Below are 115,343 nucleotides of genomic sequence, written 5' to 3' on the forward strand. Positions count from 1 at the left end.
TATTGTAGCTTGATAATGCCTCGTTTTGTATGTTATGAAGTAGGAGAACGAGAGCTGCCAAGACTTCAGGTAGTTCAAGAACACTGAATCAACCTACGCGCAAGCCTTTACTTCTAACCCCCTATCATATAAAATTTATAGTAAAATAAAAATATAGAATTGAATTTATTTTTACATATTTTAAAAAATGTGCATTTAACAATACAGCATGAGGATTTAGCTCTCGAATAATGATCCTCTACCTTAAAAAAACGAGGGTGAGCCGATGAACATTACCTATCTACTATTTTTTCTCTGTATTGTCGTTAGTACCTTAATTATTACCTATTGGGCGGCAAGGCAAAGTAAAACAACCAACCAGTTCTATATTGCTGCTGGTAGTTTAACAGGTACACAAAATGGGATGGCAATTGCAGGGGATTATATAAGTGCAGCTTCCTTTCTAGGAATTGTTGGTACCATTGCGATTAATGGCTTTGATGGTTTCTTGTATGCGATTGGATTTTTAGTTTCATATTTAATTGTATTGTTCTTTATTGCTGAGCCAGTACACCGCTTGGGCAAATATTCACTAGGAGATGTGATTTGCGCACGCTTTCCGAGTTATAAAATGCGTGGAGTGATGGCTGTTGGTGCATTAATCATTTCGGTTCTCTATATGATTCCTCAATTAGTTGCTGCAGGATTGTTGATTCGTTTATTGTTAAATATTAATTATTCAACTTCTGTGTTAATTATAGGATTATTAATGACTATTTATGTTGTTTTTGGTGGAATGTTTGCTACATCATGGGTCCAAATCATTAAAACAGTATTACTTTTATCTGGTACATTTCTACTCGCACTCATTGTTTTTTCTCGGTTTAATTGGAGTATTTCAGCCCTCTTAGAACAAGTTGCACTCGGTTCTCCATTAGGTGATCAATTTTCGTTACCAGGTCATTTATTTAATAACCCGATTGAAACAATTTCGCTTCATCTTGCCTTAATTCTTGGTACTGCCGGCTTGCCACATATTTTAATTCGATTATTTACCGTCCGTAATACGGTAGAAGTGCGCAAATCTCTCTTAACTGCGAGCTGGATTATTGGTGTATTTTATTTGATTGCGCTTGTTTTAGGGCTGGGTGCGGTTGCACTAGTTGGGTTTGAGGAATTGGTTTTGCTTGATCCATCCGGAAATTTAGCTGCACCATTATTAGCGGAGAACTTGGGTGGCGACTTTCTAATGGCATTTATCGCTGCGATTGCCTTTACAACAATTGTAGCGGTTGTAGCTGGTTTAGTCATTTCGGCTACGACTGCTTTCTCGCATGATATTTATTTTCATATCCTTAAAAAAGGTAATACAACAGAGAAGAAACGCTTACGTGCTGCGCGCTGGACCGCTTTTTTTATTGGCCTTCTATCAACGTTATGTGCACTTGGGTTAAGGAATATGAATGTAACGTTTCTTGTTTCGCTAACATTTATTGTTGCAGCATCTAGTAATCTGCCAGTACTATTATTAACCATCTATTGGAAACGGTTTAATCAAACTGGAGCAATTACTGGAATGGTCTGTGGCTTAACAGCATCTTTATTGCTGCTATTAGTCGGACCACACGTGATGAATTTAGATGGAGGTTGGATTGCAAGAGATGCCTTCATACCACTCTATAACCCAGGAATAATTGCAATACCAATTGGATTTTTAGGGGCGTATTTTGGAGCGAAAATATCTCGTAAAGGACAAGAAGATACGGTTCCATTCCATGCTTTCTATCTAAAATCACAAACAGGGATTGATGCAAGGAGAGATCGTCCGTGATGTATTTGACAATCGTTTTATTCGAACGTTTAGGTTTATTATTGATTATTGCCTTTGTCCTTACAAGAAGCCCTGGATTTAGGTCACTGCTTTATCGTGAATTTAGTTTTAAAATGGCAGTTATTCATGCGTGTGTGTTTGGTTTGTTTGGAATTGCAGGGACACTAACCGGAGTCGTTATCGGGAGTGACTTTACGGTAGTCCAAGCATTTGTTTGGGATGTAAGGGATAATCAAATGGTTGTTAGTTCTAGTTTAGTTGCTATTGTAATTGCGGGGTTATTAGGAGGACCAATCGTTGGTCTTGGAGCTGGGATTATTACTGGTACGCATTTGTTTTTTTTAGGGGGGATAGGATTTTTAGCGAATAGCCTCGTGAATCCCTTAACAGGAATAATGGCAGGATTTACGGCGCGATTTTTTTCACAAGAACGAGTTATCTCACCAATAAAAGCACTATTTATTGGGATTTTCCCACCCATTTTACTTATGCATTTATTACTTATTTTTGATTCGCAGGATAGGGAAATGATTGCCATGATTAATACGATCGGATTACCAGTTGTATTATCGAATAGTATTGCCATTGCAATTTTTACAGCAATGATTGCCATTGTAATGCGAGAGCAGGAAAATGAAGCAGCATTTGCAACAAAGCAAGCATTGACGATAGCAGAAGAAGCACTACCTTTTTTAAAGGAAGATTCCTTTCAAAAAAAAGCTGAAGGGATTGCGGGTCTTCTCTATGCCCGTTTAAAATTAGCAGCGGTTACGGTTACAAATGAAAAAGAAGTAATGGCACATAAAGGGATAGGGAGTGACCATCACAAGAAAGGTAACCAGTTAACGACAAAACTATCACACCGGGCAGTGGAAACCCAGGGGATGCTTGTTGCTTATTCACAGTCGGAAATTCAATGTTCCAATAAAAATTGCCCATTAGAAGCTGTCATTATTATTCCAATATTAGAAGCAAGTAAAACAATTGGACTGATAAAATTATACTTTCTTAAAGCACAGCATATTCGTCCGGTTGAGCTCATGCTAGCAGAGGGTCTCGGACAATTGATCGAAAATCAATTAAAAACAATCAAAGCGGAAAGGATTGAATTACATACGCGCGATGCAGAGCTGAGTAGTTTACAAGCGCAAATCAATCCGCATTTTTTATTTAATACCCTGCATATGATTGCAGCATTATTTCGTAAAGACCCTGAAAAAGCAAGACATATCACCGTTCAATTAGCGCACTTTATGCGGTTCAATTTGAAGCTTGTCTCCACACATCTCGTGTCACTTACAAAGGAAGCGGAACATGTCAAAGCATATATTGCGATTATTCAAGCCCGATTTACGAGTCGCTTGCAAATTAAATTTACACAGCCAGAAGGAATTTCCCATCTGCTTATTCCACCGTCATCAATCCAGCCACTTGTTGAAAATAGTGTCGGGCATGGACTGGAGCACGTTACAGAAGGAGGAAGAATTGAGGTAACGATGGAACGAAAAGGTGATCGAATGAAAATAAGTGTTCGAGATAACGGGCGAGGGTTTTCTGAAGAAATTCTATCTCAGGTTGGAAATGTTGTGCTGACGGAAAACCAGCATGGCGGGACCGGTTTATATAATGTGAATCAGCGCTTAATAAATCTGCTTGGTGAGGAAGCACGCTTACATGTTCGGAATTTACCTGTGAGTGGTAGTGAGGTTTATTTTACGATCCCATATAAAGAAAGGTAGGTTTTATATGAAAATTCACACGATAATTGCGGAGGATGAACAACTGGCACGTGAAGAATTAATCTATTTATTAGAAAAAGAACAAGATGTAAAGCTGTTGCCAAGTGCGGAAACTGGGGAACAATTAGTAGAGCTATACCTTGAACATGAACCAGATGTTATCTTTCTTGATGTCCATATGCCAGGTATGCGTGGTGTAGAAGCAGCGAAGAAAATAACAGAGCTTGCTTACATGAAAGTCCCATTATTTGTTTTTACCACTGCGTATGATGAATATGCAGTAGAAGCCTTCGAAATAGAAGCGATTGATTATATGCTGAAGCCATATGATACAGAACGGTTTCAAACAGCAATGAATCGTATCCGCAAACGAATGCAGCAAGCAGAGAGAAATGGCCAGGATTTATCAATTCAAGGCAGGACTCAGGCGACGAAATTATTGATAGATGATAACGATCGAACGGTTGTTTTGTCTCCGGATGCAATTTATTATGCCGTTCCATTCAAGCGGATGTTAGAGATACATACAGAGGATAAGATAATTCACAGCAGGATGACATTACAAGAGCTGGAAAAGAAGCTTCAGGGCTATGCTTTTTTTCGGACCCATCGCAGTTACCTTGTCAATTTGAATCATGTCCAGGAGATTACACCTTGGTTCAACGGAACAAGTAATGTCACATTAAAAGATAAAAAACAAACAACAATTCCCGTTAGTCGGGCTGCGAGGAAACATCTTTTTGATCTATTTGGAAATTAACCATTAATAACACTATTAAAACAATTCAATCGTAAATTTAAACCATTGAAGCGGATTTCCTCACTTGTATGTTAACTTCCTTTATAATCTCGGTAAGCGCTTACAAAAAAGCTGAAAATATAATAAAGGGAGGAAATACAGAGTGACTGAGACATTTGCAGCCGTTAAAGAGAAAGTAAATATGCCAGATTATGACCAAGCATATCAGGAGTTTAATTGGAAAGATGTAGAGAAGAACTTTTCTTGGTACGAAACTGGAAAAGTAAATATGGCTTATGAAGCAATTGATCGCCATGCAGAGAGCTGGAGAAAGAACAAAGTTGCACTTTATTACAGTGATCAAAATCGGGACGAAAAATATACATTCCGGGATTTGAAATTACGATCCAATCAATTTGGGAATGTATTGCGAACTATTGGAGTCGAAAAAGGTGACCGAGTTTTCTTATTCATGCCACGATCACCCGAGCTTTATATTAGTTTGCTAGGGATTTTGAAAAATGGCTCCATTGTTGGCCCATTATTTGAAGCTTTTATGGAGCAGGCTGTACGGGATCGGTTAGAAAATAGTGATGCGACGACGTTGATTACAACGAAGGATCTTTTGCCGCGTGTGCCATATAAAGAGCTTGCTCATTTAAATCAGATTATTTTAGTTGGTGAAGATGAACTGCCAGATAACACGGAAGATATTACGTTTTACAATTACGAAACAGAAATGAAAAAAGCCTCGCGCGATTTAGAAATTGAATGGGTAGACCGTGAGGACGGAATGATTTTACACTATACCTCTGGTTCAACTGGAAAGCCGAAAGGGATCTTACATGCTCATAATGCAATGATTCAGCATTATCAAACCGCTAAATGGGTATTGGATTTGCAGGAAGAGGACATTTATTGGTGTACAGCTGATCCTGGGTGGGTAACTGGTACCTCCTATGGGATTTTTGGACCTTGGTTAAACGGCGCATCCAACCTCATTCGTGGAGGGCGTTTTAGTCCGGAAGATTGGTATTTAACGATTGAAAAGTACGGTGTCACGGTGTGGCTAAGTGCCCCAACAGCATTTCGAAGATTGATGTCTGTAGGTGATAATGTTTCAGAAGAATATGATCTAAGTTCATTGCGGCATATTTTAAGTGTTGGTGAACCGTTAAATGCAGAAGTCGTACATTGGGGAATGAAAGTTTATAAATTGAGGATTCACGATCATTGGTGGATGACAGAAACAGGTGGCATTATCATTGCCAATTATCGCTCCATGGAAATGAAGCCAGGTTCGATGGGCAAACCATTTCCAGGTATTGAAGCTGCAATTTTAGATGATGCAGGCAATGAACTTCCACAAGGGCAAATGGGTAAGCTCTGTGTAAAAGCTGGATGGCCATCCATGCTTCGAGCGGTATGGAAAAATGAAGAACGCTTTAATCAATATTTTCCAGTAGATGGTTGGTTTGAGTCAGGGGACTTGGCTTCAATGGATGAAGATGGGTATTTTTGGTTTGGTGGAAGGGATGATGATGTTATTCAAACTTCAGGTGAACGTGTTGGGCCATTTGAAGTCGAAAGCAAGCTCGTTGAACATCCTGCTGTTGCAGAAGCGGCCGTAATTGGAAAGCCTGATCCGGTCCGAGGCGAAATTATTAAAGCATTTGTTGCCTTAAGGGATGGTTATACGAAAACAGATGAATTGCAAGAGGAGCTTCGATTATATGTTAAGCAAGGGCTTGCGGCACATGCTGCACCTAGGGAAATTGAAATACGGGACTTTTTACCAAAAACAAGAAGTGGAAAAATTATGCGCCGTGTCTTAAAAGCATGGGATCTCGGTTTGCCAACAGGTGACTTATCAACGATGGAAGAATAGAGGTTAGTAAACTATTTTAGGGATGGAAAGGTTTTCTAAGACAGGGGCTTAGAAAACCTCCTAGCTCAAAATCCGAGGAGGATGCATATGGGTGCAGAAAAAGAATATAAGCAAAAGGTTACAAAAGAGATAGACTATGTTCAAGTAACCGAAAGTAAATCTTTTAAAAAGCTAATGCATGATCGGAAGAAATTTATTGTACCATTAACAATCTTTTTCCTAGTATTTTACTTTTTACTGCCAATCTTAACTTCTTATACGACCTTTTTAAATACACCAGTGATTGGAGATATTTCTTGGGTATGGCTGTTCGCTTTGGCTCAATTTGTGATGACATGGGTGTTATGCACAGTTTATGTGAAAAAAGCTGCTTCCTTTGATAAGCAAGCAGACCAAATTATAAAAGAAATGGATCAAGGGGGAGATGGTCGATGAGCCCTACAGTCATAATACTTTTTCTCGCAATTGTTCTATTAACACTTATCATCACTTTTTTTGCAGCCAGGAGGACGCAAACGGCTGGTGATTTTTATACTGCCGGCGGTGGACTCACTGGCATGCAAAATGGCCTGGCAATTGCAGGTGACTATTTGTCAGCGGCATCCTTCTTAGGAATTGCGGGTGCCATTGCACTATTTGGATTTGATGGGTTTTTCTATAGCATTGGATTTTTAATTGCATATTTAGTTGTGCTATTCCTAGTTGCTGAACCGTTGCGTAATCTTGGTAAATACACACTTGCTGATATGATTAATTCTCGTTTTGATGCCAGGAAGGTTCGAGGAGCGGCTGCGCTGAACACAATTACTATTAGTACGTTCTATATGATCGCACAGCTTGTTGGTGCTGGGGCACTCATCCAGCTATTGTTTGGCATAGATTACTGGATGGCTGTACTCATTGTTGGTGTCATGATGACAATCTACGTATTATTTGGCGGTATGATTGCAACGAGTTGGGTTCAAATTGTAAAAGCTGTACTACTAATGGCTGGGATGGTCATCATGACATTTCTCGTATTATTGAAGTTTAATTTTAATATTGGACAGATGTTTACCGATGTAAAGTCTGTAACGGCACATGGGGAAGCATATTTAATGCCTGGTTTACAGTATACAGAACCACTTGGTACATTATCACTTATGTTGGCGTTAGTTCTTGGTACAGCAGGATTACCACACATTCTTATGCGGTTTTTCACGGTTAGAGATGCGCAAACAGCAAGAAGTTCAGTTGTTATCGCAACATGGGTGATTGGTATCTTCTATGTTCTCACCCTGTTTCTCGGTTTTGGAGCAGCGGCATTTGTTGGTTATGACACAATTATTGCAGCAAACCCTGGTGGGAATATGGCTGCACCGCTACTCGCACAAGCAATCGGTGGAGATTTCTTGTTTGCCTTTATCTCGGCAGTTGCCTTTGCCACTATATTAGCGGTAGTGGCCGGTCTTGTACTATCCGGTGCATCGGCATTCGCTCATGATTTATACGGTCAAATTATAAAAAAAGGGAAAACAACGGAAAAAGAGCAAGTAAGAGCAGCTCGTTACGCATCATTAGCCGTATCTGTTCTATCTATAGTCTTAGCATTATTTGCACAATATTTAAATGTAGCATTTCTAGTTTCACTTGCCTTTTGTATTGCTGCAAGTGCAAACTTACCGGTTATTCTTTATACTGTATATTGGAAAAGATTCAATACTGCGGGGGCAGTTACAGCAATGCTGACGGGATTACTATCTGCATTACTTCTTGTATCGATTAGCCCAAGTGTCTTTTCACCAGTTGAAGGTGCAGCATTATTTGTAGGAGAACCAATTTTCCCGCTTACAAATCCAGCACTTGTATCGGTACCACTTGGGTTTCTGGGAGGATATTTAGGAACGATATTATCGAAAGAAACGGATAAAAAACGTTATGCAGAAGTGAAAGTGAAGGCAAATACAGGTTATAAGCGGAGTGGTGTGAGTCACTAGAGAGAAATAGAAAAAATGCTTGCAGCTGAAATGTTGCAAGCATTTTTGTGTAGGGAATATATTAGTTGTCATTATGCTATAGTTTGATCAATATTAATTGAATCTACTATTTAGTGCAGGGAGTGCTTATGTGTTTTCTTTTTTATCTGGAATTAAAAGGCTAAAGACAATTCCAAAGAAAGCTGCGATGAAGAATGTTGTAAAACGTGAGGTAACGATTCCTTCAAGTGGTGTACTTATCCAAATGATTGTTGCGAATAATCCAGACAAAATTGTAGCAATAACCCCTGCACTTGAATAACGTTTCCAGAAAAATGTCATTAGAATAGCGGGAGAAAGGGTACAGCCAACACCAGCCCATGCCCAGCTGACTATAAGATAGACTAATGATTCTGATACCAACGCAATGACCATACCGACAAGCCCAAAAAATGCAACTGACAGCCGGGATAGCCATACAAGTTGCCCATCCGTAAGCTTAATACCTAATGCTTTATGGATAATATCTTCTGTAACAGAGCTCGTAACTACTAATAACTGTGAATTTGCAGTCGTTATAATTGCTGCTAATACACCGGCTAGTAAAAGCCCCGCTATCCACGGTGGCATTAAATGAAGCACCATTGCAGGCAAAAGGGTTTCAACATCGGTGAATGTTCCTTGATCATATATTGCTATTGCAGCTAGACCAATTAAAAATGCGCCTCCATATGCAAGGAATGTCCAGACAATCGCAACGAGACTACCCTGATTTGCCTCTTTATTATTCTTCAGGGCCATAAAGCGTACACTAAGTTGTGGTTGCCCACCTAAAAAACCGAAGAACCAGGAAAAATTATTGAAAAAAAGAACACCTAATGAAAACCCAGTCAATCCACCAAACCAAGAATTAAATGAATGATCTGAAGCAGCTAGGGATTGACTAATTGATAAGTCATTTGTATAAATGTAAACGAGTGCGACAATCGGTAAGCCGACCAATGTAATTAACATCATCACACTCTGTACCATATCTGTCCAAACAACCGAAATAAACCCACCAGCAAAAGCCGTTAAAATAATAATTGCTGTTGCTATTAGAATACCAATGACCGGAGGGATATCAAATGTTGTAAATAACATTTTTCCAGCACCAGCCATCTGAGCACTAATATAAAACATTAAAAATCCAGCAATTAAAATACTTGTTAACCAGCGTATTATGGTTGCTTTTTCACCGAAGCGAACAGCTAAATAATCGGGAAGTGTTATCACATTATATTTATCTGTTTCTGCCATAAATTTTTTTGCTAAAACTAACCAAGCAAAAATAATTCCTAATGCAATTCCTACAGCCACCCATATACCTGATAAACCAGTCATAAATACAAAGCCGGTATAACCTAATAGTAGCCAAGCAGATTCTCCTGTTGCACGCTCAGAAAAGGCTAAAGCCCAGCCAGGCAGTTTTTTTCCACCTAATAAATAATCAGCTTGAGTCTTCGTTTTTTTACTAAAATAGTAGCCTATCCAAACAATTACAATACAGTAAAGAATAAATTCAACTAAAATAATCGTATTCATAACAACCTCCAAATGTTAAATTCAAATACTGCAAAAAGTTGAAATCAGTACTATTTATTGGTCATATACCAACTCCTGTTGCATATTTTTTTCTAGAACACGTGTTGAGGGAACTGTAACTCAATCGTTTCTGTTGATTGCAATGGATGAACGAGTTATTTTGTTTATGAAAATAGATTAATAATATTATTCTATTTATATAAGAATGAGAGAATAAAAAATACAGCATAATTGCACAAAAAATTTATACCATTTCCACCGATATATTTGGAATGTATAAATAAATGGATAACATGCTTATGCAGGTAAGAGGTTAAGGGTAATTAATGTATCTATATAAATTGCACAAAAAGATATGAAAGCGATTACAATAATCACCTTCATTAAATGGTGGGTTGGGTGGTTAAGAAAAATGTTTCTTTAACCCTAAGTATAGAAGCATACAATGTTCAAAGCTTTTTGTATCAAGTGATGTTATTTCTTCAATCTTTTGTAACCGGTAAATAAGTGTGTTGCGGTGAATAAAGAGCTTTTTTGCTGCTTTACTCGTATTCATATTTGCCTCACAGTAAGTCATAAATGTTTTTGCGAGCTCTGAAGCAGATTTATCCTGGAATAATGGTGATAACCTGAATGCAAGCTTATCATTGTAAATAGCATTCACTTGTTCTGGAAGCAAACCGAGTAGCATTTTCCAATCATGGTAACTGTAAATTTTAGGTGTGATGTCCAATTGGCCACCATATTGAATTAAGCTGTTTGCTTCTCGGAATGATTGATATATTCCTGCAATTGTTTGTGATAGGCTGCCAATTGCAATAGAGGTATGCATAATTTGAAAGGATCGTAGAACAGTCATTAATTTTAAACTTTGCTTTTCAAAACAACGAAGCTTATCTATATATGCCTCTTTGCTTAGGACCGAAGTTAATAAAATTATCTTTTCCGAGTTTAAAAATGTACAAAGACTATCCTGCTTGCATAGGAATACTCGACGTGTTGATTCCAGCAATTCTGATTTTATATCCCCAACATTATGGTGTATCGATGTATTTTTTAATAAAGCATTTCCGATGTCTATAACAATGCAAAACCAATTTGAATTATAATTTATCTGAAACATGTCACAGTACTGCTCCAGTGTTTGCTGATTATGTGTATCATTTAATAAAACATATTGTGCGAATGTTTCGGCCGCTTTCACACTTAGTTCTTTTGTTTGTCGATGAATTGCATCCTGCCACATTATTTCTACATAGCTTTTCACTAGGTATGCATATGGCTTTACTTGTTCTGGTGGACCGATAATACCAAGTACTCCAACAGCTTTATTCTCAAATGTCAGTGGAATGACGACACCAGGAAGAACATTATTCATATTTTTTGTTTTTTCCTCATCATATATTAATACAGTATTTTTCTTTAAAGCCTCTTTGGAAGGGGGATGAACTGTTCCGATCCGGTCGGGGTTGGTTGATCCGATGATCCAGCCATTTTCATCAATTAAGCTGATGGGAAAAGGTAATATATCTGAAGTCGATTTAACTATTTTCTGTGCAAATTGCACGAAACCTTTAATAATCGCCACCTCCTTTCTTTTGATTTATTTAACACCATATTAACACAGTAACATAATTAAGAAAATATAGAAAACTTAATTTTTTGTACATCTTGCCTATAGATTTATTGATATTACGAAGCTATAAATAAATTATATGATTTTTAAATGGGCTTGGAGGTGCGGATTTGGTTAAGAAGACAGATATCATTATTGTTGGTGGCGGGGTTATTGGATCAAGTATCGCATTTAACCTTTTAAACGATGGGTTTGAAGGAGAAATTACTTTGTTTGAGAAAGATAAGATGTATGAATTTGCCTCTACACCAAGAAGTGCAGGAGGTATTAGGCAATTGTTTACGACAGCAATTAATATTCAGATTAGCAGGTATAGCTTAAAGAAGTATGTGACATTTGCGGAAGACATGGCTGTTGACTCTGAAAAAGCAGAAATTGATTTTAAGCAAAATGGTTACCTATTTCTATCAACTAATGAAAATAGAAATCCACTAATTAAGCAACAGCAATTACAAGCGAGATATGGTGTGCCATCCGAGCTGTTATCAAGTGAAGAACTGAAAACAATTATTCCTGAGTTGCATATCGATGATTTACAAGGAGGGCTTTATTGTAAGGAGGATGGATATTTAGATCCTTACTCTGTTATGCAAGGATACATTCGCAAAACCAAGCAGCTTGGTGGAGTGTACGAATATGTAGAAGTTGAAACAATTATTAAAGAAAGAAACAGAGTTGCGGGTGTTCAGTTAAAGAATAATGAGATATACCATGCACCAATTGTTATAAATTGTGCAGGTCCTTGGGCACCAGCATTAAATGAAACAATTGGTTTGCCAATTCCTGTTGTCCCATTAAAGCGCCAAATTATTCAATTTGATATTTCGGAACCCTTAACGAATGAATTGCCTTTAACCATTGATCCAACGGGTGTTTATTTCCGGCATGAAGGTAAATTCCTGATCGCGGGTTATTCCGAAAAAGTAAAGCCGGGTATTGACTTCAAATGGTCACGCGATTTTTTTTATGAACATTTATGGGCGGTATTAAGCCATCGGGTGCCAAACTTTGAAAACGCAAAAATAATTCGAGGCTGGGCAGGGATGTATAGCCATAACACACTTGATCAGAACGCTATTATAGGAGGTCATCCTGAGCTGCAAGGATATTATTTGGCATGTGGATTTAGCGGGCATGGCATGCAACAAGCTCCAGCGGTAGGTAAAGGATTATCAGAGCTCATTCTTACTGGTGCTTATGAAACACTAGATTTAACTCCGTTATGTTTCGAAAGATTTGCCAACAATAAATTGATTGTTGAAGAGGCAATTGTATGATGGTTATTTTGTGTTTAAAAAAGAATTTGTAACAGTGAAAAATGATGGTATTAAAAAAGGGGAGACAGAATGAACGATTTTGTATCCGACGTCGTGAAAAATATGCCGGCATATTTGTTTTCAGAGCTTAATAGGAAGAAAAAAGCCTTGCAAGAAAAAGGGGTCGATGTGATTGATTTAGGAATTGGTGCACCAGATTTACCAACACCAGAGTTTATTTATGATGTTTTAGTAAAAGAAGCAAAGCACCCTGCGAACCACCGTTATTCTCCATACAGCGGGAATCAGGAATTTAAAGAAGCGGTTGCTTCCTTTTATAAAAAACATTATGGTGTCGAGCTGGATTCGAATACCGAGGTGTTAACACTCGTTGGTACAAAGGAAGGGATTGTGAATCTTATTCAGGCAGTAATCAATCCGGGTGATACAGTGCTTATCCCTGATCCGGGGTATCCCGTTTATCGAATGGGCGTTCATCTAGCTGGTGGAGATGCAGTATCTTTACCACTTGATAAGCAAAACAGCTATGTTCCACAATATGATGCACTAACCAAGAGCGAGCGAGAAGCTGCAAAGCTACTTTTTTTAAATTATCCAAGTAACCCGACAGCAGCTACGGTTGAATTATCGACCTTTACCGAGGCGGTTGATTTTGCTGCTAAAAATAATATCCTGCTTGCTCATGATGCTGCCTATGACCTTATAACATTTGATACGTATAAATCACCTAGTGTGCTTCAGGTTCCGAATGCGAAAGATATTGCGATCGAATTTGGTACATTATCCAAAAGCTATAACATGACTGGGTGGAGAATCGGCTATGTTGTTGGCAATAAAGAAATTATTCAAGCGCTTGCAACATTAAAGAGCAATATTGACACAAGTCAATTTCTTCCTATCCAGTTAGCTGCAGCAGCTGCATTGCAAAGTGATCATCGAACGGTTAGAGAAAACAGTGCAATTTTTAAAAAGAGAATGGAAAAACTCTACAACGCTCTGGCTGAAATGGGGATGACAGCATATAAGCCAAAAGGCACGATTTTTCTTTGGGTAGACGTTCCGGATGGATTTACATCAGCTGGATTTGCCGATAAGCTATTAGACGAATTAGGTATCATTGTAACTCCGGGAACTGCGTTTGGTCCTGGTGGGGAAGGGCATTTTCGAATATCTTTGTCCGTATCAGAAGAGCGTTTAGATGAAGTAATCAAGCGAATGAAAAACTTAGCTGGATGAGGAGTGAACCCATCTTGATTAGGAAAGAAGAAAACATGACGGCTGCTAGGGCGATTGTTGAATGTATGAAACGAGAAGGAATACAAAAGGTTTTCTGTGTGCCTGGTGAGAGCTACTTGCCAGTGCTGGATGCCCTCTACGATGAACAATCCATTCAGCTTATTTCTGCTAGGCATGAGGGGGGTGCCGCTTTTATGGCAGAAGGATATGCGAAAGCAACATTAAAGCCAGGCGTTGTTTTAGCAACAAGAGCTGTAGGTGGAAGTAATCTGGCGATAGGTGTGCATACAGCTTATCAGGATTCAACTCCAATGGTTGTTTTCCTTGGTCAGGTCAGCAGTAAGTTCAGAGGAAGAGAAGGCTTCCAAGAAGTTGATTTAGATCGCTATTTTCAACCAATTACGAAATGGGCTGTTGAAATTACAGATCCGGAACGGACACCGGAAATCGTTAGCCGGGCCTTTCGAATCGCACAAACTGGAAGACCAGGACCCGTTGTTGTTTCTTTACCAGAAGACATTCTTCCCGTAAAAGCGCTCATGAAATTTGGTCCGAAGCTAGCGCCGCCTAGACCTGCACCATCTAATCAGGAATTGAGCCAGGTGAAGGCACATCTCTTAGAGGCAAAAAAACCAATCATCATTGCGGGGGGTGGTATAAAGAGCGCACGGGCAGAAAGGTTATTAATTGAATTTGCGGAAAAAAACAAACTACCTGTACTTGCAGCATTTCGAAGGCATGATGTCTTTCCAAATCAGAACAAATATTATGCTGGTCATCTTGGACTAGGTGCGCCAAAAGAAGTACTTGAAACCGTTCGTGAAGCAGATGTTATTCTCGCACTAGGAACAAGGTTATCAGAAGTGACCACACAGGATTACACGATTATAAGCTCCAGCCAAAAATTAATCCATATTGATATTGACTATGACACGATTGGCAAGGTGTATGCACCAGAAGTTGGGATTGTAGCTGATGCGAAGGAGACCTTACGCTTACTAAATGAACTATCGATGCCTATAAATTGGGAGGATTGGACATTAGCAAGACGGCAAGCTTATGAAAAAGCAACTGATTTAAAAGCTCGTCGGAATGACGTGATTAATCGAAAAGTAATCGAAATCTTGAAGGACAAACTACCGAATGATGCCTTATTAACGAATGACGCAGGTAATTTCGCAGGCTGGCTGCACCAATTTTATACATTTAAGGAAAAGCATACATACATTGGACCAACATCGGGTGCAATGGGATATGGCATGCCAGCAGCACTTGGGGCAAAGCTTGCTTTTCCGACGAAACAGGTGGTCTCCTTATCAGGTGATGGTGGATTTATGATGACAGTGCAAGAACTCGAGACAGCGGTTCGCTATCAGATTCCGATTATTTGCCTTGTGTTTAATAACAATATGTATGGAACAATCCGGATGCACCAGGAAATGCATTACCCAGAAAAAGTAATTGGTACAGATTTAGGACAGGTTTCTTTTAAAGATCTAGCCATCAGTATGGGAGCAGACGGATATGTAGTTAATTCTCCAGAGGAATTTGCATCTGCTTTTGACAAAGCGTTAACGAAAGGGCGAGTAGCTGTGATTGAAATTATGACCGAAATGGAACAAATCTCTGTTTCACAGACAATTACGGGATTACGTGGAAAATGAATAGTTAGGGAGGAGTGTCAAAATGGCAATACAATTAGAAACAAGAAAACTAGCAAACTTCATTAATGGTGAATGGGTAGAAGTAAGCGAGTCTACTGGTGTTACTAACCCAGCGACAGGTGAGGAAATTGTTCAAGTACCACTCTCTAATACTAGCGATGTAGAGAAAGCAGTGCAGGCAGCCAAGGAAGCGCAAAAGGAATGGGCGCTAGTTCCAGCACCACAACGGGCTGAAGTACTATATCGTGTTGGTTATCTCTTGAAAGAACGGAAAGAAAGGCTTTCGCAGCTTTTAACTCAGGAGAATGGGAAGGTCATTGAAGAAGCTCGTGGAGAAGTGCAAGAAGGAATCGATATGGCCTTTTATATTGCTGGGGAAGGGCGCCGGCTTTTTGGCCAAACGACACCAGCAGAATTAAAGAATAAATTCGCGATGAGTCAGCGAGCACCAGTTGGTGTTGTTGGAATTATTACCCCATGGAATTTTCCAATTGCGATTGCTACGTGGAAATCGTTTCCGGCAATCATCGCTGGAAATGCAGTAGTATGGAAGCCTGCAACGGAAACTCCAATTATGGCGTATGAATTAGCCAAAATCTTTGAAGAAGCTGGTCTGCCAAAAGGTGTAATAAATGTTGTATTTGGCTCTGGATCTACAGTTGGTGATGCATTCGTTCATCATACAGACATTCGGGTTATTTCGTTTACAGGGTCAAATGATACGGGGCGAAATATTGCTGCAGCATGCGGAAAGCAATTGAAGAAGGTTTCATTAGAAATGGGTGGTAAAAACGCTGTGATTGTTATGGATGATGCAGATCTTGAACTTGCCGTAGAAGCGATTTTATGGAGCGCATTTGGCACAAGCGGTCAACGCTGTACAGCATGCAGCCGAGTAATTGTGCATGAAGCTGTCAAAGAAACATTGGAAGAACGATTACTAGCAGCGATGGAAAATTTAACGATTGGTAATGGTTTAAATGAGTCCATTAAGGTTGGTCCAATTATTAACAAAGCCGGAATAGATAAGATAAAAAGCTATATTGAAATTGGAAAAAATGTAGGTGCTAAACTGCTTGCTGGCGGCTATGAATTAACGGAAGGAGAATATCGCCAAGGAAACTATTTTGCTCCAACATTGTTCACCGATGCAACAGCAGATATGCGGATTGCACAAGAGGAGATCTTTGGTCCTGTTGTATCCTTGATACCTGTAAAAAGCTTTGAAGAGGCAATTGAAGTAAATAATGGAGTCGAGTATGGTCTATCCAGTTCAATTTTCACAAATGATGTCAATCGTGTATTTAAAGCACAGCGGGATCTGGATACAGGAATTGTCTATGTGAATGCAGGTACAACTGGGGCAGAAATTCACTTGCCGTTTGGGGGAACAAAGGGAACGGGGAATGGTCATCGTGATTCTGGCGTCCAGGCTCTCGACGTATTTACAGAATGGAAGGCAGTGTATGTTGATTATAGTGGAACACTTCAGCGTGCGCAGATTGATGTATGAGGAAGTAACGATACATGTGGCAAATTGCATTATGTGAATAAACATGGATGGATAGGGAGCTTGACCAGCATCAGGCTCCTGATTGTTTTTAATCCACATCATTTTAACAAGTAGATATAATGTCTTATCTCTTCTAGAAATAATATAAATGTAACAATTCAGATGTTGAATTAGGGAGAGGAAATTAGGATTGCTTTCAAATGTTTAAAAAGACCTAATGGAGGCAGGAGGACGAATGTGTATGTTATTTCTAAATGAAAAGGATATACAAAAAGCAGTTACAATGAATGATGTAGTTGACGCGGTTGATTCAGCTTATCAATTATATGAAGAAAATCAATTTCAAATGCCGCATAGAATGCATGTTTCAGAAAAGGAAAACACATTATTGTTAATGCCCTGCATAACTTCAGGAGCAATAGGAACGAAACTCGTGACACTGTTTCCAAATAATAAGCATGTACCAATGCTTCAAGGGATTGTCATACTAAATAGTAGTGAAACAGGGGAGGTAAAAGGTATTCTAGAAGGATCTTTTTTAACTGGTTTACGGACAGGCGCTGTTGGTGGCTCGGCAGTGCGCCATTTAGCAAAAAAGAATGCTGCAAGACTTGCGATTATTGGAACAGGAGTACAAGGTCTTTACCAGGCTGTGGCTGCCTGCTCCCAAAGGTCGATTACGGATATTTACCTTTATAATCGGAGTGCAGAGAAGCTTCCCAATTTTATCACGCAGCTAGAGGGCTGGATTGGTACATCGATTCAGTTGCATCCTATGGTTACTGCAGAAGAAGCGATAAAGAACGCTGATATTATTATTACTTCCACAAGCTCAAGTGAACCCGTTCTTCCAAATAAAAAGCATCTTCTTCGAAATAAGCTCATCATTGGGGTCGGCTCCTATCAACCATCCATGCAAGAATTTCCGGAAGCGCTCTATGAACTTACAGACACCATTTTAGTAGATACGGAACATGCAATAGCTGAATCGGGTGACCTGATTTATCCTCTAGCTCAAGGCTTGATAGAACCTGACGCTGTACAAAAAATCTCTACTTATATTCGAAGTGAACCAAAACCAACTCTTGGAAATACAATTGTATTTAAGTCAACTGGAATGGCATTATTTGATGTAGTCGTTGCGAATACAATCTATCAAAAGGCTATGGATAAAGGGGTTGGTACGGCGCTTACTTTGTAAAGAAAATATAGTCTTCTGCAATAAGTAATACCTTCTCTTCTCTCGCGCAAAGGAACAAATTTTAAATGTAATCTGTTGTTATTCATGTATGAATTAGTATCCGTTTTCATAAATTGAACTAATAGAAAATTCATTTATTACGAGTTTACGGGCAGTAAAACTCACACATCAAGAATGTGAGGTAATTAAAACAATGTAAATGGGGGATTAACCGCCCGTAAAATTCCGATTCTGTTCAAGGGCCTTTAGGCATACCCTTGTGGTGCTAACATTCTGTGGAGATGAAAAAAACCACTGAATGAAGCTTCACTTTATTGAAAGCTGATGGAGGGAGTTGATGATTCAAACATGATCATTTGCAGATGTGAAGAAGTATTGTTACGTGACATTATCACTTCCATTCAAAACGGAGCAGAAACTTTAAAAGCAATCAAAATGGAAACACGAGCTGGAATGGGAATATGTCAAGGGCGTACGTGTCGCGTGTTGTTGGAGCAGGCTATGACTTTTTATACAAATATAGATATCCGAGAATTCAATAATGTATCATATAAGAACCCAGTACGTCCAATAAGTTTAGCTGATCTATCTCAAAGTAGAAAGGATCCTTCGTAATGAGAATAGAAAAACATCCCATCCTTGGTTATATCGACAAAAAAGAAGTACGAATCACGTACAATGGTGTGGATTACCCAGCATTTGAAGGAGAAACAATCGCAGCAGCATTACTTGCTAATCATATACGGATTTTACGGTATTCAGAAAAAGGAAAAAAACCACGGGGAATCTATTGCGGGATTGGTCACTGTTATGAATGTCGTGTAACAGTTGATGGTGAAAGAAGTGTAAGAGCATGTGTAACAGGTGTAAAAGATCAGATGAAGATCATTTCTCAAGGGATAGATGCTGATGAAATATGATTTAGTAGTTATCGGTGCTGGTCCTGCAGGAATGGGGGCAGCCATTATTGCAGCATCTCACGGTGCACGAGTAGCATTGGTCGATGAAAATCCAGTTCCCGGTGGAAAATTAAGAGGTCAGATCTATAAAGAACCTAAATCGGGATGGTGGATTGGCGAGAAAATTGCACGAAACATGGAAAATAAAATAAAACAATTAGGTGTTCCATGTTTCCTCGAGTGTGAGGTTTGGGGAATTTATCCAAAATGGAAAGTGATGTTGAATAATGGAGAACAATTAGAATCAGATTTTGTTTTAATTGCAACAGGTGCTGCGGAAAAAGCAATCCCAATTCCAGGCTGGACAAAACCAGGAGTTATGGCGATTGGAGCAGCACAAGTATTGGCAAATATTCAGCGTGTAAAACCAGGAAACCGAGTTGCCATCATCGGACTTGATGTACTTTCTTTAACAATTGCCTATGACCTTAAAATGGCTGGAGTTGATGTTGTTGGCATCTATCTTCCGCCATTAAATGCATTTTCATCGGATAAATCGAATCCATTAAAGATGATTGCCTATCTTTCTAGTTTATCGCATTTAGCTCCAAATCCAATGCTTAAATTACTTGGAAAGATAGGACAGAAAGAATCTGTGCAAAAACTTGGGGTAAACTACTATCCGCCATTTGGCATGAGAGTATGGGGGATTCCGTTACATTTAAGAAAGGCAGTAGTTGAAATTATTGGCAATGACATAGTGGAAGAAATTGAGATAGCAACAGTGGATCGAAATGGACAGCTTGGAAGAAAACAAGAAAAACGAATCTCTGTTGATTGTGTTTGTATATCTGGAGGGCTCCTTCCATTAGTGGAGCTTGCGAGTGCAGCTGGTTGTGAGTGTGTTCATATCGAGGAATTGGGTGGTCTTATACCTTTGTATAATGACCAATTGGAAACAACACAATCAGGTGTTTTTGTGGCAGGAAACAGCACTGGTATTGAGGGGGCAAAGGTTGCCATGGCACAAGGGGAACTAGTAGGTACCGTCATTAGTGATCAAATAGGATTAGTAAAGGACGGACCGGAATTAATAAAAAAGGCAAAAGAAAAAGTTAGCCTAGAGCGAAAGAACGCTGTTATTAAATTTCACCCAGGGCTTGAAAACGGCAGGGAAAAGCTAGAGCGTTTATCCCGGATCAGTGAGGTAAATCATTACTGAATGAAGTTTCACTTTATAGAATGAAAAAGCTGTTTGAGGAGTTGAGATTCATGGAAACAGCTGATGTTGTAATTGTTGGAGGCGGGGTAATCGGTACATCGATTGCTTACAGGCTTGCTGGAAATCGCAAGGTAGTGTTAATCGAAAAAGGAGAAATTGGTGCTGAGACTTCTGGTTCCTGTGACAAAGCAATTTTTTTACAATCCAAAAAGCCTGGATTTCCTATTAAACTAGCTCAGGAGAGCCGAATGGTATATGAGAATCTGGAAGAAGAATTAGGAATGAATATTGAATTTCAAAAAAATGGCGGCATGATTGTTATTGAGAATGAAAGCCACCTTGATTTTATGAGAAAATTTGTAAAGCAACAAAATAAGGCAGGTATAAATGTGAAATTAGTAGATCAAAAAGAAGCATTGGCGTTTCAGCCATGTTTATCCCCGGGAATTGTTGGTGCGACCTATAGTACGGTAGATGCAGAAGTCAATCCGCTGCTATTATCACGAGCCTTTGCTGAAGCTGCAAAACGAAAGGGCTTAATCATTCGCAGGCATACCGAAGTAACCGGGATTGTAACAAAGGATAGTCGAGTAATTGGAGTACAAACCAATGATGGAAGAATCGAAACGGAACTTGTTATCAATGCTGCTGGTCCTTTTGCTCCTAAAATAGCGGAAATGGTCGGGATTGGACTGCCGATTATACCGCGCCGCGGAGTGATTCTAATTTCAGAAAAAGTAAAACCAATTGTTCATGGGAATATTTTATGTTCACAGTACATTGCTGCGAAGCATCTATCCAATAACACAGACGTCCCATCTTATGGAATTGGACTTTCACTTGGACAAACGGAAAGTGGAAATTTATTAATAGGTGGAAGCAGGGAGTTTAAAGGATATGATAAAGCGGTTGAAGCGAAAATATTATCAGCTGTTGCAATGCATGCTCGCCGAATAGCACCATCCTTAGAACCTGTCCGTATTATTCGTGCAATGGTAGGGTTTCGTCCATTTACTAGTGACGGGCTTCCTATTATTAGTGAAGTGCCGTATTTAAAAGGGTTTATTATTGCGGCAGGCCATGAAGGAGATGGAATTGCACTTGCTCCAATTACCGGTTTATTAGTTGCCAGCTTGGTAAATAAAGATTTGAAGTACAAGGATTTTTTGGATCAATTACAACTCGATCGTTTTAATGCGTCCCATGCTTCACCTAAACAGGGGTGATAAAGATGTTGGAAATAATAATACCTTTAGTGTTGCTTTTTACCATTGTTTTTGTTAAACAAATACCAAAAGTAGGTGGTGATATAAGGGCAGCGCTTCTCGTTGCTGCACTCTCATCGGCATTTATTTCAGGCTTAAACTTTAATGAAATGATTGTTGCATTTATTGATGGAATTGATCGTTTATCTTGGGTTATTATGCTTTCTATATTTGGCAGTTTATATGCTGAATCACAGGTGAAATTAGGTGCAATGGATACAACATTGAATAGTTTACGAGCTGCATTCGGTAATTCTCCAAAAGGTTTGATTGCCGCCGTGTTTATAACTTTAATTTTGGCTGGGTCTTTTCTTGGAGATGCTATCGCTGCAGCTACGGTTATTGGATTTCTCGTAATCCACGCACTAACTGAATTGAAACTAAAGCCTGAGCAAATCGGAATGATTATCTTGATTGGCGCATCTATTGGTTCCATTATGCCACCTATTACACAAGGCGTTTTCTTGTCTGCATCCCTTATCGGTATCGATCCAGGACCAGTTGCCAAGCTTGCGTATATAACTGTGTCCATTGGTGGAATTCTAGCAATTTTAGAATCATTTCGTTTTGTCCGCGGGAAAAAAATGCCACCAGAATTAATTCCCAATCAATCTGTTTTCCAAATCCTGAAAGAAAACTGGAAGACGCTCATACCTCTCTTTGTTCTAATTGCCATTGTTATCGCAAACACATTATTTGACTATAATATTTTTACTGAAATTGCAATTTTTGTTTATATTCTCGAACCGCTTATCGGGATACCTATTTTACAGGGGTTAACCAATCAAATTGTAGCAGCAATTATTATCGCACTGCTTGTCGGTTTCTTATTCCCGTCTGTTAGAAAGCAAACAAAAGGTGTAATTAAAAACGGACTAGGAAAAGTGAACCAAACCGTCCAAATCCAACTTTCTGCCGGCGTTATGGTAGGAGTGTTCTATGCTTCAGGTTTGATTGAAAAGGTTGCACTTATGACAGAAGGGTTAGCTTCTTCGATGATAAAAGTGGGAGGAGCTATAGCTATGGTAGTTGTCGGGATGCTAACTGGTTCTCAAACTACTGCTCAATCTGTCGTTGTTACATTCTTGGGCCCGATACTAGAATCAATGCATGTTGAACCAACATTAATTGCATTGGGTGCTTCCCATATTGCAGCAGCTGGGCAAAACATGCCGCCAGTAGGATTAACCGCATTTGTTGTGTGTGGGTTAATTGGTGGGATATTAAATAAAAAGGTGGATCCGATTAAAGTGATGACATTAGCATTACCAAACTCCTTTTATTTTTTAATAATAGGTTTAATCTTGTGGTTTATCTAATGGGTGAGAAACCACTTATTGGCATACTGATGTTGAATACAAATTTTCACAGACTAAAGGGTGATATTGGTAATCCAGAGACATATTCTTTTCCAGTTGCATATCAAGTTGTTGATCATGCAACAACATACCGTGTTGTTAAATTGGGTGATACGCGTTTAATTGAACCCTTTGTTACAGAAGCTAAGGAATTAGAAAATAAAGGGGTAAAAGCAATCACAACGAGCTGTGGTTTTCTTGCTTTATTTCAAAAAGAGATTCAACGTGAATTGCGCGTACCTTTTTATTCATCAAGCTTAATTCAAATTCCGATGGTACAGCAAATAACTGGCGGGATAGTAGGGGTTATTACGGCTCGCAGGACAAGTCTGACGCAAACGCATTTACAAGGTGTTGAAGCTCATCACACACCAATTGCAATTGCTGGTATGGACGATATGCCAGGATTCACAAATGCCATTGTGAAGGAAACAATTGATCTAGATAGAAAAGCAATAGCATGCGAAATGCAGCAGGTAGCGTCAAGTCTGCTAGCTGAAAACCCGATGGTTAAAGCAATTGTTTTAGAGTGTACGAATATGCCACCATACAAAAGTGCGTTGAGAGAGGTTACGAGTTTGCCAATTTTTGATATAAATACGTTGACGGAATATGTAGCGTATGGGTTATCGAATTTCAAAGTTTAATATAGTTAAGAAGTTTTGTCATGATCGATTTCGTTATAATGGTAATCAATCTAAAATTCGAAGTTGACCATTAGTTTAGTTTTTGTTAAATTAAAAATAATAAGATAATAAATAACTGCTTCACCTAAATGACGTTGTTGACGAAGCGACGCACTACCTAGGTGAAAACCAGTTATATCGACAGTCTAAACTTATAAATCTGTCCATATTTCTGGTTTTTTCGTTTTTATACAAGACAAAATGAAGAAGTTTCCAAAATGGGCACAAATCAGGGAGGAATCATAATGAAAAATTTAATCGAACTGGACAAGAAGCATTTCATTCATCCAACATCATCTATCCAGCAGCAACAGGAAAAGGGAGCTAAATTGATTGTAGAAAAGGGAGAGGGGATCTATTTAACTGACATAAATGGAAGCGTATTCATAGATGCGATGTCATCATTATGGAATGTAAATATTGGTCATGGCAGAAATGAACTTGCGGAAGCTGCTGCAGACCAGATGAAAAAACTGGCATATAGCTCTGCCTTTTCAACATTTAGCCATGAACCAGCTATTAAACTAGCAGCAAAGATTGCTTCACTTGCTCCAGAAGATTTAAATGCTGTTTTCTTTACGTCAGGAGGTTCGGAGTCCAATGATTCTGCTGTTAAATTAGTGCGCCACTACTGGAAAATACAAGGACATCCGCAACGCAGGAAAATTGTAGCATTAAAGCGAGGTTATCACGGAGTTGCTGCGGCTTCAACAAGTGTCACAGGAATTCCTGAGTTTTGGGATATGGCTGGCCATTTAATGAATGACTTTCTCCATGCAGACACCCCTTACTGGGAGGGAACAGAGAAGGCTATTGCATCGCTTCGTTCTGTGATTGAAGAAGAAGGAGCTGAGAATATTGCTGCTTTTTTTGCCGAACCAGTACAAGGTGCGGGTGGTGTATTAATTCCCCCATCCAATTATTTTAAAGAAGTCCGTAATTTATGTAATGAATATGGGATTTTGTTTGTTGCAGATGAAGTGATTACTGGATTTGGACGAACTGGAAAATTCTTTGGTATTGAAAATTGGGGAGTAACACCAGACTTAATTACGTTTGCTAAAGGAGTTACAAGTGGCTATATCCCAATGGGTGGGGTAATTGTGTCCGATTCTATTCACAACGTATTGAAGGATAAATCAAAAGGGACATTATTCCATGGTTTTACCTATAGCGGACACCCGACAGCAGCAGCTGTAGCATTGAGAAATATTGATATTATCGAAAAAGAAGGGCTGGTAGCTAATGCTAAAGCAATGGGGGCATACTTACTCGAAGGATTTAAAAAAATAAAAGAACAATTAAAAATTGTTGGTGATGTAAGAGCAATTGGCTTATTAGGAGCAGTCGAGCTAGTTCAAGATCCGGCTAACAATAAGCGCTTTTCTACAAAATTGCAAGTGGCTTCGAAAGTCGTAGAAGCTTTACATGAAAGAGGTGTAATTTGCCGGGCTGTTACGTATGAAAACACGGATATTATCTGTTTTTCACCACCCTTAATTATGGATCAATTACAAATTGATAGCATGGTAGAAAAATTATATGATGCTATTTTATCTGTTCAAAAACAACTTATTCCTCATATGGTGAATGAATAATAGCAAATAGCTCATGCATTAAGATTTAACATAAAATGAAATTTTATTTAGCAGGAAATCCTTTCCTTACCTGCAAATCCTGGCACCAAAAGGGAAAACCGCAGGACTTTTAGCAGAATCAGAGATTTACGGGCTATAATGCCCCACCTTCATGTCTTTTTTATACCTGATGCTGGGGGCATTACAGCTGGTTAATGCGTGTTGAAATCACGAAGTAAATGGGGGATGCATGTTGGAAAATGAACAGAAGCTGTTAAAGATACTAGGGAATCGAGATGTACTTACACTTGCATTTGGAGCTATGATTGGCTGGGGATGGGTTGTAACTGCTGGCTTATGGATAACAGGTGCAGGTTCGTTAGGGGCAATTCTTGCTTTTGCAATCGGTGGATTGATGGTAATATTTGTCGGGCTCACCTATGCAGAGCTAGCTTCAGCACTACCTTTAGCTGGAGGTGAACACGTATACAGTTTTAAAGCAATGGGGAGGATGGCATCATTTATTACAACATGGGCAATTATTCTTGGATATGTTTCTGTTGTAGCATTTGAAGCAGTTGCCCTTCCTACTGTTTTTGAATATTTAATTCCAAATTACAGTCAGGGCTATTTGTACACAATTGCAGAGTGGGATGTCACACTTACATGGGCAGGTGTTGGGATTCTAGGGTCTATTTTAATTGCTTGGGTAAATTATCGAGGAATAAAGTTCTCGACCTCGATTATGTTCATTCTAACATTGTTAATTATTATTGCAGGTATCTTGCTGATTACAGGCAGTACGATTGGCGGAAGTACGCAAAATATGGAGCCTTTGTTTGACAATGGGATGGCAGGGCTATTAACAGTACTCATTATGACGCCATTTATGTTTGTTGGATTTGATGTTATTCCGCAATCAGCTGAAGAAATTAATTTACCACAAAAGCGAATTGGACAATTACTAATATTCTCGGTGGTGCTTGCGATTGTCTGGTATGTTTCCGTTATATTTGGTGTGTCACGTATTTTAACGCCTGCAGAGTTAAATGAATCGACCCTGGTCACTGCCGATGCAATGGGTAAGGCATTTGGAGGCAGTCAAATGATGTCTAATATTCTTGTTCTCGGTGGTATTGGCGGGATTTTGACAAGCTGGATTGGTTTTTATGTAGGAGGAAGTCGCGCTATCTATGCACTTGCTAATGCCGGCATGCTTCCAAAAAGTTTAGGTGAACTTCATCCTAGGTATAAAACACCGCATAAAGCTATTTTGTTAATTGCATTCCTGTCAACTGCTGCACCATTATTAGGCAGGCCTGCATTAGTATGGTTTGTGGATGCAGGAGGACTTGGACTGGTCGTAGCATGGCTTATGGTAGCCATATCCTTCATTATTTTACGAAAAAAAGATCCAGAAATGAAACGGCCATTTAAACTACCTGGTGGCACAACACTAGGCTGGGTTGCAGCTGTGATGGCAGGCGGAATCGCCACCCTTTATATGCCAGGTATGCCATCAGCACTTGGTGGTCCTGAGTGGATTATTATCGGTGTATGGTCTGTTTTAGGAATCATCTTGTATAATGTGTCAATGGCCAAGTATGGAAAGGAATTTGCTGATGAGCATATGAAAAACGAAATTGACCGTATTGCTTAGAATTAAAAAAACAACAAAGGGAACAGTTGTAATTTAGCTGTTCCTTTTCATTAGGAAGTTTAAAGAGATAGGATAAAATATAAAAATGGAATCGTAATTACACACAACAAGCTTGAAACAATAACCCCAATCGATGCAAAAAGCGTGTCGCCATTGTATTCCTGAGCATAAATTGAAATAGTAGGCGCAGAAGGCATCCCAGCGACGAGAACGGCAATGGTTAGTAATGGTAATGGTACAGAAAGAAAAGCAAAAGGGAGTAGAAGGAGTGGGACGATAAGCAGCTTCGCTAGAGCTGCTTTCCAAATGTATTTATTTTTAAGTAGTAACGGAAAATCGTTGTATTTCACATCTGCGATTAAACTGCCAATTAAAATCATGGAAAGCGGAACAGTCATTTTTCCGAGACTTTCCAATGTGTTTGCGATCCCACTTGGCATACTGATGGGAAGAAACAAGATAATTAATCCGACGAATGTAGAAAAAGTTCCAGGATTCAAGAATACTTTGCTCCAATTGATCGTTGCTTTCGAACGTGAAAATAAATAGATTCCATATGTCCAGATAAGAATGAATAAAACAATATTATACATCGTCAAATAAACGATTCCCTGCTCCCCGAAAATAGCAAAAATAACTGCGAAACCAATATATCCTTGATTGCCGAAAATGATCAGTCCCTCATAAACGCTTTTCTGATTTTCGTTCAGCTGGGAGCGATTCCGCATCCAAATAGCAAGAAAAATGGATAAAAGAAGGGCATAGGAGGACATCGCAATAAGCCAAAGGAAATCTTTCATTAAATGATAGGAAAACGGCATATTTAAAGAGTATAAGATGAGTGCTGGTAAGGTGATATATAAAATAAGCTGTGTCAGTACATGATTGGTATTTTCATTAAAAATCCCAAATTTCCTGACTAAAAATCCAAGCAGTGCAATGCTGTACAACTGTATCATCTCTTGCAGGAAATTCAACGTTGAATCCAATATGATCCCCCCTCGAAGTACTATATGTGCAAATGACCTAATTGGTCTCTGCTGTTTGGAGGACTTTCTTAAATAAAATGTTTATATAATCCCTTATTTAAAGGGAGGGGGAAGATAATGATTTTTTCCTTTATGTAGAGACTGAGACAAAAGTGTTTTTATCACATAAACTCCGAACATGATTGACGAAAATAACCCGCTCCGGAAATATAATTCGCGCATCCTGCGGCGGCTGGTGAGCCTCCCACAGGAGTCTACGTATATTTCCTACGCTAAGTTTATACATCGTTCCTTTTTTTGTATAACACTTTCGTTATGTCCCAGCTCCACTTTTTAGTTTGGATGGTAGGCAAATTCATGAACTTAACACAGACTGCTTTTGATAATGAACAAATATTGACGTATAGGATGATGTACAAAACCTTGCTGAATCAAATGTTCTCACATGTAGTATTCGATCTACCAGCTTTTTTGTTGCTTTCGAATATAAATAATCTGACCAATATGATATGCATTATGCGTCGTTGCATTACCAACAAGCTCCCACCATTTAGCCGGTTCATAGGCCCAGCGAACAGATTCATCTAACTTTTCCTCTGTTAATAGCTTTTGCCATTGTAAGAGCACGTCTAATAATGTGTTCTTTAAGTCGTTAAACGTTTGTCCCTCTGGAAGGGTGAAGCTTTGATCGTTATTTTCCAATGCAGGTACAGCATGCACATCCGATTGGGTAAACCTGGTTTGCCATGTTTTATTCCAGTAAATAAGGTGCTGCACAATTTCTGCAATGCTATTACTAGCTTCATTAGGCTTCCAAAAGGCATCTTCTTCAGACAAGTTCTTAACGGAACTTGTAAATGGAAGGTACCAACTAGGATCATTTGCATTTGCCAACAATTGATTAAGTAAAAGCTCTTTCGTGTGTGCCATTTATTATTCACTCCTGAAATTAGAATTTGGTATCGACTATTTCATTAAGTTATTGATTCGTAATTGGTACTTCGGTAGTTGAAAACAATATACTTGATCTTAGCTTCGCCACTGCCTTTTTAAGAACTTCCTCTGGTTGGACAAGCCCAATCCGTACATACCCTTCACCACCTTCTCCAAATGCATTACCTGGTACAACAACAATCCCAGTCTCATCCATTAAACGATAGACAAATTCGGTTGAAGTAAACGGTTTCGGAACTTTTGCCCAGATAAACATAGAAGCACTAGGTGTATCAACTTTCCAGCCGAGCGCATTTAAACCACTTACTAGAATATCTCTGCGTCTTTTATAAATCGCTCTTAATTCTTCACTAAAGCTAACAGAATTCTCTAATGCTCGAATTGCTGCTTTTTGAATCGGAAAAAACACACCATAGTCAAGGTTCGATTTAAGTCGATTTAACCCAGCTACAACTGTTGGATTGCCAACAATATAGCCGATTCTGCAGCCTGCTAAGTTAAAACTTTTCGAGAATGAATTAAACTCGACACCAACTTCCTTTGCTCCTTTTATGGATAGGAAGCTAACTGGTTTATCCTCATAGTAAATCTCTGAATATGCAAAGTCATGAACAACAACAATCTGATGTTTCTTTGCAAAAGCTACCACTTGTTCGAAGAATTTCTTTGTTGCCAAAGCAGGAACAGGGTTACCTGGGAAGTTTAAGATCATGAGCTTAGCTTTTTCCCGAATTTCTCCGGGGATAGCTTCTAAATCTGGTAAAAAGTTATTATCCTCTTTAAGCGGCATGCCATAAACAGCCGCACCAGCCAATGCAACACCTGTATCATAAGCTGTATATCCAGGATCAGGTAATAAAATAATGTCACCAGGGTTTGTGAGCGCCATTGGTAAGTGAACGAGACCATCTTGTGATCCCATGACCATTAATGTTTCATTGACTGGATCTACGGTAACGCTATATTGATTATGGTAGTATGTTGCGATAGTCCGGTGAAGCTCATCAATCCCAGTTAATGTATAGCCGTAGTTGCCAGGGTGGGTAACATGCTTCGCAAGCTCATCAATGACATACTTTGCTGGGGGAAGGTCAGGGCTGCCTAAGCTTAAATCAATCATTTCGTTTCCTTCTTGATTTTTTTTCTTTTTGTAATTGGAAAGCTCATTAAAAATAGAAGTTTGAAAATGATGCATTTTATCCGATAGTGTTATGTTCATTTAAACCACCTCTTTGAAATAGAACTTAAAACTCAGTATATTATAACATTTATTAAGGGAATGGAATTGATTTTTTCAGGATTATGAATCGACATATCGATGATGGATCAAAAGCTATTAAAAAATAACTGTTCAGGTGATTCCGATTTATTTAAGCAGAGTTGCGGAAGGTACTGTTCAGACTGGTTTCTAAAGCAAAAGCAACAAGAGAAGCAAATGGAAAAAATACTAGAGAAAACAAGCCTTTCCAAGGTGCAGTTTGCAGTTAGCTGGAAAGTCAATTTACGACATATTGAGAACATCAGTAATTCATAACCTTACGCCTATAACTTTTCCACTATCACCTTAGACCTAAAAAACTTTACGGAATTTTCATACATTATTTAATTCCGGTTAATATGCGAAATCTATACTTAATATGAACGTAAACTTAGTCATGGAGGGAAGAGAATGAGGAGAATTTTTGCACTAATATCGGCTTTGATGCTTTTATTTACGACATTCTTCCATGGAGCAGCGCCTATTTATGCTGCCTCAGCTATTAATGAAGCGGATGCAAAAGCTGCCGAGAAGGAAGTCGAAGGAGAGGAAATGCAAGAGGTTTTACCAATTCAACATGAACAGCCAAAGGAGCTGATACAAGGAGAGGAATTCCAAGTAATAGCAACGATTCAAGATGCTGAGAAAGTGTCGTTGTATTATAAGCAAGACGCTGAAGCGACAGCAATCCCAATGGAGCGTTCAGAGAATACGGATTTATATATTGCAGTGATTCCAGGGGATGCTATATCAAGCTCAAAATTGGAATATTGGTTTGAAGTAAGGAATGAGAACGAGAGTGTTACATCTTTACCTTATATTACGGAGGTAAAAGAAAAGCAACCAGAAAATCAAGAACAAGAAGAGGCACAGGATGACCAAGATTCTGCTACTGCGGCAACTGAAGAAGTATTGGCAATTGAGCATGAAGCTATAACGAATATCAATGATGGAGCGGATATTACATTTGAGGCGAATATTAAAAATGCAGAAGATGTAATCTTACAATTCCAATCGGGTGTAAAGATGGCTAAGCAGGAATTACCATTTACAAAGGTTGAAGGTACAGAAAATTATACAGTAGAAGTTTCAGAAATACATTTATGGTCCGATAACTTTAAGTACAACATAATCGCACGTGATGCAGATGGAGAGGAAATAACTTATCCTGAAGAAGGCTACATAGAAGCAGCTGTACAATCAGAAGAACCGAATACACAAAAGCTTCCAACTCTGCTTATTACAGAAATTGCACCTCAGCCAGATGGCTATGGATTTATTGAAATCTATAATAATAGTAATCAGCCGATAAACCTGAAGGATTATCAACTTTCGTACCATGACGGAAATAACGCAACAGACCTAGTATGGGATCTAACAGAGAAAGAGGAAAAAGTTATTCAGCCAGAGGAAACATACATCCTTTGGTTGCAAGATAAAGCACTAACAACAGATGACTTTAATAGGAATTATGATGTTACATTAACAGAAGATCGTGTAACAACAATTGAAAGCAACGGATTGGAAAACAATCAAGACCAAACCATAATTATCCGTGATAACATGGGTGAGGAAATTATACGTGCTGCTTATAGTGAACTGGAAGAGAAGAATCAAGGAATTGTTTATCAATATCCGTCAGAAGGTAATGAGATGCAATTCGTTGGGCTTGGGGAAACTGCTACTCCATTAAACCTTACCAACGGACAAGTTCCAAGTGAGCCAGTAGAAACGGAAACGATGGATGTTAAGGCAGACACAGTAAAAGATGTTGAAGCTCCTATCATTGGAGAGCCTACCGTATCCCTAACGGATGATACTGTAACAGTAGAAATTGAAGTGACCTCAGAGCAAGAACTAGATGAAGTACAACTACATTTTAGCCAAAGCAGTGCCATTAAGGAACAATCCTTGCCAATGCAGGAAGAAGATTCTGTTTATAAGCTTACCTTACCACGCAATCAAATTTGGAGTGAGCAGGTTCAGTATTACTTTACTGCTTCAAATGACGCTGGTACTGCTACGTCAGAAACTTATGAAGCAGTTATTCCCCAGCCCGAAGCCGATTCACAAGCTATGCCGAAGCTATTAATTACGGAATTAACACCAGACACAGCAAACATGAATGGTGCCGATGCGTATGAGTTTATTGAGATTTATAACAATACGGATCAGCCAATTAATATGAAGGATTACCAGATCATTTACCGATATCCGACTGAAACCGCCGATCAGATTTGGGATATTACCGATGATAAGGTAATCGACTCTCAGGAAAGCTTTATTGTTTGGATTCATAATGACGGGAACCAACAGGCGACACTTGATGATTTTAATGAACAATATGGACTTGAGTTAACCGAGGATCGAGTGGCGATCATTCAAAGTGCTGGGATGGCAAATGGAAGTGAGCGCACACTAATTCTTGCAGATGAGTTTGGGAATGAGATTGTACAAGCTTCCTATAATGATGGTTCGGATGATGTTTTTACCGATCAAGGGGTTATGTATAAATATCCATCAGAAGGAAATACGATGCAAAAGCTCGGAATTGCAGAAAGTATTTCCCCACTTACAGTTTACCAAGAGCAAGTACCTAAAGAGCCTGTTGCGATTGAAATGAATGCAGAGGTTCCAGTAATTGGTGAACCTGAATTTGAAGTGACAGATGAAGAAATAACGATCCAGGTTGAAGTTATTTCTGAACAAGCTATACAAGGCGTTAATCTTTATGTAAGCCAAAGTGAAGCGATGGGATTTGATTCCATCACGATGGAAGAGACAGAGGGAGCTGCGCTCTATACGGCAAGTATTCCTCGTGCAGAAATATGGAGCGACAAGCTTAACTATTATATTGTCGCATCGAACCAAGCTGGCAGGGCAACGTCAGAAATAGGTGAATTCGATATTCCTCAAGCAGCTATAGACTATCAAGAAGTCCCACCTCTATTTATTACGGAGGTTGTACCAGATTCAACAAATGCAAATGGTGCGGACGCCTATGAATTTATTGAAGTATATAACAATACTACAGAAGCAATTGATTATAAAGATTATACCATTCGCTATCGTTACCCGAATACTGGACCAGAGGGGGACTTACTTTGGGGCCCACCTGCAGACCATGAGGAAATTATTATTCCGTCTGGTGAAACGGTTGTTTTCTGGATTATCAATTCTGGAAACTCGGATTTAACGGGTTCGGATTTTAATGCCCATTATGGAACAAACCTGACAGAAGGTAAGAACTTAATTAAGATTTATAACAATGGAATGTCAAATAGTGCAGAGCGTACATTTGTGATGGCAACGAAAAGCGGGTATGAACTATCCAATGTAAGCTACTTAGATGAAGCAGGTGTTGACGATACAGTTGCTGATAAAGGGATCCTATTCCGTTATCCTAGTGACGGAAGCCAAACGTTGAAAAAAATCAGTGCCGGTGTTTTGGATGCAACACCTGGAGAAGTCATTCCAGAACAAGTGCCGGGAGAAAAGGTACAATTACCTGATGACACCGCGGAACCAAACATAGAAGATACAACTGGAAAATATACCATCACATCGGAGGAACCTGTTCAAATTACAGCAACCATTACAGATGATATCGAAGTGAAATCTGTTAGTCTTTTTTACCGTACGATGGATGGAGAGAACTTTAGACAAGTAAACTTGGAACGACAAACAGAAGATACATTTCAACATACCATCTATGAACCCGAACTAATCGGACAACAAGAGCTGGAATATTACTTTGTTGCACGTGATGGACGTAATGAAAGTTCAACAGAAATAAAATCCGTAACGATTGAACATCCAAATGTAGAAACGGGACTTCGCTTAAATGTGGAAGAGGATGAATTAATTGCAGGTGAAAAAGTCATCAAGGCGACTGAAGATGCTTATACGAATGATATGCTATTGTTCCTTGATGACGAGCAAGTGACCGATACGTTTATGGCGATGGAAAATGAAGCGTATTTCGCATTTGATGTTAGTGAAACGAATATTTATTTCCAAAATGGTGTGACGATGGGGGATGAAATCCTAGAAATTTTCGATGATACGTATACAGACTTTGTTACATTAACAGTCCCTATTCCTGCTGACATGCTGAAGCCTGGAGAAAATACGATTACCATTCGTGCCGGAAATAAAGTAAGCCCGTTTGATGAAACATCAACTGAAAACCGCGATGATTTTACGATTAAAAATGTTCGCTTAGTATTAGAAGATGGAACAGTTATCTATGATCCAAACTATAATAACCCGGATACAAATTATTCTATCGGTGACAGTCCTGGAAAGGATCCAGTTTACGACTTTGATTTTACGATTGAAGAAGAAAAATTTGCATCACTTGCTTATTTATACGATACAACAACAGTCTCAGATGGGACGCATGAAATAAAAGCAACATTAGCTGATGACGAGACAATTGCAAATGTGATTGTTGATAATTCAGCACCGATTATTAAACCAAGCATTAAAGAAGGACAGGAGTATAAAGGTAACTTTACTATTGATGCAGAAATTGAAGACGCGAGTGATGTTGCAGAAGTTACGGCAACATTAGATGGGAAAACAATCGCATTTCCATATGAGACATCATCTGCTCAGCTTGCACCAGGTGAACATGAAATCATCTATACTGCAACAGATGCAGCAGGAAATACCGGAACAGAGACAATTACATTCCTTGTCGTGGAGGAACATCCATGGCTTCCAGATTGGATGAATAACCAGCCGGATGCAACGCGTGCTGATCTATCGGTGAAAATAAATGATCCAACTGGAGACAAGATGAAAGTCGACTTTTATCAGTCGTATCAGTATAAAGCTGATGATTCAAAGCACCTCACGATTTCACAAAATAGTGTTGGTACGGAACCTCCTGGAGAATTTTTACCAGAAGGAGAAACCGAATTTACAGAAGATGAGTTGGCACAATTATCCGATGTGGATGGAAAAGAAGTGTCAACTGAATCAACTACGGAATTTCCGTACCATCGCTTCGATGTTACCGTTAATAAAAATGTTCAGCCTGATGATGAAATCGAAATTGTATGGAATGGCTCCTCGTTGGATGGCCGAAAGGTAACAATGTATGCTTGGAATTATAAAACAACCGAGTGGGATGAGCTTACATCGATTATTGCAGGTGAAGCGGCGTTTGAGCTAGTCGGTTCTGTTACTGGAGATGCATATTTACAGGACAGTAAAGTAAGTGTTATTGTTCAAGACCAAATAGCGAATCCAGGGGAGGATTTTACATTTGTATGGATGTCCGATACACAATACTACTCTGAGAGCTATCCGAATATTTATAACGAACAAGTGGATTGGATTGCAGCCAATCAGGAAGCGTTAAATCTTGAGTACGTCATCCATACTGGAGATATCGTTAATATTTGGGATGATTTTGACCAATGGGAAGTTGCAGACAAGGCAATGAAAGTACTTGATGATGCTGGTATTCCATATGGAGTTCTTGCTGGAAATCATGATGTTGATCAAAAGGATAATAATTATACGAATTACTATACGTACTTTGGTGATCAACGGTTTGAGGATCGTTCCTATTTTGCTGGTTCCTATAAAAATAACCGCGGACACTATGACCTTATTTCAGTCAATGGAAATGATTTTATCATTGTTTACATGGGATGGGGTGTCGATCAGGATGGAATTGACTGGATCAATGATGTTCTGGAAGAGCATCCAAACCATAAAGCGATTTTAGGATTCCATGAATACTTGCTTGCCAGCGGGACAAGAAGTCCAATAGGAGATGAGCTTTTTGAAAAAGTTGTTGTTCCAAACGAAAATGTCCATGCAGTCCTATCGGGACATTACCATAACAGCCAAAAATTAATAGACAAAATTGATGATAATGGCGATGGTGCTGCTGATCACACTGTATACCAATTGCTTGCAGATTACCAGGGTGGACCAGAAGGCGGTCAAGGCTATATGCGACTGTTAACCTTTAATATGGAAACAAACCAAATGGAAGTACGTACCTATTCTCCGTATATGGATGAATACAATTACTATGATCCAGAAGAGTTCCCGGAGAAGGATGAATTCAATTTGGACTGGGATCTAGAACCGCAGCTGAAAGAAGTTGCAACTGATTATGTAGAGGTAAATGTGTACACTAAAAATCTGATTGATTCGATGAAAAATGTAGAGAGCGGAGATACAGCAACAGTTGTTTGGGAAAATCTAGATCCTAATAGCGAATATTTCTGGTATGTTATTGCATCTGATGATTTCGGTGGTATAGTTCGTTCAGACATTTGGCGTTTCCAAACAGTGGACGGAGAAGTGGTTGACCCATCTGAACCAGAAGTGCCGGAGGTTCCTGATCCGGAAGAAGAACCGAATAAGCCTGAAAAGCCTGGTGAAACACCTGATGATGGAAACGACAAGGATCCTGGTGAAGTTCCAAACGAGCAACTACCAAACAACAAGAAGCAAACCGTAACACCTGAAGTACAAAGTAACAAAGCCAAGCTTGATAGTGACGCATTTTATGAGGTAGCAAGTGACGGCAATATCATTGTTGATTTAAATGAATATGCAGACCAAGCTATCGTGGAACTCGAATTAACGGAAGAACAAATTAAGCTTATAAAGGAAAAAAATATTATCCTATCGATTCAAAAAGGTGATATTACGCTGGATATCCCGGCATCTGCATTCAGCGGAGCAGGCGATGTCATCATTAAAATCGAACGATTGGAACAAATTGCGGATGCATTAAGTAATATATATGATATTACGATTACACAGGGCGGTGCACTGATCAGTGAATTTGCAGAACCACTAACATTAACGTTGGGTGTATTCACTGCAAAAGTTACAAAGCCTGAACATCTTCATTTATATTATTTCAATGAGGATTCGAATGAGTGGAAGCTAGTCAATGGAAGTGAATTTGCAGATGATAAAGTTACTGCACCAGTACACCATTTGAGTACATTTGCTGCATTCGAAAAAGTCGAAGAAGCAAATACAAATGGTGGTTCTGCCCCAGTATCTGGTGACGGATCTTGGGAAGAGAAAGCTCCTATTATTGAAAAAGTAAGCTCAAATGATGATTCAGCATCCGGCGGATTCCTGCCAGATACAGCTACTGATATGTTTAACTATTTATTAATCGGTATAGTGTTCATAATAAGTGGTGTGGGGATATGGTATGTTGGATATTATAGAAGACAGCGATCGGTGGATTAATGGATTTGATGAAAGAACTTCAGCTAAGGCTGGAGTTCTTTTTTTGCAGATAAGAAAGTGCAACTAAGGCATTCGCCTAGAGACTTGGCAAATACCAAGTTTTCTTTACAATTATAATCAAATAAGGCTTAGAGAAAATTATCTCTAAGCCTTACGTCCATATCAATATAAATATATTTAGAACACTTTCGTCGTCCAATCCTCACAATTCCATTTATCCGTTACAATACCCTCGTAAAAATCAGGTTCATGGGAAATGAGGAGGACGCTGCCTTTGTATTCGTCTAGTGCTTGTTTTAGTTCTGCTTTTGCATCCGGGTCTAGATGATTTGTAGGTTCATCTAATACGAGTAAGTTGGACTCGTTATTAATTAATTTACAAAGTCGGACCTTGGCCTTCTCTCCACCACTTAGTACTTGAACTTTACTCTCAATATGTTTTGTTGTTAGTCCACATTTTGCAAGAGCAGCACGTACTTCGTATTGCGTGAAATGAGGGAATTCATCCCAAACCTCATCCATGCAGGTTTTATCTTTTTCTGTTTTTATTTCTTGTTCAAAATATCCAATATGAAGATGCTCACCTAACTGAACCGAGCCTGAAATGGCAGGGATTTCACCAAGAATGCTACGTAGCAAAGTAGTTTTACCAATACCATTGGCACCGTACAATGCAATCTTTTGTCCGCGTTCCATTGATAAATTAAGAGGCCTAGACAAGGCTTCATCATAGCCGATAACGAGGTCCTTCGTTTCGAACAGGTACTTACCAGGTGTACGAGCTTGTTTGAATTTAAATTCGGGTTTTGGTTTCTCGGCATCTAGCTCAATAACATCCATCTTATCCAATTTTTTTTGACGAGACATTGCCATTCGGCTTGTTGCTGCATTTGCTTTGTTTCTCGCGACAAAGTCCTTTAAATTAGCAATTTCCTGTTGTTGTTTCTTGTATGCAGCAGCAAGTTGCTGTTTTTTCATCTCGTATACACGCAAAAATTCATTGTAGTCTCCAGGGTAGCGTGTCAGCTGTTGATTTTCCATCTGGTAAATGAGGTTCACAACACTATTTAGGAATGGGATATCATGTGATACAAGGATAAATGCATGCTCATACGCTAACAGGTAGTTTTTTAGCCATTCGATATGCTCCACATCAAGATAGTTTGTCGGCTCATCGAGTAATAAAATATCTGGTTTTTCCAATAATAGCTTGGCAAGTAATACTTTCGTTCGTTGTCCGCCACTTAAGTCATGGACATCACGATCTAGACCAAATTCGTCTAAGCCAAGCCCGTTAGCAACTTCCTCTGCTTTTGCATCGATAATATAGAAGTCACTGTTCGTGAGGGCGTCTTGTATTTGTCCAGTTTCTTCGAGCAGTTTTTCTAATTCGTCAGGTCCGACTTCACCCATTTTTGTGAATAGTTCATTCATCTCAGCCTCCATATCATATAAATATTGGAAGGCTGTTCTTAGCACGTCTAGGATAGTCATCCCTTGCTTGAGTAAAGCATGCTGATCCAAGTAACCTACACGGACATTTTTTGCCCATGTCACATTTCCAGCATCTGGCTCAAGTTTCTGTGTAATAATATTCATAAAAGTGGACTTGCCTTCTCCATTCGCTCCGATTAGTCCAATATGTTCTCCTTGTAATAAACGAAAAGAAACGTCATCGAAAATGGCGCGATCCCCAAATCCGTGACTTAAATTTTTAACGGTAAGTAAACTCATTATAAAACACCTTTTCCTTCTAAAATACATTCTGTTCTATTATATAGGTCATTACAGAAAACGGCTAGTCAAGATTTGCTTCCAGCAGGTAGGTTTTACAAAACTCGAGGAGGCAGTGCCTGTCACTGTTATTTTATTTCGAGTATAGATGTAACATTTTTCAGTAAATTACGTCTGTAATGATAAGTAATTATTCTAAAAGAGATGGAAATGAAAGGTGGGGGTCTTTATGAAAAATGGGTTGATTATTTTGATTGTTCTTTGGATCGGCATGTTGCTAGCTGCTTGCAGTAATGATGTGGAAAATAGTAATGTAAGCAGCGATAGGGCTAATTATGACTCGGAAGAAAGCGTGGAAATAGAAAGTATAGAAATAGAAAGCAGCAATTCGATTAGTGGAGAAGCTGATCGCACTACTGAACCAGAAGTGAGTGATTCACAAGAAGAAAGTGGTTCATCACAAGAAGAAATCGTCGAGTCTGATCGAAAAATAATTTACACTGCTGATCTGCAAATTGAAGTAAAAAATTATCAGCAGACATTAAATACGATTCAGTCTCAGGTTGCAAACCGTGGTGGGTACGTTGTAGATTCGAATATGCAAGGGTACGCAGAAAATGATTCAACTACCGGACAGGTGACAGTAAGGATTCCTCAGGATCAGTTTCGTGAATTTATTCAGATTGTGGAAGATGGGAGCAGTAAAGTTTTGGAAAGTTCCATTTCAGGTCAGGATGTAACAGAAGAATTTATTGATCTAGAGTCTCGTTTAAAATCAAGAGGAGTTGTTGAAGAAAGATTGCTTTCCTTTATGGAGCAAGCAGAGAAAACAGAAGATCTATTAACCATTTCAGCTGATTTAGCTGAAGTTCAAGGTGAAATAGAGGAGATAAAAGGACGAATGAATTATTTACAAAACAGAACTGACTTGGCAACGGTTACGATCTATATGGAGGAAAAAAATGTAACGATTTCGGGGATGAGTGAAGGGGAACTAAACACCCTGGAAAAAACCAAACAGCAATTTTTGAATAGCATTAATTTTCTTCTCGCAGTATTCTCAGGGATTTTTGTGTTCATTATAGGTAATATGCCTGTGCTTATCTTACTCGGAGTTATCGTGGTGATTGGATTTTTTGTTTACAGAAGAATAAAGAAAAATAACCAGAATGGTTAGGTTCATTTGATGAAGTTCAGTGAGGGGAAATCAATTTATTGGAACATTAACAGGCTTTGAAAAGTAAAAAGTGACCGATATTTTTATATGTTGGTCACTTTTTACATTTACACTGTTAAATCTAGCAAAGCGTCGAAACGCCAGATGAGGACAATCAATGGGAAAGAAAGGAATTAAGTACATTTTAAACCAAAATACCTAATCCAACAGCTGTTAGCATCGCAAGAAAAAGTAAGATCTTTTCATAATTACTTACCTGTTCATGATTTGTTACATCCATTTTCAGAACAAGTATTATCGCTATAGTGAGCATAATCAATAGAAAGCCTGCAGCCCAAATTCGGTCGAATCCTAACCAAAGCATGCATAATGCTGCAAAGGAAAAATAGAGCAGCGCTGGGAAACGTGCATAATAAAGTCCGAATCGCTCAACAAACCAAACGACACTTGTTTGTTTTTTTGGTAAAGCTCGTCTGTCAGCTTGTAAATCTGGAATGTGATGAACCATTACCCATGCCATACAAAAAAGGGCATTAATCAAGGAATTTTGGATTGCCCATAATGGAATTGTATTTAACATCAACCAAGGTCCAGCCAAACCAAGTGAAAAGATAGCTGGAAAAAGACTTGCCCATTCACCTAAAAAAGGCCGATAGCTTAGATGCAAAGGAGAGACCGAGTAAGAAACGGCACTCCAGATTCCAATCAATAATAAAATGACGAGCTTGTATTGTGCAAAAATAGCGAGCACTAAAGCAAGGATTAAAAGAATAAAGGTAAAGGCGAAAGCTAGTTTGAGAACTGCGTGCAAAGAAAACATTCCATTCTGGATTACGCGACTTCCCCCAGACAAAATAGCTGGACTAAAGCTATCCGTACCAGAACAATGATCGGTATAATCGTTAAAAGCATGTGTTAGGACGCCGTGAATGGCGAATGCAGCGATCGTAAGGAAAACAAATAGCAGCCAGAGCCGGTCCGAAGAGATTGATGAATATAAAAATAAAGGAAGTAAGCTAGAAATAATAGTCGCAACACTTGATGAGATAACCGCGATAGAACGCAGCAACACCCATCCTCCGCGAAATATTGCGTAAACTTGATTTGACAATGGTAGCACTCCTTTCGTTTATAATTTTGAATATGAACCTAATAAAACTATTACCAAAAAGTATTTTATTTTAACAGTGGTGAATATATCATTCCCTTTTTGCCAAAAAATGCTACCTATTTAGAAATGAATTTCAATTTCTTAAGGGAATTTGAATATATCACTTACAATTACTTATAAATACTTGTAAATCTGTGTAAAATATGTATAATTACTTATAAATACGTACTGAAGTTGGTGAAGAAGCATTGTACCAAGAAGAGAGATTGTTATCTATTTTAGACTTCCTTCAAAAAAATAAACGAATATCGGTTGAAGAAATATGTACGATGTTTCATGTTTCAAGAGATACAGCGCGAAGGGATCTTGTTAAGTTAGAAGTGGAAAATTCTATTATACGTACACGTGGCGGAGCAATCTTACCATCTATTCAGGAAGAAATTAAAAACTACTCAAAGCGTCTGGAGACTGTATCACAGGAAAAAAAGATAATCGGGAAGAAGGCAGCTTCTTTAATTTATCCGAATGACAATATTATTTTAGATACATCAACGACAGTTCAGGCCTGTGCAGAGCACATTCAAAATATGGATTGTACAATCATTACGAATTCAATTAACCTGGCAGAAGTATTGTCTAATAGATCCCATATCAATATTCAACTTCTGGGTGGCACACTGCATAAAGAGCATCGCTTTTTATACGGCTCTTCTGTAGTGGAGAAGCTCTCGGATTACTACGTGGATAAACTTTTTGTTGGTGTTATTGGAATATCAGAAACTGGATTGACCATTGCGCATGAAGAAGACGGTGTTGTAAAAAGAAAGATGGTTAAGCAAGCGAAACAGGTGATTGTCTTAGCAGATCATACCAAGCTCGGAACGAATCACTTTTTCAAATTTGCAAGCTTAGATGATGTAGATCTAATAATTACAGATAAAACACCACCAAAGGCCTTTATGGAAGTCTTGCGAAAAAACAATGTAGAATTACTAATAGCAGACGGTGAAACGAAAGGTGATAAATAAGATGACAAAATTAATTGCAATTGATTTAGATGGAACCCTGCTTAATGAAAAAAGTGAAATAAGTGAGAACAACAAACAAGCACTTCTAGCCGCACAAGCGCAAGGAATTGAGGTTGTTATTGCTACTGGGCGTGCTCATTTTGATGTGCAAACGATCTTTAAAAATACTAATATGAAGACATGGATTATCGGAGCAAACGGAGCAACAATTCATCGTCCAAACGGAGAATTATTTCACCATCTACCGATGAAGCATGAAGATGCACTGGAGAGCTTAAATTGGCTTGAACAAGAGGGATTTTATTATGAAATCTTTAGCAATGAAGCTATCCTAACACCACAAAATGGTCGGGAACGATTAACGATTGAAATGGATCGTGTGCTGAGCGGCAACCCAAATATAAGTGTGGAAGAACTAAAACAGGCAATCAATAAGCAGTTCAGTCAAACGGGATTTTCTTATATTGATTCTCATAAAGAAGTGAGTGAAATGGGCATTGATATTTATAACATCCTTGCATTTTCATTTGATGAGGCAAAACTAAATAAGGGCTGGGAACAATTTAAAGACCACAATGACTTAACGATTGTATCGTCAGCAAATCATAATTTTGAGTTGGAGCACAAAAATGCATCTAAGGGAAATGCCTTAGCAATCCTTGCGAATAAATTAGGTATTCATATAGCGGATACTGCAGCTGTTGGAGATAGTTTTAATGATTTATCAATGTTAACAACAGCAGGCAGAAGTGCTGCTATGGGAAATGCTCCTGATGCAATTAAAGAAGCGGCTGGGGAAGTTACGCTTTCCAATCATGAAAATGGAGTTGCTCATTTTATTAATTCACTTCGTAAACAATAAAGCGAGGCGGATTATTTAAGTATAGAAACACCATGCCTTCAAAGTATCTGACTTCGTGTGTCATGATACGAGTGATTTTGTTTTAACATTCATAGCCACTGGCTATTCCTAATATTTCATTGGGTTTGCTTGAAACCCGATTCGTGGCCCGCTTTCTGGCGTAACGCAAATGCGGCGTAACAGAAGGGGGCTATTTGCATTTCACTTTATAGTCTGCCAGCCCATTCCGCTTTCTAAATGTGATAAAATAGCAAAAAAGGGGGGCGGCAAATGAAGATTTCTGAGTTTGATATTCAAGGAGCAATTGATCAAGCAACACGCTGTCAGCATTATCATACCGGCAAAGACATCATCGCTATTCGTTTTTATTGCTGTAATCGTTATTTTCCTTGTCATTTATGTCACGAAGCGTATGGTTGTGGGAAGGGAGAGGTTTGGCCACGTGAAAAGTTCAATGAAAAAGCTATCCTCTGTGGAAGCTGCAAGGAAGAGCTGACAATTAACCAATATATAAACAGTGACAACACGTGTCCAAACTGTCAAGCATCATTCAACAGCGGCTGTTCGCTTCACTATCATTTGTATTTCGAACATTTTCATCCGTCTTGTCCATTTGGGGATGATGGTTAGAAAAAAAGAGTCTATGCAACGGTACCGCCCCCCGAAAGTTAGAGTAGAAAACTAACTTTCGGGGGGCAGTACCCAACCCGAATGGTTTAAATAGGCTCTTTTTTATGATTAGTTTGCTCGTGAATGAACGCGTTCACCTTGCACCCAAACTTCACGAATATTCTCCGGTCGAGTGAGGTACATAATTTTCTGGAAAATATCATATAAATCTTCATTTGCATTAAAAATTGGTAATTTTGCAGTGGATAGTTTCGTGTCGATAATTTGTACATCCCATGCATAGTTTTTCTCGAGTCTGCCAATTGGTAAACTCAAACTTTCGCCCCCACCAGCAGTGGCAAAATAAAATGCTTCATTAATCGTAATCCGTGAATTTGGTACGCCGCGTTTTGCAGCTGGAAGTGCAGTATTCACACCATCCTCTAGCATCCTTGATGAAACAACAGCTTGTCTTGCATTATCAAAAATGCTCGGTGTCGACCCAGCAGAAATATCGGTACCTAGTCCAATATCCACTCCTTTTTTGTGAAAGCGTGCGATTGGAATGACACTATTGGCAAAGTATGCATTGGATATTGGACAGTGACCAATCGCTGTACCCGTTTTAGCAAATAATTCGGCATCGTTATCATCTAAGAAATTGCAATGTGCCATCACCGATTTATCACGTAAAAGACCAAAATCATTTAAGGCAAACGCATCGTTCTTTTGGAAGCGATCTTGTACATAATTATGCTCCCAGTCACCTTCGCTACAATGTGATTGGATATGGGTATCATATTTTGCTGCTAATTCGCCTAAGCCTTTTAATGCTTCATCGGTACAGCTTGGAATAAACCGGGGCGTTACAACAGGGTAAACCCCTTGTTTTGTTGACTTAGCTAAGTCCTTTACAGCTAAAATAAATTCCTCCGTATCGGCAAGCGCGGTTTGCGTGTCCTGATCTCGATAGTAGTCTGGATTTTGTTCGGGATCGTCCATGACAACTTTTCCAACTAGACCACGTTGGCCTTTCTCAGAACAAATTTTGGCGAGTAACAAACTAGCTTCCTTATGGACGGTTGCAAAATAAAGGGCAGTCGTCGTACCATTTGCAAGAAATGTGCTGACTAAATCTTCATAGACTTTTTTCGCATAATCCAAGTCGGAAAACTTCGACTCAACCGGAAAGGTATACGTATTTAACCAATCGTAAAGTGGGAGGTCTAATGCTGTTCCAGATTGCGCCCATTGAGGTGCATGGACATGTAAATCAACAAAACCAGGTAGTAAATACTGTCCATCTGCTAAACGATGAAAGTTCTCTGCTTCACTATAGGCATCGAGTAGTTTTTCATATTCTGAATCTGATGGTGCAACAATTTTTTCAATTATCCCATCCTCATTAATACAGAAAAGATAGTCTACTAGCTGTTCCACTTCTTTCGCTGATTTACTTGTAAAAGCAGTTCCGTGAAATATTTGCATATATTGTTTCATGTTATCACCTTAATGTTCGTATTTTAGTATTATGATTGTCATTATAAGACATAAAAATAACTTCGTCTATGGAAATCCAAGATATCTTTTTAGCCAGTAATAATCTTCATTATTCAACAATTAGTGTATTTGTCTAAATTATTGGAAGGTTGTTTTTTATTTTTCAGGTATTGTTTTTGCCCAAATGGGTGCTATACTATAAACATTCTAAAAAATATGTATTGTTATTTTCATATAATCGTAGGGATATGGCCTACAAGTATCTACCGGTTTACCGTAAATAAACTGACTATGAGAAGCAATCGTGAATAGACATCCATTGGAACTTACCTATTTTAGGTTTGGTTCAGTGTGTTACTCGTAACTAGCGACCATGAAATATGGTTTGTTTGAAGTCTTGTCTTTTCACGGTATTTCGATATCTAAAGCTCGAAGTACATTGCTTTCTCCAAAGAGGGGCATGTATTTCGAGCTTTTTTTATTCTATGTTTCCATTATATGAGAAGCACTACAGTAAATTTTTTAAAAAATCTAGTAACGTACTAGACGAAGGGAGATAAGAGCTTGGAGAATGCTGTGAGAGAATTAGAGACAAAGACAGTAAAGAATGAGAATGAGCAAGGTAGAAAAAAAGAGGATATTTCAGTAGGAAAGTCTATTTTTGTAGGGTTACAGCATGTATTAGCAATGGATTTATTTATTCCGCCGATTATTTTAGCCGGGCTATTATCCTTTTCGGTTGCTGATAGTGCATTGTTAATTCAGATGACATTTATTGCTTGTGGAATTGCAACAATTATTCAGGCTGGATTCGCGATGAAGCTGCCTGTTATGCAAGGACCATCATTTGTGCCACTCAGTGCACTTGCAGCAATTGGAACAACGTCTGGAATGGGAGCGATGATTGGTAGTTTAATACCAGGTGCTTTGTTAATCGCACTATTAGGTTATCCATTGAAAATTTTCAGTAAGGTCGTACGGAAATTCATACCACCGATTGTTGCAGGTACAGTCATCGTCGTTGTTGGTTTTTCCTTAATGCCAACAGCAATCAATTCGATCTATAGCGCGGAAGGTAGCTTTAATACAAACATTTTTATCGCGTTTGTTACAGTAGCAGTACTGATTAGCTCTATGTACATTGGTGAAAAAGCCAAAACGAAATGGAAACATATTAAAGTTGCATCTGTTATTTTAGCTTTGGGTATAGGTACAATCGTTGCATCTTTCTTTGGAATGGTAGATTTTTCTTCGGTACGTGACGCTGCATGGTTTGCGATGCCAAGTATATTTGCTCTTGGGACCCCAACCTTTGAATTGGATGCGATTTTGATTATGCTTGCTATCTACTTCATTATTATGATTGAAACAACTGGAACGTGGTTCACAGTAGGTAATGTTACGGAAGAAAAGCTGGATGATAAACGATTAAACGGCGGAGCTTTTGGTGAAGGGCTAGGCTGCTTTGCTGGATCTTTCTTCGGTGGCACACCAGTTACAGGCTATTCCACGAATGCAGGAATTATTGCCATCACTGGTGTGAAAAGTAGGAAACCGATAATTGCAGGTGGTGTCTTTCTTCTCATGTTTGGAATGATGCCAAAGCTTATGACCGTAATTGCTAGTATCCCGCCAGTAGTCATCAGCAGTGTGTTTGCAATTATTTGTGTTGTAATCATGATGAATGGTTTTAAAGTGGTAAAGCAAGCGCCATTTACAGAACGGAATATGCTTGTGATCGGTATTCCAATTATGCTCGCACTATTTGCGGTGCTTATGCCGGCAGATATTTTATATGGCCTTCCAAGTATCGTAACTTATTTTGTTTCATCTGGAATTGCTATTGGAGCAATTGCAGCATTAATACTTAATTTAGTACTTCCGGAGAAGAAAGAAGATACTGGATTAGCACCAAAACTAAACGTTAATTAGATATAGAAGATTTTTCAAAAAAGAGCAACTTGCACTCCAAAGTACAAGGACTTCTAATAAAGCAAAATAACGCTTTTAAGAATTCCTGACGAATGCTAAGTTTTCTAAATAAAAGGGGAGTTTATCGTTATGCAACAAGATAGATTATGGAACCAGTGGCACCCGGTTTATAAAGCGGATGAATTAAAAGAAGATCCACAGCAGGTATTTGTTTTGGGTGAGCGTGTCGTGATTTTTCGTAATGAGAAGGGCGTACATGCATTTAAAGATTTATGTATCCACCGCGGAGCGGCACTTTCGCTTGGAAAGGTAAAGAATGGAAAACTTGTTTGCGCCTACCATGCTTGGGAATACAATGATACTGGCGAATGTGTGAAAATACCGGCATTGCCATGTGAGAGACCTATTCCGAAGAAAGCGAGAGCAACGGTTTACCATGCGCAGGAATCTTTCGGTTTGATTTGGGTTAATTTGGGTGATGACCCAGATCCAATGATTACTTATCCGGAATATAATAAAGCGGGATATCGTACTGCTGTTTGCGGACCATATGATGTAAAGGCAAATGCACCAAGAATCATTGAAAATTTCCTGGATGTGTCGCATCTTATGTTTGTGCATGAAGGTATGCTTGGAGATGAAGACCATGCTGAGATTGTTGATTACGATGTGAATTTTATCGATAATCGTTTTATTACAAGTAAGATACCTGTGTATCAACCGAATCCAGATGGACGTTCAAAAGGCGGCTACGCAGATTACGTTTATGAAATTCTTAATCCAACGACAGCACGATTTACAAAAACAACGGAGGGTTCAGACGAAGCATTGACGATACTCGCAACTGTAAACCAAGAAGATAATGAACAAACGAAGGTGTTTATGCTATTAACGAGAAATTATGATCTTGAACAGTCTGATGATTCGTTTATTGAATTCCAGGATACGATTTTCTATCAAGATTTAGATATTGTGGAGAGCCAAAAACCAGAACTGCTTCCTTTAGACTTGCAAATAGAAATGCACCTTAAATCAGACGCGTTGACCATTGCATATCGCAGATGGTTGGATGAACTAGGAGTGGAAACTGGAACATTAGCGATTGATGAATCGAAACGAAGTAAGCGGAAGAAAGTATTGAACTAGAGACTATAGCTCGAAAAAATAAAATGTCTTGCAGAAATGACAATCTGTAAGGCGTTTTTTATTGTATATGGAGTTCTATGTAGATCTTATTGTAAATTAAATGAAACAAATAAAGCAATGTGCTACTACGATGACCAAGTAGGCACATTGCTTTATTCTTATCGTACTTTCTCTAAAACCTTTTCTTCTTTTAATTCTAATGATTGAATAAATCGTCCGATTCGTTTCATTGCAGTCTCGAGCTGTTCAATGGAAGCTGCATAGGAACATCGAATATAGCCTTCTCCAGATGCTCCGAAGGCATTCCCTGGTACAACGGCAACCTTTTCTTCTTGCAGAAGACGAGCGGCAAATTCTTCGGATGTGAGTCCTGTTTTCTGAATAGAAGGGAAAACATAGAATGCCCCGCCTGGTGTATGACAATCCAATCCTATCGTGCGCAGCGATTGGACCATGAAATTTCTTCGTCTCCAGTAATTTTGCCTCATTTTTTCAACTTGATCCGCACTATTACGTAAGGCCTCGAGTGCTCCAAGCTGAAGCATCGTTGGTGCACACATTGTCGTGAATTGGTAAATTTTCACCATTACTTGTATAAATTCACGGGGTGCAGCGAGAAAACCTAAACGCCAGCCGGTCATTGCAAATCCCTTTGAAAATCCATTAACGACGATCGTACGATCATACATGCCAGGAATTGCAGCAAAGCTAGTGAATTCCTCATCATATGACAACTCTGCATAAATCTCATCGGTAACGACAAGCAGGTCATGTTTTTCCACAACCTGGGCAATTTCTGTTAGCTCTGCTCTATTTAAACAGGAGCCTGTTGGGTTACTAGGGGAGCATAATAAAATTGCTTTTGTTCGATCTGTTATGGCTGCCTCCAGCTGCTCTGTCGTTACTTTAAAGTCGTTGTCTGCATATGTTGCAATGCGGACTGGAATCCCACCAGCCAATGTTACAAGCGCTGTATAAGAAACAAAGGCAGGCTCGATAATAAGTACCTCATCTCCTGGATTCAAAATCGCTCGGAATGCTAAATCCAAGGACTGACTTGCGCCTACGGTGACGATGACCTGGTCCTCTGGTTGATAGCTAAGTTTAAAATTTCTTTTCAAATAATTAGATATTTCTTGACGTAATTCTAATAACCCGGCATTTGCTGTATACGATGTGTGACCGTCTTTTAGTGCTTCAATTGTTGCCTCGCGAATATTCCACGGTGTAACAAAGTCTGGTTCTCCAACACCAAGTGAAATGACATCCTCCATACTTGCTGCTAAGTCAAAGAATTTTCGTATTCCAGATGGTTCTAATCCTTTTGCTGTAGTTGATAAGTAGTTTTGAAAGTCTATACTCATGGGGTAATCACCATTCTCCGATCTTTATCATCATTTCCTTCAATAATTACGCCATCATGCTTATATTTCTTTAGCATAAAGTGGCTTGTAGTGGATACGACATTATCAATTGTAGCTAATTTATTGGATACAAAAGCTGCAATTTCATTCATTGTTTTACCTTCGACGGTTACAGATAAATCATAGGTACCTGACATAAGGTACAGTGATTGAACCTCTGGGTAGCGGTAAATCTGTTCAGCTACCTCATTAAAGCCAACACCACGTTCTGGTGTTACTTTAACATCAATCATTGCTACAATTGTTTCTTTTCCCTCTATTTTATTCCAATCAATAAGTGTTGGGTAGCTAACAATAATTTTTTCATCTTCTAGTTTTCGGATGGTCATTTGTGCTTGTTCTTCACTTATTCCAAGCTGCAATGCAATGGATTCTGTTGATACATTATGGTTTTCTTCAAGTATCGATAAAATATTTAATTCCTCTTTTGTTAGTTTCATTCCAATCCGCCTTCCATTGCTGTTAATTTGTAACATTAATTAAACGAAGCAATGATGAAATTATATCATTTTTAAACTGTAATCAAAACTAAAATTTAAGGTTTTTTGATTCTATATAGAAAAACGCGTACTTCCAAATCCCTCTATCAGTTTAGAATTATTCGTACTATAATTATTCTAATCTGTAGGTTATAAAATGATGTCAGTAATATGGAAACGACTGTTTAATAGGATATAGAGTTCTAAGCCTTGAAAAAAAGCGATAATCCCTCTATATAAGAGATTATCGCTCCTTTTGTTAATCTTCTTCTAGGATTTGATCAAATGCCTCGGATACTTTATCGAACTCTTCATCACTTTCAATTGCAGATAATTCACCATCATCATCGATTTTGAGAAAGAAGATATCAATGTCCTCATCACTATCCTCTTGCAAATCTTCTAAAAAGCTGACTGCGACGTAATCTATATTTTCCAATGTAACCTTGGCAAGTACTTCTACTTCCTGATCAACATCTGTTTCATCACTAATTGTAAAAACTTCACCAACTTCAATTTTATCCATACATTACCCTCCGTTTCCTCATCTAGAATGAATTTGTAATAGCTTTCTTAAGTTTTACTTCATGTATGGAAATAATGCAAATTTAAGCAACGATCTTCTCGAAAGGTAGTAAAGAACGGATGGATGAATCATATATGATCGGAAAGTAATGTTAGAAATCTCCGCTTTCGCTATACAAGGTGAGGGTGAGATATAGAGAGTTGACTTTGTTACATGGTAGTGATGCGGTATTAAATGAAACCCCGCCTGCGAGTGATTGAAAATCTTTATGCAATTTGTTTTCACGGTGGACGAGTGAGTTTATCAATCCTTCATGGCAAAAATACAGCTTGCTTGGCCAGCAGCTAGATTTTCTCCTACCATGGAGATAAGGTGCGGAGAATGTTACCGAATAAGTTGGCTTTTTTAATGGGTCTGTTCAATGGAATCCTGTCTCAATGGTCTATTAAATTAATATACAAGCATTCACATCGGAATTTATGGTGAATTTGTTATTTGCTCTTGACAGGCGATTCCATGAGTGCTAATATTTAAAATATTAGAATTGGATTGACTTTATCGAAGGATGTAGGTGAGTCCTTTGAGTTTAATACGTACAACACATTGCAACTATTCTTCTTAAAAACTAAATCATTTATTTTCTTATCCAGAGAGGTGGAGGGACTGGCCCTTTGAAACCTCGGCAACAGACTATTCAGTACTGTGCCAATTCCAGCAAGCCTATGTGCTTGGCAGATAAGAAGAGCCATGTTTATACATGACAAAACCTCTTCTTATTTGCGTAGAAGAGGTTTTTTAATTTTTCTATTGTATAATCATTCCGTTAAAGGGGGAGATCCTGTGGCAAGTGTGGATGACAAGAAAATTACAGACATCATATCTGAATTAAAAAAACTTAAATTTGGATCTTTAATCATAACCGTTCATGATGATGAAGTTACACAAATTGAAACGACCGAGAAAAAACGTTACCAAGCACAAGAAAAAAAACAACGAACTAAATAAGGAATGCCGATTAGACAACTAAAGGCAGCCTTCTATTCCGACCGGAATGGAAAGCTGCCTTTTGCAATTAAATAGGTGTAAAAAAATTGGAGGAAAATGAATGACATATAAACTAGGAATTCTTGATCAAAGTCCAGTTTTCAAAGGAAAGACAGCTGCTGATGCACTTCAACACACCATTCAATTGGCGATAAAAGCGGAAGAATGGGGTTACGCTCGCTTCTGGGTGTCTGAGCATCACCATATGGAACAGGTAGCTGGTTCATCACCCGAAGTATTAATGTCACACTTGTTAGCACGAACAAATTCAATAAAAATAGGATCGGGGGGAGTTATGTTACAACATTATAGTCCGTATAAGGTTGCAGAGAATTTTCATGTCTTAGCGACGCTTGCCCCTGGAAGGGTAGATCTGGGTATTGGGAAAGCACCTGGTGGATTTCCATTATCAACGAGAGCATTACAAAATGGAAAAAGAAATGATGGAAAAGATTTTAATGAGCGTTTAAATTTTTTGAAAAGATTAGTAGACGATTCCGTTGAGCATGATCACCCACTGTCAGGCATCCAAGCTTTACCAAGGCCAGATAAGAAACCTGAAATTTATTTGCTCGGCGGAAGTGCAAATAGTGCTAAGATCGCCGCGGATTTAAGGATTAATTTTGTTTTTGCAAAATTTTTAAATAGCGATGAAAAGAAGCTTAAAGAAGCTGCTCAAACTTTTAAACGGAATTTTAATGAAGGGGAATTTATTGTAGCTTTGGCCGCACTTGCAGCACCAACCCAAGAAGAAGCAGAAAAGTTAGTAGAAGATCATAAATTATTCACACTTCACCTTCATGATGGGCGGACATTAACCGTCCAATCGAAAGAGCAAGTACAGGCATTTAAAAAACAAGCAGGAGGACCATTTGAAATAGAAGAAAAAGCAGCGGATATAATTGCTGGAACGCAAGAATATGTAAGCGAAGAATTAACAAGGCTTCATCATGCATACCAGGTAGATGAATTTATTTTGCATACGCCAATTCGAAAAAAAACAGAGCGTTTTCGTTCTTTCCAATTAATGCGTCCACTTGAAAAGGTATGTATAGGGGGTAGCAATGCGTAAATTAATGAGCAATCCAATCATTGTCAATGAATTGGTTAGAGAGGATATTGAAATAGTTCGTCGCGTTTTGATCGATAGCTATCAACAGTACGAGGCTTATTTCACCCCACAAGGGTGGAAGGACTATTCAGAACGGATTGTCTCATCTATTGATAATCCAAATGTAGATAAAATTCTTGTAGCTAAAATTAATCAGGATATCCTAGGCAGCTTGCAGCTATTTCGTTCTGCGGAAAAAGCATATGAAAAACCAGAACTTCAAATTCAAGCACCTATCATTAGATTACTCGGAGTTCACCCTAGTGCAAGAGGTCGTGGTGTTGCCCAAGCGCTATTAAAAGCCGTCATCAATGATGCTCAAGCTCTTGGAGAGTCCAACGTATATTTGCATACGACCGACTTCATGGCAAGTGCTATACAAATTTATGAAAAGCTGGGATTCGAACGGGATGAGTCAAAGGATTTTTCCAGAAGAAATATTCTATCGAAATGTTACAGGTTAGATATTTAGAGGAGTACATTAGCATGTCTCGATCAGAGTTGAATGAACGCTAAATTTAATAATGGAGTTAATCAAGATGAGAAAGCAAGCTTAAACAAGGTTCCTGCAGTGAAACAGGTTGAAAAATACAATTTGAAAAATAGGAGTGCAGAAAATGAAAATTAGAAGGGTTTTTCTTTTAACGATTATAACGGTGGGATTGTTTGTGACAGCAGGTTGCGGAAATGAAACAGGGACAGCTTCCGAAAATGAGCAAGTGACATTGAAAGTTGGTGCTGCTTCTGTACCACATGCGGAAATTTTGGAGTTTATTGCACCAGATTTGGAAGCGGATGGTGTGAAACTAGAAATAGTGAATACAACAGACGGTATTCAAACAAATCAACAGACAGCAGATGGGGATTTAGATGCAAACTTCTTTCAGCATACGCCGTATTTAGACCAAGTCAACAAGGACAGTGGATTAGATTTAGTAGTGGTGGAAGGGATTCACATTGAACCATTTGGGGTGTATTCGAAAAAGATCAATTCAATCGACGACTTATCTGATGGAGCACAAATAGCAATTCCGAATAATCCTTCCAATTTCTCAAGAACACTCATACTCTTTGAAGAAAATGGAATTATTGAACTGGATGATGAAAAATCAGGTGATTATTTACTGGAAGACATTACTGAGAATAATAAAAACTTAGAATTCGTTCCGGTTGACCCACCACTCTTAGTTCATTCACTTGATGATGTAGATGCTTCTGCAATTAATACAAACTATGCGTTAGAAGCTAATCTTAAACCGCTAGAAGATTCATTAATTATTGAAGGCGTTGATTCACCATATGTCAATGTTTTAGTGTCTCGTACTGACAACAAGGATACGGAATTGATCCAAAAGCTTGCTGAAGCATTAACAACGGAAAAGGTTAGGGAGTTTATACTGGAAGAATACGAAGGTGCAGTCGTTCCTGCATTTTGATGAAATGTACTACGTGAATAGGAGGGTGTATATTGATAGAATTTAACCAGGTTTCAAAAGTATTTGATAGTGGAGGAAAGAAAGTTGAGGCATTAAGTGATGTTCAATTGACTGTTGAAAAAGGTGATATATTTGGAGTTATCGGCTTCAGTGGAGCTGGGAAAAGTACGCTGATTCGCACCGTTAATTTGTTAGAATATCCCACATCGGGCGAGGTTATTGTCGAAGGAAGAAATCTGGCAAAACTGTCTGAAAATGAAATACGACAAGCTAAGAAAGATATTGGTATGATATTCCAACATTTTAATCTTCTAAACTCCAAAACGGTTTTCGATAATGTGGCTATGCCATTATTTCTAAGTGGATATAATAAGAAAGCAGTAAAAGAGCAAGTATATGAAATCCTTCGTTTTGTTGGATTAGAGGAGAAGGCGAACAATTATCCCGATCAGTTATCTGGTGGCCAAAAGCAACGTGTTGGAATTGCTCGAGCACTAGTAACGAATCCTTCCATATTATTATGCGATGAAGCTACATCGGCACTAGATCCGGAAACGACAACATCCATCTTAAATTTATTAAAACGGATAAACGAGGAATACAAGATTACGATATTAATAATCACCCATGAAATGGAAGTCATAAAACAAATTTGTAATCGGGTTGCGGTAATGGAAGATGGCCATGTAATTGAAACGGGAAATGTGTTTGATATTTTTGCTCAACCAAAAACTGATACGACACGAAACTTTGTCAGATCAGTTGTTCAAGATGAAGTACCGGAAAGTGTGTATCGACTATTAAAAGATAATAATGATGACAGTCGTATCTTCAAAATTGAATTTTTTGGAACGGACTCCGGGCAACCAATCGTTTCGAAAACAGCGAAAATATATAATGTGGAAATTAACGTTCTGTTTGGAAATATTACGGAGTTGCAAGGTATTCCTTTCGGTAATTTAATTGTTGAGTTAATTGGTGATGACTATGAAATTAAACGGGGAATAGCATTTATCATTAGTCAAAATATTGAAGTAAAGGAGGTTTTGGAAGATGGAAGTAAGTACAGAGTTGATCGTGAATGCTTTGTGGGAAACGCTTTACATGGTTAGTGTTTCACTCTTTTTTGGAGGGATTATCGGAATTTTCTTAGGGATTTTATTAGTTGTAACTAGAAAAGGACATATCCTGGAAAATCGTTTTATTTTTTCAATCGTGAATCCAATTGTTAATATCTTTAGGTCGATTCCATTTATTATTCTTCTCGTAGCAATTATTCCTTTAACTAGACTAATTGTAGGGACGTCGATCGGAACGACGGCGGCAATTGTTCCACTTGTACTTCATATTGGGCCCTATTTTTCAAGGTTAGTAGAAAATTCGTTATTAGAGGTGGACGAAGGAATCATTGAGGCAGCAAAATCAATGGGAGCGACACCACTTCAAATAATCTATCGTTTTTTAATGCCGGAAGCCTTTTCTTCATTAATTTTAAGTTTAACCACAGCAACTATTGGATTAATAGGAGCGACAGCAATGGCAGGAGCGATTGGTGGTGGAGGTTTAGGCGATGTTGCAATAACATATGGCTATCAGCGTTTTAGTACGATTACGATTCTAGTAACAGTTATTATTTTAGTGATTCTCGTTCAAGGAATTCAAGGGTTAGGAAATAAACTTGAACGAAAGGCAAGAAGGGTATAGAGAAACAAATAAATTGGTGAGGGGTGTAAATAATGAAGAAATGGATTTTTCCTATATTTCTAGTTTTAGGTGTGTTATTAGTTGCATGTTCAAATGATACAAGTGCAGAAGGTGAACAATCAAAAGTAAAGGTTGGTATTCGAAATTCTGAACTTCGAACATGGGAATATCTAAAGGAACAAGCTGAAGAAGAAGGGTTAGAAATTGAAATTGTCAATTTCTCATCCGCATATGATCCAAACCAAGCCCTGATAGAAGGGGATATTGATATAAATGCTTTTCAACATGTAGCATATCTAGATTCATTTAATGAGAATACGAATTCGGATATTGTTCCAATTGGGACAACAATTATTGCTCCACTTGGGTTGTATTCTAGTAAGTATGATGCTGTGAGTGATATCCCGGATGAAGCACAAATTGCTGTTCCAAATGATGCACCTAACTGGGGAAGGGCATTGCTACTATTACAAGAAGCGGGACTGTTAACGGTTGTGGATGACTTTGATGGAAATGGTGGAAAAGATAAAATTAAGGAAAATCCAAAAAACATTGAAATTGTCCCAGTGGACGGTGCAAATGCACCTCGCGTAATGGAAGATACAGCTGGTTCGGTCATAAATAACGGAGTCTCATTAGAGGCAGGCCTAACATTAAAAGATGCGCTTATTCATGAAAGTCAAACTGCAAAACCGTATATAAATGTTATTGCAGCTAGGGAACAAGATAAAGAGAATGAAACGTTTCAAAAGATAGTTGAAATCTATCAATCAGAACAGACAGCTGAGTTTATTGAGGAAACGTATAAAGGAAACTATCTTCCAACAAGTATTACTTTAGAGGAATTAAGTACGTATAAAGAAGCCTATTCGAGCAATTAAGAACGGGTACTGATTTTACCCAAGAAGTATTAGAAAATGGTTAGGGAGAGAAAAAAGTGATAAAAAGACAACTAAAATTAGCGGCATATTTAATTGGAACGGGTATGCATGTTTCCTCATGGCGGCATCCAGCATCAAATCCAAATGCGAGTATTGATGTGAAAGCCTTGCAAAAACTAGCACAAATTGCTGAAAAGGGAAAATTTGATCTTGCGTTTGTTGCGGATAGTTTAGCGATCAACCATGAATCACATCCACAAATCGTCAACCGATTTGACCCGATTGTACTCATAACAGCCTTGGCTGCGGCAACGGAGAAAATAGGTATTGCGGCCACAGCCTCTACAACATACAGCGAACCATATACACTTGCGCGTCAGTTCGCTTCTGTAGATCATATAAGTGAAGGTCGTGCTGCATGGAATGTTGTGACGACTGCCGATGCGACTGGACAAACGGCATTAAACTTTAGCCGAGAAAAGCATTGGGAACATGATCACCGATATGAACGAGCTGAGGAGTTCGTTGATGTTGTGCAAGGATTATGGGATTCTTGGGAGGACGACGCTTTTTTATATAACAAAGAAACAGGGAAGTTCTTTGATTCTGATAAAGTACATGAGCTTCATTATAAAGGGAAATTTTTCTCTGTAAAAGGCCCATTAAACATTGCGAGGTCGAATCAAGGTCAGCCAGTAGTTATTCAAGCAGGGGCGTCTATTCCAGGGCAACGACTTGCAGCCCGTACTGCGGAAGTTGTTTTCACCCATTGGGATAGTATCGAAGAATCGAAAGAATTTTATCAAACATTAAAATCACAATTAACGGATTATGGTAGGAGTGAAGAGGAACTTCATATACTCCATGGAATTTCGCCAATTGTAGGTGAAACGGAAGAAATCGCACATGAAAGATATAATGAGTTACAAAAACTGATTGATCCATATGAAAGTTTGAAATTTGTTTCCGGATATATGGGAAATGTGGACTTCTCAAAATACTCCCTAGATACGCTAGCGAAAGAAGTGGAATTTCCAAAAGTAAATAGTATCCAAAGTCAATTCAATGAAATGAAAAAGATTATTGACAAAGAGAACCTAAAGGTTGGAGATCTCTATACAAGATTTTTCGGCGCAGCTAGAAGAGACGGATTTATTGGTACACCAACTCAAGTAGCAAACGAGATGGAAAAGTGGTTTAAGGAAAAGGCGACAGATGGTTTTATGATTCAATTTCCTCTGTTACCAAGGGATTTGGAAGATTTTGTTGAATTGGTAGTTCCACTATTGCAGGAAAGAGATTTATTTCGACTGGATTACGAAGGTGATACGTTACGCGATCATCTTGGTCTAAAGGTACCGGAAAATCGGTTTGTAAAGGGAAGAATGAAAAACACTATAAATTTATGACTAAATTAAAACAGCCTTGAATCTAGATTCCATTAGTTCAAGGCTGTTTTGGTATCAAAAGTCAGTGTGTGTAACAACTAAGGGAGAAGTCATAGTTACTTCTATGGCTTTTCCTTTAAAATCTTCCAATTGTTTTGAGTGCACTGGTTTCCAATTCTTGTTGTCTACATCCATCGCAATTTTAATTTCCTCGATAGTTGATTATCTTACAGAATGCTTGAATAAGGTTGAAGGTAAAAGTAGTTCATAAACAAGCTGCTTTTAATTACTTATTATTTAAATGGATTGCCTGATCCAACACCTTATCTCCCTGAATCATACCATATGCTAATTGGTCGATGATATCTACTTTAATTCCTCTAGGCTCTACTTGTTCTCTAATTTTTTTCTCGAGATAGCGTACTTGTGGTCCAATTAATACGACATCGAGATTTTCTAAGTTATTTTTAAGCTGAGATTCTGCTACTGCTTCTATATTTACCTCTAGATTTCTTTCATCAGCAGATGCTTTCATTTTCTTTACGAGCATGGATGTTGACATACCTGCTGAACAAACAAGGATAATTTTCATTGGTTAGCCTCCTCAATTGCTTCCATTTTTTTATACATATCAATCATCTCCAAGGCAAGATCTTTCACCGTCATTGCTGTCATCAGGTGATCTTGTGCATGAATGAGAATGACCGTTATATTATTTTTCTCACCATTTGCCTCTTTTTGTAGTAAGTCGGTTTGGATATGATGAGCTTCGTTGAATTCTTCTTCTGCTTGTTCGATTTTTTTATTTGCTTCTAAAAACTTATATTCCTTTGCAAGTGCAATTGCTTCCATCGCATGTGATTGAGCATTTCCAGCATGCAAAATGATATTAAATGAAAGCATTTGCATTTCTTCTGTTGTTGTGGACATGATTAGCCCTCCATTCGTTGTTTTAATGCTCTAACGCCTGCCATTATAAATGGAATATACATTAATACAGCAAGTGTCAAATTAAATAATTGTAGTGCAATGCCACGCCAGCTTCCACCTGTTACAAGATAACCACTCAATATTGGTGGAGTGGTCCACGGTAGAATAGCTACCGTTTTTGGTACAATACCTGTCGCGAGTGCGATATAAGAAGTTACGGTTAATGTAACAGGTACTAAAATAAACGGAATTAACATGACAGGGTTTAACACAATCGGTAATCCAAAAATAACTGGTTCATTGATATTGAATAATCCTGCTGGTGCAGAAAGCTTTGCAACTTCTCGATACGGATGATTTTTTTCATGCCGAATGACGATAAAGATAGCAATCAGTAATGCAATAGTTGCTCCAGATCCTCCCATAAATACGAACGAATCTAAGAAGGGCTTCGTAACAATATAAGGTACTTCAAATGCGGACATTCCACCCTGGAACAGTTCTAAGTTTGTTTGGATTAGTGGTAAATATACAGGCTCAATAACAGAGCCGATAATATTTGTGCCGTGTAATCCAAAGAACCATAGTAAATGATTAAGGAATGAAACAACTATTGCTGCCGGTAATGTGTTACCAAGCCCTTGAAGCGGTTCTTGAATGACATTAAAGATTAATTCAAATATACTTATTTCTGCAAAAACATTCATCATAGCTTGGAAGAATCCTACGATGATTAATATAATTGTAGCTGGAATAAGTGCTGTGAATGATCTTGCGACACCATCTGGAACACCTTCTGGCATTTTTATTGTGAATTTGGATTTAACGAGAAATCGGAATATCTCCGTAAGCACGAGTGCGATAATGATAGCTACAAATAATCCCTGGGCACCTAACCAAGCAAAGCTCAAGCCCCAATCAGGTGTTTCTGGCACAAGCATAATGTAGGCTGCAGCTGAAATTAAACCTGCAGATAGTCCATCAACTTCATAGGACTTAGCTAAATTATAAGCGATAGAAAACGCAATTAATAGACCTAGTACAGCAAATGTGCCATTCCAAATACTTCCCCCAACTGCTTGCCAATTGCCTTCACCAAATATTCCATTCATCCACTCTACAAAGTTAAGCTCGCCAAGCGGCGGAAAGTTATTAATCAATATTGCAAGTGAGCCAACGATAATTAATGGCATGATGGCAACAAAACCATCACGAATCGCCACAAGGTGACGCTGTGCACCGATGCGTCCGGCAATTTCAATAAATTTTTGCATAAACTTATTGTTCATTCTAATCCCCCCTTGAATTGAATTGTGGTAAATAAGCTTTATGTGCTTCTAATAGCTCATCAAGTAAAACTTTACTACGCTTTTCATCGCCAATTAATGGATTCATTAATAAAGCTGTATAAGCATCATTGTAATCCCCTGAGATACTAGCCCGAATGACAAGTTCTTCAAATGCCTTCATTTGATAGACTAATCCTTTTATTGTTGCTGGTAATGGTCCAATAGAAATTGGTCTAGGACCATGATTTGTAATGATACAATTGGCTTCAATTACTGCATCATTTGGAAGATCTGGGATTGCACCATTATTAAATGTGTTGACTGTTTGAACATCTTCCTTATTGTTATAGATAGAATCCATCAAACTACATGCTACATCACTATAAAATGCACCTCCTCGTTTTTCCAGCTCTTTCGGTTTGTCACGCAATTCCGGGTTACGATATAGTTCAAACAACGATTCTTCTAATTGTTGTACTACCTCTGCACGAGTGCCGTTTTCTTTATAGGCTTGCAGATCTTTCTCAAGAACGTCTTTGGTTTGGAAGTAATACTGATGATACGGGTTAGGCAGCAGTCTAGTTGATTCGATAAAGGTCTTGGACCACCCAAGATTTACAATGTTAGCTGGTGAATAATCAAAATGATCCCCAACTAGTTTCTCCAGAACATCTTCTGTGCGATCCATCCCATTGACGAATACTTTTTGACCAAACACGAAATGGTTCATACCAATAAATTGAATTTTTACATCGTCTGGTGATACCCCTAAAATTTCTGCGGTTGAATGACGCATGTTAAAAGGAATGTTGCATACACCAATCACCTTCTGATGTGCTGAATGCTTCAACAGTGCCTCGGTTACAATTCCAGCCGGGTTGGTGAAATTAATCATCCATGCGTCTGGGCAAATTGTATGAATATCTTCAGCAAGTTCCATTAATACCGGAATGGTACGAAAAGCTTTAAAAACTCCGCCAGCACCGTTCGTTTCTTGTCCGATAAATCCGTGACTCAAAGGGATTCTCTCATCTTTAGAACGAGCTTCTAAACCACCAACACGAATTTGAGTTGAAACAAAATCAGCATTTTTTAGTGCTTCTTTTCGATCTAATGTCCATGATAGTTTAATAGATTTTGCCGATTTCTCGATCATTCGTAATGATAGATCCCCAATAATTTCTAATTTTTTTTGCCCTGTTTTAATATCAACAAGAACGATTTCTGTTACAGGAAATGAATCGTGACGACGAATAATACCTTCAATAATTTCTGGTGTATAACTAGATCCTCCACCGATAATTACTAATTTTAGTGTCATTTTGTTTGAACTCCTTATGATGTATTTGGAAACGCTTTAAAATTAGTCGCTTTTAGTAGGCGCATTAACTTCTTTGTGATAAGTTATATGCTTAACTGTAATAAAAATGTATCATACAATTATTATGATGTCCATACATATTTTTATAATTGTAATTACATTTATAAGTATTGTCATTATATCTTATATCTTGTACACTTTATATATACAATGTTTGAAGGAGTACAGACATGGAAAAAAACCAATCACTGCATGCCTATATAAAAGAAGAATTATTGAATCGTATTAAGTCAAATGAATATAAAAAGGGAGAAAAAATACCTCCGGAATTGGAACTCTGTAAGGACTTTAATGTTAGTAGAACCACTGTGAGAACAGCTCTAAATCAGCTTACTCTTGAAGGCTATTTAGTACGGCAGCAGGGGAAGGGCACTTTTGTCGCTGAACAAAAAGTGAAGCAGACACTGTCCCAGACTGTGAAGCGATATAGTGATCAGATTGCTGTTCAGGGTAAAAAAGCAGAGATAACTTTAATAGATATTCATGTTATTCCGGCAAATGAAATTATGCAGCAATCCCTTGATGTATCTATAAATGATCCAATTCAGCGAATTGAACGGGTTCGCAAGGCAAATGGGGAACCAACACAATATGAAATAGCTTATATTCCGTGGGATATTGCCCCGGGGATAATGAAAGAACATGCAGAAACATCTTTGTATGCGTCATTAAAAGAAGAATTCCATGTTCACATCGCCAAAACAACTGAACAAATTGAGATAACACTTGCAGATGAACGTTCTTGTTCGCATTTAGGCTGTGAAGTAGGAACACCATGTTTTTATATCGAAACAATTGCCGAAGACGATAAGGGCAAAAAAGTAGAATTTTCACGTTCATTCTTCCGTGGTGATAAAACTAATTTCATGATTGAGCGGAATTACCCAACGGGAGAATAATCAGAAGTATTTAAGGGGGACTATCGATGAAAGTGTTGTTTAATGCAGACGATTTTGGATTAACAAAAGGTGTGACGGATGGAATTATTAAGGCGTATAAGGATGGAGTTGTCAGCTCGGCAACTTTAATGATGAACGGAAAAGCAGTAGATTATGCGGTTTTACAAGCAAAAAAGCATCCATTGCTAAATATAGGTATTCATCTTGTGCTAACCTGGGGTAAACCGATTAGTGGGAATGTCCCGTCACTTCTCGATAATCAAGGATTTTTTAAATTTAAAAATACATTTTTGGAAGTGGAAGACGTTGATGTAGATGCAGTAGAGCGAGAATGGTGTGCACAGATCGATGCATTTTTAGCTACAGGTCTGCCCCTTCATCACATTGACAGCCATCACCATATACATGGATGGGGGCTATTGAAAGAAGTGGTTGTTAAATTAGCTCAGCGATACAACGTGCCTGTTCGCTATGTAGAATCATTAAAAGGAAACCCTGAAATCCTACTTACGGAAACACTGTGGCTGGATTTTTACGGTGAGGGTGTTGATTATGAAATCTTTAATAAATTACAGCAGCTAGACACGACTTCCGTTGAAGTAATGACACATCCAGCGATCATTGATGAAGATCTTAAAGAATTTAGTTCTTATATAGAGAAAAGAGAACAGGAACTTGAGATACTATGTGGTTTACAAGTGCCTAATTGGGTAGAGGATTGTAGTTGAAATAACCAATAAATAGGATAGAGCAATGATTGAATCTTGATATAGAAAGGTTATTTATTTTTTTCTATATCAAGATTTTTTATGTTCAATTGCATCCTTTTATACCACTTTACGCCTCTTGTTATTAGAAAAATAGGACAAATCTAATATTTACAATGAAGTATTAAATTGATATTGTTTTCATGAGAAGTTAATTCAGAAAAGTTAGTAAGTTTAGATTACTAACTAACCCTAATGTGAAAAGGAGGTAGTTGGTTTTAAGTATCAACCTAATAATGAAAGGGGTTACATTAAATGAAAAAGGTGCTTTATTACTTGTTGATTCTACTGCTTATCGTATCTTTAATTCCTTTAAAAGGTAATGCGAAGGAAGATGTTCATCATGATGTTGAACTATGGAATGCAGTAAAACCACTAAATACTACAGTGACATTTTTAAACACAGGAGCACATCCGGATGATGAACGCAGTGATTTTCTTGCTTACTTATCTCGAGGGTTGGGTGTGAAAACTTCAAGCTTAATTGCGAATCGGGGTGAAGGAGGACAGAATGAGATCGGGACAGAGTTGGATAATGGTTTAGGAATTATCCGTAGTAATGAGATGATTGAAGCAGCAAAAATTACAGGGGTAAAGGCATATCATTTAAGTGAGACTACATCAGACCCTATCTATGATTTTGGATTTTCCAAATCCCCAGATGAAACGCTGGAGAAATGGGGAGAGGAATTAACCTACGAACGCTTTATTCGATTTATTCGAACTTATCAGCCTGACATTGTAATGCCCTCTTTTCGGGATGTTGAAAGTCAACATGGTCACCATAGGGCGATAACGATCTTATCTGAACAAGCATTTGAAGATGCGGCTGACCCAACTGTTTTCCCGGAACAGTTAGAAGAGGGACTATCGACCTGGCAAGTAAAAAAGTTGTATTTACCTGCTGAATCGGAAGAAACTGCAACAACTTCTATAGAAATTGGTGATTATGATCCTGTATATGAAATGACATATCCCCAGCTGGGTGAAGAGTCAAGATATATGCATAAAAGTCAAGGGATGGGAAGGGATATTCCAGCCGAACCCAGACAAACACACTTAGAATTAATAAAGGAAGCTGTTCATACAGATTATCCGAATGCGTTGTTTGCGGGTATCCCATACAACTTTAATGAATGGGCAGAAATTGTTCCAGCGAAAAATGTGAAAGCGAAATTAAATAAGTTACAGCAAAAGTTGGATGAAATTGTCGAGCTCTATCCAGATAGAGAAGCGATTTTATCGGTATCACAATCTGCGCATAAGGATGTAAAGAGAATTCAAAAATTAGTAGGAAAAGCGAAAATGCCAAGCAATCTTAAAAATGATTTACTTCATAAGCTTGAATTAAAAGAAGAGCAATTACAGGAGGTGAGTTTTGTAGCTTCCAGCCTTCATGTGGAAATGGAAATCGACACGGAAGTATTAACACCCGGTTCGAAAGGGCAAGTAACCATGACGATTACAAATGAGGGCAATCAGAAAATAAAACATATTGATGCTACACTGGTGACGCCGGAATCCTGGGGTAGAGATAAAACACAAAAAGTGAAACATTTAAAACCGAATGAATCCAAGAAAGTAACTTTTGATGTAAGGGTGCCAGAAGATGAACCATACAATACACCATATGACGAGTCAACCCTAATGGGGAAGGTTGAATTTAAAGAAAAAGGGCAAACATCTGGTAAATTAATAGAGTTTAATCATACTGTTGCCGTCTTGCCTGAGTTAAGTGTAGCTCCAAGTTCGGAAAACTTAACAATTAATACAGCTGATATACAAGAAGAAATTCCAGTTAAAGTTCAAGTAAAGAACTATTATAACGGCAAGAAAGATGCAACTGTTTCGTTAAATCTGCCAGAGGGTTGGGCAAGTAATCCAGTAGAGAAGGAAGTTTCATTTACGGAGCAGCATGAAATGGAAGAGGTAACGTTTACTGTTAGCCCTCCATCAGATATTTCAGAAGGCGATTATTCTTTCGATGTTGTCGCTGAAGCAAATGGAGCAATCTTTAATACGACCGTTCAGGAAATTAGTTATGACCATATTAAAGATTCGTATTTCCAGTATCCAGCAACAGTGAACACCGTTGCATTTGAGTTGCTGCTACCTGATAACTTAAAAGTTGGTTATATCGAAAGTGGTTTTGATGAAGTTGCCGACTATTTAATAGATACAGGGATGGACGTGACGAAACTTACAGAAGCAGACCTTGCTTCAGGTGATTTGACACAGTATGATGCAATTGTTACTGGAATAAGAGCATATCTTTCCCGACCTGATCTAGCTGAAAATAATGAAAGATTGCTAGAGTATGTAGAGGGCGGAGGACATTATGTGGTGCAGTATCATAAACCAGATGACAACTGGAATATAGATGCAACCGCTCCATATTCATTAGAAATTGGTAATCCGTCCATTCAATGGCGTGTAACGGATGAGCATGCAGAGGTAACGTTAACCCAGCCCGAGCACAAGTTATTTAACTACCCAAATGAAGTTACGAATCATGACTGGGATAATTGGGTACAAGAAAGAGGGCTCTATTTTCCAATGAATTGGGATAATCGCTATGAGACATTTGTTAGTATGGCTGATCCAGATGAAGATCCATTTACGAGTGGGATCTTGCTTGCCGAATATGGCGAGGGTACCTATCTATATACGAATTTAGTATTCTATCGTCAAATTGATAATCAAGTCCCTGGTGCTTACCGGATATTCACAAACCTAATTAGCTATGGAGTAGAATAAAAATATCCCAATGGGATTCGAGCAATCCTATTGGGATATTTTAACGTAATTTATTTCATACCAGTTAAGGTAATACCTTTGATGATATGACGCTGCAGGAGGATAAATACCAGAATCAAAGGGATAACGGATATAGTTGCTCCAGTCATAATGAGATGCCACTGTGATTCAGCTTCGCCGGAAGAAAAGAATGATAGTCCAACCGGCAGTGTTCGTAAACTAGGTGATTCGATGACAATTAATGGCCATAAAAATGCATTCCAGTTACTAAGGAATGTAAAAATGCCTAATGCTGAAATCGCTGGCCAAACCTGCGGAACAGCAATTTTAAAGAAGATGGCATACTCGTTCATTCCATCAACTCGTGCAGCGTTGAGTAAATCATCAGGGATTTGTTCCATAAACTGTCGCATTAAAAACACTCCAAAACCTGTCATAAGACCTGGAAAAAGAACACCCCAATAGGAGTCCGTCCATCCAAATTCTGAACTCATCATATACCACGGGATAATTAGCATTTCTGTTGGAACCATTAATGTACTTAATATTAAGATGAAAATAACCGTACGACCTACAAAGGAAAATTTTGCAATTATATATCCAACGAGTGTATCAAAAAATAAAACACTTATCGTCGTAATTAGAGCCACAATAATACTATTCATAAACCATTTGATGAACATGCTTTCCTCAAGAATTTTAATATAATTCGCTAAGGTTGGATTTTCTGGGATAATGCTCAAATTAAATATATCGAATGGTGCTTTTAAGGAAGTAGAAACCATCCAAATGAATGGAAACAACATAATAACAGAACCAATTATTAAAAGTACATACGGCAATAATCGTCGGAACCTCATCCTTCTACACCTCCTATTCTAGTAATCAAATTTCTTGGTTAAAACTTTCATTTGGAAAATTGTTAAAGCAAGTATGAACAGGAATAAGATAACGGTTGCCGCAGAAGCTAATCCCATATCGAATTGCTTAAAGGCTAGCTGGTAGATGTAAACTACAACTGAAATGGTTGAATTTAAAGGACCGCCACTTCCATCCATGCTCATATTAATGACTTGGGTAAAGGAAACTTGAATAAAGGTAATCGTTCCAATTACTGCAGAAAATACAATCGTTGGATTCAGTAAAGGAACCGTTACATACCAAAATTTTTGCCAACCGGTCGCTCCATCAATTTCAGCAGCTTCATAAAGCATTTCTGGTATATTCTCTAACCCAGCTAAGAAGAGAACCATTTGAAAACCAATGGATTGCCAAATCATTGCAGCGATGATGACATAAATTGCTTGATCTGGTGAGTTTAAGAATGGTTGAGCAGAGAAACCTAAATTAACTAATATATCATTAATAATCCCGTTACCCATTAGAATCCACTGAAATACCCAACTGATTGCAACAATACTAGTTACATAGGGAACGAAATAGATAACTCTGAAAAAACCAACAAATCGATTAATTTTATGAAGTAATAATGCTACAATTATCCCAAATAATAATTGACCAGAAACCCCTAAAAGAATATAGATGAAAGTATTAAAAATGGATTTAATAAAGATTTCATCCTGGAATAGTGTTACATAATTTTCTAAACCAACGAAAGGTTGTATATCTGTTGAAAGAAGGTTCCAATCTCTAAATCCCACGTTAAACGTAAATAGAGTAGGTAAAATTCGGATCCCGAGATAAAATATAATTGGAAGCAATAAACAAGTGTATACAAATAAATATTTTTGATATCTAAGATTCCCTCTAAATTTATGAAGAAGGGAAGTTTTTTCCTTTTTAACTTGTGTTGTTTTATTGTTCTGATTCTGCGGTGATTTGAATTGCTCCATGCTGCACCTCCTTTAAGTGGTAAGGATCAAGGTGTGTCACCTTGATCCTTTCGTTAAAGATTGCTTATTTTTCCCAGTATTCATCATAAAGTTTTTGAGTAGCTTCTACTAATTGATTAAACGCTTCTTCCGGATCTTGACCTTCCATTAACACCCGATTAGCAGCATCTATTACAAGATCCCGTTCCCGAGTTTCATCTACAAAGAAATGCGCATTAGCAAAAGGCAAGGATTCGATAAAAGGACCATAAATTTCATCGTTTACATATTTATCCTGCATGGCAACCGATTCTTTTGCAGGTAATTCACCAGTTGCATCTAACCATCTTTCCATAACATCATCACTTGTTAGGAATTCTAAAAATTTAGTGGCTGCTTCTAGTTTTTCTCCTTCAACACGGGCAGTAATCCCATTTGTCCAGAAAGAAGCATTTGTTGATTGTACGTCTTTACCAGGAAGTGGTGCTATTGCATAATTTAGATCAGGTGCATCACTTTGCAATGTACCTACCCTAAAAGAACCGTCAATATTCATTGCAGCTTTTTCCGTTACAAATGCTGTCACATCATCTGTATAAAAACCTTGTTCAGATGTTCCTAGCTCAGTAGGGAAGCTTAACCAATATTTAAATGCTTCTAAACCAGCTGGGGTATCTGCCCAGACAACTTCCTTTCTATCTTCACTTAATACTTGTCCGCCTGCTTGTAGTGTTAGACCATCTCTAAGCCAATGGTGACCTTGTTGTGCTGGTTCCCATGCCATTCCAGATTGTTCTAGACGGCCATTACCATCAGCTTTGGTTAATTGAACGGCATAGTCTTCAAGCTCTTCCCATGTTTGTGGGGGAGAGTTAGGATCAAGGCCTGCTTCTTCAAATAAATCCTTATTATAAAACAGTGCGAGTGTTCTCACTGAAGTTGGTATTGTCCAATATTCGTCATCCATTTTCGTGGCTTCCACTAATGGAAAGAATTCACTCTCTATTTCTTCATGTGGGAAAGCGTCCTGTGGTAGTGGCTGTAAGTAACCTGCATCTACGTAGGTAGGCACCCATCCGTAGAATAAGTTAATAACATCGGGTCCTTTACCAGCTGGAACTTGCGCAGCAACCTGTTCATTGTATTGATCATATGGAAAATTGGTTTGCTTTACTTTAATTCCAGGATTTGCTTCTTCGAATTCCGCAATTAATTCATCCATTAAGTTAACCTTAGAATCAAATGAGTATTGCCAGTATTCAAGTGTGATGTCGCCATCTTCTTGATTAGCAGAACTTTCATCATCACTAGAACATGCTGCAAACACAACCGATAACAATATTGCAAGCAGAGTCAATTGCCACTTTTTAAACATAATAAAACCCCCTAATATAATATTTTAAAGGACCGGAGTCTCTTTAAATTAAATTTAAAATCTATACTTTTAAAATTGATTCATGTTCCTTAAGTATGAGGTACCCGGCACCTAGCAAAGAGACATCTTCAACTGTTGTGATAGTGATGTCCGTTTGTACAGGTAAGTGTTTTTCTAAGTTGGAAGTTAAATATGGCAAAAAGTGGTTCATTGATTTAGAAATCCCGCCCCCTAATACAACTTTCTCAGGGTTGATAATTGAAATAACATTAATTAATGCAAAAGAAAGATGGGATAGGGAATCATTTACTGTTTTCAATGCTAATTGGTCGCCATCAATTGCCATTTGGAAAACTTTTTTTGCAGTCCATTTTTCTTCACTTTTCTGACTGTGTTGAAGCATTCTTTTGGCAATAGACGGTCCTCCTACGTGACTATCTAAGAATCCGTAGCCCCTAAAAGTTTGCTCATATTTTTTATCAGCAGCATCTTTATCTGTTACCATATAACCAATTTCTCCTGCAGCGTATGATGCTCCGCGATAAAGCTGTCCGTTAATTATAATTCCGCACCCGATACCAGTTCCTAGTGTAATCATAATCATATTATTGTTTTTTTTGCCGGCGCCTTTCCAATATTCACCGAGCGCCGCAACATTTACATCATTATCGATATAAACAGGACATGAGAGATGGGATTCAAGTTGAGATTGCAGCGGTATATTTTTCCAGCTTAGACTTGGCGCATCAATGACAATTCCGCTATCAACATCCGTAATACCTGGAACGCCAACGCCAACTCCAAATAACATGCTGCTTTCTAATCCTTCTTGCTCTATAAGGGTGTTTACGTAGTCGGCAATTGATTGAATAAAGTTAGTACCTACATGTTTTTGTGTAGAAAAAGCGGTCTTACTTATAATTTTTCCTGCTAAATTCATAATGGCCATTTCAACTAATGTCCCGCCAATATCAATTCCAACAATATAGGCTGCGTTTTCATTAAAGAATATTTGAAATGGTTTCCGACCACCTGCTGAACTTGCTCTTTCACTTTCTTTCTCTCGAATCCATCCTTCCTCTAAAAGTTCATCAACTATATTAGAGACTGTAGGTTTACTTAGTTTTAGTGCTTTTGCAATATCTGATCGAGAATGTCCATCTTTTCGTTGAATATAATGTAAAACTTTCCGTTTGTTTAAATGTTTTAGTAAGTTGGAATCTGTGGGGACATTACGGATAGCGATAGTTTTTCACTCCTTTCAAAATCAATAATGTTTCGATAGGTTAGTAAAGTTAACTTATTAATTGAAAATTATAATACTATTAATCTCTCTGAATGTCAACGTTTACATAACTAAAAATAAAGTTAATTTTAATTTGAGTTACTATTTTTAAAATTAACACTTTACAAAAGAGAATACAATCCGCTACAATGATTGGTAAGTAAGGTTAACTAACTGTAAAGAAATATAATACACAATATTGAGGTGTAGATATGAATAGAATGAAGGAGCAGTTTGAAGCGGCTGAAGGAGTTGAATTTCCTGGTAAGACCTATATGGATGAACTGCTAAAGCCGGTATTTGATGATCAAAAAAAGTATTTATTTGAAGCAATGTTTAAAATCCATAAAGCACATACTATAATGTTGATGGAGCAGGGGATTTTAACAGGTGATGAGTGTACTGAAATTTTAGAAGCTGTGAAGCAGGTAGAATGTATTGACCGAACTGAATTAATGTATTCTTCTCAACATGAGGATCTTTTTTTTCTTGTTGAGTCTCGGTTAGGGGATCTTATTGGGACTGATCTAGCAGGAAAAATGCATATTGCAAAAAGCAGAAATGATATGGGAGAAGCGATGTATCGCATTGTTATTAGAGGTTATATTGAACAAGTGATTATAGAAGCGGAACAATTAAATAAAGCAATTCTTTATCAGGCAGAAAAACATACTGAATCAATTATGCCAGCTCATACGCATACACAACCTGCTCAGCCAACAACATTCGGACACTACCTTGTAGCTATTTATGATAATTTAGATCGAGACATTCAAAGATTGAAACAGGCTTATGCAACAGTGAATAAATCACCAATGGGTGCAGCTGCAATTACTACTACAGGGTTTCCTATAAATAGAGAGCGTATGGTAGAATTGCTTGAATTTGATGGACTAATAGAGAATTCATATGATGCAATTGGAACAGGTGATTATCTAATTGAAGCAGCGCAGGCTTTAGTTAGTTTAATGACGAATATGGGGAGGTGGCTTCAAGAGTTGTTACGTATGGCATCAAAAGAGGTAGGTTTAATAAAGGTTTCTAATGCATACGTTCAAATTAGCAGTATTATGCCTCAAAAAAGAAATCCAGTTTCGATTGAGCATTCTCGTGCAATTGCAAGCAGTGCGGCTGCAGAAGGGCTGGCGGTAGTTCATATGATTCATAACACCCCTTTTGGAGATATAAATGATACGGAAGACGATCTGCAACCACATTTATATGCAGGTTATCAAAAAGCTACACGAGTGTTGCGATTAATGCGTGCTGTTATGCTTACGTTGGAGTTTAATAAGGGACGTGCTTATCAACAAGCGAGAGAAAATTTGATAACGATTACAGAGCTTGCGGATGTATTGGCAAGGGATTACCATATTTCATTTCGAGCAGCACATAAAAAAGCAAGTGTAATTGCCAAAAACGTAGAAGAAGCAGGAAAAGAACTATATGAAATTTCACTATCGAAAGTAAATGAATGGCTTAGCGATGTTCAACTTAAAAATGAAGATTGGCAAGCAATTATTGATCCAAAACAATTTGTAGCACGAAGAAGCATAACTGGTGGGACAAACCCTGATGTCGTAAGAGGGATGATTGAGAAGAGAAAGAAGTAGTTCCTGGTTAGTAGTATATTAAGCTGAGAGAAGGAAGCTTTCACGTGAAAATATGGAAGTCGATCTTCTTGCAATTAAGGCATTAATTAATCAACGAATTCTTTCATATTTCTACTTGCTAATCATGATAAGTATTGTGTTGCCTATCATATATGTATACAAGAACAAAAGCGCAAGCGCCCGGTTAGCGACGTACGGACTGGACTGATCCGTAGGAGATAAAGGAAACACGGCGACCGCAGGGAGCTGATGTTGACTTATCGTACGGAGGTGAGGGAAGTCTCGCTAGTCGCTGGGCGCTGGAGCTGGACGTAGCCGTTTAGGTAACTAAGTTATCCACAGCATTCAAATTTTATAGTTTCCTGGTGCAAATAAAAAAATACCCTTCTAAGGATGCAAGAAGGGTATTTTCCATGGGAATTATATTATTGCAGGTTCATTTATTACTTCTTCCAATGAAATGTAATTATATCCAAGATCGTGGGCAACGGCTTCATAGGTTACTTTTCCATTAATGACATTCACACCAGTACCAATTGCAGGGTTATCCTGGATCGCTTTAGCAACCCCTTTTGCGCCTATTTGTGCTGCGTATGGCACGGTAACATTCGTTAAGCCAACTGTTGCAGTACGTGGTACAGCGCCAGGGATATTCGCAACTGCATAATGAAGTACATCATGTTTTACATAGATTGGATCATCATGAGTAGTAGGGTGGTCAACAGTTTCAAAATTTCCACCTTGGTCAATTGCGACATCGACAATCACGGATCCCGGCTGCATAGACCTAACCATGTCTTCACTAACAAGCTTCGGTGCCTTTGCACCTGGAATTAAAACCGAACCAATAACTAAATCAGAAGTTTTCACTGCTTCTGCAATATTGTAAGGGTTAGACATTAACGTTTGAATGCTTGAACCAAAGATATCATCTAGTTCACGTAAACGAGTTGGGTTCAAATCAATAATGGTAACTTCAGCTCCAAGACCGAGCGCAATGCGAGCAGCGTTCGTACCTACAACACCACCGCCAATGATAGTAACTTTTCCACGGTTAACACCTGGAATTCCACTTAGCAGAACTCCTTTACCGCCTTTTGATTTCTCAAGGTATTGTGCTCCGATTTGAGTTGCCATTCGACCAGCAACTTCACTCATTGGAGTAAGCAATGGCAATGTACGGTTAACCGTAATCGTCTCATAAGCAATTGCAGTTACTTTATTTTCCACTAACGCTTGGGCTAATTCTGGCTCTGCTGCTAAGTGGAGATATGTGAATAGTATTAACCCTTCACGAAAATACTTATATTCAGATGGGAGCGGCTCTTTTACTTTCATAATCATTTCGGATTTTGACCAAATCTCTGAAGCGCTATCAATGATGGAAGCACCAGCTTCGATATACTCTTCGTTTGTAAAGCTGCTTCCTAAGCCCGCGTCCTTTTCAATAATGACTGTTTGCCCTGCTTTTACTAAATTCACTACCCCTGCAGGTGTCATTGCAACACGATTTTCATTATTTTTAATCTCTTTGAGTACCCCTATAATCATGTTTACCATCTCCTCAAAAGCTATTTATAATCTTATGATAACGCTTTCTTTTGGTATTTTCTTCATTAAAAAAGATGAAAAAAAGAAGGGTGGTTTGTGTATTTGCACAAATCACCCTTCATGCATGCGTTCCATAATAAAATCTAAATAAACGAGAGTCTTCTGTTTTGGGTCCTTTAAGTCCAGCATAGCGACTTCCCGAATTCGTTTTAGACGATAGTTCATCGTATTCGGATGAATAAATAATTCCTTTGCTGTTTGATAAACATTGCAATCACAGTTTAAATAAGCTTGTAAAGAATCGGTAAGGGAAGTGTGGTGTTTCTTATCATATGATCGTAATCTTTCAATGTATTTATTCTTCCGACTTTTACTTGCTTTTTGAATCGCAAACAGCTCTTCTATAAATTGATAGACTCCGAGGTCTTCATATAAATAGATACCTTTTAGATCTTTTGCATATTTTTCTTTTAGATTTAATACGCTTAGTGCTTGTTTATAGCTCTCATTTATTTGCTTCGCTTCACCATAAAAGATTCCAGCTGAACCGTTGACATTTTTTAATGCAAGTTGGTTACTGATTTTTTCTATAATTTGTTTGATAAATTCCCCTAATAAATAGGCCGGCTCTTCCTTTTTACGATGATGACGAACAAGGACAATAAATTCATGACTATCAAATAGGCGAAAAAGGGATTTAACTTGTAACTGTGTTTCTGCTAAATAGTATGCATACTTTTCAATTTGCTCCGTTATTTGATCTTCAAATCGTATGACAACGACTGCAAGCTCACCCTCTAATTGAACGTTAAGTTGTTTTGCTTGCTGGTTTAATTTATCGGTGTCTTTAATTTGTCCAGTAAGTAATTGCCAAAAGAGGTCATTATAACTTTCTTCTGATTTTCTATTCCGTTTCGGGTGCTTGAAGAATAATTTACGAACTTGCTTAGCGACTTCCTGCAGTAGTTCGAGTTCCTCTTTACCCAGTTTTTTATTACCAGTATGTGCCCATATAAACCCCAGAATTTCATTTTTTTCACGAATGGATATAGCTACACGATTTCCGAGCCCGATTTCATTAATTTGTGGGATGACAACAGCTTCATCTTGATCGATAAGTTTAGACATAACACCTTTTTTCCAGAGCCCATTAATTACATTATCCGGGACTTTTCGATTCATAATGGTGCCGATTCGTGCTTCGTCAATATTTTCTTTATGCTTACTGTAGGATACAACATGATGGTTAGAATCTTCTATTGTAATAGGACACTCGAATATTTCACCAATCCAATCAGCTAACTGATCGGCTGAATCAAATTCTTCATTCATTCTGCTTTTTAAAAGCTCTAGGTGATTAGTTTTATCGCGCATGAAATATACCTTCCTCTTCAGTAGCTGTTGTAGCCTGTTATGTTAGTAAAATAAACGTAACACAAATAGGATTTGAGTAGATAAACGAACTTTCTAATTCACATTTTAGTATATACACAAATAGATTTCATCTTTTAGCTGTTATAATTTAAAAGGAAACATCTGAAGGGGGAGACACGATGAAAAATACACTTAAAATTGGAAGCGCTTTTATAGGAGTGATTGTTGGAGCAGGATTTGCTTCTGGACAAGAAGTATTACAGTACTTTACTAGCTTTGGAGTTATGGGTATAGTTGGTGCAATTATTGCAAGCGCTTTATTTGCGTATGTTGGGATGGTGCTTGTTTGGTTGGGCAGCCGTGCACAAACAACATCTCATAAAGGGGTAATCTATAATATAAGCGGTCGATATCTTGGAAAGGTTATTGACTATATTCTTATTTTTACTTTGTTTGGAGTAGGGGTAGTAATGATTGCTGGAGCAGGATCAAATTTAAATCAGCAATTTGGCATGCCGTATGTTTTTGGGACAACCTTGATGTTGTTGCTTGTAATCTTAACAGGGATGTTAAAAGTTGATCGGATTGTTTCCATCATTGGGAGTATTACTCCTTTTCTAGTACTGTTTGTCTTAATCATTTCAGTATATAGTTTTCTAACATTGGATGGATCGTTCGCAGCTCTCGATAGTCTCGCGAGGGAACAGCCAACTTCATTACCGAACTGGTTTATCTCGGGAATTAATTATGTTTCCTTTAATACGGCAGTGGGAGCATCAATGGCAATTGTTATGGGTGGGACTGAAGCAAATAGAAAAACAGCTGCAATCGGTGGGCTAGTTGGGGGGCTTGGTCTAGGAGTTTTAATTTTACTTAGCCACTTTGCTATTTTTGCTAAGATAGAAGAGGTTGGCAGCTTAGATATGCCAATGCTGGGCATCGTAAATAATTTATCGCCACTACTTGGTGTGGTGATGTCAATTGTTATATTTGGAATGATTTATAATACAGCGGTCAGTATGTTCTTCTCATTTGTCGTACGATTTGCAGAGGTTGGAACAAAACGTTATAAGCCATTCCTAATAGGAACGATGATTGTTGCATATGTTGCAAGCTTTGCAGGATTTACACACTTAGTCAGTTATTTTTATCCGCTTATTGGGTATCTCGGGCTTGTTCTTATTGCAGTACTAATCATTACGCCATTTAGAATGAAAAAAATTGAAAAGGAAAGCCATCTAGAAATGGAAGATGAGCAACAGAGGGAGTTAGGGTAAAAGAGTATAGCGTTTATAAATTCAAAAGGATTGTAACATATCAACATGTGTGCAATTGAAAAATAATAAAACCCTACAGGACAAAATTCCTGTAGGGTTTAACTTAGTTTTCTTCGATTTCTTTGCGGTTTTTCTTAAATAGCTTGGATAGTAATTCATAAACAAGCGGTACAACAAGCAATGTTAATAAGGTTGAGCTTGCTAGACCTCCGATTACTGTAATACCAAGGCCTTTTGAGATTAAACCGCCACCGCCATTACCAAATGCTAATGGAAGTAATGCGCCCATTGTTGCTAGAGCTGTCATTAAGATTGGGCGAAGACGTGTTGCTCCAGCTTCGAGAATAGCTTCTCGTAATCCCATTCCATCTCGCTCCATGTGGATGATTCGATCGACAAGGACGATTGCATTTGTTACAACAATACCGATTAACATGAGGAGACCCATCATAACGGAAACTGAAATGGTTTCCCCAGCGATAAGTAATCCGACAAATGAACCGATAATCGCGAATGGTAGGGAGAATAGAATTGCAAATGGTGCAAGTCCTTCACCAAACGTGACAACTAAAATAAAGTAAACAATCGCGATTGCAGCAAGCATTGCAATACCGAGCTGGGTAAATGTTTCTTCCATATCTGCTGCAACACCAGCGACACCCATTGTTACACCTTTTGGTAAGTCGAGCTCTTCAATTGCTGCATCAACGTCAGCAGTTGCTTTTGAAATATCATCTTCTGTAATCGTTCCGGTAACAGTAGCGTAGTACTCATTGTTACTACGTGATAGTGTATTCATCGTTGTTCCTTCTTCAACCGTTACAAGTTCCGAAAGTGGAATTGTTGTTCCGGGCTCCATTTGTAATGGAACTGGGATATCCAGCATTTCCTCAATTGACTGCGGATCGAAAGTCTGCTCTTGTTGTACGATAACATCAAGTGTTTCGCCATCTTTTTCAACTGTTGTGATGATATCCTTTGTTGACGAGGTATTTAGCATCATAACAATTTGACCAGTTGTTAAACCGTATTGCAGTAGGTCTTGCTGATCTACTTTTAATACATGTTCAACATATGCATCCTCTGCACTTGACGAAACATCATCAATTCCATCGATTTTACCTACTTCTTCTTCAACCATGTGGACAGCTTCGGTTAGATTATCTAAATCCTCGCTATAGAATGTATAGCTTACTTCATTCGTTGACATTCCCATAGAAGAGAAGTCTTGGCTTTTCCACTCACCTGATTGATCGATGTTTGTGACATACTCTAAGATTTCGTCACGTGCCTGCGGGAAATCTTCCATGTCTGGGTCGAAGATCAAGTACATTAATGCACCGCCAGCTCCGCCGCCCATCATAGCTGCATTTGGATCTGCTGTTTCTGAATCATTTACAGAAAGCTGAACAATATCGATATCTTCATGTGTTAATAATTCGTCTTCAACCTCTGTAATGTTTTCAAGTGTATCATCCATTAATTCGCCGGCTTCAGGTGTATACGTTAGGTACATAACCTTCTCTTCTTCACTGCCTAAGAAGCTGAAGCCGATTAGTGGTGTCAGCATCAAGCTGCCTACTAACAATAGTATTGATACGATGGACATAATCACTTTATGATTTAGTGTCCAGTCGAGAACCTTTTTATAGCTTCTCGCAAGTTTTCCTTGTTCCTTATGCTGGCTTTCTGTTTTTTCACTATATAATTTTTTCTTAAATAAGAAATGTGAAAGTGCAGGTACGATTGTAATCGCAACGATTAGTGAAGCAAGAAGTGCAAATGTCATGGTTAATGCAAATGGCATAAACAATTCGCCAACCATCCCACCGACAAAAATAAGTGGTGCGAAAACCGCAACAGTAACGATGGTTGAAGATAGAATTGGTTTGTACATTTCTATGGTTGCCTCGCGGACAAGCGCTCTTCCAGAAAGTTTTTCTTCTTTCAAATGAATCCTGCGATAAATATTTTCTACTACAACGATGGAGTCGTCAATTACCCGGCCAATTGCAACGGTGACTGCACCCAGCGTCATAATATTTAATGTAATATCCATCCAGTTTAGCAGAAGTAATGCCATAAATACGGATACTGGAATCGAGATAATGGAAATAATCGTTGATTTAAAGTCACGCAAGAAAAGTAATATAATCAAAACAGCAATTAAGCCGCCGAACAATGCTTTTTCAATCATAGTATTGACGGAATCCTGAATTGGCTGACCTTGGTCAAGGGATACATCAATAATTAATCCTTCATTCGCTTCTACTTCTTCTTCAACTAGGTCTTTTACTTCATTTACAACGTCGACCGTATTATCCTGTTGACCTTTGACAATTTGGATTGCTATTGCGTCCTCGCCATTTGTACGGGAGACAGACTCTACTTTACCAACAGTCTCGATAGTTGCAATATCTCCTAGTTCTACAAATGGAGCAGGGTTTGATTCTGATGGTGTAACAGGTATAAGCATTCCTTTAAGCTCATCTTCTGTCATGAACTTTCCATCTACTGCTACCGCCTGTTCACCTTCTTCAAATTCATACAGCCCTAGAGAAACAGCCATATCACTAGCTTGTATCATTTCCTCAACAGTATCTTCTGTGATATCAAGCTCTGCCATCAATTCCTGATCATATGTCAGCTCTACCTCTTCAATGTGTTGCCCTGTGATAGTAGCAGATGCAACACCATCGAGTTTTTCGATTTTTGGTAGGAGGTTGTCGTTAACGGTTGATGTTAACTCCACAATATCTTCTGTTGAACTACTGACACTTAATGCTACGACTGGCATCATGTTCATGCTAATCGATGAGATGATTGGTTCCTGTGCATCATCTGGCAATGTGACATTATCCAGTGCTGATTGCAGTTCACGTTTTTTCTCATCCATATCAATTCCGTAATCATATTCAACTTGAATATTTGCGATATTAGATGATGAATTGGAATAAACGGCCTTAATGTCTTCAAGCCCGTTAATTGCTTTTTCAATTGGTATGGAAACTTCATCCATAACCTGTTCTGGAGTTGCACCTGGATATACATCCATCACCATGAGGTAAGGAATATTAATATCCGGAATCATCTCCGTTTTCATTCGCGTCCCTGAATAAATACCTGAAGCAGTAATAATAATAGTCAGCAGCCATACTGCCAGTTTATTTTTCAGGACAAAATTTACAATACCTTTCACCTTTACACCTGCCCTTATTTGACTTATGATACTACGTTATTTATAATAATGACTACTTGGTCAATTGTCAATGTTAGAAGCGGGAAAGGAAGTGGAAAATGTGGCAAAAAAACAACTAATTATGGATAAGGCACTGGAGCTTTTTGCAAAGCAAGGTTTTAGCGCAACCTCGATTCAGCAAATAACCGATCATTGCGGGATTTCAAAAGGAGCTTTTTACTTATCGTTTAAGTCAAAGGATGCACTGATTCTAGCTATAATTGACCACTTTATGATGAAATATGTATCAAGCATTGACTACTTGGTCAGAAGTGAAGATGATAAGGAAAAACTCTTATATGAATTTTACCACTTATGTTTTGACTCGTACTATGAGCACTCTGAATTCGCGAAAATTTTTATTCAAGAACAGGCACATTCATTAAATGATGAATTGATAATAAAAATGCGTTATTATAGTCAGTTAATCGAGGAGTCCATTTTATATATGGTGGAGAAAATATACGGTTATGAAGTAGAACAAATGAAATACGATCTCGTATATTGTATTCAAGGTTTCATGAAAACATATTCAGAACTTTTTTTCTTCCTTAATTTACAAGTTAATTTAGATACACTTTGCAAATCGCTCGTTGAAAAAACGAATTTATTAGCTGCATATACAACAATTCCATTTTTGACTAAAGATTTCGTTCAATTAATGAAAAAACCATTAAATGAAGAAATAACAAGAGAAGAAATGATGATGCTGATGGACCATGCATTAGACGAAGTTGAAGGGGAAATTGAAAGAGAATCACTGACTTTATTGAAGGAAGAGCTTTGGAATCCAAGCTTAAGCAGGGCATTAATAAGTGGTTTGCTGGAAAATATTCGTCATCATGGAGAATGTCAAGCGATCTATTTTAAACTGCGACATCACTTTAGTTTTGAATAATGGGCAGATCGGAAAACTACTTATGCGAATTGGATAAGTAGTTTTTTCTATGGATGCAGAAAAATAAAGCAGATAGCTTTCGTTCTGTGGTAAAATAATAGTTTGACTTGAATATTTACAGCTAGGAGATAACATAAAATGAAGATGGACAATTATTATTATCATTTTTTGGAACAGATGAATAAAGAGCTGGCATTTGTTGCTAGAGAACTTGAACATAGTATATTTGCCAGCCCGCGGACAATGCTGACACATGCAAGGGTTTTTGTAGAAACAATTTTGCAGCTTGTAATGAAAGAGGAAGAACTTCCTTCTAAAATAAGCCTGACACTAATCGAGAGAATTGATACGCTAAATGATAATGGATACATAACAATAGAGGTTCGGGATGCTTTACATTCTGTACGAATGCTAGGAAATCAAGCTGCACATGATACACGGAAATTCCGTTACTCAGAGGCGCTGCAATCATGGGAAGCTGTTTATGTAATTGTAAGATGGTATGTGGAGACATATGGACCGATTGAATTTATATTTCCGGAATACCAGGATCCAGCAGCGAAGGGACAAGAATTCTACGATATTTCAGAGATAGAAATTCGTTTAGGTGCATTGGAGCAGTTGTTAAATGCTTCGGTAGGGAAGCATGATAAAAATCTTGAATCTGATGAAAAGAGGAAATCAGTTGCAGAAGAAACTTCTGATCCACTACCACCAGGCTTTACTACAATTCGAAAGCTTGTATATAAAAAGATGGAGTTGGAAATCCCGTATTTCCTTAGGGATGCATTTCTGTTACCGCAGCGTTTTGAGCGTTCAGAGATGTTCTTGATTCGACTTGGTGCAGAGCAGCAAGCGCGAATCATGAGTGAACTTCCAAATAATCTAGAAGGGCTTTCAACACATGTAAAACGCTACAAAGCTAAAAATGAAGAAATACTATTTGAAGAATTAGAAGTTTTTATCGAGGAAGAGAAACAAAGAAGAGAAATTATGTTAGATCGTCCTGGCGAATTATTTTTCTTTTTCAAAGAAGAGTACCTCGTTGTAACAGAGGAACTGGCTAAGCTAGCATTAAATGAGGATATATTTTCAGGTTTCCCAAGTTTATTAAAACAACTGCGTAAGGATCAAATGGTCACAGTTGGGCAGTTGCCCAAAGAATTGGTTATTTTAGCTAAGTATGACAATGTGGGAATTGGCACGATTAAAAGTCTATTTGAGCAAATGAAACAAATCCAAACAACCAGCACTACCGCTGCTGTTAATTAAGGCAGTGGTGTAACAGTCATAATAACCGGGAGGTAATACTCCCGGTTTATTTTTGTATGTGAAGATTTTTATAAAAATAGGCATCCATGGATTTTTGTCAATATCAAATACAAAAGTTCATAAATTAGAAATAAATGTTTGACAAAAATGTGAACGTGGTAAATAATAAATACAAAGGGAGGTCATTTCAAATGAAAACACATGCGGCAATGTTGAATGCAGTAAAATATATTTGTGGTACGTTAGTTTTCCTTGGAATTGCCATATTTTCTTACGGGGTATATGTAAGCGATTACCAAGGGCTAGTTGGTATTGGTGTAGGTACAGTCATGAGTGCTGCGTTTATATGGATAATGGGTACGTTTCTCGTTGTGACCGAAGAAATGATTCACAAACCTGGCGAGGGGAAGAGAAGCGTTTTGTAATGCATTAAATTGTAAATGAAAAAGCGAGCGCCTATAATTAGACGCTCGCTTTGCTATTGCTTCTTTGGGAAACTATAAAATTTAAATGCTGTAGATAACTTAGTTACCGAAACAGCCACGTCCAGCTCCAGCGCTAAAGCGTTAGTGAGACTTCCTTCACCTCCGAACGAAAAGAAGACTTGCCGATTGGCTGCGCCAGAGGGTTAGTCGCACTTATACCCTTGTGGTGAAAGTCAACATCGACTCCCTACGGTCGCCGTATTTCCTTTATCTCCTACGTAACAATGTTCGGCAAGCCGAACCACCCCAAAATACGGGGGCGCAGTCCGTACGTCGCTAATCGGGCGCTTCTGCTTTTGTGCTTTACATATCCCATACCATTGCAAGTAATGAACCAAAAATGGTCACTAAAGCAATTAAGGCACTGTAGTATAAGGTTGTGTAAATTGTTCTCTTATCATCACTCTCACCAGCATGCATAAACAGGACGAACTGTACAATTGCTTGAACAAAAGCTGTTACAAGCAAGATAGTCATGCCTGCGGTAAATGACATATCCATGAAGTATACGCTCAGCGCAACTACGGTAAGTAGCAATGAGAAGATAAAGCCATTGACTTGCTTTATTGGAAATAATTCCTTCATGTTACATCATTCCTTTCAAGTAGATGAAGCTGAAAATGAAAATCCACATAACATCTAGAAAATGCCAGTACAGTGAGTAATTAAATGATTTATTGGCTGTTTCTAGATTTAGCCCGTGCTTTTTAACTTGCAAGAAGATAGCTATTCCCCAGAACAATCCAAATGTTACGTGAGCACCGTGTGTTCCAAGTGTTGTTAATAAAATACCAGTAAATGCACTTGTTTGTAATGTTGCTCCTACATGATAATAGTGAACAAATTCATAAATCTCAACCGAAAGGAACGTCGCTCCAAGGAGGAGTGTGATACCTAAGAACCACAACATTGCTTTTGGTCGGTTTAAACGCATGGCGTTAATTGCAAGACCGATTGTAAAACTACTAGTTAAGAGTACAACTGTCTCGATTAAAACAGGTGTTATTTCAAAGATTTCAGCACCGCTTGGCCCATTTCCAAATCTGTTTTCATATATGAAATAGGATGTAAATAGTGTTGCAAAAAGCATAATTTCAGCACCCAGGAAAATCCAGAAGCCTAATATATTCATTTCATTTTTGTGTGTGCTATATTCAAGAGGTTGCGAGTGATCTATCTTCATTTCGAAGCACCTCCAAATTTCTCTTCCGTTTCCTTCACTTCGTCAGCAGAAATATAGCGTCCCTGATCATTTTCGAATGAGCTGTACATCATACATGCGAAGAAGGCAATGGCAGCAATGATAACAGCCGGCCAAATACTGAAGACGAACGAGAATCCAAATACAAATAAAATACCTGCCATTATAATTGGAATACCACTATTATTTGGCATATGGATTTTATCGATTTTACCTTTGAATAAAGTATGTTTCTTTTTCTTATGATCCCAGAATGCTTCACTGGAATTTACTTCAGGTTCAATTGCAAAGTTGTATTCAGGAACCGGGTTATGCGTTGCCCATTCTAATGAACGTGCGTTCCATGGATCGTCACCAACGTTTCTAGGTGAGTTTTTAATACTATAGAAAATATTATAGGCGATCAGGATAAATGCAATTGCCATTAAACCTGCTCCTACAAACGAAAGCATATTCAATGGAGTGAATCCAGTTGACTCTGAGTATGTGTACATACGGCGAGCTTGCCCGTCTAATCCAGTGATGTACATCGGGAAGAAAGCTAAAACAAAGCCGACAACATTAAACCAGAAAGCCCATTTTCCAATTCGCTCGTTCAGAATAAAGCCAAACATTTTTGGCCACCAATACGTAAGACCAGCTAGCATCGCATAAACAACACCAGGAATAATTGTATTGTGGAAGTGAGCTACTAAGAACATCGTATTATGATACTGATAGTCAGCACTTGCCATTGCGAGCATTACTCCAGTTACTCCACCAACTGTGAAAAGTGGGATGAAGGCTACTGAATAAAGCATTGGAACGGTGAACCTAATCTTACCTTTCCACATCGTTAGGAGCCAGTTAAATATCTTAATCCCGGTTGGTATGGCGATTGCCATTGTTGTAATCGAGAAGATACTATTAGTTAATGCTCCCTGTCCCATTGTAAAGAAATGGTGTACCCATACAAAGAATGAGAGTAGGGAAATTAGTACCATGGAAGCTACCATTGATTTATACCCATATAAGTTACGTTGTGAGAAGGTCGAAATAATCTCACTGTAAATACCGAATGCTGGCAGAATTAAAATGTAAACTTCTGGATGGCCCCAAACCCAGAAAAGGTTGGCCCAGTACATATCCATACCACCATTACCTGTTGCAAAGAATGATGTACCGAATTGACGGTCGAACGTTCCCATTAAGAGCGCTACAGTTAACACTGGGAAAGCAAATACAATAATAACATTTGTGATTAGAGCTGACCATGTAAACATTGGCATTTTCATTAATTTCATACCAGGAGCTCTCATTTTGAAAATCGTTACAACAAAGTTAATTCCTGTCATTAGTGTACCAATTCCAGAAATTTGAAGAGCCCACATGTAATAGTTAACACCAACAGATTGGCTAAACTCATTACTTGCTAGTGGGAAGTAATTGGTCCAACCAGCGTCAGGTGATCCACCGATAACAAACGATATGTTAAATAGCATTGCTCCGGCAAAGAATAACCAAAAGCTAAGTGCGTTTAGTCGCGGAAAAGCAACGTCACGAGCACCAATTTGCAGTGGCACAACGTAGTTCATTAAACCAATAACGAACGGCATTGCCATAAAGAAGATCATTACAACTCCGTGCGTTGTAAAAACCTCATTATAATGTTGAGCGTTTAAAAATTCCATTTCCGGGCTAGAAAGCTGAAGACGCATCATGACAGCGTCCGCACCACCACGGAATAACATGACTAAAGCGGAAATCAAATACATAATCCCGATTCGTTTATGGTCAGTTGTTGTTAACCATTCGTTCCATAAATAGCCCCATTTTTTAAAGTAAGTTAATCCTGCAACGATTGCGATGGAAACAAGAACAATTGCAACCATAGATGCATAGATCATTGGATCTGGATGGGGTATAGCGAATCTTTCAAAAAATTCCATGTTTGTTACTCCTTTCGAGAAGTTCAAGTACATTTAGATTAGTAATCTAGCTGTTTTGTTCGTAGTCTTTCAATTAATGATGATCGTGTTCTGAATCATCATGTTCATCCTCGGATTGTTCCGTATCATCAGATGAACCGTGATTATGCCCACCATGCTCACCCTCAGGTGGTGGTGAAAATTCTAAATGTGTTCCAGTGAAAGCAAGTTGACCTAGATGACCAGGTTCTAATAATTCATTGAATATATCTTCTGTTAATGGATCAGCCGTAGCATGAATATCATCTACCCAAGTATCGAATTCATCTTGCGGCATTGCGATAACGTTAAATGTGTTTTCAGCAAAACCTTCACCACTAAAGTTTGCATTTCTACCCATAAACTCTCCAGCTGATTCAGCCGCTAAATTAATTGTCGTTACCATGTCTGCCATCGCATATTTTTGTCCGGCTAACTGCGGTACCCAAAAGCTTGTAATTGGACCATGTGAGTAAAGCTTGAACTGGACGGAACGATCTGTTGGGATAAATACATAATTGACTGTTTCAATATCTTGCTCTGGATAGCTGAAATGCCATTTCCAGTTAGATGAAGAAGCATATATCACCAACGGTTCCTGATCCTCATATCCTTCTGGTACTGTTTCAACTTGGTATGTTGAGACAACAGAAACGATAGATAAGAAGATAACAATTAAAATTGGAATACCAACAATAATTCCTTCGACAATAGGATTCCCCTCAATATGTGGTGGTTCATAATCATCATCCTGTTTAGATGCGCGGTATTTTACTAGGATAATGATAAGTAATACAAGTACGGTAATAACAATGAATGCCATAGTAATGATGGATAACCATATAACATCAGCAGTCGTTGCAGCTTGTGGTCCTTTTGGATCTAAGACAAGTAATGGCTCACAACCTGTTAACACTGTAGCTATAGTGAAAATGAATGTTAGTAGGGTCCATTTAAGTTTCATGTATATACCCCTTTCTGTTAAATTATCTGTTTTTTTGCGCCAATATAAAGGTAAACACAATTATCGTCCTATATAATAGTACGCAAACGATAAAAATACAAGAGTATGAGAAATGCTTCACAAAATGTTCATGAAGATTTGTAGATTTGGTGGAGATAGGCAAATTTTGGACACGTAGGTATTAAAAATAGTTGCTTTAATTGCAAAAATGTGCTCCATATTTTTGCGGTTAGCTAATGAAAAACTTTCCCACTATTAATGAAGGAAAGTTTTTTTCTAATTTAGCTGTATTTTCATACTAGACTCATAGTCTATTAAAAATTGAATGAATTATGAATCGGTTCATAAACTTGATAAAGACAATAAAAAATTTATTTGTATTATGTGGACTAAAGGTATATGATATGATTTATGTCATTAGAAAAATTCGGGTGATCAATGTATAGTTTAATGTAAGGGAGAAGAATTTATGGAACCATCAATCAATCATAATGACCGGCCAAAGTATGGTATTTTAGCAATACTTATGGTCGGTGCATTTATTTCATTTTTAAATAATACACTGCTAAATGTTGCACTGCCATCTATCATGTTAGACCTTGATGTAAGTACATCTGTCGTCCAGTGGTTAACGACGGGGTATATGTTAATTAATGGTATATTGATTCCAACGACAGCTTTTTTAATTCAAAAATATTCTGTTCGCCGATTGTTCTTAGTTGCAATGGGTCTGTTTTTTTGTGGAACTTTAATTGCAGGTATTGCGCATACATTCCCGATCTTGCTGGCTGCGCGAATGGTTCAGGCATCTGGATCCGCAATTATGATGCCATTATTAATGAATGTTATGTTAATAAGCTTTCCAATCGCTAAACGAGGAACTGCAATGGGAGTCTTCGGTTTGATTTTAATGTTTGCTCCAGCAATTGGACCAACGCTTTCTGGTTGGATTATTGAACACTATGATTGGAGAATGCTATTTCATTTTATAACTCCAATTGCTGCTGTTGTATTTTTGCTCGGCTTTTTTCTATTAAAGGATAAGAAAGAAAAAGTGATTATTACGTTAGATATTCTTTCTTTAATTTTGTCCAGTATTGGATTCGGAGGATTATTATACGGTTTTAGCTCTGCTGGATCAAAGGGCTGGGATAGCTTACAGGTATATGGAACAATTATCCTTGGGGTTATTGCGCTTATCTGGTTTATCCTTCGTCAATCAAAGCTTGAGAAGCCCATGTTAAATTTCAATGTGTTTAAATATCCCATGTTTACGTTGGCATCCATCATATCGATGGTCGTTAATATTGCAATGTTTTCTGGTTTTCTTTTGTTACCGATCTATGCACAAACGATTCGTGGGATTTCGCCAATGGATACGGGGTTAATGCTATTACCGGGAGCTCTTCTGAATGCATTTATGTCACCAATCACAGGTAGACTGTTTGATAGATATGGCGGGCGAGTACTGGCGCTTGTTGGTTTATCGATTATGACAATTACAACGTATTGCTTTAGTAACTTAACGTTTGAGACAGGTTACATTACGTTAATGGCACTGCATGGAATGCGTATGTTAGGTCTATCCATGGTTATGATGCCGGTATCAACGAACGGCTTAAATCAGTTGCCTGCTGAATATTACCCGCATGGAACAGCGATGAATAATACGCTGAATCAGGTTTCTGGAGCGATTGGAACTGCATTGTTAATAACGATCATGTCAATTCGAGAAAATGTGTATGCAAACCGTTTAACTGAGGCAGTAGTAGGCGGTCCGACTTCGGAGGTGCAGCAACAAATAGCTTTAGAAGCAATGCTAGGTGGAATTAATGATGCATTCTTTATTTCGACCTTTATTATCGCAGTAGCTATAATCCTTGCCAGCTTTTTAAAACGAGCCAAGCAAGGGGATATAAAAATGAGTAAATAGTTTATAACCCTGATACGATTCGTGTATCGGGGTTATTTATTTGTGTTCGTTCTGGCTGTGTCAGAGCATGACTAGTGCATCCGGGAAAGGCAGGAAGTAAATTGAGCAACCGAATCGAATGGGTTTACTCATTAACACAATGGCTGCATGCGAGTCTAAACTCTACTTTTTCAAAAAGTTTTAACTTTAATAGAATTTATTTTAATAGCTAAATTCCACATCAAAACAAAGAATTTAATCGGATAATAGTTTCGAAATTCGCAAATCTACTAAATATAGCTGGTAGAAATATGAATTATGACCAGGCTTCCTAACATTGATTCAATGGAAGAAGAGCAGTATACTCATTATAGATTTAGATTCGATATTTTGTGAAAGGGGCTAAGTTCCTTTTCTCTTATTATAGTAGTAATCAATACTATTAAAACAGAAGAATTTAGTAGTTTTTGATTAAGTGCAAGCAGATTATTTATCTAGTGTACTGGAGAGGGGAGATACAATGAAGTTTTTTCATACTGCGGATTGGCACTTAGGAAAACTTGTCCAGGGAATTTATATGACCGAAGATCAACGTTATGTATTAGAACAACTTATTCAAGCAGTGGAGGAAGAAAAACCAGATGCAGTCATTATCGCAGGTGATTTATATGATCGAGCGGTTCCGCCAATTGAAGCAGTTCACTTATTGGACGAAGTTTTAGAGACAATTGTGCATCGATTAAAAACACCTGTAATCGCGATAGCAGGTAACCATGATAGTCCGAGCAGGTTGAATTTTGGGAGCAGTTTAATGAAACATCATGGTTTTCATATTGTCGGTAATCTGACAAACCATATAGAGCCAGTTGTTTTAGAAGACGAATTTGGAGAGGTGCATTTTCACCTCATTCCGTACTGCGACCCAAGTGTGGTAAGGAATGTTTTGGAAGATGAGGATATCCGAACACATGATGACGCAACAAAAAAGATTATCGAACAAATTACCATGCAGATGGATGCCAATGCCCGACATGTTGCTATTGGTCATGCGTTTGTGACTCCCTATGCGAAAGAAGAAGAAAATACAAGTGATTCGGAGCGGCCGCTTTCAATTGGTGGTGCAGAATATGTTGCTAGTGAACACTATATGCCATTTCATTATACGGCATTAGGGCATTTGCATCAGGCTCATTATGTAATGGATGAGAAAATTCGTTATGCTGGATCGATTTTAAAATACTCTTTATCCGAGGAGCATCATAAAAAAGGATTTCATATTGTCGAGATGGATTCTTTAGGAAATGCCACAGTTGAAAAACGTCTCTTGAAACCGAGGAGAGATATTCGTACCGTTGAAGCATACATAGATGATTTATTAAATCACCCAATAAATCAAGATTATGTTTTTGTTCGGTTATTGGATGAGACTCCGGTATTGTCGCCGATGGAAAAGGTGCGATCTGTCTATCCGAACGCGATGCATGTGGAACGTAAAAACTATTCTGTCACACCTCTTGCGCAGGCAGAAGATCGTTCGATTAATCGAAGCAAGATGAGTGACATGGATCTTTTTCAGGCATTTTATAATGAAGTAAAAGGTAATCGTGCAACAGAAGAAATGGAAGCTATTTTTAAAGAAACATTAGATCAACTTCTAAAAGATGCAAGTGAAACAAAAGTAATACCGAAACAGAAAGCATCTCTAACGAATTAAGGCGATACAGCAGAAAGGAGTAAAAACCAGTTGAAGCCACTAAAGTTAACAATGACGGCATTTGGTCCGTATAAAAATACAGAAACCGTAGATTTTAGAGAGCTGGATAAGACGAATTTATTTGTTATATCTGGTAATACTGGTGCGGGGAAAACAACAATCTTTGATGGCATTGCTTTTGCATTATATGGCAGTGCAAGTGGTTCGGATCGCGAAGATATAAAGGCATTGCGCAGTGATTTTGCCGATGATAATACCCATACAGCTGTAGAATTGGAGTTTTCTTTAAACGGACGTGTGTATCGCATACTCCGGCAGTTAGGTCATGTGAAAAAAGGAAACAAATCAAAAACAGGTGAACGTTATGAGTTCTTTGAAAAAATAGACGACAAAGAGATTCCATGTGTTGATAGACAAATCGTTTCTGAAATAAATAAAAAGGTAGAAGCGATTATAGGATTAACACAAGACCAGTTTAAACAAATTGTTATGCTGCCACAAGGTGAATTCCGTAAACTGCTAACATCGGATACAGAAAATAAAGAAGCTATATTACGAAGGCTCTTTAAAACAGAGCACTATAAACATCTTAGTGAGTTGCTGAAAAATAAGAAAAACACAGTGGAGCAGCAATATAACCAAGTAAGGCAGACGCTTGATCACTATATAACTACGATTTATTCGGTATTGCCAGAACGTGAGGATTCTCTTTTAACTAATGTTTTATCAGCAGAACATTACCATACACAACAAATAGTTGCAGGGCTGGAAGTGGAAGCTGATTATTATCTTAGGCAAATCGAGATTGATGAAAAAGCCTATGATGCAGCGTATCGCAAACACGATGAGAAGCAAAATGCTTTCCATGAAGCACATGCACTAAATGAGCGGTTTGATGAATTGGATGTAAAAGAAAAGCGTCTGAAGCAACAAAAAGAGCAAGTCCCAGTATTCGCTGCAAAAGAAAAACAGTTGGAAGCAGCAGGACGAGCTAGTACGATTGAAATTTATGAAAAGCAGGTCTCGGATTGGCAAAAAGAAGCAGCTGAAAAAAAACGTGTATTAGAAAATGCAGAAGTAGCTAAGAAGCATGCTGATACAAAACTTGAGCAAGCGACATCCTATTATAAGGAAGCGGAAAATAAAAAAGATGTAAGAGAAGAAACTGGAAAAAAACTAGATCGATTAACGGATTATCTACCTATTGTAAAAGATATCGACATGCAAAAGGGTGAATTAGATCAGCTTGTTCGAGAGGGAAAGCTGACTAGAGCTGATTTGGAAAAAATCAGAAAAGAGATTAAAACCAAAAGAGAAGCGGCAGAAAAATGTCAAATTCAAATCAAGCAGCTTGAGGAGGCTGTAAACCAATATCATGATAAGAAGCAGCAACTGCTCGAGATGAGGGAACGTGCAAAGCTGCTGCAAGGTTATATTGATCTATCAAAGCAAAAAGATGAGCTGGAAAAAGCTGTTACACTAAAAAAAGAGCATTTTTCAAAAGCGAAGGAACAGTATCAGCGCCAAGAAGAAGCGTGGATTGCTAATCAAGCAATTGTGTTGGCAAATCATTTGCATGATGGAGAAGCTTGCCCGGTTTGCGGGAGTATCGAACATCCGAATAAAGCGACGATGGAGAAGGACGCCTTTACGAAAGAGCAACTGGAAACATTGAAAAAAGATTTAGACATAAAGGATGATTCATACCGGAATACTTTAGCTGATCTAAAGGCAAAACTATCCCAGTTACAGGAAAAGGAAACAGAAATAAAGAAATGCACGATACCTCTTGAATCTGTTTCGTCCATTTTTGAACAATTAGTAGAAGAAGGGAAAAAGCTAGCGGCTGACGTAACGGAATTGGATAAAAAACGCAAGAAGTTAGAGGAACAAAAAGAGATTCAAGAAAATATAGCTATTGAAATTAAACAATTAGAACCAAAAAGAGATCAGTTTGAAAAAGTATATCAAGATTTGGTAACTTCTTATGAATCGAAAAAAGCAGTTTATGAAGAACGCTTACGTAATATTCCAGATGAAGTGAAGGTACTAACAGAGCTAGAGAAACAATTAAAAGAAACAAGAGAAATGAAAGTAAAGCTAGAGAAAGAGTGGGAACAAGCTCAATCTGGATTGCAAAAGGCGAAAGAAGAGCAGACAAGCGTTACTGCAAATCGAACGCATGCAAAAGCACAGCTAAACGAAACGAACAAGAAAAGGCAGCTAGCAGAGAATCAGTTTCATGAAGCAATGCTAAATGCTGGGTTCGAGTCTATTGAAGTATATCGAGAGGCGAAAATGTCTCCGCCAGATCAACAGATATTGAAAAATGAGATTGATCAATTTAAACAAAGTCTATCTACGTTAACTGAACAGGTCGCTGATTTGAAAGAGGTGTTAAAAGAAAAATCAAGAATCGATTTAACGGCCCTCAAGCAGCAACTAGATGAATTAAAACAAGCATACGAGCTTGCTTTAAGTACTTGGAATCGTTCAAAAGATAGCTATCAAGGAGCAATTGATTTGAAGGTTCATATTATGGAAGCGGAGAGCCATGTGAAAGAGCATGAGAAACGGTTAGCTGCAGTATCTGAATTATATGATGTGCTCAGAGGGCAAAATGATCGAAAGATTTCCTTTGAACGCTATTTACAAATCGAATATTTAGAACAAATCATTGATGCAGCCAATATGAGATTGAGAGAGCTATCAAATGGTCAATATTATCTAACGAGAAGTGATCGCCAAGAATCACATGGTAAGCAAAGTGGACTAGCACTGGATGTTTATGATGCGTACACCGGGCAAACCCGCGATGTTAAAACATTATCAGGGGGAGAGAAATTTAATGCATCCCTTGCACTTGCGCTTGGCATGTCTGATGTTATTCAAAACTTTCAAGGCAATATTTCGATTGATACAATGTTTATCGATGAAGGCTTTGGTTCATTAGATGAAGAGTCGTTAACAAAGGCAATTGACACTTTGGTTGCCCTACAGCAATCAGGTAGAATGATTGGTGTTATATCCCATGTGCAGGAGCTGAAAAGCATGTTCCCTGCAATGCTGGAGGTTAAAAAGATGAAAGAAGGCTATAGCAGGACAAGATTTGTGATGCAGTAATGGTGGATTGCGTTTTATTCAAAATATGTCTAAAAACGAATGAGAAATAGTTGATAAAGCCCCTAAACGCTAATTTGCGTTTAGGGGCTTTTGGATTTGAATGTAATGAATCGGCTGGATGCTATTTTTGAAAAGTCAATTGTTCCTCGCGAATTTCCCTTGCAGCATGGATCATCGCTTTTAATGCTCCAACTGTTTCATCCTCGCTTCTTGTTTTCAATCCACAATCCGGATTGATCCAGAATTGCTCTGTAGGAATCGTTTTTAATGCTCGGCTAATATTTTGTTTGATTTCATTTTTATCTGGAACACGTGGGCTGTGGATATCATAGACACCAAGTCCGATTTCCTTCTCATACGTATTTTCCTCAAAGGCAGATATAATTTCACCATGACTACGTGAGGTTTCAATTGAGATAACATCTGCATCAAGACCGTCAATTGCATCATAGATTTTTTGGAATTCAGAGTAGCACATATGGGTATGAATTTGTGTCTGAACTTGAACAGAAGATGTTGCCAAGCGAAATGCATATACTGCAGCATCTAAATACGCTTTTTGTTTTTTTTCATCTAGTGGAAGTCCTTCACGTAATGCTGGTTCATCAACTTGAATAATTTTAATTCCACTTGTCTCAAGTGCTTTAATTTCTTTTCGTAGAGCGAGAGCGATTTGGTTTTGCACCGTTTCTCTTGGAACGTCGTCATGGACAAAAGACCAGTTTAGAATAGTTACTGGACCAGTGAGCATTCCTTTTACAGGTTTGTCTGTTAAGGATTGCGCGAAAATACTTTCCTTTACAGTCATTGCTGTGTCAAACGAAACATCACCAAAAATCAATGGCGGTTTTACGCATCGTGAACCGTAGGATTGGACCCATCCGAATTCTGTCACACCAAAGCCGTTTAACTTTTCTCCAAAGTATTCGACCATATCTGTGCGTTCGAATTCGCCATGTACAAGTACATCTAACCCAATTTTCTCTTGGATATGAATCCATTTTGTTATGTTATCTCTAATAAATTGTTCATATTCAGCTTCTGTAATTGTTCCCTGACGCCATTTTGTTCTTGTTTTTCTAACTTCCTGGGTTTGTGGCAAGCTGCCAATAGTTGTCGTCGGAAGTAATGGTAATTGCAAGACCTCATGCTGTTTCTGAATTCGTTCAGCGAATGGTAAGGAACGTTGTGCATCCGTAATTCCTAGTGCTTCGACTTCCTTTCGAACAATTTCATTATTTCTGTGTGTAGAATGGTTAAACTGTTCAAGTTCCTTATTATTTCTAGCTAGTTCTTGGACGATTGTCTGTTTCCCAGTTTGTAATCCCTTTGTAAGTGTTACAATTTCATCAAGCTTTTCATTCGCGAAGGACAGACCATTCTTCACATTGGAATCAAGTTGTGCTTCAGATTCTTTCGTGACTGGAACATGTAATAATGATGAGGAAGGCTGGATAATGATTTGCTTATTTTTAACAGTTTGATAGATTGTTTCGAGCAGGTCGGTTTTAGCTTCCAAGTCAGCCTTCCAAACGTTGCGCCCATTAATAATCCCGGCTGCGAGTACTTTATCTTCTGGGAATCCGAATTGTTTAATAAGCTCTAGCGACTCTCCATGGACAAAGTCAAGTCCGATTGCTTGAACAGGAAACTCGATAATTTCTTCGTAGTGAATAATATGCTCGAAATAGGTTTGTAAAATTAGCTTTAATTTTGGTGCTGCATTATGAAATTGCTCATAAACTTGTTTTGCTTTTTGGATAACTTCTTTTGATAGATTAGTTCCTAAAATCGGTTCATCGATTTGTACCCAAGAGACACCGGCTTGCTCTAACTCTTTTAATAGTTGGACATATAAAGGTATAAAGCGTTGCAAGACGTTAGAGAAATCATTTTCTTCGTATCCTTTTGATAATTTTAGGTATGTAATTGGACCTAAAATGACAGGCTTCCCATCGATTCCTAACTTTTCTTTTGCTTCTTTATAGAATTTTAGCGGGGGATTTTCTGTTAACGTTGGTGTCACATTTTCAAGCTCTGGAACGATATAATGATAGTTTGTATTAAACCATTTCGTAAGCTCAGAGGCAACCGCATTTTCTGTACCGCGAGCAATAGCAAAATATGTTTCGAGGTTAACCTTTCCGCCATCATAGTTAAAACGATCTGGTACAACACCGAACATAGCGGAAGTATCTAGGACGTGATCGTATAGTGTAAAATCGCCAACCGGTACAAGATCGATACCAATTTCTTTTTGCTTTTTTAAGTTTGCGAATCTAATGGCATCAGTTTTCTCTAAAAGTTCCTTTTCGGATAATTGCTTATTCCAGTATCCTTCCAAGGCGCGCTTCCATTCTCTTTTCTTCCCGATTCTTGGGTAACCTAAGTTTGAGCTAATCACATTTGTCATTTCATTTCCTCCTCATTTGTTTTCATCTTAATTCTTACTATAGGCTGTGCGGGGTTGCTGACAACACCTCCTCGAAGTTACTTTTGGGGACTTTTTCCTGGATATATTCAATAAGACGAATAATCATGTCATAACGTGCGAAAGGTGTAATTAAATAGATACCATGGAAATATCGTAAGGATACATCAATAAGTTCCTTTGCTATTGAAATCCCTTGTTCAATCGATTTGTCTCGATCGTTCGAGACAAAGCGCATTTTATATCTAACATCGTCATTTAATTTAATTCCTGGTACTTCATTGTGGAGAAATTCAGCATTTCTTGTTGATGTCAGCGGCATAATTCCTATATAAATAGGTGTTTGGATGTGCGCTGTTGCTTCATGCAGCTGTATGATTTGCTCCTTATTGAAGATCGGTTGTGTTAGAAAATAATCGGCACCATAGCTAATCTTTTTTTCCATTCGTTTGACTGCCTTATCAAGATGAGCCACATTTGGATTAAAAGCTGCACCAACTTTGAAAGAAGTTTTCCGTCGTAAGGAATTACCAGAAAAGGAAAGCCCTTTATTAAATTGCTTGATTAGTTTAATTAGATCGAACGATGTTACATCAAAAACAGAAGTGGCACCTGGGAAGTCGCCGATTTTCGTTGGGTCTCCCGTAATTGCCAAAATTTCATGAATCCCTAACGTGTCGAGTCCCATTAAATGGGATTGCAGCCCGATTAAATTACGATCGCGGCAAGTTAAGTGAACGAGAGGTCTTAGCCCAACCTCTTGTTTTATTTTTTCGGCGATCGCAATATTGCTAATTCTTGGTGATGCTAACGAGTTGTCAGCTAATGTAATTGCATCGACACCAGCCTTCTTTAATGCCTTCACGCCTTCCATATATGCGTCTGTTTGCAGATGCTTCGGAGCATCTAGCTCAACGATGATGGAATGTCTTTTCTTTACGATATCGACTAAAGGGGTCTCTTTAGTCGTCTGATTACGTGTTACTTCAATAGGGGAAGGCTTTCTAATAATCTTCTTTTCCGTTAATGGCTTTAAATTACGAACTCCTTGCGCTAATCCTTTGATATGCTCAGGGGTTGTTCCGCAGCAACCGCCAAGCAAGCGAACACCTTCATTGCGAAAATCTTCGGCGCATCGAGTGAAATAGTCAGGTTTATTTTCGTAAACGAGCTTGCCCTCGTGATAAGCTGGCAGACTAGCGTTTGGGTAAGCCGCTAAGAATGTCTTATCTGACAATGGAACATCTTTTAATGATTGCAGCATATGAAATGGACCTAAGTGACAGTTGACGCCAACAATATTACTACCCGTATCTTCTAGCCGTTGTAAAGCATCCTTTAGCTGGATACCATTTTCAAGAATACCTGGTACGTGCATGGAGACATTTGTGATAATCGGTATTGTTGTTTCTTCTCGGGCAATTTCTAATACGGTTAATAGCTCATCAAGATTGTAATAGGTTTCTAAAATAAGGCCATCTACACCTTCTAACAGTAAGCAATATAGCTGTTCTCGAAAGCTTCGTTTGATTTCTTCTTTTGTATCATTTAATGCTTGTGCGCCATGTATCCCTCCGATAGTTCCGAGAACAAAAGTGTCTTTTTTAGCAGCCTTTCTAGCAAGTTCCACTGCTTTGGTATTGATTTTTTTAACTTGATCTTCTAAGCCATAACGAGCAAGCTTAATGTAATTTGCTCCGTACGTATTGGTTTGGATTAAATCGGATCCCGCCTCAATATATGATCGATGAATACGGGTAATTTGTTCCTCATGTGTTAAATTCAATTCTTCAAAGCAACGGTCAACGCCGTATGAATACAGCAACGTTCCCATTGCACCGTCACCAATAAGGATCCTTTCTTCAAGAGCACTTAATAAACTCATTTTTCTGTCCTCCTTTATCGTTAAAAGTAGCAATTACCTCATTTCATTTTCTTCACTACCTTTTAATTCACTCCTTTGAAGCTGTCATTAGTGGAAAATTGTATTCGTGGTGATAAGAAAAGGTGGGAAAACATAAAAAGACCCCTTCCGAAAAGAAGAGGTCATGTATGTATTATTCACTTTACTCTTCTTATCTACCAAGCATTAATGCTTGTTGGAATTAGCACAGTACTTAAAAAAGCCTGTTGCCGAGGTATCGTAGGGCCAAATCCCTCCACCTCTCTGGATAAGAAAATAACGAATATTCAGTTGTTAAATCCATTTTGCATAAATTTTATAGTTTTGTCAATTGTTTTATTAAATACATTTTTGTTATTATTAAAACAAATTTGTGGTGTTGCTAAGATATGTGCATTTTTAGGATACAATATAAAATAATATGAATGAAAGGTTCATTCATTAAATGTGTTTTATTCAAATTTCATGTCATTTATTTTGTTTTATATCCAAGTAAAAAGGAGGGTTTATCTATGCAAGTGAGAATGGAATTAACATATCGTACAAAAAAGGGATTAGAGACGATGCTTAGCTCAGATATGATGCAAGCTGGACAAGCCGTCATCATTGCTGAAGACATGGAGAAAACTGGAAGAATCAAGCAATTAACATTTATTGATAGCAATGATAGAAGCTGGACCTATAAGCAATTAAAGAAATACATGGAAGAAATTAAAACGGAACCGCATGATATAACTGTCTATTTTGATGGTGGATTTGACTTGAAGACAGATAAAGCAGGTCTTGGCTGTGTCATTTACTATGAGCAAAATGAAAAGGCCTATCGGATAAGAAAAAATGCTTTAGTGGAAGGCCTTATAAATAATAATGAAGCAGAATATGCGGCGCTTCATTTAGGATTAACTGAATTAGAGCTATTAGGTGTGCACCACTTACCAGTAACATTTGTTGGAGATTCAAAGGTTGTCATTCATCAGTTGGATGGGGAATGGCCATGCTATGAAAAGGAGCTAGCAGCATGGATTAATCGGATTGAACAAAAGTTAGAACAGCTTGGAATTGCCCCAACTTATAAAGATGTGTCCCGGAAAATGAACCGTGAGGCTGATCAATTAGCAACACAGGCCCTACAAGAGATTGAAATTATGAGTCATCGTGAGCGCTGATAGATAATCAATCATACAGACAAATTAGCTAATCCGGTAGTTTAGAAAACCTTTCCATCTAACTTCAAATGAGTTGTTTTTCGTAATACATTATATTATCATTTAACTGTTGTTTAATTTAAAAAATAATAGTTGTGCACTATTTCACGAAGCAGTACAGTATAAAATTTTGGTAGTTGTAAAGGAGCAGGGCATTGAATATAGGGATTGATAAGATAGGTTTTTATACACCGCATTTATATGTAGATATGAACAAATTAGCTGTTGCAAGAGACATAGAGCCGGAAAAGTTCACCGTTGGAATTGGACAGGAAAAAATGGCGATTCCGCCTATTACACAAGACCCGGTTACATTGGCTGCGAACGCTGCACTTGGGATTTTAAACGAGGCAGATAAAGAGAAAATCGATTTTGTTATTTTTGGTACCGAATCAGGTATTGATAACTCGAAGTCTGCAGGGGTCTATGTACATAATTTACTTGGGTTAAATCCCCATGCACGTACTGTTGAAATGAAGCAGGCATGCTACGGTGCAACTGCTGGAATTCAATTGGCAAAAGGGCATATTGCATTAAATCCGGAAAGCAAGGTATTGGTAATAGGTTCTGATATCGCGAGGTACGGTCTAAATACCCCCGGTGAATCCACACAAGGTGCAGGAGCAGTTGCGATGGTGATTAGTGCAAATCCAAGAATCATGGTCCTTGAAGAGCATAGTGCTTATTTTACAAATGACATTATGGATTTCTGGAGACCGATTTACTCTGACAAAGCGTTTGTTGATGGAAAGTTTTCCAATGAGCAATACATATACTTCTTTTCGAAGGTTTGGGAGCAGTATAAAGAAAAGTCAGGTCTTGAATTGAAAGATTTTGAGGCAATTTGTTACCACTTGCCATATACAAAGATGGGATTAAAGGCGTTACGTACGATTTTAGATGAAGGTAGAGAGGAAGACAACGAAAGATTGGTTGCGAATTATCAAGTAAGTACGCAATATAATCGAAACGTTGGAAACATCTACACGGGATCTTTATACTTAAGCTTGTTATCGCTTCTTGAACTTAACGAGGGATTAGAAGCCGGATCAAGGGTTGGTTTATACAGCTATGGTTCAGGCGCTGTTGGAGAATTTTTTACTGGGATTCTACAGTCCGATTATCGTGAACATCTTCACATCAATGATCATAAACATTTATTTGATTCAAGAATGGAAGTAACTGTTCCCGAATATGAAAAACTATTTGAGGAGACCCTACCAGTTGATGGTTCGACATTAGAGCTTGATATTACAAAGGATACTGCTGCAATTTGCCTAAGTGGAGTAGAAGATAATAAGCGTTTGTATGTAAGGAAGTAGGAATTCAGTATACTAGAAACTTCTAGATTATATACAAACACGTTATCATAAAAAATTGAAATTAGCTTAATTTTATGTTAGAATATTCTAATAGTACATTTTGAGATAATATTCACTTCTTCCTAGGGAAATATACTAGTGAAACAAATTTATAGCAGATGAGGCTGTCTTGGAAGGTCGCGATTTTGCGATTTCTCAGACGGTCTTTTTTAATGCAAATACTGCATTCTTTTATGGGTTTTGGAATACATTTAGCATTAATGTGCTAATACCCCGCAGCAAAGCGTTTCACATTACAGAGGGAGATTTCTAGTTAATATGCATTATCATTATTAAATTGGTTGAAAATTATGTTGGCAGATAGAAAAATATAAAATTTTCAATCTGCATAAGTGCAATTAAGGCATTGGCTTAAAGGCTTGCACTCCGATGTATAGAGGCTTCTAAGAAAGCAAAGAACACTTTCTTAAGAATTCCTTTAACAAATGCCAAGTTTTCTAATGACTGAAATTTAGCGTGAAGGAGAAATGAGCAAAATTGAGTGTTGAAAAAAATAAGTACCAGGACCAGTCGCTGTTTAACCTTACATGGCCACTGTTTATTGAAATATCTCTTCATATGAGCGTGGGTATTATTGCTACATTAATCTTGAGTGGATACTCTGATAATGCTGTTGCGGGTGTTGGTGTTGCAAACCAGATAATGAACATATTTATTTTGGTATTTAACGTAACAGCGATTGGAGCAACCATTCTAATCGGTCAGAATTTAGGTGCTAACCAGATTAAAGAGGCTCGTACCATTGCAAGATCCGCTTTCGGACTTAACTTTTGGATTGGTATTGGTATGACGATTATTGTTGCTATATTTGGAGGGATCTTTCTAAACTTTTATGGGCTAAGTGGGGAAGTCTATGGTTACGCACATACTTATTTAGTTGTTACTGGCTTATCTCTTTGTCTTGAAGCAGTCGCTTTGGCTTTAAGTGCAGTTTTACGCAGTTATGGACATACGAGAGAGACAATGTTTGTAACGATCGTGATGAATGTGATTAGCATCATCGGTTTCCTCATAGCGATTAATGGTTTGTTTGGAATTCCGGTGACAGGAGTTGTTGGAGTCTCCATTTCAATAATTGTTGCAAGGTTATTTTTAGTATTTGCGCTATTATTTTTCGTTTATAAACGCCTTGCGATTCGATACAGAATCAATGATATTTTAAAGATCGACAAGACGAACACAAAAAAATTAATGGGTATTGGAATTCCGTCTGCGGGAGAACAGTTATCTTATCAACTGTCGCAAGTCGTGATAACGAGCTTTGTAGCAATAGTTGGGGATGCAGCTTTAGCAGCTAGGGTGTATATTTTAAATATTTCAATGTTCTGTTTCATGTTTACCATGGCAATTTCACAAGGGACACAAATATTAGTTGCTCGTTATATAGGGGCAAAACAGTATAAAAGAACATTAAAGCGAGGGTTAAAAACACTTCGGATTGCCTTTTTCGTTTCAGTAGTTATTTCCTTTATTATTGCATTTACTGGGGAAAGCCTTCTTGGGTTATTTACAAAGGATCCAATGATTATTGCTGTTGCACTTCCAGTATTATGGGCAATCGTATTTATAGAACCAGGTCGTGCGGTGAATATGGTCTTGATGGGTTCATTAAAATCAGTAGGGGATGTCCGGTTCCCTGTAATTATAGGGATCATTTCTATGTGGGGACTTGCGGTAGTGCTAAGTTATGTGTTTGGGATTTCTCTTGGACTAGGACTTTTGGGAGTCTGGCTAGCTCAAGGTGTAGATGAATGGGTACGTGGAATATTTGCCTTTAGACGTTGGAAATCACAGCCTTGGCTAAGGAAGAAAGTGAGGAAAGATCCTGCCTAAGTATTTTGAAGTAAAAAGGCCGCTGCTGTTGAAAGCATCGGCCTTTTCTATATTTATCGTATTAACGGGCTGTAATTCCCCACCTCTAAGCAGAAGAGAACCAAAACATGATAGGTTGGGGGATAGTCCTGTTAATATTATGTTCAAGGATCTGTGGATTTTCTATACAGTCCTAACATTCAGTAGGGAGGAAGAGAATCCCCACTGAATGAAGTTTCACTCTATATTTTTAATGCAGCACGTTTCGTTAACAGACGAATAAGTATAATTGTTATAAGTACTGTAACGAATACGATCGGCCATGCCAAGCCATTTGGAACAATATCTAATGCTGAGAAGTTTTCGAATAGCGGTATATCTAGCACTATTCGTATCATGGAGTCCTTAACTGCGATGATTGCAATTGCCACAGCAATAAATAATATACCGAAAAGAACGTTTATGCGATAAAATGCAGCACTAATCAGCCAGCCAACAAGATAAAATACGAATAGATGTAGGCTGAATAAGCCAAGTGAGAGAAAAATATTAGATTCCGGACTAATAAATGGTGTTAGTAGGAACGATAAAAGAACCTCACCAATAATATTACCGTCAATATCGATAACAATATCCTCTAACGTACGGTCTGCTAATGCAATCTGAGAAAAATTAGTAACAATTAATTTTTCTACCAAGCTAATCAGATAGGTGAGAATCGGAATAACGATAGATAAGCCAAAACTTGCAATCACATTTCCAAGGAAATAATCTTTACGTGTTATACCATGTTCTACATAATAGGGCAGAAAATTTATGGCAATAATACCGATGACGAACATATAAATATTACCTGCTACATAGCTGGCACTGTAGAATGTATCTAGGTGTTCGCTTAAGAAAATTTTACCGATATTAATGATGAGGTGAATACCGAGTGCCCAAAACGTCCAAGTAAGCTGTACCCAAAATAAATCCAAGGAAACTTTAGGGAAAAGACTAGGTCTATTCATGTTCATCATCCTCCTTTGTAAGCTGGATAAATAGATCTTGGAGTGATACGGGACCAATTGTAAGCCCTAATTCTGAAGCAGCTAATCGATCGGCTTCATTCATTTCACCGTAAATCGTTACAGATTTTGTGTCTCCTAATTGCTCCTCGTTAAGTATTTCTTTGTTTGCAGCAAATCTGGCCACAGCATCCTTGCCTCCGACTACAGTTACACCACGAGAAACGATTGCATCGTAGGGTTCTTGGAGAAGTATTCTTCCTTCATGAATAATCATTACCTCATCAAATAAATAATCCATTTCTGAGACAAGATGGGTAGACAGAATGATAATTCGTGGATGCAATTCTTGATCCTTTAATAGTTCTTTATAAAATAAATCGCGAGCTGGTGCATCCATTCCAAGATATACTTCATCAAATATCGTAATTGGTGACCTGTTCGCTAATCCAACAACGACATTAAATGCAGATTGCTTACCTTTTGATAGTTTGGCTACTGATTTATTATCTTCTAATTTGAATTTTCTTATTAGTTTCATCGCGTATTCTAAATCAAAATGTGGACGGTAGCGCCCAAGATATTTGACGATAGTTGATGGGGAATCTGTTTCACCAGTAAAATCCTTATTGTACATAAATGTTACATCTTGCATAATCTGAGCATTTTCAAATGGGGCGACACCATTAATTCGTAAATCGCCAGAAGTAGCTTCGCGGAATGATCCAATAATGGATAGGAGCGATGTTTTACCTGCACCATTTCTTCCAAGCAGTCCATAGATTTTTGGTTCGTGTATCTCAAAATTCATGTCATGGAGTACCGGGTCACGTCCATATGCAAGCTGCAGATTGGTAGCTTTAATATGCATTACTTTCCACTTCCTTTCACTTTTTTAATATAGGTGAGAATGTCCTCTGTCGTAATTTCTAATTTATTGGCTTCTTGAACAAGTGTGACGATATAGTCCTCCATAAATGATTTACGTCGTTTTTCAAGCAGTTTGTCTCTTGCTCCTTCAGCTACAAACATACCGATACCTCTTTTCTTAAATAGTATTTCTTCGTCTACAAGCTGGTTTATTCCTTTAGAAACTGTCGCATGGTTGATTTTATAGTAATGAACGAGCTGATTTGTAGAAGGTGCCTGGTCATTCGCTTTCAACTGCTGATTGATAATCTGATCTTCAATTTGTTCTCGTACTTGTATATAAATTGGTTTATCTTCATCAAAATTACGTTTCATTGGCTACCCTCCTTTTTGGTTATCTTCTATTATGGTTATATACTTATGTGTATAACCATAACAGGTGGAATTTATACTGTCAATAAATTTTTGATAAAATGGGTGAAAAGGTATAATGAGTTGGGAGTCTTACTTTGTAATCAATAAAGGAAAGCAGAAATACATACAGGAGGTAATGGAAATGGTGAACAAGATTTCGTTAATGGATGCTTACATAATTGAAACACTCCGAAAAAACGGTGTGTCTAATCAGGAAATTATGCAACAGGTAGAAAGAAAAGATATGGAAGGCTTTCGTACTTATCATGCAAGCTTTGATTTTAATGAATTGATTCAGCTTGAAGAAAGGCTAGGGACAGCGGAGTTTCAAAAGATTTTAATTGAAGGGTATTCCATAAAATTTGTTACATTCAATGGTCTGAAAAATTTATTGCAACTGAAATTTGATAAACTCGAAGATCGTGATTATGAGTTAAAAGATGATGGTTTTTGTCAGTTGAGAATAAGTGAGGAGCAGGCGAAGCAGCTTGAAGAAATGATTTCAGGAAATTGGACTACTGAGCTTGTGAGGAATGAAAATAATTGTCTATTAATAAATGTTTATCTCGCTAAAAGTCTAATTGGAGATCTGTAAAGCGAAGGAGGGACGAACATTGGCGTCCCTCGACATCCATTTAAGAAGCAATCTCTTTTTGCGCACCATTAATCAGCTTCGCTTGAATTAATCGTTGTCGTACAACGATACCAATCAAGCTTGCTAGATATGCTTTGATGAAACCGACGATAAGAAATGGATACACTCCAGCTGTTAAAGCTGCATTCCAGCCTAAATCTAAAACAATTTTTAGTTGGATTGTACCAAATACCAGTGTAACAAACATCCCCGCAATATTGGCAATCAAGGCCATACGAACCGTAAACCTAGTTTTTTCTAAAATTAACCCGGTGATATAGGCGGCTGCAATGAAGCCGAAAATGTAACCTCCTGATGGACCTACTAATACTTGTGGTCCGCCACTAAAGCCTGCAAAAACAGGAATTCCGACTGCGCCAATGGCTGCATAGCATAACATTGCTAGAGCACCCTGACGACTGCCTAAAACAGTAGCGGCAATTCCGACAGCTAGAGTTTGTCCGCTTATCGGAATTAATGGCAGTGGGATTTCGATTTGCGCTAAAATTGCTGTTATTGCTGCGAAAATCGAACAATTGAGTAGAATTCTAAGTCTCTTGCTTTTTTCATTCATCATACAAAGCTCCTTATTCAAATTAAATTTTTAGAAGGCTTATTTGGCTGGTTAATTATCTTACTATTTGGATTATACGTCGAAGGAAGTTTCATTGTCAACCTAAATTGTAATTAGTTGACAATGATGAAATAATCTTAGTTTGCAAATGCGGGAAAGGATAAAACAATTATAATTATTCTTTCTCTTGAGAGCAGTAGGGTAGGTATGCGTTAATTAAGATGTCGGACCGATAGACTCTTGTGAAAGGAGGCTGATTATATTGATTACAAATGCAGAGGTGATTTCCGCATAGCGGGAATCTCTACCTGGGGCCGTGTCTTGCGGCCCCATTTATTTGGAGTTTTCATTCAGAAAATTAGCATCTTTCCATAATCGGAAAGATCGTTTATACTTTTCAGTAGAGTAGTATGTCATTATAAATAAAATTCAAGGAAAGGAGTAGGTGTGAGATGAGCATCATACAATTCGATTTTGATATAGATGTACAGGTTAACAAGGAGGACGTAAATCGTGCAATACAAAAATGCAAAAGAGGTCCTTCCCCCTAGTTTGCTGAAAGAAATGCAGAAATATATTCAGGGTGACTTGATTTATATCCCAAAAGCAAAAAGTGAGCGGGCAGGCTGGGGAGAAGTGAGTGGATCGCGAGCGTTAATCGCAAAACGGAATGAAGAAATTTTCCAATTATACAATAATGGAAAAACATTGGAAGAATTAGAACGGAAGTTTCATTTGTCAATTGACAGCATTCGAAAAATCATTTATAAAGTGCGGAATAATCATGATTGAGTGCTTATCATATATGTTATAAAAGCGTGAAGCTGCTAAATGGAGCTTCACGCTTTTTCGGGTTCAAATAATTTAGCGCCGGTTGAAGAGTTGTATAAAACGATTATAATTATTTTTTCACTTGTTTGTACAGCCCTATCCATGCGTTAATAAGTATGTAGCAATTGATTTTTAAGAAAGGAGGTAACAGGGATGTTAACTAAATTAAATGAGGTGGCTCTCGTATAATTGAGACCCTAAACAAATGATTTTACTCTACCGTAAGAAGCTTTCTCTGCCAGGTTATATAGAACATATTTTCAGACCTAAGATGTAGAGGTTCTGAAGCTACGGTAGGAAATAATTGTTACCGAATTTCAGGCCCTGAGCCGACGACCAGAAGTCTTCCCAGTTGTATGATGAAATAGAATCAACAATAAGGGAGGAAGCAATCGTGCAAATGGACATTGCTATTTATAAAAGTATTGCGTATGACCGAATGGAAAAAATAAAAAATGAAACCTATGGGAATCGAACATTTAATAAAAGTTATCAAATAGATTGGAAAATGAGCATTGCGATGCTATTGAACGTATTTGGATAATAGTGGGAAGACTGGTTAACAGTGAACGGAAGAGAAATTCGATATTGAGAAATAATACGCCGGAATAAAGAAAATGCCACAATGAGTGAATAAACACGCTGTGGCATTTTTGTAATTTACGATAAAATGAAGTCTGTTTTATAGATCCCTAATCCTTTAAATCCCATATTTTTTTATTTTATTATACAGTGTCATACGGGATATACCCAATTTCTTCGCGGTAAGCGCTTTGTTTCCATTCGTTTGCCTCAGCATTTCTTCAATACGTTGCCTTTCCATCGCTGCTTTTTCTTGCGGCAGTAAATGGCTCGTCACTAATTCTTTACGGTTTTGTTGAATTGTAGGATTAGGAAAGTAATCTAATATATCCTGTTTTGTAATAAATGGTTTTTCGGAAAGAATTATAATGCGTTCCATAAAGTTTCGAAGTTCACGAACATTTCCTGGCCAGTCGTATTCGAGTAAAATGTGAATTGCGTCCTGTTCAATTTCTGGGGTCGGAACTTGATGCTGGATAGCGAATTGTTTAAGAAATAATTGCGTCAGCTCAGGGATATCATCAATCCGCTCTCGGAGCGGGGGCATGGTCAGTTGAATGACGTTTAATCGGTAAAATAAATCTGATCTGAATTCCTTTTCTTCCATAAGCACTCCTAGATTTTGATTTGTTGCTGCGACAAATCGTACATCTACTTTCCTGCCGGTAGAATCGCCAATTCGATAAATCCGGTTTTCCTGAAGCACCCGAAGCAGCTTAACTTGCATTTCTAATGGGAGCTCTCCAACCTCATCGAGAAACAAAGTCCCACCATGTGCCATTTCAATTTTTCCTGCTTTTCCATTCTTCTCTGCACCTGTAAATGATCCACCTTCATAGCCTAATAGCTCACTTTCAAATAATGCACTTGGGATAGCTCCGCAGTTCACTGGAACAAAGGGTCCACTCTTTCGATCGCTTGCTTCGTGAATGGCTCTTGCGCATATTTCTTTTCCGGTTCCACTTTCGCCAAGAATGAGTGTTGTGGCATTTGTTTTTGCAGCTTTTCTAGCAATTTGAATCGTCTGTTGAAGGGAAAAGCTCCTTCCTTTTAATTTTGAAAATGGTGTTTCCTCATGGTTCATATTCACTCTCTGCCTAAGTTCATTTAGCTCTGCAGCTGTTGTTTCCAAATTGTTATTTAACTTTACAATTTGCGTGATATCTCTTTCAATGGACGCAGCGCCCACTAACTCCTGCTTTTCATTATATATTGGAGCAGCGTTTATTACGACATGCTTATCTTTACGCGGCTGATGATACGTGTTTTTAACTGGTTCCTGTGATGCAAGCACCTGTAACACAATTAAATCATCACTGTGAAAAAAGTTGGTAATTGGTTGGTGAAGGATAGCGGATTGTTCAATATTATACGTTTGAACAGCAGCAGCATTCCAAAAATGAACTTGTTGATCGGTATCAATAATTGTAATTGCATCATCTTCTAAAGAAAGAATTGTATTAAGGTAGAACTTTTCATGAGCCATCAAATCACTCCATACAATTTCTAGTGTAAAGAATATTGTATATATTTTTTACACTTATGTAAACAGAGTGTACAACGATGCCTGGCCATTTTTATACATGTTTGAACATAAACAATAAAAAAAACCTTATCACTGTAAGCGTTTTCGTTGAAAAGGTAAAAAAAATAAAAAGTTGGCATGAAATTTGCTTGTTCATTGATGAGGCAGGAAATAAAACTATTATTCTAGCTGAATTCTTATTAATTTTAAGGAGGTATATTCAATGGTTTTGCCATTTAAACACGAGCCATTTACAGATTTTAAAGATGATCAAAATCGTCAACAGTTTCAAGAAGCACTTGAGCAGGTTAAGGGTGAGTTAGGAAAAGAATATCCACTCGTAATTGATGGAGAGAAAATATTTACAGAAGATAAGCTTGTTTCAATAAATCCTGGCAATAAAGAACAAATTATCGGGAAAGTGTCAAAAGCAACGAAGAATCATGTTGAGCAGGCTATGGAGAGTGCACAGCGTGCCTTTAAAACTTGGAAAACATGGTCAGTACAGGAGCGAGCCGATCTATTATTCCGAGCAGCAGCAATTGTACGCAGACGCAAGCATGAATTCTCCGCATGGCTAGTTCTCGATGCTGGAAAGCCCTGGGATCAGGCTGATGGAGATACTGCTGAAGGAATCGACTTCTTAGAATATTATGGTCGTCAAATGATTGAGCTAGGAAAAGGAAAGCCGTTAGCAGATCGTCCAAATGAGCATAACGCGTATTTTTACCAACCAATGGGACCTGGTGTTGTTATCCCACCATGGAACTTTGCTTTTGCGATTGTATGCGGGACCGTGGCAGCACCGATTGTAGCTGGAAATCCAGTGCTGTTAAAGCCATCGGAAAACACGCCAGTTATTGCTTATAAACTAGTCGAAGTGTTAGAGGAAGCTGGTTTGCCAAGAGGAGTATTGAACTTTGTACCAGGAGATCCAGCAGAAATTGGTGACTACCTTGTAGACCATAAAGAAACACATTTTATTAACTTTACTGGATCTCGTGCAACTGGAACAAGAATTTATGAACGTGCCGCCAAAGTACAGGAAGGACAACAATTTCTAAAGCGTGTCATTGCTGAGATGGGTGGAAAAGACACAATTATTGTGGATAAAGATGCGGATTTAGATTTGGCTGCGGATGCGATTGTTAACTCTGCATTTGGTTTCTCTGGACAGAAATGTTCTGCTTGCTCGAGAGCTGTAATTCACCAAGATGTGTATGATGAAGTACTTGAAAAATCGATTGCTCTTACGAAGAAGCTGTCGGTTGGAAACCCAACTGAAGAAAATGTCTATATGGGTGCCGTCGTGAATCAAAAGCAGTTTGATAAAATTAAAGATTACATTGAAATTGGAAAAGCAGAGGGCGAGCTTGCGTATGGTGGCAAAACCGATGACTCCACTGGTTTCTTTATTCATCCAACGATTTTCAAAGATGTAGATCCAAGCGCTAGAATCATGCAGGAAGAAATTTTCGGACCGATTGTAGCCTTTGCCAAAGCTCAAGATTTTGATGAAATGCTGGAAATCGCGAACAACACAGAATATGGCTTAACTGGTGCAGTTATTTCAAATAACCGTGAGCATTTAAACCGAGCACGTTATGATTTCCATGTTGGAAATCTTTATTTCAATCGTGGCTGTACAGCTGCCATTGTTGGATACCAGCCATTTGGCGGTTTTAAGATGTCAGGCACTGATTCCAAAGCAGGTGGACCAGATTACTTGCAGCATTTTCTAGAAGCTAAAATTGTATCAGAAACATTTTAATGGATGGTTTTGCGGCAGGTGAAAGGCTTGCCGCAAAACTAACGTTCAGGCTAGGGCTTAACTTAGAACAAGTAACTTTTAAAGGAGCGGCAGCTATGGGAAATCTAACAAGAGATTTTTTTATTAGTTTATCAAACAATAAAATTTTAAATGCAAATGCAAAAAAATGGGGATTTCGGCTTGGGGCAGAAAAGTTTGTTGCAGGAATCGATATTGATAGTGTAGTAGAGACAGTAAAAGAAATAAATGCTCATGGAATATCCTGTACATTAGATAATTTAGGGGAATTCGTGTATGAGATAGAAGAAGCGGCTTTTGCTAAAGCTGAAATTTTAAGTGTGTTAGATAAAATTCACGAAGAAAATTTAGATTGTCATGTTTCCTTGAAATTAACCCAGATCGGTCTTGATATTGACCGGGAATTCTGCATAAAGAACATGGTTGAGATTTTGGAGAAAGCTGGATCCTATAATATTTTTATCAATATCGATATGGAAAAATATATACATTATGAAAAGACACTCGAGATTCTAGAAGTATTACGACAAAAATTTGATAATATCGGAACCGTAATACAGACGTATTTATATCGAGCAGAGGACGATCTAAAACAGCTTCAGGATGTTCGCATTCGTATGGTGAAAGGTGCATACAAAGAAAGCGAAGCGGTAGCTTTTCAATCAAAGGAAGATATTGATGCCAATTTTGTTAAGCTTGCGAAGGGGCGCTTACTAGGTGATGCTTTTACTTCAATTGCTACGCATGACCATCAAATCATCAATGAAATGAAAGCGTTTGTAAAGGAGAATAATATACGTAAGGATAAGTTTGAGTTTCAAATGCTTTATGGATTTCGTACAGAAATGCATAGTGAGCTGAGGCAAGAAGGCTATAAATTTTGCACATATATTCCTTTTGGGACGGATTGGTTCGGCTATTTCATGCGCCGCTTAGCAGAGCGACCGCAAAATCTGAATCTCGTAATGAAGGATGTCTTTTATACGAAAGAAAATAAACTGAAAAAATCACCAATTATTACTGGGGCAGCAGCTTTCTCGTTGTTTGTATTATGGAGAAAGAAGCGAAATAAAAAGCTAGTATAGCAGAAAGATTTGATGCAAGTACGAGCAAAACTTTTTACTTGCATACCAATTTAACTCTATGTTTTTTTATTAAAAATTGGTTTTATCCACGTTTTTATGCGATAATTCTAAAAAACTAATTCAGTTAAACCGCGTTATAAAAATTTTAAAATTGAAAAATGCTCAATCAAAGGGGGAATTACATGTCAGATTATACATATCAGCTACTTGCAATTATCCTTTATTTAATTGCAATGATAGCCATTGGCTTGTATGCATACAAGCGAACAACGAACTTAGATGATTACATGCTTGGAGGAAGAAATCTAAATGCGACGGTGTCGGCACTTAGTGCTGGAGCTTCAGATATGTCACAATGGCTATTGATGGGACTTCCTGGTGCTATTTATCTTTCAGGGCTTGTAGAAGGTTGGATAGCAATTGGGCTGCTTCTTGGTGCTTGGTTAAACTGGATTTTTGTTGCACCACGACTTCGCGTTTATACACAAGTATCAAATAATTCGATTACCATTCCGAGCTTTTTTGATAATCGGTTGAAAGATAACTCAAAAGTATTACGAATCGTATCTGGTATTATAATTTTAGTTTATTTTACATTTTACGTTTCGTCAGGGATGGTAGCAGGTGGAGTTTTCTTTGAAAGCTCATTTGGTTATAACTATCATACGGGTCTACTTGTTGTTGCAGGTGTAACCATTGTCTATACATTTATTGGTGGCTTCCTTGCGGTTAGCTTTACGGATGTGGTACAAGGGACGATGATGTTTCTTGCACTTGTCCTTGTCCCGATTTTCGGTGTTTTTCTAACTGGTGGGATTGGCGATACGATAAGTACAATTCAAGAATTTGATCCAACACTGCTTAGCTTCTTTGCAACAGCAACAGCTACTGGAGTCATCTCCTCCTTAGCGTGGGGATTAGGTTATTTTGGACAGCCACATATTATTGTAAGATTTATGGCGATTCAATCGGTAAAGGAAACGAAAAAAGCAAGGAGAATCGGAATTGGCTGGATGTTTCTTTCTTTAGTTGGTGCAGCAGCTACTGCTCTAGTGGGTGTTGCATATTTTCAGCAAAATCCTGATATTACATTAACAAACCATGAAGCAGTTTTTATCCAATTAGGTCAAATTATTTTCCATCCATTTATTGCCGGAATCATGCTTGCAGCTGTATTGGCAGCGATTATGAGTACGGTGTCCTCACAATTAATCGTAACCTCCTCGGCATTGGTTGAAGATATTTATAAGGCTGTATTTAAATCAGATGCAAGTGATAAGCAGCTTGTGAATCTTGGAAGGTTGGCTGTATTATTTGTTTCGGCCATTGCCATGATTTTTGCTTGGCAGCAAAACGATACGATTCTTGATCTTGTATCCTTTGCCTGGGCAGGCTTTGGGGCTTCCTTTGGACCAATTATTCTTCTAACACTATATTGGAGAAAAATTACAGGAATCGGTGCGATGTGGGGTATGATTGTTGGTGCGGTTACCGTATTTGTTTGGGGAACTTCCAAACTTTCCAAATACCTATATGAAATTGTACCAGGCTTTTTATTATGTTTACTAGTTGCGGTCGTTGTCAGTCTACTGACATATAAGCGAAATGAAGCGGTAGAGCATGAATTCAATGAAACACTTGAAATTATTAAAAGAGAAAAATAGGAATGATTATGAACGAACGAGTCTTGCTATTGGCAGGGCTCGTTTTACATATGTCCATCAAAAGGATACTTGATTTCTACTAAAATGTTTCATAGATTTAAAAGTAGGTAATAGTATGGAATAGAGGACAAATAATATGTAGGAGGAATGCAAGATGTCAGAAACAAAAGCAATGATTGATGTTGTTAATCCTGCGAACGGTGAAAAGATTGAATCCATCCCACGTGCTGGTAAGGAAGAAGCAACTGCAGCAGTAGACCGTGCTTATAAAGCATTCCAGGAGTGGTCGGAGAGAACGGCAGAAGAGCGTAGTGAGCTGTTAATGAAATGGCATCACTTGATTCAGGAAGAAGTGGAAGATATTGCGAAGACAATGACGCTGGAGCAAGGAAAACCACTTGAAGAAGCAAAGGGTGAAGTTACGTATGCCAATAACTTCATTTCTTGGTATGCTGAGGAAGGAAAACGCGTTTATGGGGAAACAATCCCAGCTTCGGCCCGTAATAAACGGATCATGGTACATAAGCAGCCAGTAGGAGTAATTGCTGCCATTACACCATGGAATTTCCCTGCGGCAATGATTACTAGAAAAGTAGCCCCCGCTCTGGCTGCAGGCTGCACAGCGGTTGTGAAGCCTGCGAGTGCAACCCCGCTAACAGCAATAAAACTTGGGAATTTAGCGCAAAAAGCTGGGATACCAGAGGGGGTTCTAGAAATTCTACCTGGAGATTCAGGTGAAATTAGTGACGCTTGGATGGAGGATACACGTGTACGCAAGGTTTCGTTTACGGGATCTACCGAGGTTGGAAAGGTTCTGATGCGTAAATCGGCTGACACGGTGAAAAAGATATCCTTGGAATTAGGTGGACATGCACCACTAATTGTCATGAATGATGCGGATCTTGATAAAGCGGCAGAAGGGGCAGTACGTTCGAAATTCCGAAATGCAGGGCAAACCTGTGTTTGCAGTAACCGAATTTATGTGCATGAGGACGTTGTAGATGCATTTACGGATAAATTTAAGCAAAAAGTTAGCCAGCTAAAGGTTGGCAATGGCATGGATGAAGGGGTAGATATTGGCCCATTAATTGACAAAGATGCATATGAAAAAGTTAATCAACATTTAAAGGATGCGCTTGATCAAGGTGCTGAACTTATTCACGGAGGGGAATCCTATCAGGAATCAGATGGATATTTTGTTGAACCAACTGTACTGAAAGGGGTAACCGAAGAGATGCTGTGTATGAATGAGGAAACATTCGGACCGTTGGCACCGATATCAACATTTACGACAGAATCGGAAGTGATTGATCGCGCTAACAACACGCCATATGGGCTAGCTGCTTACCTATTCACAGAAAGTATATCAAAAGCAGTCCGTATAGGAGAAAAGCTGGAATATGGAATTGTTGGAATTAACGATGGCATGCCTTCTACTGTACAAGCTCCGTTTGGGGGATTCAAGGAAAGCGGACTCGGTCGCGAAGGTGGTCACCATGGTATGGAAGAATATTTAGAAGTGAAGTATTTTTCAATTGGTATCTAATTAAAAAAACCAGACCTGTAGGAGCAGCGTTCTCTTGCAGGTTTTTCCTTATTAAAATTGAATGCAATGTATAGATGGCAAGCCGTCCATTGTTAAATTGAAATGAATACGCTTTATTTTAAATTAACAGAAAATAGCTATCTTTCTATATAGAATTATGATAGAATCTTCATTTAACGAATCATTTACACGAAAAACGTTCAATACATAATTAGGAACGCAGGAGGAACAGCTAGATGAAGACATTAGGAAAAATCAGTAATTTTGCAACAAGTACATTCGCACTTTGGGTCATTATTTTCGCAATATTTAGTTATTTATATCCTGCTGGCTTTGCGTGGATTGCTCCACGTATCCCACTCCTCTTAGGAATTATCATGTTCGGGATGGGATTAACATTATCCGTAAATGATTTTAAAGGCATTTTTAAACAACCGAAAAGTGTACTTATTGGAGTGGTGGCACAATATACCATTATGCCGTTATTAGCATTTGGTTTAGCACATCTTTTCCAATTGCCGCCAGAGGTTGCAGTTGGTGTCATTCTTGTTGGATGTTG

Annotated in this window: 89 protein-coding genes and 3 riboswitches (1 of these 92 only partly in view); of the genes, 56 read left to right on the forward strand and 33 right to left on the reverse strand. The window is 38.2% G+C overall.

Annotation, left to right across the window (positions count from 1 at the left end):
• Positions 1-265 precede the first annotated feature (265 nt).
• The 6 genes from MHH64_RS11300 (at position 266) to MHH64_RS11325 (ending at position 8,152) form a co-directional block, all read left to right on the forward strand.
• On the forward strand, positions 266-1,810 hold the full coding sequence (locus MHH64_RS11300; RefSeq protein ID WP_251659940.1) for a cation acetate symporter: 1,545 nt from the start codon (positions 266-268) through the stop codon (positions 1,808-1,810).
• Entirely contained in the window at positions 1,810-3,549 is a 1,740-nt protein-coding gene (locus tag MHH64_RS11305) for a LytS/YhcK type 5TM receptor domain-containing protein (protein ID WP_251660030.1), read from the forward strand. The genes MHH64_RS11300 and MHH64_RS11305 overlap by 1 nt, the downstream gene beginning before the upstream one ends.
• 7 nt (positions 3,550-3,556) lie before the next feature.
• Positions 3,557-4,309 (forward strand): LytTR family DNA-binding domain-containing protein, encoded by a 753-nt coding sequence (locus tag MHH64_RS11310; protein WP_095307564.1) that lies wholly within the window; start codon positions 3,557-3,559, stop codon positions 4,307-4,309.
• A 142-nt stretch (positions 4,310-4,451) separates the two neighbouring features.
• A complete protein-coding gene (gene acsA / locus MHH64_RS11315) occupies positions 4,452-6,176 on the forward strand; it encodes an acetate--CoA ligase (protein WP_303450871.1) in 1,725 nt (574 codons plus the stop codon).
• Between the two features lie 87 nt (positions 6,177-6,263).
• Positions 6,264-6,611 (forward strand): DUF485 domain-containing protein, encoded by a 348-nt coding sequence (locus MHH64_RS11320; RefSeq protein ID WP_340001778.1) that lies wholly within the window; start codon positions 6,264-6,266, stop codon positions 6,609-6,611.
• Positions 6,608-8,152, forward strand: coding sequence for a sodium/solute symporter (locus MHH64_RS11325; protein ID WP_095307561.1), 1,545 nt, complete (start codon positions 6,608-6,610; stop codon positions 8,150-8,152). Before MHH64_RS11320 ends, MHH64_RS11325 begins: the two co-directional genes overlap by 4 nt.
• Before the next feature lie 126 nt (positions 8,153-8,278).
• Here the strand turns inward: MHH64_RS11325 and MHH64_RS11330 are convergent, their stop codons facing one another.
• Positions 8,279-9,715 (reverse strand): sodium/proline symporter, encoded by a 1,437-nt coding sequence (locus tag MHH64_RS11330; protein WP_251659942.1) that lies wholly within the window; start codon positions 9,713-9,715, stop codon positions 8,279-8,281.
• Positions 9,716-10,118: 403 nt separating this feature from the next.
• Entirely contained in the window at positions 10,119-11,303 is a 1,185-nt protein-coding gene (locus tag MHH64_RS11335; RefSeq protein ID WP_340001779.1) for a sugar diacid recognition domain-containing protein, read from the reverse strand.
• 158 nt (positions 11,304-11,461) lie between these two features.
• Here MHH64_RS11335 and MHH64_RS11340 point away from each other — a divergent pair, with 158 nt between their 5' ends.
• The 13 genes from MHH64_RS11340 to MHH64_RS11400 all read left to right on the forward strand — a co-directional run bounded on the left by MHH64_RS11340 (position 11,462) and on the right by MHH64_RS11400 (position 26,909).
• Positions 11,462-12,628 carry an FAD-binding oxidoreductase gene (locus MHH64_RS11340; RefSeq protein ID WP_340001780.1) on the forward strand — a complete coding sequence of 389 codons (1,167 nt, stop codon included), beginning with the start codon at positions 11,462-11,464 and terminating at the stop codon, positions 12,626-12,628.
• 69 nt (positions 12,629-12,697) lie between these two features.
• On the forward strand, positions 12,698-13,864 hold the full coding sequence (locus MHH64_RS11345; protein WP_095307555.1) for an aminotransferase class I/II-fold pyridoxal phosphate-dependent enzyme: 1,167 nt from the start codon (positions 12,698-12,700) through the stop codon (positions 13,862-13,864).
• A 35-nt stretch (positions 13,865-13,899) separates the two neighbouring features.
• The gene (locus MHH64_RS11350; protein ID WP_251660034.1) at positions 13,900-15,528 is read left to right on the forward strand and encodes a thiamine pyrophosphate-dependent enzyme; all 1,629 of its coding nucleotides are present in this window, start codon (positions 13,900-13,902) and stop codon (positions 15,526-15,528) included.
• Positions 15,529-15,550: 22 nt separating this feature from the next.
• Positions 15,551-17,041, forward strand: a complete 1,491-nt coding sequence (locus MHH64_RS11355) for an aldehyde dehydrogenase family protein (RefSeq protein ID WP_340001781.1) — start codon at positions 15,551-15,553, stop codon at positions 17,039-17,041.
• Between the two features lie 241 nt (positions 17,042-17,282).
• Positions 17,283-18,242 carry an ornithine cyclodeaminase family protein gene (locus tag MHH64_RS11360; protein ID WP_340001782.1) on the forward strand — a complete coding sequence of 320 codons (960 nt, stop codon included), beginning with the start codon at positions 17,283-17,285 and terminating at the stop codon, positions 18,240-18,242.
• A 348-nt stretch (positions 18,243-18,590) separates the two neighbouring features.
• Positions 18,591-18,857: a (2Fe-2S)-binding protein gene (locus MHH64_RS11365; RefSeq protein WP_158586310.1), complete on the forward strand. Its 267-nt coding sequence runs from the start codon at positions 18,591-18,593 to the stop codon at positions 18,855-18,857.
• Positions 18,857-19,162, forward strand: coding sequence for a (2Fe-2S)-binding protein (locus MHH64_RS11370; protein ID WP_095307546.1), 306 nt, complete (start codon positions 18,857-18,859; stop codon positions 19,160-19,162). The genes MHH64_RS11365 and MHH64_RS11370 overlap by 1 nt, the downstream gene beginning before the upstream one ends.
• Positions 19,152-20,363, forward strand: a complete 1,212-nt coding sequence (locus tag MHH64_RS11375) for an FAD-dependent oxidoreductase (protein ID WP_251659949.1) — start codon at positions 19,152-19,154, stop codon at positions 20,361-20,363. Before MHH64_RS11370 ends, MHH64_RS11375 begins: the two co-directional genes overlap by 11 nt.
• 50 nt (positions 20,364-20,413) lie before the next feature.
• Complete coding sequence (locus tag MHH64_RS11380) at positions 20,414-21,589, forward strand: FAD-dependent oxidoreductase (RefSeq protein ID WP_251659951.1); 1,176 nt, start codon at positions 20,414-20,416, stop codon at positions 21,587-21,589.
• 5 nt (positions 21,590-21,594) lie between these two features.
• Complete coding sequence (locus tag MHH64_RS11385; RefSeq protein WP_095307543.1) at positions 21,595-22,947, forward strand: TRAP transporter large permease subunit; 1,353 nt, start codon at positions 21,595-21,597, stop codon at positions 22,945-22,947.
• Positions 22,947-23,633, forward strand: a complete 687-nt coding sequence (locus tag MHH64_RS11390; protein WP_340001783.1) for an aspartate/glutamate racemase family protein — start codon at positions 22,947-22,949, stop codon at positions 23,631-23,633. Before MHH64_RS11385 ends, MHH64_RS11390 begins: the two co-directional genes overlap by 1 nt.
• 284 nt (positions 23,634-23,917) lie before the next feature.
• A complete protein-coding gene (locus MHH64_RS11395) occupies positions 23,918-25,270 on the forward strand; it encodes an aspartate aminotransferase family protein (protein ID WP_340001784.1) in 1,353 nt (450 codons plus the stop codon).
• A 229-nt stretch (positions 25,271-25,499) separates the two neighbouring features.
• Complete coding sequence (locus MHH64_RS11400; protein WP_118890366.1) at positions 25,500-26,909, forward strand: amino acid permease; 1,410 nt, start codon at positions 25,500-25,502, stop codon at positions 26,907-26,909.
• A 59-nt stretch (positions 26,910-26,968) separates the two neighbouring features.
• Here MHH64_RS11400 and MHH64_RS11405 read toward each other — a convergent pair whose 3' ends face one another.
• The 3 genes from MHH64_RS11405 to MHH64_RS11415 all read right to left on the reverse strand — a co-directional run bounded on the left by MHH64_RS11405 (position 26,969) and on the right by MHH64_RS11415 (position 30,071).
• Positions 26,969-27,898 carry an AEC family transporter gene (locus MHH64_RS11405; RefSeq protein ID WP_095307534.1) on the reverse strand — a complete coding sequence of 310 codons (930 nt, stop codon included), beginning with the start codon at positions 27,896-27,898 and terminating at the stop codon, positions 26,969-26,971.
• A gap of 459 nt (positions 27,899-28,357) precedes the next feature.
• Entirely contained in the window at positions 28,358-28,828 is a 471-nt protein-coding gene (locus MHH64_RS11410; protein ID WP_118890266.1) for a DinB family protein, read from the reverse strand.
• A 49-nt stretch (positions 28,829-28,877) separates the two neighbouring features.
• Positions 28,878-30,071, reverse strand: coding sequence for an LL-diaminopimelate aminotransferase (locus tag MHH64_RS11415; RefSeq protein ID WP_340001785.1), 1,194 nt, complete (start codon positions 30,069-30,071; stop codon positions 28,878-28,880).
• A 450-nt stretch (positions 30,072-30,521) separates the two neighbouring features.
• Here MHH64_RS11415 and MHH64_RS11420 point away from each other — a divergent pair, with 450 nt between their 5' ends.
• Complete coding sequence (locus tag MHH64_RS11420; RefSeq protein WP_340001786.1) at positions 30,522-37,352, forward strand: lamin tail domain-containing protein; 6,831 nt, start codon at positions 30,522-30,524, stop codon at positions 37,350-37,352.
• Positions 37,353-37,529: 177 nt separating this feature from the next.
• On the opposite strand, the gene MHH64_RS11425 is transcribed toward MHH64_RS11420, so the two are convergent.
• Positions 37,530-39,086: an ABC-F family ATP-binding cassette domain-containing protein gene (locus MHH64_RS11425; RefSeq protein ID WP_340001788.1), complete on the reverse strand. Its 1,557-nt coding sequence runs from the start codon at positions 39,084-39,086 to the stop codon at positions 37,530-37,532.
• Between the two features lie 229 nt (positions 39,087-39,315).
• Between MHH64_RS11425 and MHH64_RS11430 the strand changes: the two genes are divergently transcribed.
• The gene (locus MHH64_RS11430; protein ID WP_303450927.1) at positions 39,316-40,263 is read left to right on the forward strand and encodes a DUF4349 domain-containing protein; all 948 of its coding nucleotides are present in this window, start codon (positions 39,316-39,318) and stop codon (positions 40,261-40,263) included.
• 184 nt (positions 40,264-40,447) lie between these two features.
• Here the strand turns inward: MHH64_RS11430 and MHH64_RS11435 are convergent, their stop codons facing one another.
• The gene (locus MHH64_RS11435) at positions 40,448-41,374 is read right to left on the reverse strand and encodes a prenyltransferase (RefSeq protein ID WP_118890272.1); all 927 of its coding nucleotides are present in this window, start codon (positions 41,372-41,374) and stop codon (positions 40,448-40,450) included.
• A 248-nt stretch (positions 41,375-41,622) separates the two neighbouring features.
• On the opposite strand from MHH64_RS11435, the gene MHH64_RS11440 reads away from it, so the two are divergent.
• The 3 genes from MHH64_RS11440 (at position 41,623) to MHH64_RS11450 (ending at position 43,894) form a co-directional block, all read left to right on the forward strand.
• Positions 41,623-42,402 carry a DeoR/GlpR family DNA-binding transcription regulator gene (locus tag MHH64_RS11440; RefSeq protein WP_340001789.1) on the forward strand — a complete coding sequence of 260 codons (780 nt, stop codon included), beginning with the start codon at positions 41,623-41,625 and terminating at the stop codon, positions 42,400-42,402.
• A 1-nt stretch (position 42,403) separates the two neighbouring features.
• Positions 42,404-43,264 carry a Cof-type HAD-IIB family hydrolase gene (locus MHH64_RS11445; protein ID WP_118890274.1) on the forward strand — a complete coding sequence of 287 codons (861 nt, stop codon included), beginning with the start codon at positions 42,404-42,406 and terminating at the stop codon, positions 43,262-43,264.
• Positions 43,265-43,534: 270 nt separating this feature from the next.
• On the forward strand, positions 43,535-43,894 hold the full coding sequence (locus MHH64_RS11450; protein ID WP_118890275.1) for a CHY zinc finger protein: 360 nt from the start codon (positions 43,535-43,537) through the stop codon (positions 43,892-43,894).
• A gap of 108 nt (positions 43,895-44,002) precedes the next feature.
• On the opposite strand, the gene guaD is transcribed toward MHH64_RS11450, so the two are convergent.
• Positions 44,003-45,373, reverse strand: a complete 1,371-nt coding sequence (gene guaD, locus MHH64_RS11455) for a guanine deaminase (RefSeq protein ID WP_340001790.1) — start codon at positions 45,371-45,373, stop codon at positions 44,003-44,005.
• 210 nt (positions 45,374-45,583) lie between these two features.
• Positions 45,584-45,685, forward strand: a riboswitch (purine riboswitch).
• 264 nt (positions 45,686-45,949) lie between these two features.
• On the opposite strand from guaD, the gene MHH64_RS11460 reads away from it, so the two are divergent.
• Both MHH64_RS11460 and MHH64_RS11465 read left to right on the forward strand, forming a co-directional pair.
• Positions 45,950-47,305 carry a solute carrier family 23 protein gene (locus tag MHH64_RS11460; RefSeq protein ID WP_303451309.1) on the forward strand — a complete coding sequence of 452 codons (1,356 nt, stop codon included), beginning with the start codon at positions 45,950-45,952 and terminating at the stop codon, positions 47,303-47,305.
• A gap of 129 nt (positions 47,306-47,434) precedes the next feature.
• A complete protein-coding gene (locus tag MHH64_RS11465) occupies positions 47,435-48,451 on the forward strand; it encodes an aromatic ring-hydroxylating dioxygenase subunit alpha (protein WP_340001791.1) in 1,017 nt (338 codons plus the stop codon).
• Positions 48,452-48,609: 158 nt separating this feature from the next.
• Here MHH64_RS11465 and MHH64_RS11470 read toward each other — a convergent pair whose 3' ends face one another.
• The 3 genes from MHH64_RS11470 to MHH64_RS11480 form a co-directional block, all read right to left on the reverse strand.
• Positions 48,610-49,815 (reverse strand): aminotransferase, encoded by a 1,206-nt coding sequence (locus tag MHH64_RS11470; RefSeq protein ID WP_340001792.1) that lies wholly within the window; start codon positions 49,813-49,815, stop codon positions 48,610-48,612.
• Positions 49,812-50,315 carry an Lrp/AsnC family transcriptional regulator gene (locus MHH64_RS11475; protein ID WP_303451298.1) on the reverse strand — a complete coding sequence of 168 codons (504 nt, stop codon included), beginning with the start codon at positions 50,313-50,315 and terminating at the stop codon, positions 49,812-49,814. The genes MHH64_RS11470 and MHH64_RS11475 overlap by 4 nt, the downstream gene beginning before the upstream one ends.
• Positions 50,316-50,613: 298 nt before the next feature.
• Positions 50,614-50,880 (reverse strand): DUF1292 domain-containing protein, encoded by a 267-nt coding sequence (locus MHH64_RS11480; RefSeq protein ID WP_095307502.1) that lies wholly within the window; start codon positions 50,878-50,880, stop codon positions 50,614-50,616.
• 639 nt (positions 50,881-51,519) lie between these two features.
• Positions 51,520-51,622: riboswitch (SAM riboswitch) on the forward strand.
• 98 nt (positions 51,623-51,720) lie between these two features.
• Between MHH64_RS11480 and MHH64_RS11485 the strand changes: the two genes are divergently transcribed.
• The 8 genes from MHH64_RS11485 (at position 51,721) to MHH64_RS11520 (ending at position 58,465) form a co-directional block, all read left to right on the forward strand.
• A complete protein-coding gene (locus tag MHH64_RS11485; RefSeq protein WP_095307500.1) occupies positions 51,721-51,885 on the forward strand; it encodes a DUF2292 domain-containing protein in 165 nt (54 codons plus the stop codon).
• A 100-nt stretch (positions 51,886-51,985) separates the two neighbouring features.
• Positions 51,986-52,996, forward strand: coding sequence for an LLM class flavin-dependent oxidoreductase (locus MHH64_RS11490; protein WP_095307499.1), 1,011 nt, complete (start codon positions 51,986-51,988; stop codon positions 52,994-52,996).
• A complete protein-coding gene (locus MHH64_RS11495; protein ID WP_251659964.1) occupies positions 52,989-53,507 on the forward strand; it encodes a GNAT family N-acetyltransferase in 519 nt (172 codons plus the stop codon). Before MHH64_RS11490 ends, MHH64_RS11495 begins: the two co-directional genes overlap by 8 nt.
• Positions 53,508-53,652: 145 nt before the next feature.
• Positions 53,653-54,471: a MetQ/NlpA family ABC transporter substrate-binding protein gene (locus MHH64_RS11500; protein ID WP_095307497.1), complete on the forward strand. Its 819-nt coding sequence runs from the start codon at positions 53,653-53,655 to the stop codon at positions 54,469-54,471.
• A 32-nt stretch (positions 54,472-54,503) separates the two neighbouring features.
• Positions 54,504-55,583: a methionine ABC transporter ATP-binding protein gene (locus MHH64_RS11505; RefSeq protein ID WP_340001793.1), complete on the forward strand. Its 1,080-nt coding sequence runs from the start codon at positions 54,504-54,506 to the stop codon at positions 55,581-55,583.
• Complete coding sequence (locus tag MHH64_RS11510; RefSeq protein WP_149475708.1) at positions 55,525-56,175, forward strand: methionine ABC transporter permease; 651 nt, start codon at positions 55,525-55,527, stop codon at positions 56,173-56,175. The genes MHH64_RS11505 and MHH64_RS11510 overlap by 59 nt, the downstream gene beginning before the upstream one ends.
• Positions 56,176-56,207: 32 nt before the next feature.
• On the forward strand, positions 56,208-57,056 hold the full coding sequence (locus MHH64_RS11515; RefSeq protein ID WP_340001794.1) for a MetQ/NlpA family ABC transporter substrate-binding protein: 849 nt from the start codon (positions 56,208-56,210) through the stop codon (positions 57,054-57,056).
• Between the two features lie 56 nt (positions 57,057-57,112).
• Positions 57,113-58,465: an LLM class flavin-dependent oxidoreductase gene (locus MHH64_RS11520; protein ID WP_095307490.1), complete on the forward strand. Its 1,353-nt coding sequence runs from the start codon at positions 57,113-57,115 to the stop codon at positions 58,463-58,465.
• A 265-nt stretch (positions 58,466-58,730) separates the two neighbouring features.
• Here the strand turns inward: MHH64_RS11520 and MHH64_RS11525 are convergent, their stop codons facing one another.
• From MHH64_RS11525 to MHH64_RS11540, 4 genes are read right to left on the reverse strand one after another with little or no spacing between them, the layout of a single operon-like run.
• Positions 58,731-59,036, reverse strand: a complete 306-nt coding sequence (locus tag MHH64_RS11525) for a PTS sugar transporter subunit IIB (protein ID WP_095307488.1) — start codon at positions 59,034-59,036, stop codon at positions 58,731-58,733.
• Entirely contained in the window at positions 59,033-59,374 is a 342-nt protein-coding gene (locus MHH64_RS11530; RefSeq protein WP_340001795.1) for a PTS lactose/cellobiose transporter subunit IIA, read from the reverse strand. Before MHH64_RS11530 ends, MHH64_RS11525 begins: the two co-directional genes overlap by 4 nt.
• A 2-nt stretch (positions 59,375-59,376) precedes the next feature.
• A complete protein-coding gene (locus MHH64_RS11535) occupies positions 59,377-60,663 on the reverse strand; it encodes a PTS sugar transporter subunit IIC (protein ID WP_095307485.1) in 1,287 nt (428 codons plus the stop codon).
• A gap of 1 nt (position 60,664) precedes the next feature.
• The gene (locus MHH64_RS11540) at positions 60,665-61,984 is read right to left on the reverse strand and encodes a 6-phospho-beta-glucosidase (protein WP_340001796.1); all 1,320 of its coding nucleotides are present in this window, start codon (positions 61,982-61,984) and stop codon (positions 60,665-60,667) included.
• A 230-nt stretch (positions 61,985-62,214) separates the two neighbouring features.
• Between MHH64_RS11540 and MHH64_RS11545 the strand changes: the two genes are divergently transcribed.
• From MHH64_RS11545 to MHH64_RS11555, 3 genes are all read left to right on the forward strand, one after another.
• On the forward strand, positions 62,215-62,943 hold the full coding sequence (locus MHH64_RS11545) for a GntR family transcriptional regulator (RefSeq protein ID WP_095307482.1): 729 nt from the start codon (positions 62,215-62,217) through the stop codon (positions 62,941-62,943).
• Positions 62,944-62,969: 26 nt separating this feature from the next.
• Positions 62,970-63,671, forward strand: coding sequence for a chitin disaccharide deacetylase (gene chbG, locus MHH64_RS11550; protein ID WP_340001797.1), 702 nt, complete (start codon positions 62,970-62,972; stop codon positions 63,669-63,671).
• A 294-nt stretch (positions 63,672-63,965) separates the two neighbouring features.
• The gene (locus MHH64_RS11555) at positions 63,966-66,467 is read left to right on the forward strand and encodes an NEW3 domain-containing protein (protein ID WP_340001798.1); all 2,502 of its coding nucleotides are present in this window, start codon (positions 63,966-63,968) and stop codon (positions 66,465-66,467) included.
• Between the two features lie 50 nt (positions 66,468-66,517).
• Here MHH64_RS11555 and MHH64_RS11560 read toward each other — a convergent pair whose 3' ends face one another.
• The 4 genes from MHH64_RS11560 to MHH64_RS11575 form a co-directional block, all read right to left on the reverse strand.
• Positions 66,518-67,327, reverse strand: coding sequence for a carbohydrate ABC transporter permease (locus MHH64_RS11560; RefSeq protein ID WP_095307476.1), 810 nt, complete (start codon positions 67,325-67,327; stop codon positions 66,518-66,520).
• Between the two features lie 18 nt (positions 67,328-67,345).
• On the reverse strand, positions 67,346-68,320 hold the full coding sequence (locus tag MHH64_RS11565; RefSeq protein ID WP_095307474.1) for a sugar ABC transporter permease: 975 nt from the start codon (positions 68,318-68,320) through the stop codon (positions 67,346-67,348).
• A gap of 64 nt (positions 68,321-68,384) precedes the next feature.
• Positions 68,385-69,674, reverse strand: a complete 1,290-nt coding sequence (locus MHH64_RS11570) for an extracellular solute-binding protein (RefSeq protein ID WP_340001799.1) — start codon at positions 69,672-69,674, stop codon at positions 68,385-68,387.
• 61 nt (positions 69,675-69,735) lie between these two features.
• A complete protein-coding gene (locus tag MHH64_RS11575) occupies positions 69,736-70,920 on the reverse strand; it encodes an ROK family transcriptional regulator (RefSeq protein WP_340003275.1) in 1,185 nt (394 codons plus the stop codon).
• Positions 70,921-71,171: 251 nt separating this feature from the next.
• Here MHH64_RS11575 and argH point away from each other — a divergent pair, with 251 nt between their 5' ends.
• Entirely contained in the window at positions 71,172-72,572 is a 1,401-nt protein-coding gene (argH, locus tag MHH64_RS11580; protein WP_340001800.1) for an argininosuccinate lyase, read from the forward strand.
• Positions 72,573-72,992: 420 nt separating this feature from the next.
• Here argH and ald read toward each other — a convergent pair whose 3' ends face one another.
• The gene (ald, locus tag MHH64_RS11585; protein WP_095307467.1) at positions 72,993-74,123 is read right to left on the reverse strand and encodes an alanine dehydrogenase; all 1,131 of its coding nucleotides are present in this window, start codon (positions 74,121-74,123) and stop codon (positions 72,993-72,995) included.
• A 111-nt stretch (positions 74,124-74,234) separates the two neighbouring features.
• Complete coding sequence (locus MHH64_RS11590; RefSeq protein WP_340001801.1) at positions 74,235-75,497, reverse strand: helix-turn-helix domain-containing protein; 1,263 nt, start codon at positions 75,495-75,497, stop codon at positions 74,235-74,237.
• 179 nt (positions 75,498-75,676) lie between these two features.
• Between MHH64_RS11590 and MHH64_RS11595 the strand changes: the two genes are divergently transcribed.
• Positions 75,677-76,774 carry a hypothetical protein gene (locus MHH64_RS11595; RefSeq protein ID WP_095307462.1) on the forward strand — a complete coding sequence of 366 codons (1,098 nt, stop codon included), beginning with the start codon at positions 75,677-75,679 and terminating at the stop codon, positions 76,772-76,774.
• Between the two features lie 103 nt (positions 76,775-76,877).
• On the opposite strand, the gene MHH64_RS11600 is transcribed toward MHH64_RS11595, so the two are convergent.
• The gene (locus MHH64_RS11600) at positions 76,878-79,973 is read right to left on the reverse strand and encodes an efflux RND transporter permease subunit (RefSeq protein ID WP_340001802.1); all 3,096 of its coding nucleotides are present in this window, start codon (positions 79,971-79,973) and stop codon (positions 76,878-76,880) included.
• Positions 79,974-80,073: 100 nt separating this feature from the next.
• On the opposite strand from MHH64_RS11600, the gene MHH64_RS11605 reads away from it, so the two are divergent.
• The 3 genes from MHH64_RS11605 (at position 80,074) to MHH64_RS11615 (ending at position 82,607) form a co-directional block, all read left to right on the forward strand.
• Complete coding sequence (locus MHH64_RS11605) at positions 80,074-80,910, forward strand: TetR/AcrR family transcriptional regulator (protein ID WP_095307458.1); 837 nt, start codon at positions 80,074-80,076, stop codon at positions 80,908-80,910.
• Positions 80,911-81,048: 138 nt separating this feature from the next.
• Positions 81,049-82,182, forward strand: a complete 1,134-nt coding sequence (locus tag MHH64_RS11610; protein WP_095307457.1) for a DUF4145 domain-containing protein — start codon at positions 81,049-81,051, stop codon at positions 82,180-82,182.
• Between the two features lie 191 nt (positions 82,183-82,373).
• Positions 82,374-82,607 carry a hypothetical protein gene (locus MHH64_RS11615; RefSeq protein ID WP_095307455.1) on the forward strand — a complete coding sequence of 78 codons (234 nt, stop codon included), beginning with the start codon at positions 82,374-82,376 and terminating at the stop codon, positions 82,605-82,607.
• A 363-nt stretch (positions 82,608-82,970) separates the two neighbouring features.
• Here the strand turns inward: MHH64_RS11615 and qoxD are convergent, their stop codons facing one another.
• From qoxD to qoxA, 4 genes are all read right to left on the reverse strand, one after another.
• Complete coding sequence (gene qoxD / locus MHH64_RS11620) at positions 82,971-83,252, reverse strand: cytochrome aa3 quinol oxidase subunit IV (RefSeq protein WP_095307453.1); 282 nt, start codon at positions 83,250-83,252, stop codon at positions 82,971-82,973.
• 1 nt (position 83,253) lies between these two features.
• The gene (locus MHH64_RS11625; protein ID WP_340001803.1) at positions 83,254-83,850 is read right to left on the reverse strand and encodes a cytochrome (ubi)quinol oxidase subunit III; all 597 of its coding nucleotides are present in this window, start codon (positions 83,848-83,850) and stop codon (positions 83,254-83,256) included.
• Positions 83,847-85,796, reverse strand: a complete 1,950-nt coding sequence (qoxB, locus tag MHH64_RS11630) for a cytochrome aa3 quinol oxidase subunit I (protein ID WP_095307449.1) — start codon at positions 85,794-85,796, stop codon at positions 83,847-83,849. Before qoxB ends, MHH64_RS11625 begins: the two co-directional genes overlap by 4 nt.
• Before the next feature lie 73 nt (positions 85,797-85,869).
• A complete protein-coding gene (gene qoxA, locus MHH64_RS11635; RefSeq protein ID WP_118890290.1) occupies positions 85,870-86,778 on the reverse strand; it encodes a cytochrome aa3 quinol oxidase subunit II in 909 nt (302 codons plus the stop codon).
• A gap of 469 nt (positions 86,779-87,247) precedes the next feature.
• Here qoxA and MHH64_RS11640 point away from each other — a divergent pair, with 469 nt between their 5' ends.
• The 3 genes from MHH64_RS11640 to MHH64_RS11650 all read left to right on the forward strand — a co-directional run bounded on the left by MHH64_RS11640 (position 87,248) and on the right by MHH64_RS11650 (position 93,527).
• Entirely contained in the window at positions 87,248-88,711 is a 1,464-nt protein-coding gene (locus MHH64_RS11640; RefSeq protein WP_340001804.1) for a DHA2 family efflux MFS transporter permease subunit, read from the forward strand.
• A 499-nt stretch (positions 88,712-89,210) separates the two neighbouring features.
• The gene (locus tag MHH64_RS11645; RefSeq protein ID WP_340001805.1) at positions 89,211-90,404 is read left to right on the forward strand and encodes an exonuclease SbcCD subunit D; all 1,194 of its coding nucleotides are present in this window, start codon (positions 89,211-89,213) and stop codon (positions 90,402-90,404) included.
• Between the two features lie 30 nt (positions 90,405-90,434).
• Positions 90,435-93,527, forward strand: coding sequence for an SMC family ATPase (locus MHH64_RS11650; protein ID WP_340001806.1), 3,093 nt, complete (start codon positions 90,435-90,437; stop codon positions 93,525-93,527).
• 121 nt (positions 93,528-93,648) lie between these two features.
• On the opposite strand, the gene metE is transcribed toward MHH64_RS11650, so the two are convergent.
• Both metE and MHH64_RS11660 read right to left on the reverse strand, forming a co-directional pair.
• Positions 93,649-95,940, reverse strand: a complete 2,292-nt coding sequence (gene metE / locus MHH64_RS11655) for a 5-methyltetrahydropteroyltriglutamate--homocysteine S-methyltransferase (RefSeq protein ID WP_340001807.1) — start codon at positions 95,938-95,940, stop codon at positions 93,649-93,651.
• A 37-nt stretch (positions 95,941-95,977) separates the two neighbouring features.
• On the reverse strand, positions 95,978-97,843 hold the full coding sequence (locus tag MHH64_RS11660; protein WP_340001808.1) for a bifunctional homocysteine S-methyltransferase/methylenetetrahydrofolate reductase: 1,866 nt from the start codon (positions 97,841-97,843) through the stop codon (positions 95,978-95,980).
• 187 nt (positions 97,844-98,030) lie between these two features.
• A riboswitch (SAM riboswitch) is annotated at positions 98,031-98,136 on the reverse strand.
• A 237-nt stretch (positions 98,137-98,373) separates the two neighbouring features.
• Between MHH64_RS11660 and MHH64_RS11665 the strand changes: the two genes are divergently transcribed.
• The 3 genes from MHH64_RS11665 (at position 98,374) to MHH64_RS11675 (ending at position 102,281) form a co-directional block, all read left to right on the forward strand.
• Positions 98,374-99,027, forward strand: a complete 654-nt coding sequence (locus MHH64_RS11665) for a reverse transcriptase-like protein (protein ID WP_340001809.1) — start codon at positions 98,374-98,376, stop codon at positions 99,025-99,027.
• A 194-nt stretch (positions 99,028-99,221) separates the two neighbouring features.
• Positions 99,222-100,388, forward strand: a complete 1,167-nt coding sequence (locus MHH64_RS11670; RefSeq protein ID WP_340001810.1) for a hydroxymethylglutaryl-CoA synthase — start codon at positions 99,222-99,224, stop codon at positions 100,386-100,388.
• Between the two features lie 537 nt (positions 100,389-100,925).
• Complete coding sequence (locus tag MHH64_RS11675) at positions 100,926-102,281, forward strand: MATE family efflux transporter (RefSeq protein WP_340001811.1); 1,356 nt, start codon at positions 100,926-100,928, stop codon at positions 102,279-102,281.
• Positions 102,282-102,502: 221 nt separating this feature from the next.
• Here the strand turns inward: MHH64_RS11675 and MHH64_RS11680 are convergent, their stop codons facing one another.
• The 3 genes from MHH64_RS11680 to MHH64_RS11690 are packed head-to-tail and all read right to left on the reverse strand — an operon-like array spanning position 102,503 to position 104,515.
• The gene (locus MHH64_RS11680) at positions 102,503-103,273 is read right to left on the reverse strand and encodes a hypothetical protein (RefSeq protein WP_303450177.1); all 771 of its coding nucleotides are present in this window, start codon (positions 103,271-103,273) and stop codon (positions 102,503-102,505) included.
• Positions 103,266-104,141 (reverse strand): ABC transporter ATP-binding protein, encoded by an 876-nt coding sequence (locus MHH64_RS11685; RefSeq protein ID WP_340001812.1) that lies wholly within the window; start codon positions 104,139-104,141, stop codon positions 103,266-103,268. The genes MHH64_RS11680 and MHH64_RS11685 overlap by 8 nt, the downstream gene beginning before the upstream one ends.
• Complete coding sequence (locus MHH64_RS11690) at positions 104,141-104,515, reverse strand: GntR family transcriptional regulator (RefSeq protein WP_095307428.1); 375 nt, start codon at positions 104,513-104,515, stop codon at positions 104,141-104,143. Before MHH64_RS11690 ends, MHH64_RS11685 begins: the two co-directional genes overlap by 1 nt.
• 181 nt (positions 104,516-104,696) lie before the next feature.
• Between MHH64_RS11690 and MHH64_RS11695 the strand changes: the two genes are divergently transcribed.
• Positions 104,697-105,149 carry a hypothetical protein gene (locus MHH64_RS11695; RefSeq protein WP_095307426.1) on the forward strand — a complete coding sequence of 151 codons (453 nt, stop codon included), beginning with the start codon at positions 104,697-104,699 and terminating at the stop codon, positions 105,147-105,149.
• Between the two features lie 40 nt (positions 105,150-105,189).
• Here MHH64_RS11695 and MHH64_RS11700 read toward each other — a convergent pair whose 3' ends face one another.
• Positions 105,190-105,762, reverse strand: a complete 573-nt coding sequence (locus MHH64_RS11700) for a biotin transporter BioY (RefSeq protein WP_303450168.1) — start codon at positions 105,760-105,762, stop codon at positions 105,190-105,192.
• A 513-nt stretch (positions 105,763-106,275) separates the two neighbouring features.
• Between MHH64_RS11700 and MHH64_RS11705 the strand changes: the two genes are divergently transcribed.
• Positions 106,276-106,554, forward strand: coding sequence for a CD3324 family protein (locus MHH64_RS11705; protein ID WP_095307422.1), 279 nt, complete (start codon positions 106,276-106,278; stop codon positions 106,552-106,554).
• Positions 106,555-106,987: 433 nt separating this feature from the next.
• The gene (locus tag MHH64_RS11710) at positions 106,988-107,137 is read left to right on the forward strand and encodes a hypothetical protein (protein WP_158586301.1); all 150 of its coding nucleotides are present in this window, start codon (positions 106,988-106,990) and stop codon (positions 107,135-107,137) included.
• 156 nt (positions 107,138-107,293) lie between these two features.
• On the opposite strand, the gene MHH64_RS11715 is transcribed toward MHH64_RS11710, so the two are convergent.
• The gene (locus MHH64_RS11715; protein ID WP_095307421.1) at positions 107,294-108,661 is read right to left on the reverse strand and encodes a sigma 54-interacting transcriptional regulator; all 1,368 of its coding nucleotides are present in this window, start codon (positions 108,659-108,661) and stop codon (positions 107,294-107,296) included.
• A 262-nt stretch (positions 108,662-108,923) separates the two neighbouring features.
• On the opposite strand from MHH64_RS11715, the gene pruA reads away from it, so the two are divergent.
• The 5 genes from pruA to MHH64_RS11740 form a co-directional block, all read left to right on the forward strand.
• The gene (gene pruA / locus MHH64_RS11720; protein WP_251659985.1) at positions 108,924-110,471 is read left to right on the forward strand and encodes an L-glutamate gamma-semialdehyde dehydrogenase; all 1,548 of its coding nucleotides are present in this window, start codon (positions 108,924-108,926) and stop codon (positions 110,469-110,471) included.
• 95 nt (positions 110,472-110,566) lie between these two features.
• The gene (locus MHH64_RS11725; RefSeq protein ID WP_251659987.1) at positions 110,567-111,574 is read left to right on the forward strand and encodes a proline dehydrogenase family protein; all 1,008 of its coding nucleotides are present in this window, start codon (positions 110,567-110,569) and stop codon (positions 111,572-111,574) included.
• Between the two features lie 182 nt (positions 111,575-111,756).
• Positions 111,757-113,238, forward strand: a complete 1,482-nt coding sequence (putP, locus tag MHH64_RS11730) for a sodium/proline symporter PutP (protein WP_095307418.1) — start codon at positions 111,757-111,759, stop codon at positions 113,236-113,238.
• A 154-nt stretch (positions 113,239-113,392) separates the two neighbouring features.
• Positions 113,393-114,784 (forward strand): NAD-dependent succinate-semialdehyde dehydrogenase, encoded by a 1,392-nt coding sequence (locus MHH64_RS11735; RefSeq protein ID WP_118890292.1) that lies wholly within the window; start codon positions 113,393-113,395, stop codon positions 114,782-114,784.
• A gap of 236 nt (positions 114,785-115,020) precedes the next feature.
• A protein-coding gene (locus MHH64_RS11740; RefSeq protein WP_095307416.1) for a bile acid:sodium symporter family protein crosses the window boundary here: on the forward strand, positions 115,021-115,343 show its 5' portion. 643 nt of this gene lie beyond the right edge of the window; the window shows 323 of its 966 coding nt (coding positions 1-323); its start codon is at positions 115,021-115,023; the stop codon falls past the right edge of the window.

The sequence above is a fragment of the Oceanobacillus sp. FSL K6-0127 genome (assembly GCF_037983385.1).
GTDB classification, from domain to species: domain Bacteria; phylum Bacillota; class Bacilli; order Bacillales; family Amphibacillaceae; genus Oceanobacillus; species Oceanobacillus profundus.

Excerpts from the sequence above, each read along its gene's own strand:
- MHH64_RS11475 (WP_303451298.1), bottom strand. The coding sequence starts at position 50,315 with ATGAAACTAACAAAAGAGGAATTAAATATTTTATCGATACTTGAAGAA.
- guaD (WP_340001790.1), bottom strand. The coding sequence starts at position 45,373 with ATGAAACAATATATGCAAATATTTCACGGAACTGCTTTTACAAGTAAA.
- MHH64_RS11370 (WP_095307546.1), top strand. The coding sequence starts at position 18,857 with ATGAGAATAGAAAAACATCCCATCCTTGGTTATATCGACAAAAAAGAA.
- MHH64_RS11590 (WP_340001801.1), bottom strand. The coding sequence starts at position 75,497 with ATGCGCGATAAAACTAATCACCTAGAGCTTTTAAAAAGCAGAATGAAT.
- MHH64_RS11345 (WP_095307555.1), top strand. The coding sequence starts at position 12,698 with ATGAACGATTTTGTATCCGACGTCGTGAAAAATATGCCGGCATATTTG.
- MHH64_RS11685 (WP_340001812.1), bottom strand. The coding sequence starts at position 104,141 with ATGCATATTAAAGCTACCAATCTGCAGCTTGCATATGGACGTGACCCG.
- MHH64_RS11480 (WP_095307502.1), bottom strand. The coding sequence starts at position 50,880 with ATGGATAAAATTGAAGTTGGTGAAGTTTTTACAATTAGTGATGAAACA.
- MHH64_RS11625 (WP_340001803.1), bottom strand. The coding sequence starts at position 83,850 with ATGAAGATAGATCACTCGCAACCTCTTGAATATAGCACACACAAAAAT.
- MHH64_RS11325 (WP_095307561.1), top strand. The coding sequence starts at position 6,608 with ATGAGCCCTACAGTCATAATACTTTTTCTCGCAATTGTTCTATTAACA.
- MHH64_RS11390 (WP_340001783.1), top strand. The coding sequence starts at position 22,947 with ATGGGTGAGAAACCACTTATTGGCATACTGATGTTGAATACAAATTTT.
- MHH64_RS11445 (WP_118890274.1), top strand. The coding sequence starts at position 42,404 with ATGACAAAATTAATTGCAATTGATTTAGATGGAACCCTGCTTAATGAA.
- MHH64_RS11530 (WP_340001795.1), bottom strand. The coding sequence starts at position 59,374 with ATGTCCACAACAACAGAAGAAATGCAAATGCTTTCATTTAATATCATT.
- qoxB (WP_095307449.1), bottom strand. The coding sequence starts at position 85,796 with ATGGAATTTTTTGAAAGATTCGCTATACCCCATCCAGATCCAATGATC.
- MHH64_RS11700 (WP_303450168.1), bottom strand. The coding sequence starts at position 105,762 with ATGAATGAAAAAAGCAAGAGACTTAGAATTCTACTCAATTGTTCGATT.
- MHH64_RS11535 (WP_095307485.1), bottom strand. The coding sequence starts at position 60,663 with ATGAACAATAAGTTTATGCAAAAATTTATTGAAATTGCCGGACGCATC.
- MHH64_RS11715 (WP_095307421.1), bottom strand. The coding sequence starts at position 108,661 with ATGGCTCATGAAAAGTTCTACCTTAATACAATTCTTTCTTTAGAAGAT.
- MHH64_RS11490 (WP_095307499.1), top strand. The coding sequence starts at position 51,986 with ATGACATATAAACTAGGAATTCTTGATCAAAGTCCAGTTTTCAAAGGA.
- MHH64_RS11500 (WP_095307497.1), top strand. The coding sequence starts at position 53,653 with ATGAAAATTAGAAGGGTTTTTCTTTTAACGATTATAACGGTGGGATTG.
- ald (WP_095307467.1), bottom strand. The coding sequence starts at position 74,123 with ATGATTATAGGGGTACTCAAAGAGATTAAAAATAATGAAAATCGTGTT.
- MHH64_RS11515 (WP_340001794.1), top strand. The coding sequence starts at position 56,208 with ATGAAGAAATGGATTTTTCCTATATTTCTAGTTTTAGGTGTGTTATTA.
- MHH64_RS11410 (WP_118890266.1), bottom strand. The coding sequence starts at position 28,828 with ATGGCACACACGAAAGAGCTTTTACTTAATCAATTGTTGGCAAATGCA.
- MHH64_RS11465 (WP_340001791.1), top strand. The coding sequence starts at position 47,435 with ATGCAACAAGATAGATTATGGAACCAGTGGCACCCGGTTTATAAAGCG.
- MHH64_RS11305 (WP_251660030.1), top strand. The coding sequence starts at position 1,810 with ATGTATTTGACAATCGTTTTATTCGAACGTTTAGGTTTATTATTGATT.
- MHH64_RS11395 (WP_340001784.1), top strand. The coding sequence starts at position 23,918 with ATGAAAAATTTAATCGAACTGGACAAGAAGCATTTCATTCATCCAACA.
- MHH64_RS11385 (WP_095307543.1), top strand. The coding sequence starts at position 21,595 with ATGTTGGAAATAATAATACCTTTAGTGTTGCTTTTTACCATTGTTTTT.
- putP (WP_095307418.1), top strand. The coding sequence starts at position 111,757 with ATGTCAGATTATACATATCAGCTACTTGCAATTATCCTTTATTTAATT.
- MHH64_RS11420 (WP_340001786.1), top strand. The coding sequence starts at position 30,522 with ATGAGGAGAATTTTTGCACTAATATCGGCTTTGATGCTTTTATTTACG.
- MHH64_RS11640 (WP_340001804.1), top strand. The coding sequence starts at position 87,248 with ATGGAACCATCAATCAATCATAATGACCGGCCAAAGTATGGTATTTTA.
- MHH64_RS11660 (WP_340001808.1), bottom strand. The coding sequence starts at position 97,843 with ATGAGTTTATTAAGTGCTCTTGAAGAAAGGATCCTTATTGGTGACGGT.
- argH (WP_340001800.1), top strand. The coding sequence starts at position 71,172 with ATGAATAGAATGAAGGAGCAGTTTGAAGCGGCTGAAGGAGTTGAATTT.
- MHH64_RS11310 (WP_095307564.1), top strand. The coding sequence starts at position 3,557 with ATGAAAATTCACACGATAATTGCGGAGGATGAACAACTGGCACGTGAA.
- MHH64_RS11645 (WP_340001805.1), top strand. The coding sequence starts at position 89,211 with ATGAAGTTTTTTCATACTGCGGATTGGCACTTAGGAAAACTTGTCCAG.
- qoxA (WP_118890290.1), bottom strand. The coding sequence starts at position 86,778 with ATGAAACTTAAATGGACCCTACTAACATTCATTTTCACTATAGCTACA.
- MHH64_RS11570 (WP_340001799.1), bottom strand. The coding sequence starts at position 69,674 with ATGTTTAAAAAGTGGCAATTGACTCTGCTTGCAATATTGTTATCGGTT.
- MHH64_RS11565 (WP_095307474.1), bottom strand. The coding sequence starts at position 68,320 with ATGGAGCAATTCAAATCACCGCAGAATCAGAACAATAAAACAACACAA.
- pruA (WP_251659985.1), top strand. The coding sequence starts at position 108,924 with ATGGTTTTGCCATTTAAACACGAGCCATTTACAGATTTTAAAGATGAT.
- MHH64_RS11320 (WP_340001778.1), top strand. The coding sequence starts at position 6,264 with ATGGGTGCAGAAAAAGAATATAAGCAAAAGGTTACAAAAGAGATAGAC.
- chbG (WP_340001797.1), top strand. The coding sequence starts at position 62,970 with ATGAAAGTGTTGTTTAATGCAGACGATTTTGGATTAACAAAAGGTGTG.
- metE (WP_340001807.1), bottom strand. The coding sequence starts at position 95,940 with ATGACAAATGTGATTAGCTCAAACTTAGGTTACCCAAGAATCGGGAAG.
- MHH64_RS11470 (WP_340001792.1), bottom strand. The coding sequence starts at position 49,815 with ATGAGTATAGACTTTCAAAACTACTTATCAACTACAGCAAAAGGATTA.
- MHH64_RS11615 (WP_095307455.1), top strand. The coding sequence starts at position 82,374 with ATGAAAACACATGCGGCAATGTTGAATGCAGTAAAATATATTTGTGGT.
- MHH64_RS11560 (WP_095307476.1), bottom strand. The coding sequence starts at position 67,327 with ATGAGGTTCCGACGATTATTGCCGTATGTACTTTTAATAATTGGTTCT.
- MHH64_RS11525 (WP_095307488.1), bottom strand. The coding sequence starts at position 59,036 with ATGAAAATTATCCTTGTTTGTTCAGCAGGTATGTCAACATCCATGCTC.
- MHH64_RS11540 (WP_340001796.1), bottom strand. The coding sequence starts at position 61,984 with ATGACACTAAAATTAGTAATTATCGGTGGAGGATCTAGTTATACACCA.
- MHH64_RS11725 (WP_251659987.1), top strand. The coding sequence starts at position 110,567 with ATGGGAAATCTAACAAGAGATTTTTTTATTAGTTTATCAAACAATAAA.
- MHH64_RS11425 (WP_340001788.1), bottom strand. The coding sequence starts at position 39,086 with ATGAGTTTACTTACCGTTAAAAATTTAAGTCACGGATTTGGGGATCGC.
- MHH64_RS11690 (WP_095307428.1), bottom strand. The coding sequence starts at position 104,515 with ATGAAACGTAATTTTGATGAAGATAAACCAATTTATATACAAGTACGA.
- MHH64_RS11400 (WP_118890366.1), top strand. The coding sequence starts at position 25,500 with ATGTTGGAAAATGAACAGAAGCTGTTAAAGATACTAGGGAATCGAGAT.
- MHH64_RS11695 (WP_095307426.1), top strand. The coding sequence starts at position 104,697 with ATGGTGAACAAGATTTCGTTAATGGATGCTTACATAATTGAAACACTC.
- MHH64_RS11610 (WP_095307457.1), top strand. The coding sequence starts at position 81,049 with ATGAAGATGGACAATTATTATTATCATTTTTTGGAACAGATGAATAAA.
- MHH64_RS11360 (WP_340001782.1), top strand. The coding sequence starts at position 17,283 with ATGTTATTTCTAAATGAAAAGGATATACAAAAAGCAGTTACAATGAAT.
- qoxD (WP_095307453.1), bottom strand. The coding sequence starts at position 83,252 with ATGAAGGAATTATTTCCAATAAAGCAAGTCAATGGCTTTATCTTCTCA.
- MHH64_RS11330 (WP_251659942.1), bottom strand. The coding sequence starts at position 9,715 with ATGAATACGATTATTTTAGTTGAATTTATTCTTTACTGTATTGTAATT.
- MHH64_RS11595 (WP_095307462.1), top strand. The coding sequence starts at position 75,677 with ATGAAAAATACACTTAAAATTGGAAGCGCTTTTATAGGAGTGATTGTT.
- MHH64_RS11545 (WP_095307482.1), top strand. The coding sequence starts at position 62,215 with ATGGAAAAAAACCAATCACTGCATGCCTATATAAAAGAAGAATTATTG.
- MHH64_RS11430 (WP_303450927.1), top strand. The coding sequence starts at position 39,316 with ATGAAAAATGGGTTGATTATTTTGATTGTTCTTTGGATCGGCATGTTG.
- MHH64_RS11415 (WP_340001785.1), bottom strand. The coding sequence starts at position 30,071 with ATGAACATAACACTATCGGATAAAATGCATCATTTTCAAACTTCTATT.
- MHH64_RS11510 (WP_149475708.1), top strand. The coding sequence starts at position 55,525 with ATGGAAGTAAGTACAGAGTTGATCGTGAATGCTTTGTGGGAAACGCTT.
- MHH64_RS11555 (WP_340001798.1), top strand. The coding sequence starts at position 63,966 with ATGAAAAAGGTGCTTTATTACTTGTTGATTCTACTGCTTATCGTATCT.
- MHH64_RS11365 (WP_158586310.1), top strand. The coding sequence starts at position 18,591 with ATGATCATTTGCAGATGTGAAGAAGTATTGTTACGTGACATTATCACT.
- MHH64_RS11355 (WP_340001781.1), top strand. The coding sequence starts at position 15,551 with ATGGCAATACAATTAGAAACAAGAAAACTAGCAAACTTCATTAATGGT.
- MHH64_RS11735 (WP_118890292.1), top strand. The coding sequence starts at position 113,393 with ATGTCAGAAACAAAAGCAATGATTGATGTTGTTAATCCTGCGAACGGT.
- MHH64_RS11300 (WP_251659940.1), top strand. The coding sequence starts at position 266 with ATGAACATTACCTATCTACTATTTTTTCTCTGTATTGTCGTTAGTACC.
- MHH64_RS11450 (WP_118890275.1), top strand. The coding sequence starts at position 43,535 with ATGAAGATTTCTGAGTTTGATATTCAAGGAGCAATTGATCAAGCAACA.
- MHH64_RS11495 (WP_251659964.1), top strand. The coding sequence starts at position 52,989 with ATGCGTAAATTAATGAGCAATCCAATCATTGTCAATGAATTGGTTAGA.
- MHH64_RS11680 (WP_303450177.1), bottom strand. The coding sequence starts at position 103,273 with ATGAATAGACCTAGTCTTTTCCCTAAAGTTTCCTTGGATTTATTTTGG.
- MHH64_RS11375 (WP_251659949.1), top strand. The coding sequence starts at position 19,152 with ATGAAATATGATTTAGTAGTTATCGGTGCTGGTCCTGCAGGAATGGGG.
- MHH64_RS11380 (WP_251659951.1), top strand. The coding sequence starts at position 20,414 with ATGGAAACAGCTGATGTTGTAATTGTTGGAGGCGGGGTAATCGGTACA.
- MHH64_RS11665 (WP_340001809.1), top strand. The coding sequence starts at position 98,374 with ATGCAAGTGAGAATGGAATTAACATATCGTACAAAAAAGGGATTAGAG.
- MHH64_RS11350 (WP_251660034.1), top strand. The coding sequence starts at position 13,900 with ATGACGGCTGCTAGGGCGATTGTTGAATGTATGAAACGAGAAGGAATA.